This window comes from Algivirga pacifica (assembly GCF_039543525.1).
Classification (GTDB): domain Bacteria; phylum Bacteroidota; class Bacteroidia; order Cytophagales; family Flammeovirgaceae; genus Algivirga; species Algivirga pacifica.
Genome location: NZ_BAABJX010000011.1, coordinates 1 through 100,432, shown reverse-complemented (window position 1 = coordinate 100,432; position 100,432 = coordinate 1). Strand labels below are relative to the sequence as shown.

Genomic DNA, 100,432 nt, shown 5'->3' with positions numbered 1-100,432 from the left:
TCCGTACGCAGGGTGGTGTGAGAGGACAGGTAGGGAACTAATCCCTACCTTCCTACTCGATTACTGCTTTATAACTTCCCGTTATTCTTCATAATACTCATCGTTCTCCACATTCATTTGCTCGTTCAAATAGGCAATAGGATTAGAACGTTTTCTGTCATCAATCATATCCACCCAATTATTACCATATTTACGTATGGTTTCCTCTTCAGCGGCATCGGCTCCATACATCCATACAGGAATTAAGTAATTCATTTGAGTCAGGTTAGCGGTTAATACAAAAGGCTGAAGTAACTCATGAATTGTACTAAACTTATCGAACCCAGAGTAGTACTTTTCTTGGCCACCTACTGAAAGGATGATTTGCAAGTCTTTGCCTTTTAATTTGTCGCCTTTGCTTCCGTAAGCAAAATTGTAAGTCAGCACATCATCTAACCATTGTTTTAACAGTGGGGTCACAGAGTACCAGTACAAAGGAAATTGAATAACAATTCTGTCGTGTTCCAGTAAAAGCTCTTGTTCCCTGGCCACATCAATCTTAAAGTCAGGGTACTCCTGATACATATCCCTGGAGGTAGTGATTTTATTGCTTTCCTCTAATTGCTCTTTCCAAATTTTGTTAACTCTCGATGTTTGTAAATTGGGGTGAAATACTAAATGTAAAATTTTCATAGTTTGTTTGTGTTAAATGTTTTGTTGAAAGAATTTATTGGGAGTACAGTTTCTTGGAAAAGGTACCCCTCATGCTAGTTATTTTTGATCTGATTTATTTATTCCAAAGTGTTCAAGTGCTTTTTGGATTATGATGCAAAGGTAGGGCAGAAAGTAGTACAGGAGTTAGGACATATGTCTAAAAATCAATGTCTTTTCTAATGCGGCTAAGGTGTCTCTGGGTGATTCCTAAATAGGAAGCTAGGTAATGAAGAGGAATGTGGTGTAAATACTCAGGGTAGTTTTTCAATAAATCTTGATAACGTATTTCTGCAGACTCTCTTTGTAACATAAAGACACGCTTTTCCATATTAATGTATTCTTGTTCTGCTATATGTTTGAAAAATGCCACCCAATTTGGATAAGTAGCTTCTAATTGATTGATGTGTTCTTTTGAAACCACCAACAGTTCCATATCAGTAAGTGCTTGAATATTTTCACTCGTTGGTAATTGTGTAATCCATGAGGAGTATGCTGTAATGAGTCGGTCCTGAAATGTAAAACAATACGTGACCTCTTCTTCTTCTGAGGAATGGTAAAACGAACGAAAAATGCCAGATTGTATATAGGCTATTTGCTTACTGATATCACCCTCATTAATGAGAAATTCCCCTTTTTTTATACTTAAGGGAGTCACGAACTCCATAAAGGCATCCATATCTTCTTCGGTAAGAATTTGAAATGATTGAAGGTGTTTTCGTAACATGATTTTTAACTAAGGTGAATAGGTTATAAGAGAGACTGTATTATTTGACTTGCTTTAAAACATAGAGGGTGCATTAAGTTAAATGTTTTTACCAAGCAAAAAAAACACTTCAGAAAGCTGTCCCAAAAGCGTTTCGCTGCATCTTGTCAAAGTTTAATTTTTCACTGCTTTCAGTTTACATGGCTAGTGGATTGATTACTAATTATAACTGAGTGCTACTTTCAAACAGTTTAAGGATTATTATCCAGAAACTCCTATACCTTTATCCTTCTTCCTTCCTCCTTTATCCATTTGGAAGTAGTCCTTTTATTTCTATCAGAAAACTTAGTGTTTATACCACTAGTGTATGATAAGGTCTCCTGTGGAGGCTTTTTTTAATAAATCATATTGAGAAATGAGCTGTTTCTAAAAGAGTCTGACTGTTAAGTATATCTGTAATCCTATAACTCATGGAGTATTATTAATAATCCAAAAAAAAATAGTACTTTAAACTTCACACTACTACCAAACCTATATTCTTTATTTAAACTTCACACACATAAAATGAAAACCACAACAACCCTATTAAACTTAATACTAGGCTTCACCTTACTCTACATTACTACTTCCTGTGAAAAAGAAGAACCTTTACCTTCCGCTGATTATGAGCAGGTTGTCCCTGGTTTTGAAGGGTCTGCCCGAATAGCGGCAAGTCTCGACTACGGACTATACTGGTTCAATACCAACAACCAATCTGTCTCCGGTTTTGATGCTGCTGCCGGACAACCTCGATCCGTCTCTTCGACGTATTACGACCCTAGCAAACCTACGATCATCTACTTCCATGGCTGGCAGCCTGTTTTTGGCTTAGAGCGTGAAAACTTCAGGCTTACTAACGGCTTGCTTGGAGTAGATATCAATACGGTAGAAAGATGGAAGCAGCAAGGATGGAACGTTGGGATCTTTTACTGGGATCAATTTGCCAATGAGCTGGAAGTAAAGGATGCGGAAGCTAAAATTTGGAGTGCTACAGGTCCGAAAGGTATGCGCTACTGGAAAAGTGACGGTAGCTATGCCACTGACCCGAGCATCAATGTATCGGTCAGTGAGCTGGCCTATGAGCAGCTGTCTCGCACCATTGGGCAAAACAGTAGTGGCAACCTTCGTTTTGCGGGGCACTCCCTCGGTAACCAGCTTGCTACAAACGTAGCTCGCCTTTTCGGTTGGCATGCTGCCAACGGAGAGGTTAGCATTGTACCAAACCGTGTTGAACTACTGGACCCTTTCTGGAGCCAGGACGGCAAAGGTTATCTTGGTGACTACAATCAAGACGGCAAGAATGACTGGACCGGCGAACGGTGTCGCTGGTATGTGCAGGAGCTGCAACAGGAATACAATATTGCTTTCACCTGGTATCGTTCGTCCGGTATTGCGGATCTAGGTATCGGGGACAAAAACAGACCATTGGAAGAACTTGTCGCACTGATCAGCCTTCGATTCTGGTATTTGAACGGGCTGGATATCCCCAACAAGCATAATTACGTGCGACATCATTATTTCTGGTCCCTATCGTTTGAGGAACCTACCGAATGCACCATCCGATGGACCAGAAGGTACCCGACAGGCAATGTAGCGGCTTCTGCCGCTACGTCAGATGAACGCATCAGGCAGATGATGGGCAACCAATACCACTGGGATCAGGTAGAGGGACGTTACACCGTTTCGCCTGATGACGATTGGTTTGAACGAAAATCCTACTGATTACACGACTAATTAATACAAATGCGGTTCGGTAGTGATGTGAAAAAATGAGTCATCCCATATTAACATTTAAGGGATGACTCATCTTTCGATTTTACTGAAAGCTTGCCTGAATCACTATTCCAAACACGCTATAATTAATCATTTGATGATCTATAAAGAGATTCTAATGGTCTCTCGACCTCTATCTTTAACGAATAGATACAAGGGATAACAATCAAGTTCAGCAAGGTCGCAGACAGTAACCCTCCCAAAATCACGACTGCCATAGGACTTTGAATCTCATTGCCGGGTTCTCCTCCCTTGATGGCAAGAGGGACCAGGGCTAACCCTGTCGTGAATGCTGTCATTAGAATAGGGTTTAACCTGTCCATAGCACCAGTGATCAATAATTCCATTCCGGTAATGCCTTCCCTTCTTAGGTCTTCATAACGGGAAACTAGCAGGATACCATTCCGGGTCGCAATACCAAACAAGCTGATAAAGCCAATCGTTGCGGCTACACTAATGATCCCTGTTGTAAAATAGACAATCAGGATACCTCCAATCAGTGCCAATGGCAAGTTGATCAAGACGATAAAGGATAGCTTCAATTCCTTGAACTCAAAATAGAGTAGCAAGAAGATCACCAGAATAGCTAGAATAGCAGTCGTAAGTAACAGCTGAGATGCCTTTTCTTCACTTTCAAACTGCCCTCCATACTCAATACGATACCCCTCTGGTAGAGTCATTTTTTGATTAATAACTTCTCGAACTTCATTCACGACTCCTATTAAGTCTCTGCCTTGTACGTTAGCCGATACGACAATCTTACGTTGTACACCTTCTCTACTAATCCGGTTAGGACTACTGACAGAATGTATTTGGGCCAATCGATGCAGAGGAAGTTGCCCGCCATTGGGCAAACTGATCAATGCAGACTGAATGGCAGTCATCGTATTTCTTGCTTTTGATTCAAAGCGAACGATCAGGTCAAAATAGCGTTGTCCTTCGTAGATTTCTCCTGCTTTCTCTCCGGCAAAGGCAATATCGACTTGCTCCATCAAGTCACGAACGGTCATCCCGTAAGCGGCTAGCATCTGTCTGTTAGGCGTGATACGCAACTGAGGGACTTCTATTTGTTGTTCCACAGCCACATCGGTAATTCCTTCAATAGACTTTATGTTATTTTCAATTCCTTTTCCCAGTTCAAAAAGACGTTGCAGGTCTTCTCCAAATATCTTGATAGCGATATTGGCTCTTGTTCCCGACAGCATATGGTCTATTCGATGGGCGATAGGCTGTCCCAAAGTAATATTGATCCCAGGTACGACACTTAATTTGGTACGAACCTCTTCAAAAAACACTTCCTTGGATTTTCCATTGAGATGGAATGGCACATCAATTTCTGCAGCATTCACCCCTTGAGCATGCTCGTCCAACTCTGCACGCCCTGTTCGTCGGGTAACCACATCCACTTCGGGCAATTCCAGTAGTAGCTCCTCAATCAGCTTTCCATTCTTATTACTTTCCTCTAGTGACATGCCCGGTACTCCTACCGCACTAATGACCAAAGAGCCTTCATTAAACTCCGGTAAAAAGCTTCTGCCCAGTTGGGTAACCAACAATAAGCTCAATAGAAATCCTCCTACCGTTACTCCCAATACAGTTTTAGGGAACTGTAACATCTTTTGAAGGATGATGGTATACTGAGCCTGTAACCATCTTTCAACGCGGGTTCCTTCTGCCTGTTGGTGCAATACATCTTCTCCATCAAGAAGGTAAGAGCAAAGCACAGGGGTTACTGTTACTGCGACTAACAAGGAAGTCAGTACGGAAGTGATAAAGGCAATGCCCAAAGGTTGTAAAAGTCTACCCTCCATACCACTCAGGAAAAAGAGTGGAATAAAGGAAACGATAATAATCAAGGTAGCGATGATGATAGAGCTTCTGATCTCCATAGAAGCATCCCTAACGACTGTCAGGATCGGAAGTCTCTTTTCTTTAGGCAAGCGGATATTTTCCCTTAACCTTCGGAATACATTTTCCACATCAATGATGGCATCATCTACCAAAGCACCGATCGCAATCGCCATTCCTCCTAAGCTCATGGTATTAATGGTATAGCCCAATAGTTTTAGTACAATTATGGATACCAAAAGGGAAATTGGAATAGCCAGCAAGGAAATTACCGTAGTTCTCCAGTTCATCAGGAAAATGAAAAGAACAATGACCACGAAAAATGCTCCTTCCAGTAGAGTCTGTTGCAAGTTGTCTACGGAAGCTTCTATAAAGTTTGCCTGACGGAAAATATGATTTTCTATCATCACTCCTTCCGGTAGGGTTGCTTTCAAGTCTTCTACTGCCGCATCCAGTTGTTCCGTTAAGGCAAGGGTATTGACATCCGGCTGTTTGGAAATGGTGAGAATCACAGCAGGAGAAGCATTCATGGAGCCATCTCCGATTTTATCGGCAGCGCCTATCTTTACCTGAGCAACATCTTTAATCTTGATGCTTCCACCATTTACTTGCTTCAGTACAGCTTCTTCCAATTGGGTAACAGAATAAGCCCTACCATTGCCCTTAATGATATACTGATTACCATATTGTTTGATATACCCTCCAGAGGTATTCATATTGCTTTCCTGTACTTTCTCATACAGTTCTTCCAGGCTGACCCCATAGTATTTCAGCTTTTCTGGATTAGCCAATACCTGGTATTGCTTGTAATCTCCTCCAATCACAATCACATTGGCAATTCCCCCAATGGACTTGATTCTTGGGCGAATAGTCCAGTCGGCAAGGGTGCGTAACTCCATAGGAGAAAGGCTTTCCGAATGTACACCCAATAGCATCACTTCTCCCATAATAGACGAAATGGGTGCCATGGTAGGCATTCCTACCTCTGACGGCAGATTCTCCCGAACCACAGGAATGCGCTCACTGATAATTTGCCTGGCTCTATAAATGTCTGTTCCCCACTCAAACTCTACCCATACGATTGAGATACCAGCAGCAGAAGAAGAACGGATCCTCCGGATATCTGGAGCCCCGTTCATGGCGGTCTCCAACTGGTATGTCACGAGCTTCTCTACTTCCTCAGACTCCATGCCGTGGGCTTCTGTCAGAATCGTTACGGTGGGAGCGGTTAAATCCGGAAATACATCCACATTCATATTCCGGGCAATGTACAGTCCTGAAAGACTTAAGACCAAAGCGCCCAGCAATACCATTAAACGGTTCTGTAATGAAATCGATAATATCTTATTCAGCATAACATTCCCTTGGTTTAATGTGCGTGACCATGCGCCGGAGCCTGACCTGACATGGATGCCATCTTCACCTGATAAGCTCCTGTCGTCACGACTCTCTCGTTTGGTTCTAATCCCTTTACAATTTCTACTTCTTCTCCATTTTGCTTTCCAATTACGACATAGCGTCGCTCGAAGCTTTCTCCTCCCGTTTGTACCATCACGGAATATTGTCCATAATCCTCCAGCAATGCGGAAGCAGGTACTACAGTAGTTTTTTCAGGGGTCCCTACAGCTATTTGTACTTCCGTAAAACTGCCTTCCGGCATAGCGATTCCTTCCTCCACCTCAGCAAAAACAGATAGCAAAGGTTGCTGGCTGTCGACTTCCTTACTTACTGAAATGATTTTCCCGCCTTTTTCTTTCAGACTTGACCAGCTCCCAGGGTTTGGTTGATACCATAGGTCTTGGATTTGTTGTAGATCAATATTATATGATGGATTTACACGAATTTCCAGCAAACTGTTTTCATGACTGCTTACCGCTAATAAATCAGCACCTTGCGCTGTGAATCGTCCATTTTCAGTACTGACCGATTTAATAAAGCCATCAAAAGGAGCACGCACTTGTTTTCCTCCTGTGGTATAGCCGTTGCTGAGGGTTTCATAGTTCTCTTTGGCCACCTGATATTCCTGTGCTGCCTTTTCAAAGTCAGTAGCTGAAACCACTTTTGATTCTCTTAAAATTTTCTTTCGGTCATAAACTGACTTTGCCAATTCATATGCAGCTTTGGCCTTTCGGACTTCGGCGCCTAAGTTGTTCGTTGTAAGACTTTCACTGCTTACTGTCATGATTACCTCTCCCTTTCTGACGACGTTACCTTCTGTAAGCATTTTTTCGTTGAAATGGACTCTTCCTGAAGTTGGAGCCACTAATACCTGATAAGCAGCCGGGGCTTCTATCCAAAAACCTGAAGTAGGAATCGCCTTATAGATTTCCTTGTTTAGAACAGGAACCGTATGGAATGGCATTTTCCAGGCTTGCTCTTTTAAAAAGCTAATCGTATTGCTATTTTCTCCCTCAGCCGGTAATGCCTTTTGAGCTTCCTTTTCAGAAGCATAGACCACTATATTATTCAGTATAATACGCTCTGAATAAGTGGGTGTTTTTAGTGAAAATATCAATTGATAAGTACCCGCTTCCTGAGGGCGTAAAGAAGGGGTGAAGATCCCCGGAGAAGAGGGAGCGTCTACTGTTTGGCGTATTCCTTTTTTTCCTTTGATTAGGCTTACCGTTACATTTCCTTCCCGTACAGGCTGATGTCCCTCTAGCTGTGTAAAATGTGCCGCAAATCGACTCACATTTCCTACTACCAGTGCCGGGAATTCTACAAATAACTCTACTTGCTCTGTCCATAAGGTATGAGCTGTGGAGGGGGCACCACCGTGTTGGTGCCCATGTTCTCCTGCTTCATCGTGCTCATGCTGAGACGCTGGCTGGCAAGCCACCATCATGAATGCTATCAAAACAATTAAATATCGCATCTTGAATTTTTTTATTTAATTAATGATTGTGGCCGTGATCGTGGTCATGACCATGGTCGTGATCATTGCTTTCTTCTTTTTCATGCTGATCTGCAGTATCTTTTACCATTGTAGAATCTCCTTCTACAGTAAAGCTTTCTTGCTCGTGATGTCCTTCTGCATCATGGTCATGTCCCTCATGCTCTCCATTTGCACCATGCTCATGCCCATGCGCTTCAGTAGTATGCTCATGTCCGTGTCCTTCTTCTGATTTTTTGCCTGAACATGAAACGGCAAATAAGAATGTCAATCCGATAAGAATAGATGTGATTTTCATTTTAATTCTGTTTTAATGTTTGAATAATTAAACCGTGCGATAAAAATATATTTGATATTCATGTTGGTTTCTTTTGTCTGTTGAATCCATTACATGGCATCTTGAATTTCAATGTGCTGCATTGAGTTGAATCGAGTTGAATGGTTGATTGAATTGGAACTCAATAAACAGTTCAACTCGATTCAACGATTCAACAAGCGGCGTAAGCCGCCTCAACAATTCAACACTATAAGGTAAATCGTAACAGCTCATTTTGTACCTGATAAAGTTGATGTTCCATTTCAAGCATTTTGTCAACGGCTTTTCGATGGAACTGCAATTCCATATAATATTCCAGAAAAGAGATCTCTCCCAATTCATACGCCTGAAGCAATAAGGCCTCATTATCAAGTCCTGAAAGCGTTTCCTCATATTGCATCAACATCTTGTATAGAGACTGATAATTATGGTACTGCTTCTCAAAGTCAGTGTACATTTCCATTTTTCGAGCATCAGAAAAATGTTCCTGAAAGGTTAGGTTAGACTTCGCTGCTTTCACCTTATTGCGACTACTCCAAAGGGGAATACTAATTCCGGCATAGATGCCAGCGTAATGGGCTCCATCAATACCTTGACGGTTAAACCCGGCAGTAAGGTCTGGTAATGCCTGTCCTTTGGAAAGCTTTAGTTGCTGTTCTGCTATAAACTGCTGCTGTTCCAGCTGTTTTAAAGCGGGATCGTTTTCCTGCACCTTCTGCCATAAAGAATCCTTACGCTCCAACAATTTGGGAGAAACATACTCCTGTAAATCAAGCGTAACGGTTTTGCCTCCATTCATGGACTGTAACTGTCTCTGTAGATTCTGTTGGGTGTTCTCCAGCTTTTCCAACTGAAACTGCTCCTGAAGCCAGGTCACCTTTGCCTTGTTGTGGTCCAGAATTCCTATTTCTCCCTTAGTATAAAGGCTCTCAGCCTGTTGCAATACCCGTTGGGCTTGCTTCATGCGCTCTTGCTCTATACCAATTTGTTTATTGAGGTAAATGAGCTCCAGACAATGACGTTTAGCTTGCAGTAAAAGTGCCTGTCTCTTGCTTTGATACTCCAGTTCCAGCTGCATAGCCTGCTGATTGATCATTTTTTTTCTGGTCGAATAGACCGTTGGAAACTCAAGAGACTGACTAAGCTGAAATTCCGTGTAATTTCCGGTTTCATGCTCTCCCCAGGGAAGGTAAAAACCAATAAACTGTGGATCCGGGAGATTATTCGTGGACTGCAACTCCTTTTTCTTACTGTCCCTATGGGAGCGCATCGCCCGTAAGGTTTCGTTATTTCCTTCGATCTCCCGCAAAACCTCTGTAAGTACTGAGGATTGGGCATACCCCAACATAGGCAGCAGACATCCGTAGAGGATGAGTACTGTAATTCTTCTCATTAGAAAGGATTATTAAACTTGAATGAATAGGTGATATTTTATTGAAGGACATAAAAAAGCAGCAATCCTATTGATCGCATTTCTGCTAAAACAGGAATCATTTATGCTCCAATACAATAAAAAAGAGGCGTATACACTGAAAATAATCACTGTATACCTTAGATAAAGGCAGGAGGTCCCCGTAAGGGTGCTGTATCAGAAAAAGGAGGTTGATAAAAATATTGAGTGGCAATACTATCAACTCTTACAGCAGCTTTTTGAAAAAAATTGTTGTTCCACAGCTCCCTTAAGTCTAATGTGATTACATATTCTTCACTAGAAGACTCTTTTTCTTCTGCGAGAGAAGAGGTATAATGATGAGCATGGGATAGGTGCGAATAATTCTCTACCAAAAGGGCAAAAAAGTCCAGCAACTCCTTTTTGGATTGATGTTGCTTCTTGTGATGCCCAGTAGAATGATGATGATGATGGGCAGATGTGGTCGAAGAATGAGAATGCCCATGGGATACCACCTCCTCATGCTCATGATGCGTATGAGGCAGGGCATGCTGAAGTATCATCAAACTGAAGACACCCAACAATACATATATCCTTATTTCATTCAATCGGTTTCTCATAAATCAGCAAAAAAATCTTTTGATAATCCAAAAATAGAAAATTAAATAAGAATGACAAGAAGCTACATTGGATGGAAACGGACTTAGAGTCTGCTTGTCATTCGTTTAATTATTATGATCAAGGTGCTGAAGTGAATGAATCAGTAAAAGAAGCAATAGCCTGCTTCAACACTAAAATGTCGATAGGATATAAAACATCGTGTATAGGTAATACATGAATCATCCCATATTAACAAATAGCTTAGTTTTCTGAGAATTTATCACTTTATTCCAGGCGAGCTCTAAGCAAGAACCGAAGCATAATCCAATTTTATCTATTTATTATTACTTTTTTAAATAAAAATTTTTAATTTATGGCTTGGTGCAGTAGAATGTATGGGTCTTGTGTCATTTTTTCTATTCAATAAACTTTAAGAACTACCACTAAATACCTGATAGCTGGACATACATTATCGTTCGGTGTTTTGTGGATACTTTACTACTTTCATCTTTTACTTTTTACGTTTACTAAAAGTTTAGGATAGCACCCCCAAACAACTATTTTAACTTATAATTTCCCATGGGAAAAAGCTCATTCATGAATTGGATACCTTTGAAAAGGGTAACGATTGTTTTACTCTCTCAGTTGCTACTGCTTTTTAATGTTTTTGCACAACAGGATAAAGCAAAGTTCAGAAACCTTGGTTTGGACGATGGGTTATCCCAAACCAGTGTCTTTGCCATATTGCAAGATAGGCAGGGCTTTATGTGGTTTGGAACAGAAGATGGCCTAAATCGCTATGATGGTTATGAATTCAAGGTCTACAAGGCAGATCCACTAAACAAAAACAGCTTAGCCAACAGCTATATTTATTCTTTATTGGAAGATGGAGAAGGGAATATCTGGGTGGGTACACGTAAAGGAGTGACTAAGTTTAATCCTGAAAAAGAGCTCTTTACAAGATATGTTCATAATCCCGAAGATGATAATTCCATTATTGATGGTAGAGTGCATGCTATCGTCGAAGCAAAAGACGGTAAGTTTTGGCTGGCAATGAATAATGGGTTAAGCGTTTATGATCCTTCAGAAGATTCTTTTAGAAACTATTATGATAAAAAGGATTTACCCACTAGGTATGTAAAAAGTATTTTAGAAACCAAAGATGGTACGATTTGGATAGGAACGGATGAGGGAGGCTTGTGTAAATACCTTCCAGACTCAGATAAGTTTAAGATTTATGCTCCAGATCCCACCAATAGACATACCATCAGTGATGCGGATGCCTATGCGTTATATGAAGATCGTAAAGGCACTCTTTGGGTAGGTACTTATGGGGGAGGACTTAATAAATTTGATCCTGAAACTGAAAAATTTGAGCACTTCAGAGCCAATGAAAATGACCCTAATGCTTTACAGTCCGATATTGTATTTGCGATAAAAGAAGACTTGTCAGGAAACTTGTGGGTGGGTACAAGAGGAGGAGGACTCTCGTTGATGAAAAAAGGAGCAGAAGGATTTACAACGTTTTGGAATGACCCCGCAACACAAAATAGTTTAGCACATAATGAAATCTGGACGATTTATGTAGATGATGCAGGACTGACTTGGGTGGGTACCGGAGAAGGAATTTCTATTTACAACCCCAAGCAATATAAGTTTGAACATATAGCTCCAAATGAAGCGTCCTCTAATGGCTTACCTCATGGCTTTGTTTGGGATATTTTGGAAGACTCTGATGGTACACTATGGGTCGCTACGAATAATGGCTTTACAAAATACAATCGTCAAACGAATACGTTTAAAGTATACCAACATGATCCTGCAGATCCCACAAGTATTCCTTCAGATAGGGTAAAGGCAGTCGTGGAACAAAGTTCAAGATACTTGTGGCTAGCGACGAATGGTGGTGGAATCTGTAGAATGGATAAGCAGACAGAGACGTTTAAAACGTTTACTACTGCGAGTCCCCCTCCTTCTAATTTGGCAAGTAACAGTGTCTGGGAGCTCCTTAAGGGAAGGGGAGATATCCTATGGATTAGTTCTAATGTGGGATTGAATAAGTTCAATACAAAGACGTTTGAAAATACGATTCTCAACCCAGATGCCCAAAAGCCCGAACATCAGTTGAAATCTTATGGGGCTGAGACGACCTATATCGACAGTGATGGAGTGATGTGGGTAGGTGCTGAAAATGGTTTGGTGAGGTATGACCCGAAATCAAAAACCTATACCGTGTACCGACATGATGAAAATGATCCTAATAGTCTTAGTGAAGACTATATTAACTTCATCTATGAAGATCAAAAGAAAAGGTTGTGGGTAGGTACTGGATCTGGTTTAAACTTATTTGATCCTAAAACAGAAACATTCAAAACTTATACAGAGGAAGACGGCTTGCCTAATAATGTTATTTATAATGCGATTGAAGATAAGTCTGGGAACTTGTGGCTAACGACTAATTTTGGGCTTTCCAAGTTCAATCCAGATGCGATGAGCTTCAGGAACTATACCGCAAGTGATGGACTCCAAAGCAATGAGTTTAATGGGAATGCGTATGAAATCTTAAGCTCTGGAGAGTTTATGATAGGGGGAATCAATGGCTTTAATATCTTCCATCCTGACAGTATCAAAGATAGCGATTATGTCCCTCAAATAAAGATTACCGAATTTGATGTGGTATATCAAGCGATCGGTGCAGGAGATGAGATAAATGGGAATGTGATCCTTGATAAGAATATCAATTACACTAAAGAAATCGATTTAAGCTATGAGGAAAATGTAGTTTCTTTTGAAGTAGCATCTTTGCATTATGCCCAGCCTAGTAAAAATAGATACAAGTATATGCTGGAAGGGTTTAATGATGACTGGATTGAGGTCGCTGCAGACCAGAGAAAGGTCACCTATACCAACTTAGACCCTAAAGAATATACCTTTAAGGTTTTAGCAACAAATAATGATGGTGTTTGGGCACAAAAACCTTTATCAATAAAGATTAGCGTCCATCCACCTTTTTGGATGACCTGGTGGTTTAGAATATTGACAGTTCTTGTTCTTGGGGGGAGTGTCTATAGCTGGTATCGATATCGACTGAATAAAGCACTTAAGCAAAAAAAGAAACTAGAAATAAAGGTCGCAGAACGAACAGAAGAGGTGATGATGCAAACGGAGGAGTTGCAGCAGCAAGCAGAGGAGTTGGCCGTACAAAGAGACTATTTATCTGAGAAAAATGAGCTGATTACTCAGAGTATTCGATATGCAGAGACCATTCAACAAGCATTTTTACCGAGTGAAATGGCTATGGATGAGATGCTCGATGAGTATTTCCTGTTTTACAAAAGTAAAGATTTGGTCTCAGGAGATTTTTATTGGGCCTATGAGGTCAATAACTACAAGTTTATTGTGGTTGCTGACTGTACAGGACATGGAGTGCCTGGTGCTTTTATGTCAATGATTGGTACGAGTCTGCTCAATGAAATCGTGAAAGAAAAAGCGCTGTATGATCCTGCTCAAATTTTGGAAGAACTGCAAATACAACTAAGAAAGTCACTGCGACAAGAAGAAGGGGAGAACTCAGATGGAATGGATATTTCGGTTTGTAGACTAGAGAAAACAAGGGAGGGAAAGGTACAGGTGACTTTTGCAGGAGCAAAGTCAACGCTACTATATTGCTCGAATAACCGTATGCATCGCTTGAAAGGAGATAATATCCGTATTGGAGGAGTGTGGAGAAATAAGCACGGTAGAAGGTTCAAGAATAAGAGGTTCACACTACAGGACAATGATACCTTATTCATGCTTTCGGATGGTTTGGCGGATCAAAATAGCCCGGAGCGAAAAAAGCTAGGGTCAAGGAAAGTAGAAGAGCTGCTCACCCTATGTACGAAGCAGGTAAACTTTAATCGATGTGATAAACTCATAGAGTATACGTTAATGAACTTTCAGAAAAACATGCCTCAAAGGGACGATATCACGGTTTTTGGAATGAAGGTTAAAGTGTAAACTATTTATAGCTAAGTGCTACTTTTAAATGGATAAAGGATGAAGGATAAAACCTTAGTGTAAGGTGTATAATCCTTCATCCTTTATCTGTTTTGATAATCATTATCACCTAACAGTTATAAGACAGCTTCTTGTAGCTGTATGCTAAATCAGTAGATTATAGGCTGTGATTTATATCTTTCAAGTAATTGAAATTAAATTTCTATTCTAATCAATATTTTTTTAATACTCATGAACAAGCTTTTTATCCTCTTACTATGTTCTCTGCTGTTCACGGCTGCACATGCCCAGCAAGAACCTTTATTGAATACTTATACGGATTCTCTTCTATCGGATCACTTTCAGAAAACTACTTTTTATAGGCTACAGGACGTTGCTAATGCAAGGGTAGCGGCAGGAGTGGAAAAGGATTTTTTAGATAGCGCTTATTTAGAGCGTTACAGTAGCTATTATGATACCTTAAGGGTTACCGATAAGTATTATTGTGAATACAATGAAGATAATACAAGAAGAAGACTTAGATGGGTTTATTCAGGGATTTCTCCTGAGTATACCACAAGTAGTCAAACATTTACTTATGAAGAGACAGATTCCTCATCAGTAACGATACAGCTGGACTCTATGTACTCTACCGTCAAGCAAGCATTACTCCCTAAAACCAAGAAAATCACTACTACGTTTAAGGATGGTGCAATAGTGAAAACAGAGGAACTGGAATGGAGAACGGATATGGAGGAGTGGATCGTGGATCGTGTGCGAGAAGATCATTATGATGAGAAAGGGAATGTTATATTTTATCAGATCAATATTTGGAATAGTTACTTGCAAGAGGTAATTCCTTTTGTAAGAAATACGTATGAGTATGATCAGCAGGGGAGGTATACCTTATCTAGGAGGGAGGCCTATTATCCTGAATCGGATTTCTGGAATGTACTGCAAGAAGAGTGGCAGTATGATACTTCGGGAAATCTACTATATAAGGCAGTCTATGATAACTATGGTCAATCAGGTGATGGATTGACAGGAATAAGTAAGGAGGAGTGGGAGTATAGTGATGGACAAGCAGTGCTGCATACTATTTATGAATGGTCTGAGTCAAGTAAAGATTTTGTAAGAAAGGAAAGACAGAGAAACGTATTGAATTCCTATGGACAAGTAGAGGAGGAGTATCTAGAGTTGTGGTCTTGGAATGAATGGGTCAATCACCGTAAAAAAGTGCATGCCTATGACATGACGCAAACAAATTCAGGAAATCGACAGTATTCCTGGGATGAAGAATCCCAGGAATGGAAAATTCAGTTGGAGGAAGAGATTCGGTATGAAAATGACGTAAGGGTCACGCTGCGATATGCATGGGATACTTCTTTGCATACCAAGCAACTGTCTGAGAAGTTGGAGTATACGTATAAGGAGGAATATGATCTCTTTACGGAAGCAACGTATGATTGGGATAGCCAACAGGAAGAGTGGGTAGGGAAAGAGAAGGAAACGTATACTTTTTATTCAGGAAGCTTTTTAATACCTGTAAAAGCTAAACGTAGTTTATTGACATATGAGTGGGATAGTATTCAAAAAATATGGCTACCTAGATCACGATTAATAAACTATATACTTCAGAATAAAGAAGGGAAAATCGTAAGTAATTATACCTTTTCATGGAATCAGGAGCTTTTGGAATGGATCCTCATTCGTAGCGCCGAATATGAATATAATGAGAAAGGGTTACTCTATCTTAGAAATGTTAAAAGTTATTGGGAGCACACAGGAGAACTCTCTGGAATGGATAAAATAACAATATCATATTCGGCATCCTCGCAGTATTTATTGCTTCAGAATAGTACTTGGGATAAGAGTTCAGATACTTGGAATGTGGTTTATCAGGAGACGTTTTTTTATTCAAAAAGAATAGTGGCGGGGATAGATATGTTACAGGATAAGTCATTATTGGTATATCCGAACCCTTCCCATCATACATTTGCTATTCAATTGGAAGACCAGATTGAAAGAGTAGAAGTATTCAATATGCAAGGGAAAAAGGTACAGGAGTATCATGACAAACAAGAACAGTATGATATTTCCAATCAACCTTCAGGACAATACTTTATCAGGGTAAGGGGCAAGAGAGGAAGCTATTCTTCTCGCTTGCTTAAGTTGTAATTATCTGATATAAAAATAAAGACTTCATTGATGAGTTCGCGGAAAGTCCCAAGCTCAACAAAAAATCAGAGTGTATTCAGCTAGAGTAAAGTAGCTTCATTATTTTTATTCTTATATTGTACCCTAATGTGATTTTTTTAAAAAAAAGTAGAGAATAAATATATTTTTTAATTAGCGGGAGATAATCTCCAAAGTTTGAAAAATTCTTTTTTAAATACCGTTCTAATGAAAACGTTCTTTTTAGCCCTTTTTGTACTAGGAATAATATCACCTCTTTTTGCCCAAAAACAATTTTCACTTACAGAAACTTTAGAAGTCGATGAAATCTCACATGCAGCAGGATTTCAGAGGAATGAAAGTCTCATCCTGATGAATGATTATGCAGACCTTTTGATTGTTCAGAAAGAGGATGATCAATGGCAACGGGATACGCTAATGACGCTTCCTGATGGTATTCGCTATCAATTACTGAATGATAGTGTCTTTGTTTTCTTCAATGAGTACTATAGGTCGTTTGAGTCTTATGCATATGGAGAAAATGGCTGGACAAAGCAGCATGAGTCCCCTGTCAGTCTTGATTCCGGTTACCCCCGAGGGATACCTCATTACAATACCTCTCATGAGAAGAATACTTTTTACAGAACCTCTCATCATGCTACCCCTGCCAATGTAGAAAAATGGGAGTGGAATGCGGAAAACAACACCTGGGACTCTACAAGGTTTGCTATGCCAGAACACCTGAGCGCCAAGTATGTGGTCAATGGAGAATTTCTGATGGAAGATGCCAATAATAATCAATATGCCTTTTACACTTTGAATGAGGACAGGACATGGACACTGTCTTCTGTGCTCTACGATCGTAAGGATCAATTAATCTCATTTGACATTTCTAATGATACCTTGATTTTTGGTATTCAGCAGTCCGAAGAGTTGGTAAAGCTCTTGCAGACCTATACGTATGAGGACGGTATGGGTTGGCGCTTGCTTAATGAAATAAGCGAACCTATCGGTGTAGCTTATACCCGAAACTTGCATTCCGCTCAGTTGAGTGATGGAATACTTTCTTATAAACATCCGGAAATATTAGCGAATGGAAGATCAGTGACTACCTTGGTATTTTGCCGTTGGGAGGAGGAGCAGTGGAAGCCCTTTCAAAGAATGAACTCGGAAAACACTCCTTCCTATAATGATCAGCTGAATTATTATTCGTTGTGGGGTGATAACTGTGTAATTCCTTCCGGAGACGGATCATTGCTCATTATGGAACTGAGAGAAGAGGCGACTACCTCTTTTGCTCAGGACAGCCTTTCTGTCGGTATAGAACAGGAGCCTATCGCTTTGCAGGCGACAACTACCTCAGATGCCAATATCTTGTTTCGTATTTTGGAAGGACATGCTATTGGTGAGTTGGAAGGGAATCTTTTTACACCTAAACGTAAAGGAGAGGCTAAGATAGTCGCTTATACTCCGACGACAGATACTTATGTCTATACTTCGGATACTTTGCATCTTACCGTAACGCCCAAGGAGCATACCCTTTCGTTTGAGGTAGCACCTATGGAAACGTTGAGTTTTCAGTCGCTTACGGCGAGTAGTTCGGCAGGGGTTCCGGTACGCTTCCGTTTGGCAAATCATCAGCAAGATGCCTATATCCGAAATGATTCTTTGTTTGCCTACCGAAAGGGAGCTATAAAAGTGGTGGCTTATGCCGAGGATAGTATTTATGCCGACTTGGAAGTGGAGAGAACCGTAGTGGTTTCAGAGAATACTCCTCAGGATAACATCCTGTATCAGGAAGAGTTTTATGTAGACCAGACGGCTTCCGGTAATGAAGGGAATTATAGTATTCATGGAGGTTATATGGCTATTCCCAATCCTAAAGATACGGTCGTCAATATCTATGAAAGAGAGGATGAAGGTTGGAAATTGACACAGCAACTTCCAGCGGATCGTTATGCAACCGAATATGTGAAAATACATGGAGATTGGCTGGTATATCCAACAGATAACTTCGATCTGGTATTTTATCATTTGGAAGGTGGAAAGTGGGAGTACTTTCAGAGAATTGATAAGCCTTCAGGAGGTCATAGTAAACTTACTATGTCTGAAAATACCTTGGTACTGTTTAAACTAAAAAATGCCTTGGGAGACTCCTTATATATTTATGAGTTTGAATATGGAAAATGGACCCTCAAACAGGAAACAGCAGTTTCTTATTATGATTACCGATGGTGGGGAGCTAATTTACCAACGACTTTTTTTATGCACGACCAATACATAGTGATAGGAAGTCATGGGGAGTATGTTGCAGGACAAATTGAAATATATAAATGGGAAAATGATACGCTAACTGATTATCCTACTTTTACTATAGCAGATGGTTTGGTGATTACTAATGGAGAGATGTTTGGAGATCAGTTAATTTGTACTTCCCGTTATTCTAACCCACAGCAAAAAATCGAGATTTTCACCCTTCAGGAAACAGGAGAGTGGGCAAGTACGCAGACCATTGACAAAGTAGGAGATAATGCAGTAGCCCCTGTGGTGAAAATCTCTAATGGAGAGCTGCTCTTGACCGATAAGTCGTCTATTTATACCTATACGGTAGATGGTGAAGGAAGATGGTCTTTTAAAGAAAAAGAAGAAAATGTGTTTGGAAAGGGTTTTAAGAGGAATGAGGATCTTGTGGTGGCGGGAATACCGGGAGGCTATAGCATATGGAATAAAATATTGGACACGGCAGATGACCATCACCTAAAACTGTTTACCCGAAAATACACTGCCCCAATTACAGGCAGAGATAGCGCTCAAGTGAGTTTATCCGAGGTGGACACAGTGATGCTGGCATATACACACCCACAGCAAGGGAGCTTGTATTACCAAATTCAAGAAGGACATGATTTAGCAGAGTTGAATGGAGATACGTTACACTTGTCAGGGAGGGGAGTAGTGAAGCTTCATGTGGGAGTAACGGCTTCCGATCTCTACGGAGCAGCAGAGAAAGAAGTGGTGGTACATATTACGGGGGAGCAAAGAGCATTATCATTGCAGACTCCTACTCAAATGACGGCAGGAGAGTATTTTGTATTGCCAACGCAAACTGATGCAGGCGATAACATTTATTACCGTGTTGAAAACAGCAGTGGTAGTATACAGCAAGATACGCTGTACGCCCTATCAAGAGGGAGTATAAAACTGCAGGCTTACTTATTGGGCAATAATACCCAGGAACCCGTATCTCTTCAGAAATCAATTGAAGTGCAAGATCCGGATAATAGTGAACTGAAATGGTTTATACTTGGGGAGGGTATTGTTGATGAGACAGGAAAGGTATATCCATATGAGTTTAGAATAGATGGAGATCACTTTTTGGTAAGAAAGGGCGTGGATTATTCTGCTTATACACAGGTGGATTTTTATCATTGGGAAAAAGGCAACTGGAGTCTGTCGGATACACTTCACTATATAACCGACGAGAAAGGTAAACGTAGGATGCTGATGGATCTGTCAGGGAATCGTACCATATTGGTGACCCACACTTCGGAGGACGAGTTCTGGTGGACAGAGCAATTGTTGGAACTCGAATATATCAACGGAGAGTGGGCCGTGACTGATTCTACTTTACTTATGGAAGACGTTCGTGGGCATATGCTTGTGCAGGATGTCAGTATGGAAGGAGACCTTCTTTTGCTTAAACGAGGTACGGAATATCCAGATAATCCTGTTTTTGAACTGAAAAGGAAAGAAGAAAAAGGATGGGTAGATCTCGTAAGTATGAGTAGGGAAGAACTGTCGGAATTTATTCCCTTGGCTAGGGAGGAGTATAGTACCTTGCTGGATAAGGTGAACCTCAAAGGAAATCATTTTTTAGTGACCGTAAGTCATATTCATGACCAGTATAGAAAAGCGGTACAGTTGTTTGAGCTGCAAGAGGATAATTCACTTCAGCCCGTAGGGAAAACTATTGAGGGAAATATCGTAGGAGAGCATATTCAAAGTAAAGACACTGTTTTCTGTAGTAGTGGTGAGGGATTAATTCGTTATACCTATCAGCAGCTTGACAGTTCCTGGTTACCAATAGATACCTTGGGGGTACCGGCTTATGCCTATAAGGGACAGAACCCTGTGATTGGGACTGTTGCTTTTACTGGGGATAAGGTATGGACCAGCGTACATCCTAACTATCAGGCACCTTCTACATTGTACCGTTATGATATAGGACAAGAGTTCGTCTTGACCGATAGTATCTTCTTCGATTATGAGGTGAATACCTTACAGACTTGGGGCGATCGCTTGGTTACCTTTGATGGTAAGTCAGGTTATCAGCCGGGTGATAAGGTGACGTTTTTTGAAGAAAAAATCCCTACCTATATTACGGGTTTGAGGGATACGACCGTCACTTATGGAATAGAGGAAATCACTTGGGAGCCATCTACAAACTCTACTGCGGACTTTTCTGTGGCTTTGATCTCGGCAGATACTGCCATTCGCTTCCTTAATGCGCAGCAGACAAAAGTAATTGGCAGAGGAAAAGGAATTCTGAAAGCCGCTGTTCCCGCCAATGAGCTGTATGTTGGTACCGATACTACGGTGGAGGTTACCGTAAAAGGGTGGTATGATACCTTGAATATCCAAGCACCGGATACGCTGTTGCGTTGGGAAACGGGAGAAGTTTCAGCTACCTCCACACAATCATTCCCTATTTATTATCAAGTAAAAAAGGATGATAGCCCGGCGGTTATGATGAGTAAGAATACTTTTATGGGAATAGATGCTGGAGAAGTCAATGTCGTGGCGAAACATTATGGGAACCATATTTATTATCCGGCAGAGGTAGAGCAGAAAGTAATGATCAAGAATGTCTCGGAGTCATTGGACTATAGGAGAGTTCAGATACTGGACGTCCCTTATAGTAGTTATTACGCTACAATGGGTGTCTTTGATAATAAACTGTATGTGATGAATTATGACTCCATTCATATTTATCATTGGGATAGTCTTGGCTATGGATGGGGAGATAAAAGTTCTATTGGTTTAACACTTAGAAGAGATGGTGAAGTATTGTTAGGAGATCAACTTATCATTCCTCAGTACTACTATTCTTCGTACTCAGAGAATCCCCTGCAATTTTATCGACTGGAGAATGATGTTTGGAGTCCTAAAGATGTAGAAGTGAGTACTTCTAAGATTGCAGATGCAAATCCATCTCATAGTTTTGTTATCACGGGGAGTTATGTGATGGCAATGTCTACGAATTATCCTAACACTCAAATCTCTGTTTTGGGATATAAGAATGGACGTTATACTACAGCGCAAGAGTTCATAATTCCTGAGTATACTTCAACGGACCTGCCTTCAAAAATTGCCGGAGCTTATCATTTTATTATCCCCGAACGTAATAATTATGCCCTTACCCTAAAGGATGGTCAATGGGTAGAGACAAGCATAGAGGATGAATTGCCGGAAGCGGCTGATTATGCCCGTATATCAGGAGATCAGTTGATGTTCGTTAAGCTGAACTCTTCAATAAAGGTTTTGGAGATATTCACGTATGCGTATGATAAAGAGGCTAATGTATGGAAGAAATCAACAACGTTTACAGATGCTCAGATACCGTTAGAGATCCAGAATTTTTATGGGGTTCAGGTAGCGTTGCAACGCAACCGAATTTTGATAGGTAATACGGATTATAATATGATTAAAGGGTATGAAAGAAGGAGCAGTGAATGGAAGGAAATACTTCATTTGGAGAATACAGATATAAGGAGAAATTCCATATTCAATTGGTTTGGAAACCGCATTGTTTTTGAGAAAGACTATGGACAGGATCTGATGTTCTATGAGGAGCGAATAGTACCGGAGTTTTCTTTTCTCCAAGATACGATTGAGGTGACAGAAAATGTACTGGATTTGGATACCTTAATCCGACATAATCAAGAGTATCCTAGTATAGTGTATGAAGTATTGGATAATTCCACAAGCATTAGCATCGATGGAAATGTGGCAGCTTTTCAAGCTACAGGTGAAACCGTTGAGGTGGAAGCGTTTTTGGCTCCTAGCATGTCTACGTTCAGTGCAAAAGATACGGTGGCTTTCAATATGGAGTATGTATTGAGTACGGAAGATAGTTTTTCAGAACAAAACGTCCAAGGGTATCCAGTCCCTTTAAAAGATTACCTTTTCCTAAAAGGTGTTGAGGAAACAACCAAGTATCTTCTTTTCCGAATGAACGGAAAGGTGATAAAAGAAGATCAATATGATTCACGAAAGGGGATAGAGGTATCTGGTTTAGCGAAAGGAGTTTATATTCTAAAGCTTTATCATCACGGAAATGTATTAAGTATTAAACTAGTTAAGTAGCTTGTTTTAAATACAAGGATTGGGTTAGGATAACCTGGAAAGATTAAAATGGGAAAGATGAGTTACTCTATATTAACATTCCTGATTATAACGTTTTACTGAGCTAGGTTACATATAAAAACATTGACGATAATCACAAACATGAATCATCCCATATTAACATTTAAGGGATGAATCATGTTTTTTTGTTTAAAAAGTACCTTTATATATTTGAAAACGACAATTCTTTAAAGCCTTGATTTTTTTGCTTCGTTTTTCATCCGGGCCACGGTGGAAAGGAAAAAATGAAGAAGCTCATAAAGGGCTTGTGAGATAGCTGTAAAGTGATGAATTCTTAGAAAACTAAGTTATTTGTTAATATGGGATGATTCACGCTTTCCCTTTATAACGCGTGCTCTTCGTCACAATAATATTGTTATAAAGGTATTATGAATACTATAGCGTTTCTGCTACTTATAAAATGCGGATGTGGACTAGACGTTCATAAACAACTGCAATATAGATAAGAGTTAAAAACAGTGGATATCTACTTAGTATCAGCTTACTAGTCGCAGTCGGCTTTAGCAGGATTACAGTAGAGACTAGGCATTAGTTTTCCACCCCACTTTGCACGGAGGATGGCGTTATTATTATTGTTAGTGGGATCATTATCCCAAAAACTAAGGCCAAATTTTTCTCGGTGGAACCATGGTCCGGTATGGCCTCCCCAGAAGCCTTCCGCTCCTATAGTCTGGGAGATTCCCCGGCAGATTTTTATAGACCAGGGAATATTTGATTTTGCTGCAGAGAAAACACCTTCCGCTCCTCCCGGAGTACCACAGGCATCATATCCCTCTGGGAGATAGGCTGCTTGATCTTCTGCATCCGGAACAAAGCTTGCACCACAGTGCGCATTACCGGAGTCTTGACATGGTCCATAGGCTGACCCGTTATTCCCTGGATACTTTTCATCCCACATCGTGGTAAATTTTCTTTGGTCACCCCATAAGGCACGGGCAAATAGGCAATGGTCTTTTTGAACTTGTCGATCTTCGGTAGTGTAACCTACAAGTGCCCTTAGATGGTTGATGACGATTCTGTGCCACTCATCAACTTCTGCTTTTGTAGGATTCTTAGGGTCTGCGAAAGGTTGGTGTTCATAGTAAAGCTCATAAATTCCCTTAAGGATGTCGCCGGATTCCGGAAAGAGACACTTCAGGAATTCCTCTCGACTCATTTGAGTCGGATCGCAAATACTGCTGCCGTCCCATCTGGAGTTTTCCCATTTTTCTGCACTTATCCAAAATACCCCATCAGGGTCATGCGAAGTGTTTCCTGCATCTAATGGCTTATTGGTAAAGGTAGACCAGTCTGCTTGATTAGGAGTATATTGCTCGAAATCACGGAGGATAAGGTCATCGTCATCCAACTTGTTTTCCGAGCACTGAAAAAGTGCTATACTGCTGATTAAAAGGCTTATAATTCGTAGTTTTCTTTTTATTTTCATATTGCTTTAAGTCGTTGTGTTTAGAGTGTTCAGATAGAATTCATCTTTAAAGATAATGACTTAAATCTTATTTTGATTGTTCTATACTAAGAGCTTGTTTGGAATACGTCTTCAGATAGAAAATTCCTCTAATCACTATTCAAATCGACTCAAATTTTCGACAAATAGAACCACTATTCTTCTTAAATTTGAATCAATTTGAACAGGTTATAGAAATTTTCTCTATCTAAATCAGTATTCCAAACAAGCTCTAAATGGAGTTTAGAAAAGGTAGGATGAAAAAGCTCAAAAAGATACTATACATAGCCCTTTACCTCATCACCATTCTTATAGCGGTAGGTTCTTTGCTCTCCGTGTTTAGAAATACAGAGAGCCGATACCTTAAGCTACTCGATTTCCCTAGGATACAATTCTTTATTACTTCTGTGATTAGCTTTATCCTCTTTTTGATCTTTGCGAAGAAAAGACAATGGTACGATTACCTTGTAGCAATGAGCTTAATAGGAGGGATGGTCGTACAGGGGAGTTACATTATTAATTACACTCCATTGGTTTCCAAAACAGTTCCTTCTGTAGGAGAAGAGCCATTAGCGGCAGAAGATCAGATTAGTATCTTATTGATTAATGTGAAAATGACAAATCGCAATGCTCAACCAGCATTGGATCTGATTGCGCGAAAACAGCCAGATATTGTGATTGCGATGGAGGTTGACGATTGGTGGGAAACGAAGTTGGAGCCCATTGAAACACAATACCCTTATACTCAGGAAACGACCAATAGTGTGACCTATGGAATGACCATTTTCAGTAAATTGCCTTTAAAAGACGTAAAGGTGAATTATCTGAACAATCCCCAGGTACCATCTTTTGAAAGTATTGTAGAGCTAAAAAATGGAAAGAAAATACTGCTCTATTCCATGCACCCGGTACCTCCTACACATCACGAGGGGTTGCCTGACAATAAAGGACAAGAAGAGAAAGCGATGGTAAAACTGGGTGAAAAAATAGAGGATAGGAATTACCCCATTATTGTAGCGGGAGACTTTAACGATGTCAGTTGGGGGGCGACCAATAAGTTAACCAAGACAGAAGATTTATTGTATGATGTTAGAGTGGGGAGAGGGTTTTACAATAGTTATCATGCAGATAATTTTTTGATGCGCTGGCCTTTGGATCATGTGTTTGTCTCTAAAGAATTTAAGTTAGTAGAACTGCAGCGATTGGAAAATATTGACTCAGACCATTTCCCGATCTATGTTAAATTGGCACTAGTATTGTGATAACCCCGCTTTGTGTTGAATACCTGATGTTCGAATGAGTCTTATTACAAGCTCTTAGAACGAAAATAAATAGATGGTTTTCGATTACATAGAAGAGTTCATTAAATTATACTAAGAGCTTGCCTGAATCAATATTCCAAGCAAGCTCTAATGGGCTTCTTCTTCGTATGTCAGCAATAGAGAGGGGAGAAGGAGCCTATGTATCTTGATAAGCATAGGTCTATAACATATGATAAAGAAAATTCTGATTGGTATATTCGTTGGCGTACTCGTGGGGTTGTTTTTCGGGGAATATGTAGCCTTCTTAAGCATCATTGGCGATGCATTTATTGGATTGATGCAGATGACGGTACTGCCTTATATCATGATCTCGTTGATGGTCAATATTGGGCAGTTGGATATCTCTAAAAGTAAGAAATTGATTAAGGCGGCGGCTTTTATTATTGTTGTCAGTCTGTTCTTGGGGATGTTTTTGGTTATCTCCTTGCCTACGTTCTTTCCTGAAAGAGTCTCAGGGAGCTTCTTTAGCACCAACCTTACGGCCATACACGAGCCCTTTGATTTTGTAGAGTTGTATATTCCTGCCAATCCTTTCAAATCATTGAGTGATAATGTCGTCCCTGCGGTGGTCTTATTTAGTATTTTGATTGGGATGTCGCTAATGGCCGTTCAAGAAAAGGCAGGGTTGATCAGAGGGATGGAAGCTTTTGCAGATGCATTGAACAAAGCCAATAAGATCATTATTCAACTCACGCCTATTGGTATTTTTAGTATTGTCGCAAGCACGGTGGGAACGGTCTTGATCAGTGAGATTGCCTTGCTGCAGATCTATTTGATCGCCTATACAGGGGCTGCAGTGATTCTCTCAATGGTGACGATTCCCATGCTAATTAGTGCATTGACTCCCTTTAAGTATAAGGAGGTACTCAGGGTAACAGGAAGTACTTTGCTGACAATTTTTGCAACAGGTAAGATTATTATCCTTTTGCCTCAGTTGATTGAAGATGTCAATAAGCTTTATGACAAGCATCAGCTGATGGATGAAGATGTAGAGCATTCCTCCAAGTTTCTACTCCCATTGGTGTATCCCTTTCCAAATTTGGGGACATTAATGATACTGATCTTTGTGCCTTTTGCGGCCTGGTTCGTAGGTAAGCCAATGGATGTGGAAGAAACGGGTATCTTCCTGGGGGCAGGGATTATGAGTAGTTTTGTGACGCCTATCGTGGGTATTCCTTTTTTGCTGGACATCCTTCAGATTCCTATTGATATCTTTCAGATGTTTGTGATTTCTACGGTATATACGGATCGTATTCGAGTAGTGCTAGGGGCTGTATTCCTATTTGGTCTTTCGGTGTTATCGATTGGTTACCTAAAGGGTATTCTCAGGGTAAGTACCATAAAGCTATTGTTTTGTGTTGGATTGACTACAGGGTTGTTACTCTCCGTTTTTCTTCCTTTACGATTTTTTGGAGGAGAGACTATCAAGGGAGGAGAAGTAGGGTATAAGTCTTTTGTGTCGATGGACTTATTGGAACAGTATGATAGAGTTACGGAACGAAAGTATCGCAGGTCACCCATAGGGTTGGGTTCCTATCGATCGTTATCCCGGATTAAAAAGAGTGGAGTGATAAGGGTAGGGTATTACGCAGATGCCTTACCATTTGCATTTCGCAATACAAAGGGAGAGATCGTAGGGTTGGACATTGAGATGGCCTATGCATTGGCGAGGGAGTTAAAAGTAAGGTTAGAGTTGATTAAGGTGCCAAGAACAAATCAAGCGAGGACCTTGAATGAGGGAGTGGTCGATATCATCATGTCGGGTACCCCCATAGAGATGGAGTTGTTGCAGGAACTTAACTTTACCACGCCCTATATGAGTCAAACGCTGGCGTTGATGGTGAAAGACCACTTAAGGAATCAGTACAAGAGCTTGGATAAGATCAAGGCAAAAAAGCATATCAACCTGGGGATATTTCAGACCCATGTGTTAGGGGATAATATATTGAAAGGATTTCCCAATGTCACACCTTACCGATTATCATCGCTCAGAGACTTCTTTACGGATGAAGAAGATAAGTATGATGCCTTGCTGTATACGGCGGAGGCTGGATCAGCGTGGACGCTAGTGTATCCTCAATACTCTGTGGTAATCCCCTCAGAGAAGTTTTTAAAAATTCCCATGGCCTACCCTGTCGCCAAGGCGAATGATTCTCTCCTGGACTACATGAACAGCTGGGTACTCGTAAAAAAGGAAGAAAACTTTTTGAACAGTTACTATGGCTATTGGATCCTAGGAGAAGGGTCTGTGAATAAGGAGCCTCATTGGTCGGTGATACGGAACGTGTTGCATTGGGTAGATTGATGGATAGGTTTTCTTATGGTTTAGTGTATTTGTTCCAAGAACGAAACGCTCTTGGAACAAATACACTAAACCATAAGAAAACTCAGTAGTTAGGTTATTACTATTATAAGTACTTACTCCCCTTTGCTTCTATACAGGCGAAGCTTTAACCCAATGGAATAAGGTTTATAGTTTGGTTTCTTTTCCCGTGGATGCGAACCATTTGGCGTTCCATAAATAGTAATGAATCTTCGAAAAGTGGGTTCAATGCCTAATCCTACTTTTCCTACGGTAGTTCTAATGCCAATATTAGCAATGAAACTGTTGGCATAATCTTCAAAAGTAAACAGCCCTCCATTTCCATCGAAGTTCCAATCATTGGTAATCCCCGCTGCGATATAATAATCAAAGTCCCCTTTTCTTTTGAAGTTATATTGTAGCTGAATGGGCATGGAGAAATATGCAATCCACCATCTTTGAGGGCCACTACTACAACCTTCATCACAATAAAATTGAAGAGAATCCGGAACAGGAGCTTTTACCCATGTTAATCCTTTGTCTAGATAGGATGCTCCAAGTGATAGCTCAAATCGGTTAGAGAGTTGATAGTTCGTCTGAATGCCCAATCCAAAAGCTAATTTGCCTCGGTGTTCAAAATTGAGGCTCTTGTCTTTGTTCTGAATGGTAGAATAATCCCATGTGGTGAAATAGGAAACGTGAAATTTCCCCACTTGGCAAAAAGAGATGGAGCAGAAGGAGCAGAAGAGAAATGTTAGTAGTGTTTTCATGTTTTGTGAAGAGTGTTTGATTATAAAATGTGTATTTTAATGCGCTATAAACTTTATTATGTCTCTATTATTCATCCTTTCTTCATAATAACCATCCCATACCTATATCGCCCCTTAGGTAAACGATTTAAAAAACTTTTAAATTGATCATCTAAATTAAACTCATTGTTTATCATGGAAATCAACTTTCGTGCTTTTAAAATTTCATCGGGGATTTCAATATTATTTTGATGATAATAGTAATCTGATTCTAGCTCCCAATACGATGCAGCATTAACTTTTTTGACGTTTTCAGACTGAAAAGTGGTCGTTGTTCCATCAAGCCCAATAATACAATTATTGATTTCATCACAATCTGACAGGTATTCAAAATCAGCGTTACCTAACTCATGCATCAACTTTTTTACTGTATGGTGAGGGATTGCTATTTTTTGTATGAGGCTATCTTTCGTTATTTCTTTTCGATTAAGTCTCCAAACTAAATGAGTTAAAGTACCTTCAAACTTATTATTGTTGAACTCCACTAACTCTACGACTTGATACCCGTCAACTTGAATCCGATATATACGTTGGTGCTGAATGGAGTCAAATTCAGTTAAATTGAAAGGGGAGGAGATTTTTTGTTGACTAAACCCTAAGTTTGTACTTAGAAAACTAATAGTGAAAAATAAAAAAAATAGGGGTTTCATAAAGGGATTATTACCTGGTTATCAGTGCTTTTTTCTTGTAAGTATTTTACTTCAGCGAGTAATTTCAATCCTGTTATTTTCAGGGTCTAAAATAACACTTTCATAATATCCATCTCCTGTGGTTCTGGGCTCTCCGATAATGCGATAACCATCTCTTCTTAACTGTTCCGTTAAGGCATCCACTTTTTCTTTACTTCCCACAGAAACAGCAAAATGTATGATTCCGGTATACTCCAAGATGGAGCTGTTCAAATTTTGGGGAATATCAGGCTTGTTCATTAATTCCAATCTACAGCCCTCTGAAAACCTGATAAAATAGGAGCTGAAATTCTTTTGAGGATTATGGTACTTCTCTCCAGCTTCTCCATCAAAATAGTGCTCATAAAATGCTTTCATCCGCTCTAGGTCATTGACCCAGATGGCTAGGTGTTCGATTTTCATGTGGTTTGATGTATTTGTTATTATTTTAATTCAATATGACTTCAAAATATTTCATTTGATATTTGAAAGTACTGTCAATTTTCAAGGTTTTTTCACTGTATTCAATTGAATCATGGGGAAGCATTTTTAACACCTTAACTTCAAGTGTTAAGTGTTTTCTGTACTTATTGACGATTTCACCTTCAATCACATATTCATAGTCGTTCTCGGTGCAATGTCCGCAAATTGAATAAAATGTATTGACTCTTTTGCCAGGTGAATCGAAGCCAAAAGGTATTTTCACTATATCCCCAATTTTTAGGTTCTTAAATTGCATAAGGTTCTGTTTCCTTAATGCTTTTAAGTACTCTTCAATGCGGTCTAGTTCTGGTTTATATGGGTTGAAAGATCTCTCATAGCAAAGGGTATTACTTTTAAAGAGTCCTTCTTTTACAGCATTAGAATGAAGGTTAGGTAAATTATTAAACCTTTTTTTGCGAAGCCGATCAATCTTTCTAGAACTCATAAAGTCATAGGTCACATCGTACATTACTATGACTTCAACGTCAACGGTATGACATTCTTGATGTAACCTAATATCAGCCCACTCCATACCAGGGAAACGAAAAAACAGACTATCCGTTTCTTGTGGGATACTAATATTAAATCGACCATCTATATCGGTCATTCCAAGAACTACAAGGTCAGAATTTTCAATTATTACCCCTGTTAGTGACTCTAAATACTCAGAAATTACTCTTCCAGTTATACTTCGAGTTTGCCCATATAGTGTTGGGTTGAAAAAAAATAGGAGAAATATTAAAGTTATTGGATTTTTCATTTGTCAACAGTAAAAAAAAGTAGTGATACTCGTTTTGGTTTTTGCATAAATTAGGGTTTTGTAAGGAAGGGGTGTAGAAGTGAACTGAACTTCTTTTCACTCCTACACCACCATATTAACTTCAAATAAGCCTTTAGTTATTTTTCTCGGTATTCCCCACCTCAATCACAGAGTTTCCATAAATACGGATGGTGGATTTGATAAAATCTTCCTCATCGGCCTCAAAAATATTGTCGACATATTTTTGTGGGTTTCGATCGATATAAGGGAACCAGGTGCTTTGTACCTGAACGACAATACGGTGTCCTTTCTTAAATGTATGCAATAAGTCTTGTAGGACCACATTGACGTCCGTGACCTTGTTAGGCTCGAAAGGCTCCGGCTTCTCAAAGCTGTTTCGGAATCTACCACGCATCACCTCGGAGCGCACCAGTTGTTGGTAGCCTCCCATAATGATATTTTTGGGGTTGTGCTCATAGTTCGGGTGATCCTGAGGATACTCATCAATGATCTTGACAATAAAATCGGCATCCGTTCCCGTCATGGCCACCTTTAGTTTGGCGATAATCTCACCGGCCAATACGACCTCTTCCTCCAATACCTCGGAAGTGAATGTCAGTACGTCAGGCCTTCTGGAGGCATGGCGCTGATCATCGCTCATAAACCTTCTAGGCGTAAATGTTAGGCCCTCGGTCTGGGAAGTATAGGGTACTGGCTTGGCAGGGTCGCTGACATACTCAAATACCGCTTTTTCGTTCATTGGGGTGTTGATGCCCAACTGCCCATCTTCCCCAAAGTATAGTTTTACGGCAGGAGTGTTTACCGGAGGCCAAACATCAAATTGCTTCCATGTCTTTGCACCGGTATCAAACATATAGGCCTCGGGTAGCTTTTCGGTTTGAGTGCCTTTTAGGTGGTGTGCGAAAAAGTTACGCTCGATTTCTCTTTGGTAAAAAGAAGAAATGCTATCGCCAAAGTAAATATGGTTATGGGTAGTCTGCCCTTTTTCTCTGGCCCATCCTCCGTGGTCCCAAGGACCCATAACAATGCTGTTTTGAGCGGAAGGACTCGTTTTTTCGATGGTTTTATAAATATTCAAAGGACCATAAAGGTCTTCTGCATCAAACCACCCACCCACGGTCATGACGGCATGATTGACATTTTTGAGATGTGGCAAGATGCTTCGTTTCTGCCAGAACTCATCGTAGTTAGGGTGCTCGATGACTTCCTTCCAGAAGAAATTATCATGATGGTATTTTTTTGTAATATTCTTAAGTGGTCCCTGCTCCAAATGAAAGGCATACCCATCTTTTGGAGGGTTCTCATACAGGCGCATCAGCTCCTCCGTGTACCAAGGTTTCTTGGTCAGGGAATCTTTCTGATAGCCAAACACCGCATAGGCGCCTGTATAACTCTGCAAAAAGGCTCCTTGATGGTGAAAATCGTCAAAGAAGAAATCGGCGATAGGCGCCTGTGGAGAAGAAGCTTTTAAGGCAGGGTGGGCATCCGGAAGGGCTGCTGCCGTGTAAAAACCTGGATACGAAATGCCGAACATACCAACCTTTCCGTTATTGTTTTGGATATTTTTTACCAACCAATCAATGGTATCCCAGGTGTCTGAACTTTCGTCAATATCTTTTTTCTTCTTGGGGTTGTTGCCTGGAATGTTCGGGGTCATGGTAGTAAATTGCCCTTCCGACATATACCTTCCACGCACATCCTGATACACCAGAATGTATTTATCCCTGACTAAGTATCCTGATGGCTGCCCAATTGCCTTAAAATCGTCGTACTTGGAGGCGTTATAACACGTACGGTTCAGTAAGATCGGGTAGGCTTCCCCTTGCTCCTTAGGGGTATAGACGATCGTATACAATTTGATCCCATCACGCATCGGAATATGATAAGTGGCTTTGGAGTAATGCTCGCTAACATAGGCAGAGTCAACAGATTGCGTATACGCAAATGTTGCCAAAAAGCACAATGCCAGCAAAGAGAATAGATGCTTCATTGTAGAGAAAAATTTGTGGATGGACGTTGCTGGTCCATACGTTATAAAAAATTAGAATTGGTTTTTATATTATTTCTCAAGATAGTTCAACTGGGGAAGAATACAAATTCTGCATTAACACTGGAATCCATAATAGTGAGGTATCCGTAGGGCTACAGGATCTAACCACCGATATGTATCAGATGGAAGACCTTTTGGAGGTTTATCGTTTTAGATACTCAGAGCAGGAGAAAGCATTGTCATAAAGTTTATCGTTTTATACCGTTTATTGGTTATCGCTTATCGTTTAAAAAAATATTGAAAAAAGTTTATCGCTTATCGTTTAAAAAAAATATTGAAAAAATACCCGTAGGGTATTGTATGTTACTTAGGGGTAAAATAAGTTTCTTAACCGATAACCGATAACCGATAACCGATAACCGATAACCGATAACCGATAACCGATAACCGATAACCGATAACCGATAACCGATAACCGATAACCGATAACCGATAACCGATAACCGATAACCCATCAATCCTCCAACAAATCCGTCACATGCTTCAAATCCACACTATGTCCGGAAATCACCATGCGATGTGTGGTCTTTAGAATTGTACTTTCAAACCCGGAAGATTTCGCGGAAATCAACAAGCCCCCATCCTCCGTATACTCTTTGAGGCAGATGACATTAATGTGATACTTACTTCGGAGGTGAGATTCCAGAATATTCTTACCGACAAATTTATTGGGGCAAGGGACTTCCATAATTAATATTTGAGGGGCGATCTCATCGATAATTTGGATGTGGGGGTGCATCATCTGCAGGGCAAATCGCTTCCCTTCTTGCTTCTCAGGGAAGACCACTCTTCGAACATCCATACTACTGAAAATACGACTATGGGTATCCCTGGTGGCTCTGACATAGATTTGTTTTACCCCTATGGTCTTGAGCGCATCAATAGCGAGAATCTTGATCTCAAAACTTTTTCCGTGAGAAAGGATCACGATATCGTCTGTTTTGAGGTGTCGTCTAAGGGCTTCAGGGTTCGTTACGTCTGTTTCGTAAATTTGCTCAAATCCCATTTGCTGTAAGCCATTTAGGTTGAACTTACTGTCCTGAGCGTGAGAAAACTTTTCTTCTAAGTGAAGAATAATAAAGAAATTGGCTTTTTGTTTCTGAAAGGTACGGGCTATTTCCAAACCAAAGGCACCCATACCAATCAATACGTAACGTTTTTTGGGATCAAAAGTATACATCTTGTTTTTATTTTATTGCTAGTGAACTAAACGTCAAGTAAACTTATAGTTAAGTACTACTATCAAGGGGTTTAAGGATGAAGGATGAAGGATGAAGGATGAAGGATTGCTATACAAGGGTTTCTATTCCTTTATCCTTCTTCCTTCCTCCTTTATCCATCTAGAAGTAGCACTTTTATTTTTATCAGAAAACTTAGAATTAGGTCCACTAGTGACACGTTAAACTTCAGATCATCCTACCATAATAGAGGTCTCCGGATATTTGTATTCATAGGTCTTTTTCTCTTTTCCAAGTAGGGTAGCCGTCGTGAACATACCTATTTTTCCAGAGAACATTAATATGCAAATAAGTAGTTTGCTACCGGTAGAAAGTTCTCCCGTAATCCCCCGGGATAATCCTGCCGTACCCAAGGCAGAAAATACCTCAAAAAAGAGATCGACAAAGGCCTTTTCTCTTTCCAGAAAGGTAATCAATAGAATACTGCCAAAAACCAATAGTACGGAAATGATGAGGACAATATAAGACCTTCTGATCGTCGCAAAGTCAATGGTATACCACTTCATATGTAAGAGCTTACTCCCACGGGCCATCGACCAGAAAGAAGAAAGAATAATGACCATGGTGGTGATCTTGATTCCTCCGGCAGTAGAGTTAGGAGCTCCTCCAATGTACATCCACAAGCATGTGACCATCACTCCGGCGGCTGAAAGTTCTCCTATATTGATAATAGAAAATCCAGCAGTACGGGTAGTGATACTAGTGAAGAAGGCATTTTGAATTTGCTGGCTTAAGGGCAGTTCTTTCCAGCTTTCCCACTCTGTAGCCCAAAGTAATAATGCGCCACCAACAATCAGAACAAAGGAACTAATCAGGATGATTTTACTTTGCAACCCTAAGCCACGATGTTGTACCTGTGGAAGGTACCCTTTCTTATTGATAAGATCCAGGTAGGTATAGTATCCAAGCCCCCCTGCAATAATGATGATCATAAAGCTGATATTGGAAAAGAGGTTGCTCGAAAGGGCTGGATTTTCTAGCCCTGAATGAAAGTTAGAGAACCCTGCATTACAATAAGCGGATACCGAATGGAAGATAGCTTTGAAAATACGGTCTCCGGTGCTGATTCCCATATCTCCCCATGAGAAAAATAAGGCAACAGCTCCTATGGCCTCCGTGATAAAGGTAATATTGATGATGTGTCTTAAGATCTCAGAAATGGAACAGGCAAAATTGACTCCCAGCATATCCTGAATCACAAACTCTTCTTGAAAAACTACGCCTTTGCGTATCATTAGAGCAAAGAAGGTAGTGAGGGAAATAATCCCTATCCCTCCCGCTTGAAATAGGCAAAGTAAGACGAGCTGTCCCTTAAAGGTAAAGGTGCTTTCTATATCAAAAGGAGATAACCCTGTCACACAAACTGCAGAGGTGGCGGTGAAAAAAGCATCAATAAAATCAATAGCGTTATGGGTACAGGCTGGTAATAATAATAATCCAGTGCCTAGCACAATGAGTAGCAAGAAAGAAGAGATAAAGGTAAAGGTCGTGTTGGTAGAGAAAAATAGCCAGAAATGCCGGTTCCTGGCAAAAATTAGAATTACCAAAAGAGTGATCAAGGCTCCTATGGTAAGGTAGTAGTAATGAAAGAGCTCAAACTGCTCCGGATTCATTTGGGAGAGTTTGGGTACCTTGATGACACGTATTGTCTGTATCGTTAGGAATGCGGCAAATACAGTGGCTTCTAAAATATTTTCCCTTAAAAAAAGTCGTGTCTTAGGAGTAATCAGGTAGCGTATGGTCAGGATAATACACAGTCCTATAATCACGTATTTCTCAATGCCTACTAATAGGATTAGTTCTTCCCTGGAGTGGTAAAATCCATTGATATAAACCAAAAGTCCTACCGCTAAAAATCCTGCAAAGAGTTCGGCTCTACTGATCCACCGAAACAAGGATTCTTGTATCAGTTGCTGTACTTTGTGCTCCTGAAAATCAAATTCCCTACGGTAGATTTTTTTCAGTAATTGTAAACGCCTTGATAGTTTCATATGCTTGGAGAATGAAGTATGACAGACAGGGATACGATTGGGTTACTTGTTTTGGGATAGCTTATGTTCTTTCTCTAGTTGCTGTAGCCAATCGTGACCATGCTTAATAAGGTGCTGAATCAAGTCCATCCTTGATATAGGGAGTCGAGTGGCTTCCCTGGCAAGATATACCAGATGATCCAATTGCTCTTTTTCTTCTTGGGTTGCTTGTATAGTTATTTTGATATCCCTTTTGTAGGCAATTTGGCGCTGTATAGGCTGTAGTTTCTTACTGCCAGGAACAATAGGCCTTCTAGAAGACTGCATGACTTTCTCCACTGGTGGTGGAGCGATAACAGGTTTTACCTCGAATGCATGTTGAAGGGCAGTCCCATAATCATGGAAAAAAGCCTCCAGTTTCCAGACCGATCGCCCTCTTTGTTTTCGATGTTGACTACTAAGTTGGTAGAGTCCACTAGGAAGTTTTTTGAGACTATAATTGACGTACTCAATGGTAAACTCCAGGGAATCCCCCTGTAAGGCTTGCGCTTTTTTTAGGCATTCTTCATAGTATCGTTGATGGTCATTGTGCTTTGAGGTCATTGTATTTTATCGAGATCGTAGTTTCTGGGATTTACCAATATTTATAAAAACAAAAAAGTGATCCAAAATGAATCACTTTATTTATAATATAATTACCTTTTTCAGTAAATGCATACTGCTGTAGGAGATTTATCCTACAAAAACCTCTTCGGCTTTGCTTGCTGTATTGTGTACCAAATCTTGGAGACAGGCAATCCAAAGTGGGTGGTCGTTAAGACTCTCTACCAATTGCCAGTGTGTTCCTCCTTCTTCTTCAAACAATTCTTTATATTCTTGCCCAACCTCAACGGTAGTTTCCAGGCAGTCAGCAACAAAGGCAGGACTAAAGGCTAAAACACTTTTCTTACCTTCTGAAGCTAGTTTTTTGATGGTGTCTTCTGTATAAGGTTGAATCCAAGGATCTTTTCCCAATCGAGACTGGAAGCATACCGTGTATTGATCTTCTTGTAGTCCTAAAGCACTGGCCAGTAAACGAGAGGTTTCAAAACATGCCGAACGATAGCAGAACGTATTTTTTTCTGAATTCTTGCTGCAGGTACCATTTTTTAATTGGCAGCAAGTTTTGATTTGTGCCTTGATGATTTGTCGTTCTGGAAGTCCGTGGTAGCTGAAAATCACATGGTCATAGGATTGCTTTTCCAGATACTTTTTCCCGATCTCAGCAAATGCTTTAATAAATAATGGATGCCTATGGAAGTGTTGTACAAACTTGATGTCAGGAATTACCTGCCAGTCCCCCATTAGTTCCATTACTTTAGCGGTCACAGAACCTGTGGTTGCTGAGGCATATTGAGGGAAAAGAGGAATCACGATGATTTCCTTTACATTGGCGGCCTTAAGGTTGTCTAAGGCTTGCGCAATGCTTGGGCTTTGGTAACGCATTCCTAGCTCAACAAGATACTCTTCTTCTCCAAGTGCTTCTTGCAAAAGGTGCTTGGTCTTAACGCCATAGGTGAGGAGAGGAGATCCTTCGTCTTCCCATACCTTGATATATTCTTTTGCGGATTTTGGGGCACGGAAAGGAGCAATGATTAGGTTGACAAGCATCCAACGTTTCCAGCTGTCAATGTCGATAACCCTTCCGTCCATCAAAAATTCTCTCAAATATTTTCTTACATCACCAACTTCAGGACTGTCCGGTGTCCCCAGATTGACAATCAATACACCTTTTTTTACCATTTTATCTTGTTTTTCTTAATCTATCTATAGCGTTGATCAAACAACGAAATAAAGAAACATGTTTATTCTCCTGAACGTAAAGTTGCAATTTTTTTATAATTATATTTGAATAATCCTGTTTTAAGGTAAAAGTAGGGGGCTGTCATGAAGGTTGATTATTTATATTACCTCCAGCAGTCACTCAAATGCAGTTAGTAATACAAAAGACATTTATACCATATGAAAATTTATCACAATCCGAGATGCTCTAAGAGCCGACAGTCTCTTCAATTGCTGGAAGAAGCTAAACAAGATATTGAGGTAGTCAAGTACTTGGATACCCCTCCCACAAAGGAAGAGTTGGAAGATATACTGAAGAAGTTAGGAATGAAGCCCTCGGAAATTATCAGAAAAGGAGAAGCGATTTATAAGGAAAATTATAAGGGAAAAGATTTGACAGAGGAAGAATGGATAGACGTACTCTTGGAACACCCTAAGTTGATTGAACGTCCTATTATAGTTCATGGAGATAAAGCCGTAATTGGACGTCCGCCAGAAAAAGTAAAGGAACTGTTTTAGGAATTATTGCATTAGTTTTTGCATTTTTGTAATGTAATCCTTCTAAATTGGCCAATTAGTCTCCATTTATATCAGAAGGATGCAGTATCCTGAGAAGGGAGAGAGTAAGACAATAAACGATAATCAGCAGAGCACAAGAGTTTTATGACACCACAAGCAAATACAGGAACTAACCATAAACGTCCCCATGACCACGAGTTGGAGCAGGCCGTTATAGGCGCATTGCTATTGGAGAAGGAAGCCTTGACGGACGTGATTGAGATCCTGAAGGTCGATACTTTTGATAAAGAAGCTCATCAGCTGATTTATGAAGCGATTATCACGTTGTTTGGTGAAACGGAGCCTATTGACTTACTGACCGTTATTAATCGATTGAAAAAATCGGGTAGTTTAGAGAAGGCCGGAGGACCTGCCTATATCGCCTCCCTTACTCAAAAAGTAAACTCTGCAGCCAATATTATATTCCACTGCCGACTGTTGGTGGAGTATGCGATTAAGCGGCAGATGATCCAGATCTCTTCTGGTATACAGAAAGAAGCCTTTGATGATAAGACCGATGTTTTTGAGTTGATGGAACGTATGGAAACAGCTCTTTTTGATGTCTCTGAGCTGAATATTCGTAAGAACTACTCAGGGATGAAGGAGGTGTTGACGGAAGTGGTGCGTGAACTGGAAACATTGAAAGATCATCAGGATGGTTTGACGGGAGTACCTTCTGGTTTCTCGAATTTAGATCGAGTGACGTCAGGTTGGCAGAAAGATGACTTGGTCATTATCGCTGCCCGTCCTGCTATGGGTAAAACAGCCTTTAGTTTGAGCACTCTTAGAAATGCGGCCGTAGGATTTGACAAGGCAGTGGTGATCTTCTCTTTGGAGATGTCGGCTGCCCAGTTGGTTAAACGTTTGGTTTCTGCAGAAGCAGAACTGGAAAGTGATAAGCTTAGAAAAGGTAACCTCAACGAGATGGAGTGGCAACGTTTTATTGATAAGACGGGATCACTGGCGGAAGCCCCTTTGTTTATTGATGATACACCAGCACTTACGGTATTAGAGTTGAGAGCCAAGTGTAGACGACTGAAAGCTCAGCATGATATACAGTTGGTTGTGATTGATTATTTGCAGCTGATGAGTGCCGGAGATAATAAGTCTAAAGGAAACCGAGAGCAAGAAATTGCCTTTATCTCCCGATCCTTGAAGCAATTGGCCAAAGAGTTGAGTGTTCCCGTGATCGCACTTTCACAGCTATCCCGTGCAGTAGAGACCAGGGGAGGAGATAAGCGTCCTCAGTTATCCGATTTGAGGGAATCAGGTTCCATAGAGCAGGATGCCGATATGGTAATGTTCCTTTATCGTCCGGAGTACTATGATATTACCGAAGATGAGGAAGGAAATAGTACGGTAGGTATGGGTGAGGTGATTATCGCTAAGAACAGGGCGGGTAGTTTGGAGAATATCAAGCTTCGATTTATTGGTAAGTATACCAAGTTTACAGACTGGGATGAAGGGGGCTTTATGGATGTGGCTGATATTCAAGGAGACCCTGGTGCGCTAATGTCTACAGGTTCTATGTCAGGTGTACCGGGTGACGATGTGTCTTTTGATGATATGCTGGGGAATACCAAGGAAGAAGAAGGAGGTGATGGTACCATTACCCTTGGCTCTAAAATCAATGAGCGAAATAAAGGGAATCAACCAGCTCCACCGCCAGAAGATCCCCCATTTTAAGTAGATTATTCGTTACTAGTATTTTGCTGATTGAGTTTCAGTTTGGCTTTCAGGTCTGCCAAGGCCATAGATCCTTCAGGGTTAGTGCTTCCTGTACCCAAGGCTTTGTTGATCTCATCATCTACGCTGGTATTCATTTCATTGATTTCCCCGTAAGATTCCGCCAAAGCTTCTTTTTGCTCCACTTTTTCTTTCATGCGCTCCAGCATGTTCAACGTGCTAGAAGAGTCAATGTTCGCCAATTGCTTATTCAATTTGGCTGATGCTTCACTTACTTTGGCTCTAGCTTTAAGTGTTTTCGCTTCATTTTCCCATTTAGAAATCTGACTTTTCAGTTGCTGTATATTTTGTTCCATTTTAGCAACTTGAGACTCATTTTGCTGTAACATTTTCAAATGAGTGGCCGCAGCATTGGCTGCTTGCTCTTTCTTGTTAAGCGCTTCGGTAGCTAAACGGTCAGCTTCTGTAGGTTCCAAGGCGCCACTTTCTGCTTTTTGTAAAAGTAAGATGGCTTTTTGCTCATAGTTGCCAGTCAACTCTTTTTGCTGCTCATATTCTTTTCTGCTTCTTATCGTAATAGCCTTTACCTCAGCTAGTGACTGTAGACTATCGTTAAGGTCTTTTTTGAGCTCTCGTATACCTTGCTCCGTCATTTTAATAGGATCTTCCAGACGATCAAGGGCTTTATTTACTTCGGCAGAACCAATGCCGAAAAGTCTTTTGAAAAATGACATATTTTATTGTTATAAGTGTAGTATCAAAATTAGGGAATATTTATTACGCTGTTTACTTCGAAAAAGCTAATAATTCACTGTAATACTCTGTCAAAAGAAGAGCCAGGGAATTTAAGGAACCTTCTAGTTCATTTTGGTCTAGGTTCTCTAGTTGCAGGGTATCACGGAATAAAAGCTTATTACCCTCTTCATTCAAAACAAAAGCTCCATGAACAATTTCTCGGTTTTTGATTAGTAATTTTTTGTAAACATCTTGGTCTCCACTCGGTAGATCCATTAAAAATGCTTCAATAATTAGAATAGGAAACTCGCAGTCAATAATGACATTGAGAAGACCATTGTCCTCATTGTTAATAATAAATAGTTCTTCTTCAGGATCTTCCTTGGTGATATCATATCCCAAATCAATCAGGTAGTTTCTAACTTTTTCTAGGTATTCCATGTGTTTTTAATCGTAGTGAAGTCCTATGGGACAAATTAAAATTGAGTTAGGGTATTATCGTTTTATTTGTCTTTGAGCTTGTCTGAATCAGTGTTTCAAATAGGCTCTTAATAAGATGTGTGTTAACACATTGTTTGTGTACGTAAGTTTTTAAAAAAGGGTTTCAAAAGTGTATTTTCTATTGATTTATTACGTTTGGTTGACTTTGGTGTTAGGTGAAATATAGAGAGTTTTTTGTACTAAACTTGGTAAAAATCCTACTTTTTTCTTTAGTTGTGTATAAAAGAATAGTAATCCTTAAATTATTCAAATAAATATAATTAAGCCTAATGACGTCATACCTTTTCAAAGAAGATGATCCACTTTTGTCAATATCACAAAAAGACGTGAAAAAAAATGTAGTTATTGAAATCGCTTGGGAAGTCTGTAATCAGGTAGGGGGAATTCATACGGTAATTCGTTCTAAAGCGCCAACATCTGTAAGTCGTTGGGGGCATGAGAACTACTGTATGGTAGGACCTTACATTGCGGAAAATACTCTAGCAGGCTTTGAAGTGATAGCCGATACGGGTGATGACTTGATTAGTAAAGCAGTGCGGGAGATGAGAGCCAAAGGTTATGAGGTGCACTATGGGCATTGGCTTGTACCGGGCAGACCTAAGGTGGTACTTTTCAACCCCTGGAATGAAGGGTGGAAACTTTCTGAAATCAAGAAAAGCATCTGGGAAAGTCACAAAATCCCTACGGGAGATAAAAATCCTTTATTAGATCAGGTATTAATGTTATCGGAGCAAGTGACGGCCTTTTTGGGCTTTGTTGCAAAGGTCAATAACTACAACCGTAATGTTATTGCTCATTTTCATGAGTGGATGGTAGGGTTGTCAATTCCTGAACTCCGTAGAAGAGAGATTCCTATTATTACGGTATTTACGACTCATGCAACAATCTTGGGTAGGTATCTAGCGATGAATGATCCCAACTTTTATAACCGATTGATTCGGGGAGAATACCAGTGGGACTATTGGGCAGATCATTATAATATCAAACCGGAAGTAAGTATTGAGAGAGCAGCGGCTCATGGCTCACATGTATTTACAACGGTAAGTAAGGTCACTGCTAATGAATGTCAGTATTTATTGGGTAGAGAAGTTGATGAGATTTTACCCAATGGATTTAATGTAAATCGTTTTGAAGCCATGCATACGCTTCAAAATTTACATTTACAGTACAAGAGAAAGATCCATGAGTTTGTGATGGGACACTTCTTCCAGAGTTATAGTTTTGACTTGGAAAATACCTTATACTTTTTCACTTCTGGACGCTACGAATATAAAAATAAAGGCTTCGACCTTACATTGGAGGCACTTAGTCGTTTGAACTATAAGATGAAGCAACATGGGATCGATAAAACGGTCGTGATGTTCTTTATTACCAAACGTCCATATTATTCTATCAATCCACAGGTCATGCAGTCCCGAGCGGTTATGGGACAAGTAAGAAAGGCCGTAGATAAAATACAGCAAGAAATAGGCGATAAGTTATTTTATAACGTGACGATGGGAAGGGGGTATAATTTCCCTAATGTCAATGACATGATTGACGAGGATATGAAGCTTCGATTGAGAAGAACGGTGCAATCATGGAGGGTGAATAATTTGCCGCCCGTGGTGACGCACAATCTACAAGATGATCAGTCGGATGAAATTTTACATTTCCTTAGATCCAGTGATATGGTTAATAATGCCCATGATCGTGTGAAAATTGTATATCACCCTGATTTTGTCTCTTCTATTAATCCACTGTTTGGAATGGAGTATGATGAATTTGTGAGAGGGTGTCACCTAGGGGTATTCCCTAGTTATTACGAGCCTTGGGGGTATACACCATTGGAGTGTATAGCAAGTGGTGTTCCGGCGATTACCAGTGATTATGCTGGTTTTGGTGATTATGTAGCCAGTGCATTGAACAAGAGAGATTATGATGGTATTCATGTGATCAAGAGACGACATGGTAATTATAGCGCCTCTGCGGATGAGTTGGCAGATGCGATGTTCAAGGCTGTTACGATGAATAGTAGAGAGCGTATTGACCTGAGAAGTGCAACAGAACGTTCTTCAAAACATTTTGACTGGGAGGAATTGGAGAAATATTATGTGAAGGCATATATACGTGCCATGCATGTGGCCAAGGGAGATTTTAAAGTAGTCTAACCGCAACCGGTTGAAGTTTATCAGGGGTGGTTAATACATGTTAACGAAGAAAATACCTTGTTTATCGTTTAATAATATGTGTTAATCGAATACCCCTTTGACCCTCAAGGGAAAAGATTATATTTGAACTGTTGGCTATTAATAAATCGTACTGTTTTCGACATTTCAGACGGTTTATAAAGGATTATTTGGTTTAATTGTTATAAAAGGAGACCGCTCCCTGTTTCAGGGAGCGGTCTTTATATCTTAAGGTAAGAGGTAAAAGGTAAGAGGTATAAAGTAGTTAAATTTCTCCTTTCTCCTTTCTCCTTTCTCCTTTCTAACTACAGTAGCACGGTTTTGATTTTAATAGACAATAATGATTGAAATATATCGACCAATTCCATAAGGTCTTCATCCTCCTCATCGATTTCCCATATAATATGTAGCTTACCCGGTTTGTCTTCATAAGCTTCAGCGAGGTGAATGATAATCTCCTTTATGTAGTGCATTGTAGCAGTATTAAGGTAACTCAGCCCTATGGTGATTTTGGTTTCATTAGGAAGTTGCTGACAGTAGTCTTCTATCCATTCAAGAATAGGGTCATAGAATATCGCTGCAATGTCAGGTAGCGATTTACCGCTAATTTCTAGTTTTCCAGAAGTGTGGAATCTCACATACGGAGTTGTGTTGGTTTCTTTCAGGGTCAAATTTAACATGTTTAAACTGCTTTTGAGGTTGTAAGGTGTAAATCGTTTGTTTGGATTATTTTGCGTTTACGCAGTTACTTGAAAAGTATCTTATCGGATTACAAACACTGTTGTTCTATTTTTTTGTAGGTGTAAAAATAGAAATTGAAATATGAAATAAAAATATATTACAATTTCTATTCCATTTTAGAATGAATAACTGTTTTTATTATCGCTCATCAACGGGAATACCCTTATTATGAAAATAGTAGCAAACTATGAGGAGGTACTCAGTGTGACTAACTTTAAGATAGTTTTCCAGTTTCTGGTAGTTGCCTTTACTTTAAGGCGAGATTCAAAAAATTGGTTGGAGAGTTTACTTTGATGGTATTTCCCTTCGCAATAGATAAAGACTTCTTGATGCAAGAGAGAAAACAAATCACCTCCTTTTGGGTGTTGATGTAATGTGTCTATAGCTTCTGCTGTAGGTGTAGTTTTTAGAAAGGTAAGATGTAAGTGTTCAATCCCGTGTTCTTTATAGGGTAATTTTTTGACAATGTCTAAGAGTTCTTGCGGTTGACGGACAATTACAGGCACCTCAAAGCCGTACTGTTTGTGTATGGCAGTTTCTAGCATCTGTTCCAATGTTTCTTTGGATTGTGTCGTAGGAGCGTGGAAAATAATGTTGCCACTCTGTATGTAGGTTTGTACGTTTTGCAATCCTAACTCTTCCATTAGTAGTTTAAGATCCTTCATGAGAATTCTTTTTTTTCCGCCTACATTAATGCCTCTTAGAATTGCGATATGCTTGTTCATATTAGTCGTTTTGAATATTTGTAATACGTATGTGAAAAAGTGATTAGAGCAATTTTCTATCTGAAGATGCATTCCCAACAAGCTCTAAATAGTCTCGGATGAAATTCATGACCATGAAGGCCGTTTTATACAATAAGGTCTAAATAAAGGTAAAATTATAAACCTTTTAATACAAAGAAAGAGGGCCTTGACAGAAGTCTTTGTTTTAATAAGCTTCAACCTATTACTTTAGAGTGAAAGAAGTAGTGTACAGCAAAAAGAAGGTATTTATTGTGATAGCGAGCAGTAAATATTTTTTTAATCAAAGAAGTCGCGCTTGTAAAAAATAGCGAATAATAGATGAACAGACAGTCAGCACAACAATTTTTGCATACCAGGTATTTTAATTTTGGGGCTCGTATGGCCTTGGCGATAGCAGGACCATTGGTTTGGTGTTTTTATCAAGGAACTTTGGATATAGGAGTGAATATAGCCTTGGGAGTTATTGCAATAGGCCTTTCTGACACAGCAGGGTCATTTGCACAAAAACTAAGAGGACTTTCATTCGCCAACCTGTATTTGTTTTTGGTGAGTGTTGCTGTAGGTATATTGACTCCTTATGCCGTTCCGTTGCTGATTCTTTTATTCATATTGAGTTTTTTCTTTGGGATGTTTGCCCTTTTTGGTGGACGAGCAGCTAATATAGGTAATGCAGCTTTGATCGGTGCTACGTTTTCTTTGTCGCAGGTGAATGATGTGACAGGCGCCTTTATCTTTTCTTCCTACATGTTGTGCGGAGGGGTTTGGTATATGCTTATGGCTTTGTTTTTTTGGCGTATTAGTCCTTATCGTGTTGCACAGCAGACGTTAGGAGCCAGTGTTGAAGAGGTAGGGAAGTATTTGATTTTAAAATCAACCTTATTTGGAGAAAGTAAATTCAAGGAGCAGATCATTCGGGAGTTAATTGACCAGGAGGTAGAAGTAGCTCGTCAGCAACAAGGTAGTCGTGAACTTTTGCTGGGGAGGCGCTCAGCAATAGAAGGAACCTCCAGAGTAGGACGTGCATTGGTACATATCCTACGGAATACGGTAGATATATTTGAGGCTTCCATGGCCAAGCATTATTCTTACGATGAGCTTTATCGGTTTTTTAGGGAATATCATGTGTTGACTTATTATCAGGATTTACTAGAGCATTTAGGGAGTGAGGTGCAGGCTTTAGGACAGGCGGTGTCCGCTCAAAAACAATTTGTTTATCAGAAAGAGAAAACCAAATCTTTGATAGAAGCATTGGATGAGGCAGTAAAACGCTTGAAAGGACAAACGTTGACACAAGAGAATATATCTTATTTTGTGGCCCTTAATAATATTCTCAGGAACTGTAAGTATTTACACAGGTTGGTAGAGCAAACAAGTCGCTATACGGCCTTGGAGGATAGAGATCTGGAGCTAGAGACGGGAGTTATGGATTTATCTTACTTCTTGCCTAAAAGTAATATAGGGTGGACGAGATGGGCGATGAACTTCAACTTGAAGTCCGCCTATTTCAGGCATAGTATTCGTTTAGCAATTTCTGTGTGTCTGGGATACTTGCTGAGTATGCTGCTCCATTTGGAACAGGGATATTGGGTGGTATTGACTATTGTTGTTATTCTGAAGCCAGATTACAGTACTACAAAACAAAGAAGCTTACAGAGGGTGTTGGGAACTGTCATAGGAGGCGTGGTGGCTATTTTTATGATGCAATGGAACCCTCCAGAAGAGTTGATTATTTTCTTAGTGGTATTTACGACATGGGGTACTTTCTCCTTTTTAAGTTACAACTATACCTTGGGGGTTATATTTATTACTCCCTTTGTATTATGGCTTTTCTACTTAGGAAATACTTCTTCTGTATACTTGGCCTCAGTACGTATAGAGAATAGCCTTCTGGGAGGAGGAATAGCTTGGTTAGCCAATTATTTTATTCTTCCTAATTGGACACACCTCCGGTTAAAGGAGTTTATGCTTTTAGGGGTACAAGCCAATATCAATTATTTTGAAGCTGTAGTTAACTTCTATAGCGATAAGGAGAGTTCCTCAGAGGAATATAAGCTCAGACGAAAAGATGTACATATTCATATCACTAATCTGATGTCCGCTTTTCAGGGTTTATTGAAAGAGCCGTCAAGGAACAAGACCTTTACGTCCTTAACGTATGACTTTGTTGTCATTAATCAGTCCTTGGCTGCTCATATTGCTACCTTGGCGATTTATGGTCCTCGTTTAAGGGGGAGGTATCAGTTGAGTATTCTTGATAAGTTAAAGCAGGAGGTGACAGATTCCTTACAGCTTTCTCTTCAATATCTACGTGGGGATGCTCAAGGAAACGTATTGGCGGGGGAGAGAGGGAGCCAGTTACGAGAGTTTTCAGGAGAAGTGGAGCGATTGCTAGAGTTACGATGGGGAGAATTGAATACTGGAGAAATGCCTGAGGAAAGTGTTAAAAAGAAATCTCATGACCTGTCTCTAATCAGGGATCAGTTGAGGTATATCTTTGAAAATGTGGAGGACTTACTTTTCATTTCCCAAAAAATAGGGGCCCTTTATGAGAATAAAGAGCCCCGAAGAAATTGATCAGGTTTTTTGTTTCTTTTTCTTAGCTGCTGGAAACAGAATGTTATTTAGAATAAGACGATAGCCTGGGGAGTTGGGGTGGAGGTTAAGGTCTGTTGGTTCCTCTCCTACGAAGTGACGATAGTCCTCTGGGTCGTGTCCTCCGTAGAAGGTCCAGGTGCCTTTACCAAAGGTGCCGTGGATATATCTTGCTTCTTTTGCTTCCTTATTTTCTCCCATAACAATCACATCCTTTTTTATCAAATGATTTTTGAATGCAGTGGTTTGCCCCATAAATCCTTTAATCAGTTTTTGATGGTTTTGGGTGAGCATAGTTGGAATAGGGTCCCATTTGGCAGAGAAGGTAAATAACTTGAAGAAATCATTTCCTTCCCTTAGTCCTCTTTCATAAGACTGATTATCAATTTCAGAATATTCGTATTGATAAGGGTCAAGCTTTAGCTTGAAGTCCTCAAAGGCAAATGTATTGCTGTAATTTAATTTGCTTTGGGCGTTAGGGTCAGGAGCGTCTCCATCATACATATAATCACAGATATCCACTCCGTCTGCAGCAAGGGCAATGTCATAGGTGTCTGTGGCGGAACACATCGCAAATAAGAACCCTCCTCCTGCACAGAAGTTACGGATCTTTTTGACCACAGCCCCCTTTAGTTGAGAAACCTTTTGAAAGCCATGTTTACGGGCAGATTCTTCAAACTGCCTTTGAGCTTCTTTATACCAGTCTTCTCGCCCGTAGGTAGCATAAAACTTTCCATATTGCCCAGTGAAGTCTTCGTGGTGTAAGTGAAGCCAATCATAGCGTGGAAGTTGCTCTGTCATGACATCATCGTCAAAAATGATGTCATAAGGAATTTCTGCATAGGTAAGTACCAAGGTGACTGCATCGTCCCAAGGCTGTTTGTTGGGAGGAGAGTATACGGCTATCTTAGGTGCTTTTTCCAGCTTCATGACATCCATATTGGCTTCTGGATTTTCGATAGCCTTTTTAATATTAAGGGCCTCGGCATCGGAAATGACTTGATAACTGACACCTCTTATGATTAATTCGTTTTCAAATGCTTGAAGGTATTCAAACATAAAGCTTCCACCTTTATAGTTGAGTAACCATTCAGCAGACTCTTCTTGCTCAAGTACCCAGAAAGTGATTCCATAAGCTTTTAGATGATTTTCTTGCGTATCATCCATAGGGATCAATAAATAGTTGGCATGAAGTGGGAGGTGTGTAATAAGGGTGATAAGGATTAAGAATAGTTTCTTCATAGTGGTTTGGGATATGACCTGAGTGGCCTTTAGAGATAGTTGGTGTGTGTTTTAATCTCAATATGTAAAAGCCTGTAACCTAGAAAACTTCAATAATAGCTGAGATAAAATCTATGTTTTGTATACATAGAAAATGTATACTAACAGTTTAAGCAATTGAGAGACGATATTCAATATGTAAACTGTGGCACTTTATAGAGAACATTGCATGCTTTAAGCTTATTAGCAGAATACAAATTTTCAGATAACAGGTAAGGAAAGAAAGTGATTAAGCGAGTAAGGTATAATGCAAAAAAAAGGAAGCCGACAATGATATGTCGACTTCCTGTACACTTGAATATTGGCTAAGTGTAATTTCGTCTTATGAAGACTGTACCGTTACGTTGGTACTTTCAAAGATCTTGTCTGCAGAAGAAGCTACAAACCCGGAGAATAATTCACCGTCAGCTTTAGGGTAACGCTTTGCAAACTCGTAGTAGCAGGCAGGGATTTCATACGTGCCTTCTACAAATTCGATTGACAGCTTGTCAGCCAAAATGCTCGATTGCTCCAATAGTTGCTCAGGCGTACCTTTGATCTCCCCACCAGAAGCATTCATCTTGAATCCGTTGTCTTTTAATAGTGTGTTCACTTCCTCTACACTATCAAAATGCTGCAACGGGTTGATGTATACTGTAAAGTGGTTGGTACAGAAACCATATACGTACATCCATGCCGCATACTCTGACTCTTCCAATAGACGTTGGTAAACTCCGTAAGAAGGTTTTCCCCAAAGACGTCCTTTGAATGCTAGCTCTTTTGGATCGATGTCATCAACACCTGAAATCGCCATACAAGAGTCTACAATTTCTTGTAGGTACTCACTGCATTGTTCCAATCTCAGTTCACTGATGAAGATTCTAGGAGCATTTTTGTCGGTTTTGTGTTCGTAGTGCTTTGCGAAAAGTTTTTTCGCCTCAAAAACATACTCACCTTTTGCTTCGTACCCACATGCCAGGAATGCCTCAGACATTTTATCAACATTAACCCTAGGGTCGTTGAATGTTCTCAGGGCGATGTGGTCATTTTCGACTGTTTCACCTTTGTCCAAGAATAGTTGATGGACCTTTTTTGCTGAGGGCGCCAGTTCTACGTACTGTTCCCATAGCTTCTCGAGTAATTGATCTTTGTTCATGTTACTGCTAATTGTCAATATGCGTTGATTTCACCGTAAAGATAGTCAGTATCACTTTTTGTAACCTTAATAATTGAGGTGTTTTTTATTTTTTTTATAATTTTGTGTCAATATGTGTATGGTAAACTTTTGTTAAGCGTTAAAATGACACTTTTTTAATGGAAAATCAATCAATGGACTATCCAATAGACTACACAGACCGCCAAATCATCAAAGAACTTTTACGAAACGGAAGGAAGTCTTACTTACAAATTGCTCGTGATCTAAATATATCAAACTCCTTGGTGCATCAAAGAATCAATAAGATGATGGATGCCGGGATTATCTCTTCTCCTAGTTTAGGAATTGCTCCTCAAAAGCTAGGATGGGCATGTTGTGCTTTTGTGAATGTGATTGTCAAAGAAGGTAGAATGGTGAAGCAGGTGATCGAAGAGCTGAAAAGTATAGAGGAGGTGGTTGAGTGTCATTATGTTAGTGGAGGATATACCTTGATTCTTAAAGTATATACCAAAAGTAGTGAGCATCTTAGTGCGCTCTTAATGAATACGCTAACTAATATAGAAGGAGTGGCCTCTACAGAGACCAATATTGTTTTTTCTACTTCATTTGAGAGAAATGTGCCCATAGATTAATATTGAAACCATAAATATTGATATTTTAGGGAAATCATTGTTGCATTCTAATACTATATTAAAAAATGAAAAAAGCGATTCTGCAGAGAAATGATTACCTGACCAAAGAAACCTTGGGTGAACTAGTATTACTAGACGAGGGAGGATTGGAACTTTTTAGGTGTAAAACCTTAGAATTGCCATGGCTTGATAACCAAAATAGAATCTCTTGCATTCCTACTGGACAATACAAAGCCGTTTTTAGAACCTTCGGGAAATACGCTAACCGTTCGTTTCATATACAGCAGTTAGACGGAAGTGAGGTGCCAGGTAGGGCAGGTATATTGATTCATACGGGTAATTTTTATACCCATACCAAAGGATGTATTCTTGTGGGAGCATCTTATGGACACTTAAAAAGAAGACAGGATGGAAAGATGGTCGATGATAACATCTTGGATATCCTAAGTTCAGGACCAACGTTTGAAGCCCTGTGCGCCGTGGTACCAGAACAAGAGTTCTTGCTAGAGATTAAGGGAACACAACCTCCTTTGGCAATCCCTACCCCAGAAGCGGAAGAGGAGGAGTTATACCGTCCGTTTGAACCTAACGATAAGGCGGTGGTAAGTGTATCTTCTTATCTTAATCTAAGAGAGTCGCCCAATAAGGATGCGTCGATCTTGTCTCGCCTGAAAGATGGAACCTCTGTGGATGTACTGGAACTAGAAGGAGGATGGGCGAAAGTATTTACGGTTGCAGTCCAAGGTTGGGTGTCCGGAGACTATGTCGATAAAGATGGAGAAACAGGAGTAGTAGCCACTCAAGGAGGCAATCTAAATGTCCGAGAAAAAGCAGAGGCTTCTGCGGAACTGGTAGATCGCTTGTCCAAAGGGACAGAAGTGAAGATACTGGAGGAAAAAGAGGGGTGGTATAAGATAGCGGCAGGAGCGCTAGAAGGATATGTTTATGGTGAATACCTTTCCAAATAAAGTAAAAGGTAAAAGGTATAAAGTAAAAGGTGAAAAACCATAACCTCTTACTTTATACCTTTTACCTCTTACTTTATACCTCTTACTTCTTACCTTTTACCTTATATTATATGAATTGCGTTTATAAGTTCCTGTGGGGGATTTTACTCTATTTTTACTTATCTACAACCCTCTTGGGACAAGAGACAGCATCCGTATTGCTTGAGCATACGGACAGGGTTTATGCGGTTGGAGGAAATACTACTTACTTCATTACCTTGGATGAAGGTTTAGAGGTTTCGGAAGTGATGCGACTTCATCAGCAAGGGCAATTTATAGCTTCGGGGACTGAGTATCTTAATTTTGGAGATCAAAATGCGATCGTTTGGTGTGCAGTTACTTTGGATAAAAAAGTTGGAAACGATCAGCAATGGCTGTTGGAGGTAGGAGCTGAACATGCCGAATCTATACAGCTGTACTATACTGATGAGAAGAACGCTATTTACTTTGAGGAATTAGGTTTGTCCAAGCCTTTTAGTCATCGGGCAATGCCTTTGGCAAATATGCTTTTTAGACTACCTGGATTTCAAGGAGAGAAAACATTTTTTTTCAGGATAAAGTCAGACTTTCTTCAGTTTCCTGTTGAGGTAGGAACGGCCACCGCTTTTTTAGAGAAGCAACACCGTAAAGACCTGTTTTATGGAGCCTTTTATGGTATTTTACTATTTATGGCGATGTATAATATGTTCCTGTTTTTCTCAACAAAAGAAAAAATATATGCCATCTATGCGGTTTACTGCATTGTTGTAGGGTTATTTAATGCTTACCTCACAGGACATGGAGTGGAGTTTCTATGGCCTAATAATACTTGGTCGGCAACCAAAGGATCTATTTTATCTGCTTTGCATGGCATTTTTACACTGGTGATGGTCCTTTATTTTTTGGAGATCAAAAAGCACCTGCCGTCAGTGTATAAGTTATTTCTGATTTGTTTGGCTGTTTTCGGCCTTTCTATGGTAATAGGTCTTATGGGGGTGAAAGTTGTCGCTTCTACTATAAATCAGATCAATTCATTTTTCTTGATGGTCTTGGTGATCTATGTATCCATTTATGCTATTGTTAAGGGGTATAGACCAGCAATGTTATTTTTAATTGGATGGATTACCTATATGTGGTCGGGAATGTTTTTCGTCTTTGGCACACAAGGTATTATTACGTATACAGGATTCCACGATTATATATTGCAGGTGAGTTTTTTGGTGGAGTTAATATTCCTTTCGTTGGCCTTTGGGTATAAGCTTAATCTCTATAAGAGCAGTTCTGATAGAGCACAATTACAACTAATACAGTCTATTAAAGAGAAAAAAGCGCTCGTAGAACAGCATAATGTTCATTTACAAAAAGAAGTAGCTGTACAGACAGAAGAGTTGAGAAGTGCCAATGAAGAATTATCTATGATTCTGGATACCGTAGAGCAACAAAAGGCCTTGATTGAAAAGAAGAGTAAAAGCTTAACAGAAAGTATTAATTATGCCAAAAGAATACAGTCTGCAATCTTACCTTCTCAGGAGCGATTGAAAGAATACTTGCCGGAGCATTTTGTATTGTACTTACCAAAAGATACCGTAAGTGGAGACTTTTATTGGGTAAGAGAAGTAGAGGGAAAAGTCGTTGTAGCCGTAATGGATTGTACTGGACATGGAATACCAGGAGCTTTCATGTCCCTGATAGGAAATAGCCTTTTAAGGGAGATTGTCCTGCAAGGAAAGGAAACGAGAGCAGCCCAGATTATTTATCAACTGAATAGAGGAGTCAAAGAAATACTTAGCGTACAAGAGACTGGTGTACTGGATGGGATGGATGTTTCTATTTGTGTTATCGATCCTCAGGAAGGAGTATTGACTTTTTCAGGCGCCAAACAAGCCTTAATGTATGTTGAAGATGGAGTGCTTCATGTATTGAAAGGCAACCGCTTTGTGGTTGGAAGTAGCAATGAAGCGAATATACCTCCTTTGAAGTCTTATCGTATGTCCTTAGATAAGGAGCGTACTTATTATTTATGCAGTGATGGATATGCCGATCAATTCGGGGAAGTGACCAATAAAAAGTATTTCCAAAAACGATTGAGAGAATTTTTCCTTTTGATTCATCAGGACAAGATGGAACTGCAGCAAAAGAAACTTTACGATAATTTTCAAAACTGGAAAGGTAACTTAGCTCAGTTAGATGATTTGCTGGTGATGGGCTTCCGTTATACGAGGAAGAAGATACAGGAAAGAGAGTAATCCACAGAAGAAATCACCCCTCAAGAATGTTCATAATGTTTAGGTGAGCTTCGCTCGTTCATGATGTTTAGTTGTTGAATTTTAGTTCAAATATTTTACACTACTCACAAATCATGTGATAGTCACTAAAGGTGAAATTTAACTAAACATCATGAACGAGCGAAGCTCACCTAAACATTATGAACACAAACTTAGCCTGCTTTTTAGATTAAATTATTGATGATTAATTATAATAATAACCTTGTGAACTTAGAATTTGAAACAATCCCATTTGAAGCTTACGATGGATTCAAGTGTAATTTGAAACGTGTGATTACAGAGAAACCATCCACGTTAGGTCCACTACTTTTTGTACACGGGTCAGGTGTACGGTCTAATCTTTTTAATGCGCCGAATGAAACCAATATATTGAAAATGGCTTCAGCGGCAGGGTATGATGTGTGGGTAGAAAACTGGAGGGCGAGTATTGAGTTTGAGCCTAATGAGTGGGACTTGGATACTGCAGCTATCAATGATCACCCTGCGGCAGTAGAGAAAAACAAATAGATGCAGACTGCTAGTGAAATAATTAGTGAAGATTCCCGTGAGGAACAAATCGCACAAACAGGTATCCTGTTTTCCGAAACCATGAGTGGTATGTGTCAATGGAAGCCACAATACACAGTACAAGAAGAGCAGTCTTCTTTAGCTATAACAGTGGATGTCTGTATCTCAAACCTTGATCAATGGAATGATTCAGCTATAAGTTATAAAGGAACATTCGAAGGGACGGTTCGTATAGGGAGTTGGAAAGGTAAACTCACAGATGGAAGTGTCAGCTTATTTGACAAGGATCATTCAGGAAATGCTTCTAAGGTAATGTATTATGGACTCTCATTTGAAAAAGAAGGAGAGCAATATACGCTGGAAGGGAAGAAGTACTTAGGCAACAATATCCTAAAGATGTGGTGGGAAACAACCACTTTAAAGGTTATCATTAAAAACGAACAGCAAGTGGTCGTAGGAGAGGGGACTTTAAGACTATCTCCACAGGCTTTTATGAAGCAGTTGTCGACTATGCGAGCAGTAGTTCCTTCCAACAAGCCTGCGAAGCGACTGAAAGTATTTTCAGCTTTTATTGCCGGCTTTACCATAAAACTACTGACAGCATATAGGTAGGGGCAGTTTTTAATTTTCAATGATTAATTTTCAATTATCAATATATGATAGCAATTAGAGCGCTTCTGAATCAGTGTTCCAAATAGGCTCTTATATCCTGAGCGAAAGCTCAGCAAATAAATGAAAATTGAAAATTGATCATTGAAAATTAACAACCCCTGCAATAGCAATTTTTATAGTGAAGTATCCTTGCTCACTATAAACACCATCATCGTCTTTCGCTCAAAAGGATCGATTTTTTCATAGATCAATTCCAGGTCAGGAAAGACTTCCATTAAGGATTTAGCGTTTCGCTTTTCTGAAATTAAGTATCCTTCCGGATGTTGAGCGAAATAGTTGGATAATTCCTCCTTGGTTTCCAGCTTTGGAAGCGTCTTTTGGAGGTTAAAAGGAAGTGCCTGATTCATTCGTCCATAGTAAGCAAAGGTGCGAGTAGTATCCAGTTTGGCTAATCCATCGACGACAGGAGTTTGCTGATCCATGGCAGGAAGAACGACATAAGTCGCGACTTGGGAAAGTAATAGAAACCCAGCGACCATACTATAGATACTAAGTGTCTTATATCCTTTATAATAGTTGGATAAGGCTATGATGGCCGATATACTTAACACAGAGAAGTAAACACTAAGGTGCTTGATATCTTTTAGGACAGGGTCTTGTCCCAACCCTATGTATAAACCAATCGGAAGAATAACCATGATGCTGGTATAGCTCCATAAGATAATGCTGTCGGTTTTTGATTTTCCTTTCTGTAAAAAGTAAACGACATAATAGCCAATCAAAATACTGACAAAAGGATAGCAAGGTTCCGGATAAGTAGGAAGCTTGGTTTGGGACATGGAAAAGAAGACTACAAATACTCCCATCACCAATAGTGCAAACAATAGGAGAGGATTGGTGCTACGCTCTTTCCATGCTTTGATCGTTCCTTGGATCAGAAACAATGATAGGGGAAGCAATCCCGCCAATACGATGATTGGGATAATGATAAAGCTACCACCGTGCCCTTCCATGGTAGAGGTGAAGCGCCCAACATTGTGATTGAAGAAAAACTCTTGCAGCCATAGCCCATCCGTTTTTAAGCCAACCATGATATACCAAGGCAGGGCAATGATCAGAAATAATAGACTACCCAAGGGAACTTGTAAACGCAATAAAACAGGTATACTTAGTTGTTTAGTGAAAATAAGATAGAGTAGAAATACCAATCCCGGTAGCGCAATAGCCACAGGTCCTTTGGAAAGAACTGCGAATCCCAAGGCAATATAAATAAGGAAGATATGTCCCTTGTGATTCGTTTCCAAGCCACTGATAAAGGAAAAAAGTCCAAGAGTGACAAAGAAAATCAGAAATGGATCCGGTACGGCCAAATGAAACTGTAAAGCAATTTGTAGAGAAGAAAGAAGTGTTAATCCACTAAAAAAGGCCACTCGCTCATTGAGCAGTCTTTTGGTAAAAAAGAAAGTGGTCATCACAGTGAGAATCCCCATGATACCAGAAAAAAAACGGGCCCCAAAAGGGTTGACCCCAAATAATTGGTATCCTAACATCATAAACCAATAATGCAAAGGAGGCTTGTCAAAGCGCAAATCTCCATTGTATGTAGGAACAATCCATTCTCCGTTCGTTAGCATTTCTCGGGCACATTCGGCATTGCGAGCCTCATCGATAATGTAAATAGAGAAGCCCCAGGAGTTTGCAAAAAATATAACAATACTAATGAGTAGTAAAGAACCAGCAGTCCAGGTTAATTTCATTATTTAAAAGTTGTTAGAGCGTTTATTTTTGTCTTTATTGTACTATTCTCGGGTATAATATCTTTTTTCGAAGAGGAATAGTGCTGTAAAAAAGAGAAAAATTACCTAAACTCAAAGAAACAACTAGAACCTAAACTATAAAAATACAGGGAATATGCATTTATCTGTAGTGATTACATTACTCAATGAAGAGGATAATATTGCGCCATTGCTGGATAACATTCACCAATCTTTAAAAGGATATGATTACGAAGTCGTATTGGTTGATGATGGTTCTACAGACCGTACGGTAGAACGTATCAAAGAACTGGCTAATGAGCGGGTAAGGTTGGTTATCTTATCTAAGAATTTTGGACAAACCACGGCGATGGCTGCGGGAATTGACCAGGCAAGAGGGACTTATATTGTGACCATGGATGGGGATCTTCAAAATGATGCCTCAGATATTCCGTTGATGCTGGATCGACTGGAACAGGAGAACATGGACGTAGTGGCGGGAATTCGAGCTAAGCGTAAAGACGGTATGCTACTTAGAAAGCTCCCTAGCAAGATTGCTAACGGTTTGATTCGACGTCTCACAGGGGTTTACCTGCACGATTATGGCTGTACGCTAAAAGTATTTAAGAAAAATATAGCAAAGAACTTAGGACTTTACGGAGAACTACACCGTTTCATCCCGGTATTGGCGCAGATCCAAGGGGGACGCATGATGGAGATGCCGGTTAAGCACCATGCCCGTATTCATGGAGCGTCCAAGTATGGATTGGGGCGTACCACCAAGGTGATGACAGACCTTATCTTAATGGTTTTCTTGCAGCGTTACCTACAGAAGCCTATTCATTTGTTTGGAGGGCTGGGGTTGCTGTCTGGATTTGCAGGAGGGGTGATTAACCTATACCTTCTGATTGAGAAATTGATGGGAGCGGATATCTGGGGACGTCCACTGCTTATCTTGGGAGTGACCTTGATCTTGGCAGGGATACAATTCTTTTTCTTTGGATTAATTGCTGAAATTCTGGTAAGGATTTACTTCGAGTCTCAACAGAAAAAAACCTACTATGTTAGAGAAGTATTTAACCCCGCCGCAGAAGAAGCTCATTAAATTTGCGCTCAAGTTATTGTTGACCATAGGGGCCGTTTACCTGGTTACCCAAAAGATAGAAATGGATAAAGCCTGGGAGGTGCTCAAAGGAGCATCGCCTTGGGCTTTATTCGTTGCTTTTCTATTTTTTAATTTTTCCAAGATTAGCAGTGCCTTTCGATTACATCTCTTCTTGAAGGCGATCGATATAGGGGTAACTGCACTTCTGAACCTGAAGCTATATTACCTCGGAATGTTCTATAACTTATTTCTTCCCGGAGGAATAGGAGGAGATGGGTATAAGATTTTCTTGCTAGGAAAATGGTATACCATACCGCGTACCAAAATTTTTCAGGCCCTATTGCTGGATCGACTAAATGGCATGATGGCCTTAGGGATTTACGCTTTATTATTGATTACTTTCCTGGGATATGACATGGGCTATCCGTTATGGGCAGGCCTAAGTTTGTTCATAGCCATTATTGCTTACCCAATCTTTGTGGTAGGCAGTCGATTAATCTTCAAAGCCACCGCCAATCCCAACCATAAGGCCTTCCAATGGTCCTTGCTGGTACAGCTTTTTCAACTGCTTTGTGCCTATTTCATTCTGCAAGCCTTAGGAGTTGATGAATACATTCCAGAATACCTTACGCTCTTCCTGATCTCTTCGATTGTCGCCATTATCCCTTTTACAGTAGGGGGCGTAGGAGCCCGTGAGCTGGTCTTTATCTATGCTGCAGCCTATACAGGGATTTCAGAGGAAAAGGCCGTAGTCTTTTCGATGTTGTTCTTTATGATTACGGCGCTGAGTTCTTTTACGGGAGTGGGGATGAAAGTGGAGGAGGGAGCTTAAGGAGAGGGTTATATTTAGGTAGATATATCATTGCAAGCCTCTTGTACGGCCGCGCCATTGGCGCGGCCGTACAAGAGGCGGATTTGTATGGTCTATAGCCCTTGTAGGCTTGTATTAATAAAAGAAAGCGATGGTATCTTTCTCCTGTCCTTTTTAACTTAACGGAATGTAGCAACTCCAGAGCTTATAACCCACCTCAAATCAAAATGTTATACCCCATAATCAATTATAAATAATGAAGCATATTCTATTATTTTTATCACTAATATTCTTTAAACAAACAGTTACTTTTGCTCAAACTGATAGTAGTTTTTTATATTTCCCAGATACCATAAGTATTACAAGCTTTCCAGTTGAAAGAATTGAAATTCAAAATGTACCTCAATCTTTTGAAAAGGGATACTTGAAGTATAATTTATTATTAGACTCAAATTTAACTGTAAAAAAATATCATTTAATAGGTGTGCTAGTAATATTAAAGAGTAATGAGAAAATTCTTTTAAAGAATATAAATAATTACAAATCAGGTGATTCCTCTGTTGAGGGAAAACATTACATTCCTTGGGAATATGTACCAGCATTTATCAGTAAAAATAAAAAGTATTTTAATTGGATAATTGAAAATACAGAACTTAGATATTCTTTATCATTAAAATCGTATCCTGATGAAATGAGTTACACTTTACATATACCTTTTTATAAGAAAGAGTAACCCTGTTCATTTATAGCATATTTGAATAGACAATATCAATGGGTTTACTAACCTTCCATTTTTTTACAAACATATTTGTTGGTGCAACCATTACATGGCGTGATTATCTTGTACCCAAAATGACGAAAGTCCAAGGACATCTTTGAACTAACATACTTTTGCGTTCCATTCCTAGCAAAGATAACTGAATTGTATGCTACTCAAACCCTGAAAGGGTGATATCACATAGGGGCGGATTTCAATCCGTCACTATACGGAATATGACGGATAAATATTCAACCTTAATCAACCCTAGGCGGAGATGAGGATTATTATAACGTTGGTTATTTATTCAACCTCCATTTTTCACTCATACCACCCGAGCGTGGACGCTCGGCGAAAGCGCTTTTAGGTCTTATCATTACATGACGTGGCTGAGCCTAAGACCAGTGTCGGGGGAATATCACCCATTACACGGTGTCCCCGTCGGGTAATCCTACAATATTACCTATTCCTTTTTACCCAAGCCTGTCCGTAGGGGCATTCCTGCAGGAATACCCCTACGGACAGGATCTGGCAATCAAACATTCCCCCTCCTCAAAGCCACCACCCCCAACAACGGACCTATAGCAAGAAAAGCAAAACCATAAGTGATCATGCCCTCTTCTTTCAGGTAGTTAAGCCATTGAATACTTACAATGGTGATGGCAAACCCAATACAGTTGACAATCGTTAGGGCCGTTCCCTTTGTAGCTGTAGGGGCATTGTTGGCAACCAGGGTGGAGAATAGGGGAGAGTCTGCGACAACAGTCATTCCCCAGATGAATAGGTAAAGGATAAAGATCGACCCAGAAGGGACCTGCAGCATGAATGGAGAGAGCAAGCAACATACCCCGGAACTGATCAAGGCTATTAAGGCGGTGCGTTGTGTCCCTATGACACTAGCGATATATCCCCCGATGACACAGGCAATACCGCCAATACCGATGATGCTAAAAGAGAGTAAGGGAATATTCCATTGAGCGGTGACAGGATGATGCTCTTGGTAAGTACTTAATAAAAGAGGGACAAATGCCCAAAATGCGTAAAGCTCCCACATATGTCCAAAATACCCGAAGGCGGCAGAACGAAACGAAGGATTGGTGAACACCTTGAAAAAAGCTAAGAGATCGACGGCCTGACTGCGCTTACGGTAGGGGCCATCCGGAACCAATAAGTATAAACAGGTACCACCTAAGGTGGCTAGCGCCGTCGTAATCCATATCACATATTCCCATGAAAATCCAACGGTCAGTGTTTTAAGGAAATGCGGAAAGGCAGTGCCTAACACCAATGCTCCTACCAAGAAGCCTAGGGATTTCCCTAATCCTTTATCAAAATAGTCAGCGGCAATTTTCATCCCTACAGGGTAAATACCTGCCAGAAAAAATCCTGTCATAAACCGTAAGAACAGCAGACTCCAAAGGGTATGTTCTTCCCATAATATTGACACATTAAAACCTGCGCCTAGTAGTGCACAACCCATAAACACCAGCGATGGAGAAAATCGATCGGAAATAGTCAGTAAGGCAAACAATAAGGTACCCATAATAAAACCTAGTTGTACGGCAGCGGTAAGGTGACCTAAGCTTCCTTCTGGAAGTTGAAAAGTGATAATTAGTTCGTTGATTACCCCATTGCCCGCAAACCAAAGGGACGTACAGCAGAACTGTGCAAGGACAATGACCGTTAAAAGAATTCGTTTGTTTTTCATGGCGTATAAGTGAACGCTAAAATATCATTAAATATTACTATCTTTTTCTCGTTATAGTATAAGACCCGAACCGAAAGGTTTGTTTTTATTTTTATTCAACTTAACCTTTTCCTGATGACCACGGACAGGGAACTATGGAACCAATTAAGGAGTGGAGAAGAAACTGCACTCAAAGAAATTTTCTCACAATACATTCAACTGCTATATAAATATGGCTACAAGTGCTGTCAGGATAGTGCTTTGGTAGAAGATGCCATACAAGACCTTTTCTTGAGGCTCTGGGAGAAAAGAAGTACGCTGGGGGAAACAGATGCAATTAAGTTTTACCTGATGTCTTCCTTGAAGCGAGACCTGTATCGTAGGATGAGCAGAAATAAGAATGTTTCTCTGGAAGAAGAGCATCAATCGATAGACTTTGTACTTGATTTTACGGTAGAAGACCAGATAGTTGCTGCTGAGGGAGATCGCATCAACAAGCAAAAGCTGGAGAAAACACTCAACAGTTTATCCAAACGACAAAAAGAGGTGATCTATCTACGCTTTTATTTAGAAATGAGCCCTGAAGAGGTGAGTGAGCTGATGCAGATTAGTAATCAGTCGGTAAGGAATCTCCAAAGTGAGGCGTTAAAAAAGATGAAGTCGGAGATGGGAGGAAGTGCCTTACTCTATTTTTTACTCTTTTTTTCAGTACAAAAGTGGTCCTGAGGTATTTCCTGAATAGGAATTGCCAAGAGACGTATCGTTGAAGGAATAGAAACGATAAGCAATAAACAATAAGCGATAAACCTAAACATAGAGATGAATTTCTCCATAGATAAATATTTAGATAATCCTGATTTTTGTGCCTGGGCCTTGGGAGATGAAACCCATAAAGCCTATTGGGAGCAATATATACAGGAGCACCCTGAGGAAAGGGAGGCGGTCATGTACGCCAAAAAGGTATTATGCCAAGGCGTAAAGGTAGAGGAAAGGGAACTGTCAGCTGAAAAAGTAACACAACTCTGGGGACGTATCGAGCAAGGTAGGCAGGGTACTTCTAAAGCCATTCCCAAATCCAGAAGTATCACTCCTTGGTGGACTTCAGTGGCGGCAGCATTATTGGTGATGGCTTTGGGAATAGGGTATTGGCTCAATCAGCAATCGGCATTGGTGACTATGCAAGCGTTGGCCATGGAACAAAAACAGGTGAAACTTCCCGATGGTTCTGAAGTTATGCTGAATGCTTATTCTACTGTGGAATTTTCCGAAGACGATTGGGAGAATGACCGTCGGGTGACCCTTCAAGGGGAAGCATTCTTTAAAGTGAAAAAGGGAAGTACCTTTTCAGTGGAAACCCCTCATGGAGAAGTGTCTGTACTAGGAACATCTTTTAATATCTATACCCGTGATAATGACTTTAAGGTCGTTTGTTATACCGGAAAGGTACAGGTAGCCTCCAAAGGTCAGAAGGAAATTCTAACCAAAGGTGAAAAGGTGGACCTGACAACCAAAGGTAAATTGCAGAAGCAGTCTACCCCTCAAAACCATGAAGAACCTGCCTGGATTTCGGGAACCTTTGATTTTGAACAGCAGCCATTGATACAGGTATTTGAGGAAATAGAGCGACAGTTTGGCGTCGAGATCAATGCCGAGAACCTGGGTCTTTCTACACGTTATTATACGGGGACCTTTATGAATAATGATTTGGAACTGGCCCTTTTAGTTGTACTAAAACCAATGGGGTTGTCTTATCAAGTAGAAGGGAAGAAGGTTCAAGTGTTTGAGAAGAAGTAGCATGTTGGGGTTTATCGTTTATTGCTTATCGTTTATTATTAATTATAAAGGGTAAGCGATAACCAATAAGCGATAAACGAAACCAACTACAAGGAAAATATATGATTATCAAGACTATAAAGCTTACCATTGCGCTCTGTATATTATCTACTGTTTTTCTACAGGCACAAGAAGCTATTATCCCAGTTTCCAAATGGAGTGGGGATTATCGTAATATACCTTTAGAAACCGTTTTTAGGGAGCTAAAACAACAAGGATATTATGTGTCATACGACCCTGAAAAAGTTAAGGAGATTAGTGTAACGATTTCTTTTCAAGAACTGGAGATCAAAGAAGCAATACAGCAATTGTTATCTTCCACACCCCTTTCATTTGACCTGATTAATGGAAAACATGTGGTGATCTATCGAAAAGATGAAGCGCCTCGTGTGACCCTTAAACAATATGTTCTGGATGCGGAGACGAAGGCCCCCTTGCCTTTTGCAATGGTAGCTATGCAGCAGGAGCAAAAAGGAATACTGACAGGAGAAGATGGTAGCTTTACCTTATCGCCAAGGAAGACGGATACCCTGAGTATTCGGTATGTGGGGTTTCAGCCTGTGCAGATTGCTGTGCGTGATTTTATGGGTGATGCTCCCATTCTCTTGCGTAAATCAGTCTTGCAGATGGAGGCGCTGGAAGTTTTGGAAAAAGATTCTTTGGAAGGATTCTCTTCTGAAGGACAAGCTTCAGCAGTGAAGGTGGAGAAGTCCGTCGTTTCTGGGTTGGCAGCCGCTACAGAGGATAATGCCCTCTATGCCTTACAGATGTTGCCGGGAGTAGAACGGACGGGAGGAGGAGCGTCTTTACAAGTAAGGGGAGGAACTGCCGACCAAAACCTCACCTTGGCCGATGGGTTTACCGTATTTCAATGGGAGCATTACTTTGGGCTTTTCAATGTTTTTAATCCTGCAGTAGTTGATAGCCTGACATTATTAAAAGGAGGGTTTGATTCCCGATACGGCGCAAGGGTATCCAGTATTTTAGATATTCATTTAAAGGAGCCCTACTTTCAACGGGTAGAGGGGGAGGTGAGTTTGCAGTTACTTCAAGCCAGTGCTAACCTATCATTTCCTATTGTAAAAAATAAATTATCCTTGCTTTTGGCGGGCAGAACATCTCATCCATTATGGGGGAAACTGACTGCTGACCTTACGGAGGAGGAAGTTATGCTGCGTCCGGCAGATCGTTACGACCAAGGAACGGCTACCGGCGATTTTTATGTGCACCAGCTTCGTCCACAAACGACTTATAATGATTGGAATGTAAAGTTACTATGGAGGCCCCATACAGATCACCTATTGACCTTAAGTGTCTTGGGAGCAGAAGATCATTTCAGAAGTCAGTTAACTACAGCTCCCCAAAATATGAGTGCTGTCAGGCAGTATACTTCTTGGGATAGGCGACATTGGTCTAACACAGGGGCTAGTTTAAGCTGGTTGTCTTTTCACCCTTTAGGAGAGTGGCATGTTCGGGCTTCATACTCTGGTTTTAAGCAGCGGATGGAGCGGGAAGAACGATTTCGTCGCAGAATATTGCCTGAAAATACTCGGATGAACCGGGAGTACCAGCATCTTGAAGAGCTTTCTTTCAAACCAAAAATATTGGTGAATACCCCCGTTGGTCTTTTAGATGCAGGGGCTGTGCTTCAACATAACCAACTGGATTATACCCTGATCAAAAGGGATCAACTTCAAGAAAGTGAGCAACTATCAGCAGCGACGTCTACGGGTGTATTTGCCCAGTTAATGCCTCAAATAGGAGAGTTATCCTTAAAGGTAGGAGGAAGAGGGTGGTATTATCAGCCTACCGGAAAGTGGTATTGGGCCCCTCGTTTGTCAGGAGAGCTAGGCAACCAAGAACAATGGATAAGGGGAAAGTTTGCCTTGGGAAGGTATTATCAGTTCATGCATCAGATATCGGACCCTTTAAGTAATGATATGCTATGGTTGCTTTCGGACGATATCAATATTCCTGTCCTCCAGTCCGATCATTTAATCGGAGGAGTAAATATTGGAAAAGGAAAAGGCCGATTGGATGCTGAGGTATACCTAAAAAGAACCAATGGCGCCATTTCCGATATAGCTTTCCGTAGCCCAGAGTACCGTAACCTATTACAAGGAACAGGCCTTTCGAGAGGGGTGGATGTTTTTTACGAATGGAAAGGGAAATATATCGACTATTATGTTGCCTACGCGATCAACCACAGAAAAAGGCGTTACAATGCCGAAGTACATGAAGATGCCCTAACCAACTCATGGCAGTTGGCCAGTACCTATCACTATAAAGCCTTTTCTATAGGTGCAACCTGGAACTGGAGCCGCAATGATTACGAGATCAGGGGACTTCCCGAACGGGCCACTGAAGATCGACCATTGCTTCAATTAGCCTTGGAGCCATTTGATATCCCCGTGTATCATCGACTGGATCTTTCTTCCCAATATCATTTCTCAATAGCCAAAAAACTAGACGCCAAAGTAGCACTCACTGTATATGATGTGTATGACCGAAGGAATCTGGAAGAGCGACAGTTGCAATACGTTCCTTATTATGATAAGACCTTGATTGCCCGAAAGGAATTTATTTTGACAGACATTTATCAGACGGGAATGCTAACAAACTTATCATTTAGCGTACGTTTTTGATTGTTCATATTGTTTAGCTTCGCTCGTTCATGTTGTTTAGTTGTTTGTCTCTAAATACTGGTTGTAGTGTGGACGCTATGACCACATTCCTAATACTAGTCTTAGGGTCCTCCCTAAGACTCCCTGCCCTGATCTTAGGCTCATTAAGTTTGAATATTTATCCGTCATATTCCGTATAGTGACGGATTGAAATCCGCCCCTATGTGATGTCACCCTTTCAGGGTTTTATGATATAATCCCGAAGGGATGACATCACATAGAGGTGGGTTTATTAAGGTTGAATAATTAACCGACATAAATGTTTCCCTCAACTTCGCCTAGGGCTAAAGCCCCAGGCTCTTTAAGAAGTGCCACTTCGTGGCGAGCTATTCTAGCGTATACTGCAAAAAAGATTGAATTGATAACCGCAAAGCGGTATCTCTAAAAGAGCCTGGGGTTTTAACCCTAGGCGAGGGTGGAGATAACTACTGTGTCGGTTATTTATTCAATCTTAATCAACCCATCTCTTCACGTAAGAAGTGTGTCGGTTAATTATTCAACCTCCCCCGCCCTAGTCTTAGGCTCTAGCCTAAGACCTACAAGCGCTTTCACTGAGCGTCCACGCTCGGCTTTTCTTATTATGACAGACTACCGTTTTATAAATTATTGGATCATAGTCTTCTTGCCGTGAGGCAAGAAGCAATATGTTGCGATAGGATCGAAAACAGCCTATTTGCACCTAGTGCTTTATATTAAGTATTGATAACGAATGAGTTACCGTTTTAGAAAAATACTCCCCCCATAATTATTACATATCGCTCCTGATTAAATTAGCTTTTCCTAACTCCTAACTCCTAACTCCTAACTCCTAACTCCTAACTCCTAACTCCTAAACCTCACAAAAAACGTAGCCCCTTGCCCCAAAACAGACTCACACCAAATCTCTCCTTTCATGGCTTCCGTAAATTTCTTGGCAATGGAAAGTCCTAGTCCGGTAGACTGTTCTCCGGCAGTAGGTTGCGCTCCAAGACGCTGGAACTTGCCGAATAGACGCTTTTGATCCTCTTCTGAAATACCCGGTCCTTGATCCTGTATAGCACAAAGGATATTACCTTCTTCCTGGCGTACCGTTACGAGGATACGCTGCCCCATAGGAGAAAATTTAATGGCATTGCTCAGTAGGTTCTCAATTACTTGCGAATAATAATCCTTATCCACGATGGCTGTTGCCGGACTGATCTTAGGAATGATAAGAATATTCTTTTTCCCGGCTGTAGCTTTCAGTTGTTCTACCACATTGTTGGTTAGCTCATCAATGGAGTAGGTCGCTAGCGAGAGGTTAAAGTGTCCTGATTCTATGGCTTTAATATCCAGAATACGTTGGATCATATTATTCATACGTCCTAAAGCACCTTGTATTCCTTGCAGACAAAGGACCTCATCCTCTTCTTTATCCTCACAGTCGCTGATCAGCAGTTCCGATAACGACAGGGCACTCGCTAGGGGATTACGAAGATCGTGTGCCACAATACCAATCAGATGGTTTTTCTCCTCATTCAGTTCCGTAAGGGATTGATTTTTCTCCTGTATTTCCAGGCTTTGGCTTTCCAGCTGTAGGTTCTTGGTATTGATCTCCTGATTGATCAACCATAATCGCTGACTCAGTTTTTGCTGTTTCTTACGTTTGTGATATAGGTAAACGATCAATAATAATAGTCCCAAGGCCAATAGCATCACCGCAATATTGAGGTAGCGTTGTAAGCGAATGGTTTCTGCTTGAAGTGCTTTACTGTCTTTGAGCAGTTGGTTTTCCATCTCTTTTTTGCGCATAGCAATACGCCCCTCCATAATGGCAATTTCCTCTCCCTTGTTTTTTTGGTAGAGACTATCTTGATAGTCAGCAAAAATCTTATGGTAGAACAGTGCACTTTTATAGTCATTTTTACGCTCATAGACTTCTGCGATAATACTACTGGAACGGGTGATAGCATCCTTGATTCCTATTTCGACAGCTTGATGGTGTGCATACTGTGCATAGTGCATGGCGCTGTCGAGGTTATTTCTGCTTAGGTGAATGGCTGCTATATTTAGCTTGATCATGGACAAAGCCCATTGGTCGTGTTGTTTACTAAGGATGTCATGAGAAGCGTAGTATTTCTTTAGTGCACTTTCGGTATCGCCTGTTTTTTCATAAACCAGAGCCTGATCATTATAGGTATAGGCTAATAGCCTAGGTCTTCCCAGTTGTTGACGTATCGCCAGTTCTTTTTCATGGAAATATAGGGAAGAATCCAGTTGCTCTTTAAAGAAAAAGAGATTGGCCATATTACTGTAAGCGTAAGATAGGGCGGCTGGATGCCCAATTTCCTCCAATAATTTCAATCCTTTACGGTAGGCAGGTTCTGCTCGCTCATAGTTTTCTTGTGCTTCGAAGGCTTTACCGATATTCTGAATCGTTCCTGCGTAGGATAGGGTATCTTGTAATTGCTCGTAGATATGCAGGGCCTCATAATAGTTTTTCAGGGCGGTAGTATATTCGGACTTAAAGAAATATAGGTTTCCCTTTTGCTTGTACATACTCCCCAGCAGTGGTTGGTTTTGTAGCATACTGGAGAGTTCTAATCCTTCATTAATATAAAGAAGAGCAGAGTCCGGATTATTACTATAATAAGTGCGGGCAATTTTTCCGAGCGTTTGAATATAACTGCTATCTTTTTCAGTGTTCTGTAACGTCAGTAACAGGCTATCCCTTGCCTCCTTTATTTGTGCTTGTAAAGCAACAGAGGAGTAGAGTATAAAGATTATGGTTAGAAGCCCTGAAAAAGATAATCTTGTACGCATAAACTTATGATGTAATAGGTAAAAGAGGTACTTCCACTCCCAGGAGCAGAATGTATAATAGAAATTTGTTGAAAAATAAAGAAAGCTCCTTGTATTATTGTAACATTTCTGTGATTTTTTTGTAATACCTTTAAGGCAGTGAGCAGTGAGCAGTGAGCAGTGAGCAGTGAGCAGTGAGCAGTGAGCAGTGAGCAGTGAGCAGTGAGCAGTGAGCAGTGAGCAGTGAGCAGTGAGCAGTGAGCAGTGAAGAATGAAAACTCATAACTCATAACTCATAACTCATAACTCACAACTCATCACTCCAAATTCATAACTAAAAAGAAATATGCGATTACTAAAAATAGGAGGGGCTGAACTGAACCAGACCCCCATGGATTGGGAGAGAAACAAGCAGAATATTCTGGATAGTATAGCAGAAGCCAGAAAGCAGCAAATCTCGGTACTTTGCTTGCCGGAACTGTGTATTACAGGATATGGATGTGAGGATGCTTTTTATGCGCAAGGAATGCAGCATACCGCAGTGGAAGTGCTGCACGAAATATTACCTCACACTAAGGATATGGTCGTTTCAGTAGGGTTGCCGTTGGTGTATCAAAACAGGATTTTTAATACGGCAGCCTTATTGGTCAATGGTAAAATTGCGGGATTTGCCGCTAAGCGATTTTTGGCAGGGAATGGTATTCATTATGAACCCCGTTGGTTTACTCCCTGGACGGCCAATGTAACAGGCAAGGTGTCTTTTGAAGATTATGCGATTGAAGAGCAATATCGAACACAAGAATACCCTATAGGAGATATTCTATTTGATATAGATGGAGTAAGAATTGGGTTTGAGATTTGTGAAGATGCTTGGGTGGCAGATCGTCCAGGACAGAAATTGTATCACTATGGAGCGGATGTTATTTTAAATCCAAGTGCCAGCCATTTTGCCTTCGATAAACTGGAAACACGTAAGCGTTTTGTCTTGGAAGGGTCCAGAGCATTTTCAGTGACCTATGTGTATGCCAACCTTTTGGGAAATGAGGCCGGAAGAGCGATTTACGATGGAGGAGTTATGGTAGCTTCTGCCGGAAAGCTAGAGGCTTTGAGTGAACGATTTTCCTTCAAAAACTATAAGGTGACAGGAGCAGTAGTGGACCTTTCAGTCAATAAGCTGGAGAAGTTTCAGAGTAGTTCCTTTAGTCAGGTTTCTCAGGAGGGTGTTGAGGTGATCCGTGTAAAAGATATGGATTTACCGGAAGCGCAATTTGAGCAGAACCATGTCTCAGAAGCAGTTTGGGAGTCTAGTGACTACATCTTGGAAGAGGAGTTTTGTAGAGCAGAGACACTGGGGCTTTTTGATTATATGCGAAAGAGTTATTCCCGTGGCTTTGTGGTTTCTCTGAGTGGGGGAGCCGACTCTTCTTGTATTGTTTCTTTGATCTGGTTAATGGTAAAGAGAGGAGTCAATGAGCTAGGGCTAGAAGGCTTTAAAGAAAAACTGGGCTATTTCTCTCAGCTGAAAGACGTTAAATCAGAAGAGGAGATCATGAGACATATGTTGGTGACCGCTTATCAACCAACAGAAAACAGTGGAGAGGTAACGTATAATGCAGCCAAGCAATTGGCCAATGCGATAGGTGCCTTGTTCCACAATCTAAATGTCAACGAAATCTTTAAAGGCTATGTAGGTATTGTAGAGGGAGCCTTGGACAGAGAACTGACCTGGGAACAGGATGATCTAGCCCTTCAAAATATACAGGCAAGGGTACGCGCCCCATCGGTTTGGATGTTAGCCAATATACGAGGAGCGTTATTGTTATCGACCAGTAACCGTTCCGAGGCAGCCGTAGGATATGCTACGATGGATGGAGATACCAGTGGAGGGTTAAGCCCTATAGCTGGAATCGATAAGGCCTTCTTAAGACAGTGGTTGGTATGGCTAGAGAAAAATGGCGTACAACGTCAGTTTACCTTGCCTGCCTTGAAGTATGTCAATGAGCAGCAACCTACCGCAGAACTTCGTCCACAAGAATCCAAGCAAACCGATGAGGCCGATCTGATGCCTTATGACTTATTGGATGAAATTGAAGGGGCTGCGATCCGAGATAAGCAAATGCCATTGGAGTGTTATCGTCTGATGAAGTTCAAGTTCCCTCAATATAGCCCGGAACAATTGAAAGCATGGGTGATTCGCTTCTTCAGGCTATGGAGCCGAAATCAATGGAAAAGGGAACGCTATGCCCCATCCTTCCACTTGGATGATAAAAACCTTGATCCCAAGACATGGTGTCGATTCCCAATTTTGTCTGGAGGATTTGAGCGAGAAATTAAACGACTGGAAACGTATAAAGGTTGAATCGTTGAATCGTTGAATTTCAACAGCAAGCTGTCGAGTTGATTCGAGTTGATTCGAGTTGATATGAACTCATAGTGAAACTCAAACAACAATTCAACTCGAATCAACGAGCGAAGCTCAATTCAACTCAGTAGCTTGCTGCTGAAATTCAACGATTCAACAACAAAGTATGCTAGAAGTAATTAAACCCGGCTTATTGACCACCGTACAAGACAAAGGCAGATGGAATCACCTCCACGAAGGTGTGCCTATCTCCGGAGCAATGGATCAAGAGGCCCTATTTTGGGCTAATCGCCTACTTACGCAACCTACTGATACGGCAGTACTGGAGTGTACCATGATAGGGCCAACCTTGTGCTTTCATACCCCTACGGAAATTGCAATTACTGGGGGGGATATGGCTCCTACGCTGAATGGACAGGCAGTAGAACTAAATAGGAGTATAGCTGTTAAGGCAGGAGATACGCTCTCTTTGGGAGGGGCGAGATCGGGTTTGAGAACTTATATTGCTTTCAAGGGGGGCATCTTGGTGCCGGAAATACTGGGCAGTCGATCGACGAATATTATTGCTGGTTTTGGTGGATTCGAGGGGAGGGCGCTGCAAAAAGGAGACCTGATTCCAATACAAAGTTACTGCTCCAATACTCAAGGCGTAAGGAAAATAATGATGGATTCATTGGAATCATCTTCTGTTGATACCCCTATTTGTTTACCTATTATAAAGGGACCAGAGTACCGTTGGTTTGCGGAAGAGGCGATAGTAGATTTCCTTAAAACAACCTATCAAGTAACGGCAGATAGCAATCGAATGGGGTATCGTTTGAAAAGTCAGTTAGCGTTAGCTCCAACCCTAAAAAAAGAATTATTATCCTCTGGAGTCGTTCCGGGCACCATACAAGTGCCATCTTCGGGGCAGCCCATCGTGTTGATGCGGGATGCTCAGACAACAGGAGGATACCCCCGTATTGGTGTATTGACTGAAAAAGCGATCAATCAGTTGAGTCAGGTAAGGCCGGGGGAGTTTGTGAGGTTTTATTTGGGAACTTTTTGATAAAGATATAGTTCAAGTACTATGTTTATCAATAGTGTATATTTCGTTCAACAACCTCTTGCAAATCTCCATTTACAAACTTTCGTTTTATTACCCAGTTATGATTTTGATCGTAGACGTATTCATAAGTGGTATTACTTCCTGATGCATGGACTTCTTTTATCATATGCCCATTGTCGTTTAATATAATGCTGTGGCTGCTTCTATTAAATAAGGGGTTCCAATTATTTGAATTATGTATATCGTTTAGTGCTAAGGTGCTTTTTATAATAGAATTGAAAGTTGAATCGACAATTTCATAATTATTGTCTTGATACTTATTACTTAACTCATCTAGGAAATGTGAAAAAGTATTATCCATAAAAAGTTGCTTATAAAATAGCCTGTCCATTTTAAGACCTTCTAAACGCTCTTTTGTCAACTTCTTATGGGATCTTAAGCTTCTGTAAATAGAATAGTAATTGCCATAATCACGGATGGACAAAGTTGTGTTATCGTCACAGTTTAAAGTTACTTGACACCTCCCGCTATCGAGTACTTCCTCAATGGTATCTATTGGAGTTGCAGACCTCACTTCTATAGTAGTTGAGTCAATACAAAACTTATTCAAATACAAGGTGTCCGTTGTGAACCATCCTTCCCTTTTCTTAAGGTGAACATTCGATAACAAGTATTCTTTATTATTCTTAGTCAAAGATTCACTGTTTATAAATTGTCTAGTTCTATTTCTATCTGTATAGAACTTGGTCTCTGAATGAAAATTGGTAGTATCAAATAAGTAAGTTATAATATATCCTTTATCATGCATTAGATAGTCAAAAGTAGTGGACTGACTATATCGATGAGTGGTTGTGATAGAAGTGTCATTTATGAGGTAGCTATTGCTGATATATCGATCACCCTGTATTTCTTTTAAGTTATGATGTGAATCATAAAAATACTTAGTATTCACGGTACTATCCATAAAGCCTTGTCTCCTGAGGTCTATGACTTTTTCTTCAATCAATTTTATATTCCCTTTGAAATCATATTTGTGGGATATTATCTGAGAGGTTCCGGTTTCTGAAAAAAATAATAAAGGGATGATGAGTAAAAAGTTGTATCTAGGCAGCATATAAGTATTTTGTTTGTTAGGGTTGAGACTTTGTCAGTTACGTAAAGTTAATTTAAACATGCTTAATATGTAGTGAGATATTACTAGATTATATTGGGATATAATAATTACTATTTCACACAATGTATAGTATGATAATCGATACATTTTAATAAAATGCCCTGTTTCAGTTTTGAAACAGGGCATTATAAATGTAACTATAGCTTTATATATGATACTTCCCAATGGTTAGTTTGGGAAGTTTTATGAACTCACGTCCTAAGTGTCACCACAGTTACCCCTGCACCTCCACGGTCGGCATGCTCATCAGAGATATTCTTAATACCAGGGAAAGAACGCAGGTGGTTACGGATGACATCACGAAGTACACCGGCCCCTTTACCGTGTACAATACGGAGCTGAGGTTGTCCAAGCATGAGTGCTGTATCCATAAAATCATCTAAGGCAAACATTACTTCCTCCGCTCTTTTGCCTCTTAGGTCCAGGTTAGGGGAGAAGTCGATTTGCTTTTTATTGATATTGGAAGAGGCTGAGAACTCAGAGTGTTTGCTTCTGGTTTCTTTCCTAAACTCTTTGGTGCTAATTTTGACCAATCGATTGAGCTTAATGAATGATTCCAGCTCACCAATCAGGATCTTGGCTTCGTTGCCTTTCAAGTCCAGGATTTCTCCGAAGGTTTCAGACTCTTTCAGCTTCACCTTGTCTCCAATTTCGACTTTTCCTCCAACGATCTCGTAGTCCTTGGTTTTCTCTTGCTCCTCCTTCACCTTCATTTTACCTTTCATAGATTCGATGTCGGCACGAAGTTTCTTGGTACGCTCCTTTTCCGCCTGATTCTCACGAATCTCACGAATGGTACGCTCGATTCTCTTATTGGTGTCGGTGAGCATTCGATCGGCTTCTTTTCGGGCTTTATTGAGGATCTTATCTTTTTTACCCTCTAAACGCTCTTGTAGCTGATCATACTTCTCAATAAGTTGCTTGAGCTGGTTTTCCTTTTGCTTGAGCTGGGCATTTTTCTCCTTAAAGGTTTTCTTTTCACTTTCCAAGTCCAATAGGAGTTGCTCCATATTGATCTTTTTACGTCCGGCTTTATGACGGGCGATATTCACGACCTTTTTCGGAAGTCCAATTTTTCCAGCAATTTCCAGGGCAAAAGAGCTACCCGGCTGTCCTTGTTCCAGTTGGTATAGCGGCTGAAGGTGTTCTACGTCATAACGCATTGCGCCATTGAGAAGTCCTTCCGTTTTATCGGCATAAAACTTCAAGTTAGCGTAGTGCGTAGTGATGACGCCATAGATACCTTGTCGATTTAACTGTTCTAGAATCGCTTCTGCGATTGCGCCTCCTAGTTCGGGTTCTGTACCTCCTCCAAACTCATCAATCAAGACTAAGCTGGTGTTTTTAGAGTGTTTCAAGACTTGTCGCATATTGGTGAGGTGCGAACTATAGGTACTCAGGTCATTCTCCAGAGACTGTTCATCACCATAGTCCATAAAGATATCCGAGAACAAGCCCATTTTCGAACCCTCGACCATAGGGACCAATAAACCACATTGGAACATATACTGTAATAGTCCAACGGTTTTCAAAGCGACAGACTTACCACCAGCATTGGGACCAGACACTAATAGGATGCGTCCAATATCTTCCCTTAACTTGATGTTTTGAGGAACAACCGGTCTATTCTGTCCTTTATAGCTTAGAATCAATAGTGGGTGCTTGGCATGATACCATTCCACCATAGGTTCTTCTACGAACTCAGGTTTGATAGCTTCCAGTTCTTGTGCCAATTTTGCTTTGGCACGAATAAAGTCCATCATCCCCAAATAGCGGTTTCCTTTTTGAAGGGCAGGGACAGCAGGTCTGATCTTATTGGTCAGCTGTGTCAGGATACGAATGATCTCTTGTGTTTCTTTGAGTAAAAGGTCCTTGATCCCGTTGTTCAGGTTTAGGAGTTCTTCCGGCTCAATGAATAGCGTCTGTCCTGTAGATGAGGCGTCATGGATAAACCCTTTGACTTGTCTTTTATACTCAGCTGCTACTGGAACCACAATACGGCCCTCCCTCAAGGTAGGCTGCACGTCATCCTTCGTAAAGCCTCTTTGCTTGAAGTTGCGAAGAACACTCTCTACTTTATGACGAATACTCGCTTGTTCAGCCGATAGTTTGGAACGGATCTTCTGAAGTTCAGGAGAAGCATTATTCCTTACCTTTCCCTTTTCGTCGATGACATTTTCGATCTCTCTTAAGATCTGTCGGTCAAATTCAATACGACTACTAATAGCGATGAGTTCAGGGTATTCCTGCTTTTCTTTTCCCTCAAAAAAGAACAAACACTCACTCAGGGTCGTAAGGGCTCTTTTGAGGTCGTACATTTCCTCTTCCGCTAAGAAAGTACCTTCTAAGGTAGCTTTTCTAAGGAAGTGATCAATATCGATATAATTGCTAACCGGAAAGTATTCTCCTTCCGCCATGATGCGTAGAAACTCATCCACTTGACTTACCCTTTGTCGGATAAGGTCAGCCTTGTCAGTAAAACGTATTTTCTCTACATAAGAAGCCCCTACGGCACCATTACAATGTTCAATCAGATAATCTCTTATCTTATCAAAACCCAGTTTGGCTTCTATATTTTTAGGATAGAGCATATATATAGTTATTCTTGTTAAGTTCGCTTATTGCGTATCGCTTTGCTTGGAATACTGTTAATGAAAAAAATAAACGATAAACCATAAGCGATAACCGGTAAACGGCATAATACCCCTGCAAATATAAATAAAACTAGGAGGTTGTTAGAATAAATAAGGAAGAGTTACTCTTTCAAGTAAAAAATTGGATTCTTTTCCTTGAAGAATAGGGGGATTTTGAGTTACTTCTAATTGGAATCATTAAAAATTAAACTCTAAAACCTTATAACATGAAAGTTTTTGTTTCTAAGCTGCATTTCAGAACGAGTGAGTCGGATCTTAAAGCGGCTTTTCAAAGTTTTGGTGCGGTGAAAAATGTTAAGATAGAAATGGATCCCAATACAGGACGTTCCAAGGGATTTGCTTATGTGGAAATGGAAGATAAGTCTGCTGCCGAGCAAGCGATTGCTTCTTTGAATGGAACAGAGCTGGATGGAAGGGATATTGCCGTGAAAGAGGCAGTAACTGAAGAGAACATTGATGCGTATAAGGATAGCTTCAACGCATAATTTATTATTGAATCGAGTTGAATTGTTTTTTGCTACTGCTTTCAATCAACAATTCAACTCGGTTCAACGATTCAACAAGTAGCGTAAGCTACCTCAACGATTCAACCTTCTTTATAAAGCATTTCCATATGCGGAATATCATCCTCCAAGTAAATCTCAGAAACCTGCTCAAACCCTAAATCGATATAGAACTTCTGTAAATAAGCTTGGGCCGATATACGGATTTTTTCACTGTTCCATTCTTTTTTAACGAAATCTATCGCTTGTTGCATCAGCAATTTTCCTAGTTGCTTATTGCGGAATTTCTTGTGCACAACAACTCTTCCAATAGACTCCTCCGTATAGGAAATACCCGCAGGCACGATTCTACAATAAGCTGCCAGCGTATCTTCTTGATATAAGAATAGGTGCGTGCTACTCTTATCCTTCAAGCCATCCAAATCCAGGTAAGGGCACTCTTGTTCTACCACAAATACATCATTTCTGAGCTGAAGAATGTCGTAGAGCTCCTTCAGACTTAATTCATCAAATTGCTTAAAAATCCAGTTCATCTATTTAAAGGCCAAATGCTGGCGTTTCAGTGGTATATAAACGACTTCTGTTTATCACTTCAAGAATAAGCGATAAAGAGAATAGGTTTACTGTAAACTCAACGTATCCGCAAAAGTAAAAGCATTTGTCGTCCGATCAAATTCCTCTGCTGCTTCTAAGGTATTTACTCCATTATCAGCCTTGATTTCAGTGAATATTTTACTGTTGGAAAGAAAAATTCCCTCCACCTTGATGATGACATCCGTATTGCTCTTGGCACTCAGCTCCCTACTCCAGGGAAGGGTGGGTTTCTCAATGACTCTCACAGAGCCATCCCCATAGGTATAGGAAAGCTTGGATACTTGTATGTTTTCCGAAGGGGCACCACTGACCTTGTAAGTAATGATATAACTGTCAGTACTCTGAAAGCCACTGGTACTAATAGGGTTGACGTCTGTCAATACGCTTTCACATCCAAAGAGTAGTAGCAATAAACCTAGTTGAAGCACTTTTTTCATAGTTGGGATTATTAAGGTTTGTTAATAATTTCCCCAATAATTCTGGTATTAAAAATGACGGAGGTTAGGCTTGTGGTCGAAGTGTGGTGAAGCAATACTTATAATCTGGGTGGTGAATGAGTAGCCGCAGCGGAATAATTGATCATTGAAAATTAAAAACACAACCTGGTCAAGGAGTTCAGCTTTTGCGATAAGCAAAAAGCGCTCCTTGACCAAGCGGTTTTCTACTACCCTTTATTGAAAGTAGCTCAAATAGATACGCTGGCATAAAACCGCCGGTCCGAGAGCGCTTCCTGTGTTCATGCTTCACACATTTCGCTGAACTCTCGGACCAGGGTAGTTTTTTCAATTAGACTTTGAGTAGATGGGGGGCTTGAAGTGCTTGTGTTCGAGATATTTTGTTGAAATCTCGAAGTAAGGTTGGTTCATCTATAATCATTGGAATCAATTATTTTCATCGTTTTTTCAATTTCAGAATAGGTTTGACCAAAATTGTCAACAAGAATAATTTTTGAATCTTCATTCCACTTTGATGTATGTCCAGCCAGAAAAGAATGGTACATGTAAAGAGTATCATTATTCTCTATCAAACATATACTCCAACCATCTCTCCATTTAACTCGTGCTTGAATAAATGAATTTAGCTCTTCCTTATTCTTACCAAAATCAGGACTGATGATATTATATGTTTTGAATTCTCTGGTATATTCATAAACGTATAATGTATCCTTATTGTCAAGGATAGGTATAGAGCCTTTTAAGTTTAAGTTATTGCAACCGAATGCTAAACTAATTAGTATTATTATCTTAAAAACTTTCATGTATAATTAATCAAGATATCTAGTACCATCAGGGTGGACCTACAACAAAAAATGGAAAACCAGTTAAGTTAGGCCGCTAAATTGTTGTTGGAAATTAATTGCCCGTATTCATGAGGAGTAGAGGTATAGAGTCTGAAACTTTACACTTCTACACTCCTTGACCAAGCGGTTTTCTACTACTCTTTATTGAAAGTAGCTCAAATGGATACAGCTGTATAAAACCGCCGGTCCGAGAGCGCTTCATGTGTTCATGCTTCACACATTTCGCTGAACTCTCGGACCAGGGTAGTTTTTCAATTAGACTTTGAGTAGAGGGGGGCCTTGACATCGCTTTTGACATGGAAATTCAAGCTATGCCCTAAATTGAAGTAAAACAGCCTGATTTGAGTCAAAGCTATTTTACTTCACTATATATGTTCACAATGTTCAACAGAATAGTGAAATTCTTTAATTCTTGATTTCCTAGAAAGTCTATCCTTTACTACTCTTACTTCAGGGTACTTCTCTGAACAAAAAACTATAACTAAATCCGTAGTTCTCAATGAATTGATGATCAACCTATTGTGCTTTACCAAAAATTCCTCCTCATAATATGGAAAGTCCTCAATATTAAAACCTATGCTTGGTTCTAAATAAAAACAAAATTCTACGCATCCCTCTTTATTATAATCCATCCATTCGTGTCCTTTATAATCCTTTATCAAAAGATCATTTACTTTTATATCTTTTCGAACTTGCCCATAAGATTTTATATCTAAACTTGTTACCCGATTTTTTACATAATAATCCTTTTTACTTGTAGAATCAATATGAACTTCAAATGCAATCTTTTGTTCTATTGAATTTGCGCTATCAATCTCAGTGTAAAGTGTAAATGCTGTACTAATTTTATAACATTGTGATTTCACTCCTCGAACAATAAAAAGCGTAAAAAATAGTAATAAATACTTCATAAGTAGTTTAAATTAAAAAAAAATGACGGAGGTTAGGCTTGTGGTCGAAGTGTGGTGAAGCAATACTTATAATCTGGGTGGTGAATGAGTAGTCGCAGCGGAATAATTGAAAATTAATAACACACCCTGGTCAAGGAGTTCAGCTTTTTGCAATAAGTAAAAAGCGCTCCTTGACCAAGCGGTTTTCTACTACTCTTTATTGAAAGTAGCTCAAATAGATACGGTGGCATAAAACCGCCGGTCCGAGAGCGCTTCATGTGTTCATGCTTCACACATTTCGCTGAACTCTCGGACCAGGGGGGGAGAGGACAAAAGATTACTTGAATCTTTTAAATGTCCATATAGAGTACTGTCCTTTTTTGAGTACTTCTACTACTAACTTTTTCTTATTAAGTTCCCTTACTTTTAGTATAAGTCCTGAGATATTATTCATGAAAAATTCATTAACATAAAATTTATTACGGTTTGATAAGAAAATACTCTTATTGCTCTCATCGTACCACCATATCCCTTCTTCAACTTTGGGATATTTAATATCACCATGGCAATCATTGAGAACTACATATTTATCGTTTCTATTGAAAGTCAACACTTCAGGGCATTCATAAACAATCGAATTATTAACTTTTTCAAGTAACCATTCACCTTCCAAAATCTCAGAACTGGCTTGAGAGAAGGAAAATTGAAAAGGAATACATACACTAAAAAGTAGGAAGAATATTTTATCCATAGTCTTTAGAATCTTAGTTCGAGCTCAATGCTAGTCGTAGAATTAGCGAGGCACGAGCGGTATTTCATATAACTCAAAACTGTTTATTTTTACACTATCTTTCATTACGTTAATTGTATAATGCTGATTAACACTATCTTCATGTAAATCTCTAGAGCAAACACCTTTTCGAGAGGGGTAAGAATATAATTTGCCAATACCTTCTAGTTCTAAATACCACCCATTATAATAATCCTTTTGGCTAGACCCATCAGGAGATAAAACTAAAACTATCTGTAAATAACCAAACTCTCTAACATCAACATCATACATATCTGTTGATACGTCCCATTTTTTTTCAACAAAAACATCTTTAATTCTATAGTGTATATTATTGATGGTAAAGTCACAATAGTTGGGGGAAAGCTCCTGTACCAATAAACCTCTTCTTTCAGAGTTAACCTGACTATATGAAGTACCTTGATAAGGTGTATGGAGGTTACATGACTGCATCAATAATAAGAAAGCTATTAATAATTTAGTTTTCATTTGACGATCTCATTAAATTATCATATTCAGCATCACCTGACTTTAAAATGTTCTCAGCATCTAATTGACTATCAAAGTTCACTCCAGGAATTTTCCAATTTATAATAGGGGAAAAGTGATTGATCATAACGAACATGATCACCAAAAACAATTTGTCCACTTCTAATTACTTTTACTTCATTCAATTCAAAATTAACATATAGATCATCTCCTTTTTGTAATGGTTCTTTGCCGATCATACAATAAACAGCTTTATTATTTTTGATCACTACCATCGGCTTTTTTAGGGTATCTCTTTGATCATAAATATCATAATTTGATGAATCCACATCAATTAATAATATTGTACACGTTCCATATCCAGATTTTTTAATTTTTTTCACTTTACCTGAAAAGTATAAATCACTAGAATAAATATACTTTTCTTTATACTGAATAACTGAAGATTCCTCATTTTTTATGTGAAAAATCATAAAGACAAGTACCACCAAAATCATAAAAATAAAAATTATTATTTTTTTTAATATCACCATGGTCTAAACGGTTTTAATAAAGGATTAAACAATAGAGGCTGTTGTTGCTGCTGATTACGGTCGTAGCTATTCACTTTTTTGTTGTAAACTCACCTTAATCATAAGATATAGCACTAAATAAGAGGAGATTAAAAATACCATTCTCATTAATACTTTTGGCAAATCACTAGTATTAAAAAATTGGACAAAAATAAACGCATCCACACCCGTTAATACTACTAGTGGAATAAACAGTAAAAACTTCTTTTTTTTAATAATCAAATTAGTGAAATAACAGACTCCGATGCCAACCACAACAAAAGTTATCAATGTAAATGGAAGCACATGAAATATACTAGCAGATAAAAAACGGGAAAGGTCTATAGAATATAGATTTCCAAAGAGAATACTGAATACAAACAAAAATAGTGTATTCATAAAAAAGCTTATGATTAAATATAAAATTAAATATTTTTTCATTGCTGCTGTTGCTTTTAATATCCACCTCGCCTAAAACTAATTCCTTGTCTTCTATATAGAGCAGGTTCAGGTTGGACCTACAACAAAAAAGTAGAAAACCAGTTAAGTTAAGCCGCTAAATTGTTGTTGGAAATTAATTACCCGTATTCATGAGGGGTAGAGGTATAGAGTCTGAAACTTTACACTTCTACACCTATTTAATAATCATTCCGGTGACATTATTCCCGAGCCATCAACTCTTCCTTAGACTCCGGAAAGTTCTTCTTCATTCTTGAGATAAGAGATCCTTCCCCATAACCACTCCATTTATCGATGACTTTCCCTTTAGGAGATAATAGGAAAAATGCAGGGACGCCCTGTACTCCGTAAGTGCGTTGTATTAAGTCATCAGCTCCTTCTCCACTCCATAAAACTGGCCATGTGCCCTCATGACGCCCTAGCAATTTTAGTAAATCAGATTCGCTTTTGTCGATCTGGAAACTTACCACCGTCAAAGAGTCAGCGTATGTTTGCGTAATTGATTCCAAATCAGGTAAAGCCAAAATGCAAGGGAGACAGCTATTCGATGTGAATTCCAATAATACATACTTCCCTAGATAAGAGGAGAATTGTACGCTATCTTTTTCCTGATTCAAGGCAGTAAAGTCGTAGTAGTCGTCTCCAATTTCAGGGATCTTGTGATTTACATAAAACTTTAGTTTCTCTCCTGTAGAGGATTGTTGTACCTCAGGAGAAAACTGCTCATAAAGCGCTTGAAGCTTTTCTTTTCCGAACTGGCTACGTCTAAAATAAAGCTGTTGCATCGCGTACTCAAAGTCTGGATGGTCCAATATATATTGATACTCAATACTATCCATGGCGGCATCAATTCCTCTTGTTTGTTTTCTTCCTAGGATAACGGCTTCCATAGGGTTTTCGCTATTAGGGTTATAGGCATACTTGGTCAGGGTGTCTAGCCTTTGTTGATGAAGGTCCTTCATCTGATCATCCAGTAGTTTTTTCTGCCAAGCAAACCCTGTTTTTTTTGTCTCGATAAGCAGATGGTAAGGGAAGTCCTTTTTATCGCCTTTTAGTACGACCTCTTCATTCCCCATGTATAATGCTGTAAAGGAATAGCCTTTGCCACTTTTCAAGGATAGACTTTGTGGAACTTTTTGCAACTTCCCGGAGAAGTGTAAATGACCATCCACCAGGTGAGTACTGTCAATAATTACATCATCAGTAAAGGACTTCAAATAGAACTTGGTGCTGTCTTCAAATCCGGTAAGATGAGCGTTAATGGTGTAAGAAGGGTCTTTTTTTACACCACAAGAAAGCATTAACCCTGCGATTAAAAATAGAATTATGTTTTTCATTAAAAAATAGTATTAAGGTTATTAAATGAGAATTGAAAATAGTTGTACTGGGTGGAGTAATGCAACTATTTAGTATTTTTTATGAGGGAAGAAGGAAGAAGGAAGAAGGAAGAAGGAAGAAGGAAGGGCGACTCTTGTGGTCGCCCCGTCGCTCTGTCGCCCCGACAATGGGACAAAGGAAGAAGTAGCAATCACCTCACTAGGCCTTAGAAATACCCCACCGCTTAATAATATTGGTGATGACCTGTTGCAGAGGTCCTAAAGTATCTGGTTTACTTTCTACTACCCCTATAATTGGCAAGAAATCTTCATTATAGTTCAATCGCCAGATAGGGTATTGCATATTATCCGGACACAATAGCCATAGGAAATCGGGCTTCATATGGTGCTTGGTACCGAATACTCTTAAGCAGGTGTAATATTTTAGGGTAGCATCTTTGATATCTTGCTCAACCACTACCTTGGAACGTTTGTACTTGGCGTCCATGATGGCGTATCGAATATCGTGCTTCTGGGCATACTCCAGGACGTAATCGGGAGTGTAATAATTGTTCTTTTTATCAATCTTACCGTGAAGGACTAAGTGGGTATCTCCGGGACTTCTACTGATCTTAGGGTTGTAAAGAAGATTGACCACCCAGTCTTCTCCATTTCTTCTTCCAAAAAAGGATACTTTTTTATATAGGTGTCCATCCTGTTGAGAATACTCAACATCATGGGGAATATTATTGAAGTATACCTTGAGCCCGTCAATCAATCGATAGTAGTTGAATACCTCATAAATCTGATCCAGGAAATTCAGGTTAATCAGGCTATCCTTATTCAGTCTAAGTGACAGTTGGTATAAATGATGTATTCCGGTAAAGGCTTGGGTATAATGCCTTTTTTGAGAGAACACCTGTGTTACTTTCGGTATTTCGGTACGGGCGTACACTCCAGCAAAGAGCTGTTGATAATGTTCTTCTACCGACGAAAGTTTTTGCTTAATGGTTTTTAGTTCATCAAAGGCCTTACGGAATAAAATGATCTGTATGGATTGATAGTTAGCATTGATTGACTCCATCATGGAACGGTCACTTCCCAGGTAGGAGGTGATGTGCTCGCTGATTTCGTTGACAATAGCTCTGCACTTATGAATGGCTCCCAGAATGATTTCATTTTCATAGGTATTGAAGTCTGGAGTATTGGTCTCATAGGCGATTTTTTCCAGAATACCATAGTAACCATCGACCTCAATGGCTTCCGGGTGCTGTTCGTAAGCGTCGTCAAAAATGACCTCATCCAGATTACTCATAAGCCACTCTATGCTTTTACTATCCACGGCTTGTGCATGGTAGGGTTCCATCACCAGCTTGGGACGCATAATGGCATAGGGAAGCTTTTCAAAGTCATAGTATAGATCCTGCATCAGGTCCAGAAAATGACTTAGGGGAGAAAGGTTATTAATAGAGATTTCTTGTAAGGGAAGGGGAGAAGGTACGCCACTTTCCCGGCCTTTACGTTTGCCTTCTCCAGAGATATACTCCAATAGAAGCTTCTTATTCTTGTCGTATAGGTAAGAAAGAATCTGCTCTGCTTCATTTCCCGATAGCTTGGAGGCATCTACTCTTACCGTAATTTCATGTCCACAAAAGTGAATCGGAACATAGCCCAAGCGATTGGAGAAGTACTGCATCGTACTTCCTTTAATGTACCGCTCTTCGTTGTGCTGACTAAGGTAAATAGGATTGATCGGTTCCCCGTCAATGGTTAGTTCTTGACGGGTAATGCTTTCATCCTCTTCATAATGAAGTTCGATTTCATAAAATCGGTGCTCTACCACTACCATATCTCCGGACTCTTCGGGTATGAGTTCTTCCCGACTGATCTCGAAGGGAGGATCAGAGCTTTTATAGATGGCAAATATCTTGATAGTCCACATGTATGTTAATTTAGAGCTTGTTTGCAATACTGATTTAGATGAAGAAAATTTCTATAACCTGTTCAAATCAAGTCAGATTTGAAGAGAATAGTGGTTCTATTTGATGAAAATATGAGTTGATTTGAATAGTGATTAGAGAGATTTTCTTTCTGAATCAGTATTCCAAACAAGCTCTTAGTCAATCAAAAAGTAATTGAAGTAGTTTTGGGAGTATCCCTCTCTTTCACCTTTCTCCAGAATTTTCCCCAATACACTGGCCGCTCTGGAGTCTTTTAATCCAAAATCATTGATCTGTGATAATAGATTTTTTAGGCCCTCATGCGCCTCTTTCCCTTGCAGGTCGATTTTGGTTAATACCCTCTGTGCAATACAGTAATCCAACGGTCTGAGCTGTTCGCTCATGACATTATGCGCCACATTACAATACTCAATGATGGACTTTTTAACTCTTGGACTTATATATACCCCTAAGTAACGTAGGGTGTTTTCAATAGTATCATAACGTTCTTCTACTTCCGGATCGATAAACTCCAGGAATTGAGAAGGGATGTCCATTTTGAAATCCCTAAGCTGGAATAACTCTCTCAATGTTTTGAAGTCCAGGTTGAGATTAGACACTGAAGGAGCCTCAATTGTCGGGAACTGAATTTGCTTAGGCATCTCCAAACGTATGATAGGCGTGCGATCCAGTAATCTTGGAGAGATGTTTTCCGTGGTACGGTCAATATTAATTGTGCCGATAAAGCGAAGGTTATTTGGGTAATGAATACTTTCTCCATTGCCCAATTGTAAAGTAAGAGGGTGCTCATCGGAGGCATAGGTATCTGTGGTACTATAGAAAGTACCCCAATAGTGCTCCAAGGGACTAAGGTTGGCTTCATCCAATACCACGTAGGCAAAAGGAGATTCATGGTGCCATCCTTGGTCAGATTCCACACTCAATTGCTGAAGCAAGTCATACATCCCTGTGGCAGAGCGGTGAAACTGCTTGGTAATAGGGTTGGCGAAGCCGATTAAGTCTTTTTGTGAGGTCCATCCCCTTGCGACAGAAATCTCTACGATACGTTCCTTGGGAACCAAAGCTTGCGTGATGCCTTTGGCTAAAGAAGATTTACCGGTGCCGGGCATTCCGGCGATAAGCGTAAGGGTATTCTGATGAATATTGATCAATAAGTTGGCAATAAAATGCTCTGGGTAGCTTCTACCGATCTTGGTCAGTTTCTTGTGGATTTTTTGCGTTAATTCTTTGAGGGTGTCTGTGGTGTCAGGAGTGGTGATGCGTTGATTTTGAATAGTAGGAGTAGAGGATGTACTTGAGCTACGTACCCCACCGTATTGTTTGCCCGTAAGTAAGTCAAAGTGTGTTTTGGTCTTTAGAAACTCTGCCAGTACATCTTTGGATCGTCCTTGAGCCTCAATAAATTCTTTTTTCAAAATCTCTATGCTCGCTTTAAGTTCTTCACGAAAGCGCTCTTGATTTTCAATTTCCAGTTTAAGATCTTCCAGCGTTTTATGCTTTTTGATCAGCGCAATCTCATCTTCCTTCTCTTTAATTTCAAGGTCAATCTTTTCCAAGGAAGATAGCTTCTGCTTCATTTCCTTATTAATCTCTTCTTCTCTCTGTTTTTTTAGTTCTTCCCGAAGGTGTTCTTCATTGTCCTTGATTAACTTGATACGTTGCTCTGCAGAGGATTCTTCTTCTTTCAACTCTTCCAAATAGTCTAGCTCTTGCTGTTTTTGAAGGCGAAGTTGATTCAACTCATTCTCCAGCATTAGTTTCTGATTTTGAAGCTCGTTGAGTTGGGTAAGGAAGAATTCATTTCCAGCCAGATTGGTGAGGAATTCTCGGAGCTCTCCTAAATTCTCATTGGACTTTTCAAACATCATTTTTAGGCGAAGGTAACGGGAAGACATCTGTTGAATATGACTGTTCTTACTAATAACATCCCATACTTCGCTAGCAGAGTCGAACTTGGTTTTAAGAGAAAGTTGCTGTTCTACCCAATCAAATAGCTCTTTTCGACTCAGGAAATCAATACGATCCGTAACATACAGCTCAATATCCTGATAAGACTTAACGATCTTTCGGGATAGCTTTCCGTACTTTCCTAAATTGAGTTCGAGGTAGGTGTTTTCAGGTAGTTCGAAGATCTCCACTTCTTTTTTTAGTCCAGTAGAAAGCTTCACTGATTTGGTGTCAGAACTACTTTGCACGCCATTGAATACCCCGTAGATCTTACCATCTTCTGTATTCTCTACCAGAAATTTCTTGTTTTGGGTGACGTATAGTTCGTCTATTAGGTCGTAATAGCGTTTATCTGGGTAGAAGAGTTGTCGATCCAGATCGAGCTTTCCAGAAAAAATATCCAGAATATATTCATCGTAAAGGTGATCGAGCTTATCGGAGTGAGTAATATATTTGGTAAGGGAATTTTCTAGGTTAAACTGCTCGTTTTCGGTTCTTTTAGTATTAATTTTAAGGCCTTTAACTTTAATGAATTCGTCCATCAGAAACTCTGTCTCCAAGGGCTTGCTGGCCATAAAGACTTTGTCACCAATATCCTCTAAGTTAAGCCTTTCCCAATGCTCTCCATCAAAGTAAAAAAGAGGAATAATGAACTTCTTACTAGAACGAATATTTCTACTATCTTGAACGGCAACTATATAACTATCTTCATCTAAGGCATAATAACTATTGAAATTATCGAAAATATCATTTAACTGGTTAACTTTCATATCTTTATGTTTTTGAACTATTTTTAGGTTGTCTATTTTCAACTAGAAAATTACATAGGTTGTTTTGTTTATAAAAACTCCCTGTCAGTAAAAAGTTACTAGCGGTAAGTAGTGTTATGGGGGGGGTGTTTATAAGAAAGTTAACAAAAAGAACAGGAATAGTGCTAGGAATGGGGAATTATATTTGAGGAGTCTCGGAAAGCAGGTGTCTAAAAGTTGATTTTTCACGTAAATATTACATATGATTCCTTGAAATTGAGGAAAAAAATAGGAATCATCTAATATTAGTGGTGTTGGTTTCTGTGTAAAAATGAGTCATCCCATATTAACATTTAAGGGGTGACTCATATTTTTTGTTTAAAAAGTGTCTTTATATATCTAAAAATGGCCTTGAAGAATTGCCGTTAAAATTTTTAATTGTCAAAGCGTTAAGAAAATTCCATTGTTTGAGCGTAGCGAGTTTGGAATTTTTAGCTTTTGCGATTAAAAATTAGGCAAATTCTTCAAAGCCTTGATTTTTTTGCTTCGTTTTTTCATCAAGGAAAAAATGAAGAAGCTCATAAAGGGCTTGTGAGATAGCTATAAAGTGATGAATTCTCAGAAAGCTAAGCCATTTGTTAATATGGGATGACTCATCTTTACACTAAAAATTGCCTTAACGTTTTTTTCTTCTGGAAGGCCCTCCGCTTTTACGCTTGCTTGAGGAGCTTTTACTTTTTTTGCTACCTCCGATAAAGACACTGCTTTTTCCGGCAGCCCTTGCTTTTTTGATCTGATTTTCTCGCTTATGCTGTTGCTTCAGCTTTTTATCTTTCTTCTCATGGAAGGCTCCCTTGAAGTTCGGGTCTTCTTTCTTGCGTTGACGGTCAACCTCTTTGGCTATATCTTGCCTTTCCTCAAAGTCTGCCTTTTCAATTTCTACTGTGGCAGGGATGTCTTTGATAGGTAGTGTGATACGGATAAGTTCCTCAATTTTTTTCATATGGTACTTCTCCGCTGGATTGATGAAGGTGATGGCATGCCCTGTGTTATTAGCCCTTCCTGTTCTACCTACACGGTGAACATATTCTTCATACAATACCGGTACATCAAAATTGATCACGTGGCTGACCATACTGACGTCAATACCTCTAGCGGCAACGTCAGTGGCTACCAGGAAGCGAATCTCTCCCGACTTGAAGTCATTGATGGCATTGGTACGGGAATTTTGTCCCTTATTGGCGTGGATAGTTCGCACACTTCCATTATGCATCCTTTCCAGGTACTTGCCGATATTATTGGCATCCTGCTTTTTGCGGACGAAGATAATCACCCTGCTAAAGGTTTCCTGATCTTCCATCAGGTGCATCAGTAGGTTGATTTTGGTTTTGAAGTTAGGAACATAGTAAGCTTCCTGTTCTACCATTTCAGCCGTGGTAGCTTGGGGAGTTACTTCTATACGTTGTGGAAACTCTAGAAATTCTTCCGACAAGCGAACGACAATATCAGGCATGGTCGCTGAGAACAAAAGGTTTTGTCTTTTTACTGGAATAATCTCCAGCATCTGACGGATCTGTGGCATGAATCCCATATCCATCATACGATCGGCCTCGTCCAGTACCATAAACTTGATATCCTTAAGTACCAGTGCTTGTTTGGCATAAAGCTCCATGATTCTACCTGGAGTTCCTACCAGGATATCAATTCCTTCCTTTACGGTTTCAATTTGTGTTTTTGGTCCCAAACCTCCATAGACAGCAGTATGGCGTATGTCCATATAGGGAGTCAGCATTTTAATATGCTCATTTACCTGCATCGCCAGCTCACGGGTAGGGGTAAGAATTAATGCACGGGGATTGTGGCCTTGTGCATACTTCACTTTCATAAGAATAGGAAGTAGATAAGCGGCTGTTTTACCTGTACCTGTTTGGGCGATACCCATAATGTCATGCCCTGCCATGGTCAGGGGAATCGTTTTTTCCTGAATAGGTGTAGGAGTCGTGAACCCCTGTTCCGTAATAGCATTCAGGAGCTGCTTATTCAGTTTAAAATCCTCAAATGAGGGGGTTGATGTATGATCAGACATAAGAATTTTTCTATATTTTGCTGGCCTATCTTTACGATGATGTTGCTTACAGTAGACAACACACAAAAAGACATGGCGGTTTTTCAAATCCGAAGAATAGGGCACAAAGGTAGGAATATCCGGCACAAAATGATAAAATAAAAATGTAGTACTGCGGTAGAAGTGACCTTACGGAATCTATTCTTTTCCTTTTCTCCTTTTACTTTTCCCTTTCTACTACTATGAGATCCTTATCATTCGCTGTATATTTGATTTCTAGAAGAGAGGTAACAAACAATTTTTTATGATTAAAATAAGGCATTTTTGGGCAATAGGCTCATTATTAGTGATAGCAAGTTGTACGGAGGTAAAAGAGCAAGGAAGCAAGCAAGCCAATCAACAGGTGGCGAGTGATTTTCTTGAGGGGATCAATGATGTGGTAGAGATCCATGGAGAGAAGGCCTTGAGGGATAAACGGAGTCTAATGGATGCTCGTAAATCAGGGCGAGGGGAGCTAGCCCTACAACGTTGGGCCAAGTCTTCAGCAGACTTGGATCATGTATTTGCGTCTGATTCCTTGAAAAAACGAGCGATGACACTAATGAAAGCATCAACTGACCTGAATGCTGCGGAGAAAAGAGAGTTATCAAGGTTACTCTATCGTATGGGGATGGGAGGAAAGCGCTCTATTTTGGAAGATCTCTATCAAAAACAGGCAACGATGGCTTTATTTGCGGAGAACTCCGATTACTTTTTATATGGTCGTCGTTATGCTGAAAAACAGGTAGACTCTCTTTTAGTGCATAACAAGGGAAATAAGTTTCGTTTTGATACCTGGAAAGCATATCATCGGGGGAATACTTCTCTGGATGATCAGTTTACGCAATATGTACTTAATTATAATCAGGTAGTACAAGAGAATGCCTATGACGATGCTTTTGACTATGAAGCGAAGGGCATAGGGATGGAGCCTCTGGAGGTAAAAGAGTTATCGGAGGAAATTATTCAAGAATTGGACCCTTTATTCAGGTTGCTACATGGTTATATACTTGAAAAACTATCGGCGCAATATCCATATATTACCGTTGGAGAAGAAATACCTGCACATTGGTTGCCTACGACTGTTTATGGAGGATGGGCCGAGTTATTGGAACAGGAATATTATTTGGATAAAAAACCAGCTTCTGTAGCAATAGTGCAAGTAGGAAAAGAACTGCTCGCTTCATGGAAGATAGCGACCTACCTTAATGCTAATAGTGTTCCAAGAATGCTACAGTCGTCCAAGTACCCATCGGTACTATTGAGTGGTTTTGGAGAGCGATATGGTACGGATTATCAGTTGCAGCGAAAGGACATTGGCTATTATAGGGAGACCCTTAACAAGGTAGGGCAGTACGTAGCTTCCAGAATACAGGAGAATGACGATATGCCTGTATTGCTGAAAGGAGAGGAGTCAGAGTTATGGGCTAAGGCAATGGGGAAGTTTTTAGCCATTAAAGGGGAAGAGCCAATGATTACTCAGCAGTTTATGGAAGAAACGATGCCGGATTCCATTCAAGTGCAATTGTCTCAGGCATTGGAATACCTTACTTTTATCCCTTATGGGTTAGGGGTGACGACCAACCTGGAAGTGTTTGCTTATCGGGAAGGCTTAAGTGGAAAGCGACTGGAGGAGCAATACCGTGACTTATTGTCCCAATATATGGGGGTGCAAGTAGCGGGATTGACTACAGAAATGATGTATCCGTCTAATAGATGGCTGTACGAAGAACCACTTGCTGCATTTAAAGAAGGAATCAGTACCTTAATTGCTTTTCAGGTGTATCAGCATATGAGAGGGAAAGAAGAGCCTGTCGTAGGGGTAGAGTTGTTGAGAATGATGTATTCAGCAGGGACACTGCATTGGAAAGACCACTTACGTTTACATTTGGAAGAAGAAATTAGTGCCAAAGCAATGGTGGACTATTTTGCTCCTCTGAAACAGTACTTGGAGGCAAGGAAGATAACACAACAGATAGAGGGGGAGCAGGAGGTACAAGAGAACGAAGAAATATAGTTCAATAACTATTGTTTATTGATGAAAACTTAGAGCTTGTTTAGGGTTCCAACTTTGGTAGTTTATACTTCAAAGGTTTGGGACTTGAACAAGCTCTTACTCATTAAGAGCTGAATGTTTTCCCGGTCTAAAAATCAGGGAAATATATTCGTTAGTCCTAACTTAATTAGGTATTCAGTGCAATGTTTTCACAAAAAAAATATATTTGCATTATCCCCAAAGTAATAGGATCTATAGTTATCAGGATAAGAGCTTAGTTGAGAACCACGTCTTTTGGAATAGAAGCGTTATTCTCAAAATCAGTATTCCAAACAAGCTCTAAAGATCCCTATGAGCACTAATAACTAAAACAAACGACAGAATAAAATGATGAGAATACGACTAAGCGTGCTTCTGAGTACACTTTTATGGAGTATTGCTGCCTTTTCTATTCATGCGCAGACAATAAAGGAGAAGTCCACTTCATCAAAGGATACTCATATTTACAAGAGTAAGACGGTGATCAATACCGCAACCCAACAGATCAGTCAATTATCATCCCAAGGGGATATCACCCCGATGAAGGTAGCAAACGCTCCGGAACTGCTGATGACAGATGGGACAACTACGACCTGTGATGCGATCTTTAAGGATCCTAGTGGAGATAGCCTTTATGCCAATGAGGAGTCAAGGATTTTTACGATATATCCTTCTACGACTGGCAGTGATGTCTACGTGAAGTTTAACTTTTTAGACTTAGAGGAAGAGTTTGACTATTTGTATGTCTATGATGCCACGACTGAAGATGAAGGGGCATTAATTGGTGCTTATACGGGGTATTTCGAAACTGATGTATTGAGAATGCGTGCTACCAATGTAGATGGAGCATTGACCTTTAAGTTTGTGTCGGATGCATCTGTACCTCAAGAAGGTTGGGAAGCAATCGTTAGTTGTGTAAGTAAGGATTATAATTTTTCTCCGGACGTACTGGAGCCGATAACAGATATTACTTTGTTCAAAGGGTTTCATAAGGCTAAGTATACTTTTGGACAATATTTTAATGATATCGATAAGGATGTATTGACCTATAGCATTGCAACTGATGCTGGTGGAGCAGCCGAATTGATAGTGGATAACGATACGTTGAAAATCACAGAAGTGGGTCCAGGCACATTGACTGCATACCTTACCGCAATTGATGGTAATGGAGGGCAAGTAATGGATACGTTGACGATATCTGTGATTGATGTCAATGGAGACGTCTCTCACCCTATGCGACAAATGGGAAGGGGCTTTGCAGAAGGAACGAATGTTTATAGTCAAACAGGCTTGGCTGTAAGTATGTCGGGTAATGGTAAAAGAGTGGCTGTGGGTACCCAACATCAATCCAATGCAGGGGTGGATTACGCAGGTATGGTGAGCATCTATGAATGGGATGCTGGTGTTTGGACAAAGTTGGGAAATGATTTGTATGGTGAAACAGCTTCGGAGTGGTTTGGATCAGCAGTAGCGTTGTCGGCAGATGGACAGCGTCTTGCGGTAGCGGCACATGGGTATGACTCAGGAGCTGGAGAGAATGCCGGAAAGGTAACCGTATATGCATGGAATGGAAGTAACTGGCAAAGCTTAGGGACCTCTATCGAAGGAACTTTGGCTTATGGTGAAATAGGTTCTTCTTTGGCTTTGTCAGCCAATGGTAGTCGTATGGTAGTAGGATCTACAAGGTATAGTGCAGGTGAAACGGGGGAGGTTAATGTATACGATTGGACGGGTAGTAGTTGGGTACAGGTAGGAACTCCATTTACCGGATCGCATGCGGAGGATCAATTGGGAAATCAGGTGAGTATTGCTGCTGATGGAAATACGATCGCCATGAGTGCTGTTTGGGAAACCAATACATTAGATAGCCAAGGAAGAGTCAGTGTCTATACATGGAATGGAACCTCTTGGGTGAAAAAGGGTAGTGATTTTTATGGAGAGGCCGCTTATTATAATTTAGGAAGAGGATTAGCGCTTTCTGCCAATGGACAGCGTATAGCCATGTCAGAACCATGGTATGAAAATGCAGCTGGAGAAGTGGGAAGAGTCATGTCTTACGATTGGAACGGAAGTACATGGGGAAAGGTAGGAGCTGATCTAGTTGGTGAAACAAACTTGTCTTTATTCGGATTTAAATTGGCCCTTTCGGGAGACGGTAGCACATTGGTTGTCGGAGAACCCCACTATAGTAACCTTGAAGAACAAGTAGGAAGAGTACAGGTATATCAATACAATGGTACTGCATGGGAACAGGAAGGAGTTGCGATTCCCGGATCAACCCGAAAGGAACAGTTTGGTAGAGCAGTTGGTGTGTCGGGTAACGGCAGTCATATGATTGCAGGGGCCCCTTACTATCATGCGAATGCTTACGAAAGTGGAATAGCGAGAGTATTCCAGCTTAAAGCACCTCTGGATAATAAAGCGCCTGCAGTTTTAGCTCCTGTTCGCAAAAAGGTTATAGTTTCTGGTTATGGACCAACTTCATTATCCTTATCTGATATTTTTGTAGACCCAGAAAGTGATGCGCTTGCTTATACAGCTTTGTCTCAAGATACTGAAGTCGTTTCTGTAACCGTATCAGAAGAGCAGTTGTTATTGACAGAAGTGGAGATCGGCAAGACGGCGGTGGATGTATTTGTTGATGATGGGCAGGGCAATACAACTGCAATGACCTTTGAGGTAGTGGTAGCAGAGAAACAAGATTTATTATGGGAGCAGCTAGGAGCGGACATTGATGGTGAGAAAATTGGCGATCAATTTGGGTATGCCGTAAGTGTTTCTTCTGACGGAGAACGAATTGCTGTAGGCGGTAGATTAAATGATGGCAATGGAGATGCTGCAGGACATGTGCGAGTATATCAATGGAACGGTAATTCTTGGACCAGAATAGGAGGAGATATTGATGGAGAGGCTTCACAAGACCAGTTTGGGGCAGCTCTTAGTTTATCTGCGAATGGCAACCGACTGATCGTAGGAGCTTTTGGTAATGACGGTAATGGAGATGCTACAGGGCATGCAAGGGTATTTGAGTGGAATGGTAGTAATTGGATGCAGTTAGGGCTTGATATAGATGGAGCTGCTAGTGGAGATGAGTTTGGTTTAGCTGTAGATATTTCTTCGGATGGCCGAAGGGTAGCCATAGGAGCAGCCCAAAATGATTTCAATGGTATTGATAATGCCGGCCATGTTCGAATTTACGAATGGAACGAAGCAGATTGGGTTCAATTGGGAGGAGACTTAGGAGGTACATTGTCTGAAGAAAATTTTGGTACTGCCGTAGCGCTCTCAGCGAAAGGTAATCGCCTTGTCGTAGGAGCTATAGGAAATAACAATAATGGTTCTAATGCAGGAGCAGCTTATTTCTATGAGTGGGATGGTACCAGTTGGACTCAATTTGGAAATACATTATATGGAGCATCTTCAGGGGATTACTTTGGTAGTTCCGTTAGTTTTTCTGTTGATGGGATGATTACAGCTATTGGTGCTTTATACAAATATACAAGTGGCTTTAGTGCGGGGCAGGTAAATGTTTATGAGTGGAGTGGAGCGAACTGGACACAAAGAGGAAGTGCGTTGCAAGGAACCACGGGAGATAATTTTGGATGTTCAGTAAGCCTTTCAGGCAATGGGGATAGAATTGCTGTTGGAGCAAGAGGAAACGGAGGTAATACGCAAGATGAAGGCTATGCAAGTGTTTATGAATGGGATGGCATAGATTGGGTGCAGCTAGATAATGATATTTTAGGAGAAGCATCTGGAGATAATTTCGGTAAATCCTTGAGTTTGTCTATGGACGGTAGTCGTCTTGTAGTTGGTGCAATTGTCAATAGTAACTATAAGGGGCACGTACGAGCTTATGATCTGAATGAAATAGTAAATAATACGACTCCAGTTGTCATCAACCCTCTAACAGACCTCTATCAGTTGAAAGGGTTTGCCGCTCACTTGATTGATCTGTCAGCGGTATTTGAGGATGGAGATGGAGACGCCTTATCCTATACGGTGGAGGTGTTGGATGCGTCTGTCATATCGACCACTCTTTCAGGAACAGAATTGACCTTAATGGAAGTAGGAGAAGGGAGCACACAGGTGACGGTGACAGCAACTGATGGCAATGGAGGGGTTGCAAGTAGTAGTTTTACGATAAAGGTAGAAGGAGTGATTGATGCCCCATGGCAAACGATAGGTGGCGCTCCGGCATCTGTAAGTAACTCCAGATACCCTTCCCTACACTTTGCTGTCGATGGAACGCCTTATGCTGTACATCAGGGACCATTTGATACAGAGGTATTTACCTATCAGAATAATGCCTGGAGTCTATTGGGTAACACCAGCTTTAATAGTTGTTGCTCAGGAGGTGCTATAGGGGTTGATGCTGCCAATAATGTTTATATGGCGTATCAGGATGGCGACAATGCTGATTTTGGAACGGTCAAGAAGTTTAATGGAAGTACTTGGGAGATGGTGGGAACGGCTGCTTTTACTCCTTTTGCGGTTAGAGAAATCAAGCTAGCCTTGAGTTCTACAGGAGTCCCTTATGTATTCTATACAGATACAAGTGGGGGGCAACCTAATGTCGCTTACTTTAATGGAGCCTCATGGGTGAACTTGGGAACATTGCCAGCGATATCAGGGCAGTTGCTTTCGATCAATATCACATTTGATGCAAACGATGTACCATACCTTTACTTTAGACAGTCGTCCCGAATGACAGTCTATCGCTATATGAATAATGTTTGGTCTCCAGTAGGTACAGAACGGTTTAGTACCCATGATGCGCAGTTTGCTCATCTGAACTTTGATGCAGCAAATACACCATACCTGTCTTATGCGGATGTTCCGGTGTCTTCCTTTAATCAAGGAAGCTTTAAGCTAACCGTTTTGAAGTTTGATGGGGCAAGTTGGGTAGATCTTGTCAATGAGGCTTTTGTACATACAGACTTGTACTACACTTCTTTGGTGTTTGATGCAGAGGGAAGTATGTATGTAGGCTTTAGAAGCCTTTATAAAGGGAAAAGTGAACTTATCATTAGAAGGTTCAAAGACAACGTATGGGATCAGGTTTATAGACCAGCACCTGATGTAGATTATCCTAAGTTGGCAACGGATACCGCTGGAAATGTATATGTAGCCTTTGCGGACAGAACCAATGGTAGTCGATTGACTGCTCTTCAAAAGCCTTTCTCTTCGGTGCCTCCAACGGTGGTCAATGAAATTGAAGATGTGACTTTTGAGGTTGGTCAAGGTGCCTATACCATTGATATTAGTAATGTATTTGAAGATGCAGATGGGGATATACTTTCTTATTCAGTTGTTGTGGCGGATGAGTCTATAGTGACAGCCGCACTTTCTGGGACGAATCTGTTATTAACAGAAGTAGGGGAAGGAACAACAACTGTAACACTTACAGCAGATGATGGTAAGGGTGGTGCCGTAAGTGATGCGTTTATCGTAACGGTTAATGCGCCAGCGAACAACGCTCCAACCGTGATATTACCTTATGAGGACCGTACGTATATGGCTGGATTTACCTCAGCAGGTATATACCTGGATAGTGCTTTCTCGGATATGGATGGAGATGAGTTGACCTTTATTGCATCAAGTACAAATACTTCTGTAGTGACAACTACTGTGTCTGAAGATTGGTTAACACTAACTGAGGTAGGGGTAGGAACTGCAACCATTACAGTTACGGCTAATGATGGCAAAGGAGGTGTAGCGAGTGATGACTTCTTAGTGACGATTACAGGAGTAACCAATACGGCTCCGACGGTGGTCAATCCTATTGCCGATAAGAGTTTACAAGAAGGCTTTACAACCGATTTGACAGAACTTTCCAATGTATTCTCGGATACGGACGGGGATGCGCTGACATATTCTGCTAGTGTGTCGAATACCGCAGTAGTAACCTGGAGTATTTCTGGAAGTCAGTTATACCTTAATGAAGTTGGTGTGGGTACAGCGACCGTGACGGTCACAGCGAATGATAATAAAGGAGGTATTATAAGTGACCAGTTTATTATTACAGTGGCTGCTTCAAGCAATAACCTTCCATACGTACAGAATACCTTGGGAAATCAGGTACGTGTAACAGGGTTTGGAGCGGAAACCTATGACCTCTCCAATATCTTTGCAGATGAGGATGGTGATGTACTTACTTTTGGAGCAAATAGCAGCAACACCTCTGTAGCGACTACTGAGGTTACAGGAAATACGATGACCTTGACAGAGGTAGGGATTGGAGCAACAACGATTACCCTTACAGCAGATGATGGTAAGGGAGAACAAGTATCCTATGATTTCTTGCTAACGGTAACGCAATCCATGGCCACTGAATGGTATGGTTCACAGACAGGGGGCCAAATGGGTCGCAGTGTTTCTATATCAGCAGATGCTCGTATTGTGGCAGTATCTTCTCCTTCTTTTGCCCCGACTGGAAAAGTAGAGATCTTTGAATTTAATGGGGAGTCTTGGGATCCGAAGGGGGCTGCTATTTTTGGAAGTACCTCACAAGCTCAGTTTGGAATCAGCTTGGTTTTGTCCAAGGATGGGAATAGAGTATTGATCGGTAGTCATGATGAGGTGTTAACACAGAATATTTATCAAGTCTATGAGTATCAAGCTAGTGGTTGGGTACAAATAGGAACTGATATTGTTGGTACTTTTGATGAGGCATTTAAGCAGAATCTTTCAATTTCAGGGAATGGTGGAAGAATTGCAATTGGCGATAGACTTGATGATACTGCTTCTTTTCACGCTGGAAAAGTAAGGGTTTTCGACTATAATGATACTGTAGATGATTGGGTGTTGGTTGGTCAGCCTATTTATGGCCCATCGCAAAACTTTGAGATGGGAATGACAGTAGGGCTGTCTGATGATGGTACACGCTTGGCTGTTGGAGGAGTAGACGGAAGTAATAATTGGTCAGGTAGCGCACAGGTTTATGATTTTAATGGTTCCAATTGGTATCAGATAGGCGGATCAATTAATGGACTTGCTTTCAATGATTGGGCCGGTAAGATGGTGATTTCAGGAGATGGGCAGCGTATAGCAGTAGGTGCTGATGGTTTCGATATAAACGATACAAGCGATGATAATGCCGGGCAGGTTCGCGTGTTTGAGTATGATGCAGGAAACTGGAATATTGTGGGTGACCCGATCTCTGGTGAAACAGCGATGGAGTTTTCAGGTTCCTTATTGACACTGGATTATCATGGGGAGAATTTAGCAGTTTCAGGGCCAGGCTATAATGATTTTACGGGGGTCGTTAGGGCTTACCGTTACGATGGACTTGATTGGAAAAAAGCCGCTACGGACTTTAAGGGAATAGAAACGAATGATAGTTATGGTGCTTCTCTACAGTTGAATGGAAATGGAAGATTCTTGGTAATCGGTGCTCCAAATGTCGATGATGTAGGAAAGTGGCAAGTGATTGATTTGAAGGGAATGTTTGAAGGAGGTAACAGTGGAGAAGGATTGGGAGATATCGTTAATGTGTCCTACACGGATTCTCGTAATAATTCAGAAAATGAAATAGCCTCAGGATATTTTGTTTTAGAGCTACAGCGTCCAGACCTAGTGAAATCCGTTAAGTTGGGTATCATGAGGATGGGAGAGATTCTATCAGAAAACTATACTTCTTATACGATGGTTTTTGATGGTGGAGCTGAATATTCCACTCAGTACGAAATCAGTGATCCTTTCGGAGTATTCTATGATTTTGAGATAGAGCTGAATGATGGAACGATCTTGTATTACCCTGAAGGAAATTACAATTTCCGTTACCGTCAGTATGATGCCGGGTATTTTAATTTTGCGGAATATATAGGTTTGGGGACAGCGGAAAGTGATTACCGTATATTCTCTGTTCCTTTGAGATCAGAAGGGGGAATGCAGGTACAGGACTTATTGGCTGAACTTGGACCTAATGATAATACGAAATGGAGAATGTGGAACTGGTCAAATGGAAACTATCGTGAAATGAATACTTTGAGTAGTTTGAAGCCAGGAGAGTCTTATTGGATACTGAGTGCTGAAGGCCCATGGTTGGAGTCTCCAGTGATGACTACCGAGGTAAGGCCAGAGATTGGCATTAACCAACAAGGAAACTGGGAGCCATTTGAACTGCTGTTACAGCCAGGTTGGAATATGGTGAGTACACCTTTCAATATGCCATTGAACTGGAGTAATATTTTAACTCGAAACCTGGAAGAGGCAAGTGAAGAGGAGTACGAGACCCGTATGTTGGAACTGATGGATATTGGAGGAGAAATCACTACTTGGGATGGAAGTAGGGGGACAGATCAATACTTACAGCCTTTTGGAGGTGGGTTTATTGAAAACTCAGGACCGACTGCTGTTTCTGTAAACATTTATCCTATTCAGGGGTATTATGAATCGGTGAACCTAAGAACGGCATCAGAAGCAACCTGGAAAGTGACCATGGAAGCGAGGGGAAAACAGCAATGGCATACCACCGCATATTTGGGAATGCATGAGCGTGCTACAGACGGCTTTGAGGGATTGGATATGCACAATGTTCCTTTGCTGATGAAAGGATTGCCAACGGCTAACTTTAGCCGTTCTTCTTTCGAGAGTTCAAATGTCATGGGAGATATGATTTCTAATGCTGAAGAGGGAAAATGGTCTTTCAAGGTGAATGCAGGAAGTGAAGAGTCGTTACAGTTGCGTTGGGCTAAGCCACAACTTCCGGCAGGAAAACAGTTGTTCTTATTCGATCATATTTCCCAACAGCTGATTGATATGCAACAAGTACAAGCCTATCAAGGGACTTCCTCTACAGTACAGTTTACGGCCTTTTATGGCAGCAGCGAGCGTATTGCGAGCTTAATGGCAGCAGAAGGAATTACAATGGTTGCTGCTTATCCTAATCCATTCCGTGAGCAAACGACTTTAGAGTTGATGGTTCCGGAGTATGGGGCAGAAATGCAAGTAACTATTATGGACGTTACTGGTAAGTTGGTAAAGCAGCTTTATCAGGGACAAGCTGCCGAGGGACTGTTACGTCTGAACTGGGATGGTAGTACCTCTGCTGGTCGTAGGGCACAACGTGGTATGTATTTGTATCAGGTAAAGATGACAGACCAAAAAGGGACATATTGGAATAGTGGTAAGCTGGTTATTCAGTAAAGTGGTAAGAAACCGACAGTTGAGGCGGCTTGCGCCGCTGGTTGAGCGCTTCGCTGTTGAGTGGAGCTTCGCTCCGTTGAG

The 100,432-nt window shown here is 40.3% G+C and carries 65 protein-coding genes; 26 read left to right on the top strand and 39 right to left on the bottom strand.

The window, feature by feature from the left end:
- Positions 1-81 precede the first annotated feature (81 nt).
- Together ABD985_RS03160 and ABD985_RS03155 are read right to left on the bottom strand one after the other, a co-directional pair.
- Positions 82-672, bottom strand: a complete 591-nt coding sequence (locus ABD985_RS03160) for an NAD(P)H-dependent oxidoreductase (protein ID WP_345369128.1) — start codon at positions 670-672, stop codon at positions 82-84.
- Between the two features lie 178 nt (positions 673-850).
- Entirely contained in the window at positions 851-1,417 is a 567-nt protein-coding gene (locus tag ABD985_RS03155; RefSeq protein ID WP_345369126.1) for a Crp/Fnr family transcriptional regulator, read from the bottom strand.
- A gap of 543 nt (positions 1,418-1,960) precedes the next feature.
- On the opposite strand from ABD985_RS03155, the gene ABD985_RS03150 reads away from it, so the two are divergent.
- A complete protein-coding gene (locus ABD985_RS03150) occupies positions 1,961-3,157 on the top strand; it encodes a hypothetical protein (RefSeq protein ID WP_345369125.1) in 1,197 nt (398 codons plus the stop codon).
- A 137-nt stretch (positions 3,158-3,294) separates the two neighbouring features.
- Here the strand turns inward: ABD985_RS03150 and ABD985_RS03145 are convergent, their stop codons facing one another.
- From ABD985_RS03145 to ABD985_RS03125, 5 genes are all read right to left on the bottom strand, one after another.
- The gene (locus ABD985_RS03145) at positions 3,295-6,411 is read right to left on the bottom strand and encodes an efflux RND transporter permease subunit (RefSeq protein ID WP_345369123.1); all 3,117 of its coding nucleotides are present in this window, start codon (positions 6,409-6,411) and stop codon (positions 3,295-3,297) included.
- Between the two features lie 14 nt (positions 6,412-6,425).
- A complete protein-coding gene (locus tag ABD985_RS03140) occupies positions 6,426-7,931 on the bottom strand; it encodes an efflux RND transporter periplasmic adaptor subunit (RefSeq protein WP_345369121.1) in 1,506 nt (501 codons plus the stop codon).
- A 19-nt stretch (positions 7,932-7,950) separates the two neighbouring features.
- On the bottom strand, positions 7,951-8,247 hold the full coding sequence (locus tag ABD985_RS03135; RefSeq protein ID WP_345369120.1) for a hypothetical protein: 297 nt from the start codon (positions 8,245-8,247) through the stop codon (positions 7,951-7,953).
- A gap of 226 nt (positions 8,248-8,473) precedes the next feature.
- Positions 8,474-9,658: a TolC family protein gene (locus ABD985_RS03130; RefSeq protein ID WP_345369119.1), complete on the bottom strand. Its 1,185-nt coding sequence runs from the start codon at positions 9,656-9,658 to the stop codon at positions 8,474-8,476.
- 158 nt (positions 9,659-9,816) lie between these two features.
- Positions 9,817-10,275 carry a hypothetical protein gene (locus tag ABD985_RS03125; protein ID WP_345369117.1) on the bottom strand — a complete coding sequence of 153 codons (459 nt, stop codon included), beginning with the start codon at positions 10,273-10,275 and terminating at the stop codon, positions 9,817-9,819.
- A 577-nt stretch (positions 10,276-10,852) separates the two neighbouring features.
- On the opposite strand from ABD985_RS03125, the gene ABD985_RS03120 reads away from it, so the two are divergent.
- The 3 genes from ABD985_RS03120 to ABD985_RS03110 all read left to right on the top strand — a co-directional run bounded on the left by ABD985_RS03120 (position 10,853) and on the right by ABD985_RS03110 (position 22,771).
- On the top strand, positions 10,853-14,254 hold the full coding sequence (locus ABD985_RS03120; protein ID WP_345369116.1) for a two-component regulator propeller domain-containing protein: 3,402 nt from the start codon (positions 10,853-10,855) through the stop codon (positions 14,252-14,254).
- Positions 14,255-14,485: 231 nt separating this feature from the next.
- A complete protein-coding gene (locus ABD985_RS03115; protein WP_345369115.1) occupies positions 14,486-16,411 on the top strand; it encodes a T9SS type A sorting domain-containing protein in 1,926 nt (641 codons plus the stop codon).
- Positions 16,412-16,636: 225 nt separating this feature from the next.
- Positions 16,637-22,771, top strand: a complete 6,135-nt coding sequence (locus ABD985_RS03110) for a T9SS type A sorting domain-containing protein (protein WP_345369114.1) — start codon at positions 16,637-16,639, stop codon at positions 22,769-22,771.
- A gap of 544 nt (positions 22,772-23,315) precedes the next feature.
- Here ABD985_RS03110 and ABD985_RS03105 read toward each other — a convergent pair.
- Positions 23,316-24,257 (bottom strand): hypothetical protein, encoded by a 942-nt coding sequence (locus ABD985_RS03105; protein WP_345369113.1) that lies wholly within the window; start codon positions 24,255-24,257, stop codon positions 23,316-23,318.
- 254 nt (positions 24,258-24,511) lie between these two features.
- On the opposite strand from ABD985_RS03105, the gene ABD985_RS03100 reads away from it, so the two are divergent.
- Both ABD985_RS03100 and ABD985_RS03095 read left to right on the top strand, forming a co-directional pair.
- On the top strand, positions 24,512-25,537 hold the full coding sequence (locus ABD985_RS03100; RefSeq protein ID WP_345369112.1) for an endonuclease/exonuclease/phosphatase family protein: 1,026 nt from the start codon (positions 24,512-24,514) through the stop codon (positions 25,535-25,537).
- A gap of 229 nt (positions 25,538-25,766) precedes the next feature.
- The gene (locus ABD985_RS03095) at positions 25,767-27,902 is read left to right on the top strand and encodes a cation:dicarboxylate symporter family transporter (RefSeq protein ID WP_345369111.1); all 2,136 of its coding nucleotides are present in this window, start codon (positions 25,767-25,769) and stop codon (positions 27,900-27,902) included.
- A gap of 113 nt (positions 27,903-28,015) precedes the next feature.
- Here ABD985_RS03095 and ABD985_RS03090 read toward each other — a convergent pair whose 3' ends face one another.
- The 9 genes from ABD985_RS03090 to hemH all read right to left on the bottom strand — a co-directional run bounded on the left by ABD985_RS03090 (position 28,016) and on the right by hemH (position 37,680).
- Complete coding sequence (locus ABD985_RS03090) at positions 28,016-28,669, bottom strand: outer membrane beta-barrel protein (protein ID WP_345369110.1); 654 nt, start codon at positions 28,667-28,669, stop codon at positions 28,016-28,018.
- Positions 28,670-28,740: 71 nt separating this feature from the next.
- Positions 28,741-29,358, bottom strand: coding sequence for a hypothetical protein (locus tag ABD985_RS03085; RefSeq protein WP_345369109.1), 618 nt, complete (start codon positions 29,356-29,358; stop codon positions 28,741-28,743).
- Positions 29,359-29,409: 51 nt separating this feature from the next.
- Positions 29,410-29,799, bottom strand: coding sequence for a VOC family protein (locus ABD985_RS03080; protein WP_345369108.1), 390 nt, complete (start codon positions 29,797-29,799; stop codon positions 29,410-29,412).
- Positions 29,800-29,824: 25 nt separating this feature from the next.
- Positions 29,825-30,619, bottom strand: coding sequence for a hypothetical protein (locus ABD985_RS03075; protein WP_345369107.1), 795 nt, complete (start codon positions 30,617-30,619; stop codon positions 29,825-29,827).
- Between the two features lie 133 nt (positions 30,620-30,752).
- Positions 30,753-32,630 (bottom strand): CocE/NonD family hydrolase, encoded by a 1,878-nt coding sequence (locus ABD985_RS03070; RefSeq protein ID WP_345369106.1) that lies wholly within the window; start codon positions 32,628-32,630, stop codon positions 30,753-30,755.
- 514 nt (positions 32,631-33,144) lie between these two features.
- Entirely contained in the window at positions 33,145-33,870 is a 726-nt protein-coding gene (locus ABD985_RS03065) for a potassium channel family protein (protein WP_345369104.1), read from the bottom strand.
- A 231-nt stretch (positions 33,871-34,101) separates the two neighbouring features.
- The gene (locus tag ABD985_RS03060; RefSeq protein ID WP_345369102.1) at positions 34,102-35,919 is read right to left on the bottom strand and encodes a TrkH family potassium uptake protein; all 1,818 of its coding nucleotides are present in this window, start codon (positions 35,917-35,919) and stop codon (positions 34,102-34,104) included.
- Between the two features lie 42 nt (positions 35,920-35,961).
- On the bottom strand, positions 35,962-36,501 hold the full coding sequence (locus tag ABD985_RS03055; protein WP_345369101.1) for a hypothetical protein: 540 nt from the start codon (positions 36,499-36,501) through the stop codon (positions 35,962-35,964).
- A gap of 129 nt (positions 36,502-36,630) precedes the next feature.
- On the bottom strand, positions 36,631-37,680 hold the full coding sequence (gene hemH, locus ABD985_RS03050) for a ferrochelatase (protein WP_345369099.1): 1,050 nt from the start codon (positions 37,678-37,680) through the stop codon (positions 36,631-36,633).
- Between the two features lie 219 nt (positions 37,681-37,899).
- On the opposite strand from hemH, the gene arsC reads away from it, so the two are divergent.
- Positions 37,900-38,238, top strand: a complete 339-nt coding sequence (gene arsC / locus ABD985_RS03045) for an arsenate reductase (glutaredoxin) (protein WP_345369098.1) — start codon at positions 37,900-37,902, stop codon at positions 38,236-38,238.
- 144 nt (positions 38,239-38,382) lie between these two features.
- Entirely contained in the window at positions 38,383-39,963 is a 1,581-nt protein-coding gene (gene dnaB, locus ABD985_RS03040) for a replicative DNA helicase (protein ID WP_345369096.1), read from the top strand.
- Positions 39,964-39,968: 5 nt separating this feature from the next.
- Here dnaB and ABD985_RS03035 read toward each other — a convergent pair whose 3' ends face one another.
- Both ABD985_RS03035 and ABD985_RS03030 read right to left on the bottom strand, forming a co-directional pair.
- A complete protein-coding gene (locus tag ABD985_RS03035) occupies positions 39,969-40,697 on the bottom strand; it encodes a PspA/IM30 family protein (RefSeq protein WP_345369095.1) in 729 nt (242 codons plus the stop codon).
- A gap of 52 nt (positions 40,698-40,749) precedes the next feature.
- Complete coding sequence (locus ABD985_RS03030) at positions 40,750-41,139, bottom strand: YbjN domain-containing protein (RefSeq protein WP_345369094.1); 390 nt, start codon at positions 41,137-41,139, stop codon at positions 40,750-40,752.
- Positions 41,140-41,525: 386 nt separating this feature from the next.
- On the opposite strand from ABD985_RS03030, the gene ABD985_RS03025 reads away from it, so the two are divergent.
- Positions 41,526-43,349 (top strand): glycosyltransferase, encoded by a 1,824-nt coding sequence (locus ABD985_RS03025; RefSeq protein ID WP_345369092.1) that lies wholly within the window; start codon positions 41,526-41,528, stop codon positions 43,347-43,349.
- Positions 43,350-43,672: 323 nt separating this feature from the next.
- Here the strand turns inward: ABD985_RS03025 and ABD985_RS03020 are convergent, their stop codons facing one another.
- Positions 43,673-44,047, bottom strand: coding sequence for a DUF1987 domain-containing protein (locus ABD985_RS03020; protein ID WP_345369090.1), 375 nt, complete (start codon positions 44,045-44,047; stop codon positions 43,673-43,675).
- Positions 44,048-44,293: 246 nt separating this feature from the next.
- A complete protein-coding gene (locus ABD985_RS03015; protein WP_345369089.1) occupies positions 44,294-44,833 on the bottom strand; it encodes a DUF1697 domain-containing protein in 540 nt (179 codons plus the stop codon).
- Between the two features lie 339 nt (positions 44,834-45,172).
- Between ABD985_RS03015 and ABD985_RS03010 the strand changes: the two genes are divergently transcribed.
- Positions 45,173-47,428: an FUSC family membrane protein gene (locus tag ABD985_RS03010; RefSeq protein WP_345369088.1), complete on the top strand. Its 2,256-nt coding sequence runs from the start codon at positions 45,173-45,175 to the stop codon at positions 47,426-47,428.
- Here ABD985_RS03010 and ABD985_RS03005 read toward each other — a convergent pair whose 3' ends face one another.
- The gene (locus ABD985_RS03005) at positions 47,429-48,688 is read right to left on the bottom strand and encodes an asparagine synthetase B (protein ID WP_345369087.1); all 1,260 of its coding nucleotides are present in this window, start codon (positions 48,686-48,688) and stop codon (positions 47,429-47,431) included.
- A gap of 361 nt (positions 48,689-49,049) precedes the next feature.
- The gene (locus tag ABD985_RS03000; RefSeq protein WP_345369085.1) at positions 49,050-49,862 is read right to left on the bottom strand and encodes a DUF1338 domain-containing protein; all 813 of its coding nucleotides are present in this window, start codon (positions 49,860-49,862) and stop codon (positions 49,050-49,052) included.
- A 158-nt stretch (positions 49,863-50,020) separates the two neighbouring features.
- Here ABD985_RS03000 and ABD985_RS02995 point away from each other — a divergent pair, with 158 nt between their 5' ends.
- The 5 genes from ABD985_RS02995 (at position 50,021) to ABD985_RS02975 (ending at position 54,884) form a co-directional block, all read left to right on the top strand.
- Positions 50,021-50,494 carry an Lrp/AsnC family transcriptional regulator gene (locus ABD985_RS02995; RefSeq protein WP_345369083.1) on the top strand — a complete coding sequence of 158 codons (474 nt, stop codon included), beginning with the start codon at positions 50,021-50,023 and terminating at the stop codon, positions 50,492-50,494.
- Positions 50,495-50,559: 65 nt separating this feature from the next.
- Positions 50,560-51,462 carry a DUF5675 family protein gene (locus ABD985_RS02990; protein ID WP_345369081.1) on the top strand — a complete coding sequence of 301 codons (903 nt, stop codon included), beginning with the start codon at positions 50,560-50,562 and terminating at the stop codon, positions 51,460-51,462.
- 110 nt (positions 51,463-51,572) lie between these two features.
- On the top strand, positions 51,573-53,726 hold the full coding sequence (locus ABD985_RS02985) for a 7TM diverse intracellular signaling domain-containing protein (RefSeq protein WP_345369079.1): 2,154 nt from the start codon (positions 51,573-51,575) through the stop codon (positions 53,724-53,726).
- Positions 53,727-53,969: 243 nt separating this feature from the next.
- On the top strand, positions 53,970-54,272 hold the full coding sequence (locus ABD985_RS02980; RefSeq protein WP_345369078.1) for a hypothetical protein: 303 nt from the start codon (positions 53,970-53,972) through the stop codon (positions 54,270-54,272).
- On the top strand, positions 54,273-54,884 hold the full coding sequence (locus ABD985_RS02975; RefSeq protein WP_345369076.1) for a hypothetical protein: 612 nt from the start codon (positions 54,273-54,275) through the stop codon (positions 54,882-54,884).
- A gap of 173 nt (positions 54,885-55,057) precedes the next feature.
- On the opposite strand, the gene ABD985_RS02970 is transcribed toward ABD985_RS02975, so the two are convergent.
- Positions 55,058-56,641 (bottom strand): ArnT family glycosyltransferase, encoded by a 1,584-nt coding sequence (locus tag ABD985_RS02970; protein WP_345369074.1) that lies wholly within the window; start codon positions 56,639-56,641, stop codon positions 55,058-55,060.
- A gap of 154 nt (positions 56,642-56,795) precedes the next feature.
- Here ABD985_RS02970 and ABD985_RS02965 point away from each other — a divergent pair, with 154 nt between their 5' ends.
- From ABD985_RS02965 to ABD985_RS02955, 3 genes are all read left to right on the top strand, one after another.
- Positions 56,796-57,743, top strand: coding sequence for a glycosyltransferase family 2 protein (locus tag ABD985_RS02965; RefSeq protein WP_345369072.1), 948 nt, complete (start codon positions 56,796-56,798; stop codon positions 57,741-57,743).
- On the top strand, positions 57,700-58,575 hold the full coding sequence (locus tag ABD985_RS02960) for a lysylphosphatidylglycerol synthase transmembrane domain-containing protein (RefSeq protein ID WP_345369071.1): 876 nt from the start codon (positions 57,700-57,702) through the stop codon (positions 58,573-58,575). Before ABD985_RS02965 ends, ABD985_RS02960 begins: the two co-directional genes overlap by 44 nt.
- Before the next feature lie 235 nt (positions 58,576-58,810).
- Positions 58,811-59,287: a hypothetical protein gene (locus ABD985_RS02955; RefSeq protein WP_345369069.1), complete on the top strand. Its 477-nt coding sequence runs from the start codon at positions 58,811-58,813 to the stop codon at positions 59,285-59,287.
- A 559-nt stretch (positions 59,288-59,846) separates the two neighbouring features.
- On the opposite strand, the gene ABD985_RS02950 is transcribed toward ABD985_RS02955, so the two are convergent.
- A complete protein-coding gene (locus ABD985_RS02950; RefSeq protein WP_345369067.1) occupies positions 59,847-61,019 on the bottom strand; it encodes an MFS transporter in 1,173 nt (390 codons plus the stop codon).
- Between the two features lie 114 nt (positions 61,020-61,133).
- Between ABD985_RS02950 and ABD985_RS02945 the strand changes: the two genes are divergently transcribed.
- From ABD985_RS02945 to ABD985_RS02935, 3 genes are all read left to right on the top strand, one after another.
- Positions 61,134-61,724 carry an RNA polymerase sigma factor gene (locus tag ABD985_RS02945; RefSeq protein WP_345369065.1) on the top strand — a complete coding sequence of 197 codons (591 nt, stop codon included), beginning with the start codon at positions 61,134-61,136 and terminating at the stop codon, positions 61,722-61,724.
- Positions 61,725-61,817: 93 nt separating this feature from the next.
- On the top strand, positions 61,818-62,792 hold the full coding sequence (locus ABD985_RS02940; protein ID WP_345369063.1) for a FecR family protein: 975 nt from the start codon (positions 61,818-61,820) through the stop codon (positions 62,790-62,792).
- 101 nt (positions 62,793-62,893) lie between these two features.
- A complete protein-coding gene (locus tag ABD985_RS02935; protein WP_345369061.1) occupies positions 62,894-65,476 on the top strand; it encodes a carboxypeptidase-like regulatory domain-containing protein in 2,583 nt (860 codons plus the stop codon).
- An 861-nt stretch (positions 65,477-66,337) separates the two neighbouring features.
- Here ABD985_RS02935 and ABD985_RS02930 read toward each other — a convergent pair.
- Positions 66,338-68,296, bottom strand: coding sequence for a tetratricopeptide repeat-containing sensor histidine kinase (locus ABD985_RS02930; protein ID WP_345369060.1), 1,959 nt, complete (start codon positions 68,294-68,296; stop codon positions 66,338-66,340).
- Between the two features lie 325 nt (positions 68,297-68,621).
- Between ABD985_RS02930 and nadE the strand changes: the two genes are divergently transcribed.
- Together nadE and ABD985_RS02920 are read left to right on the top strand one after the other, a co-directional pair.
- Entirely contained in the window at positions 68,622-70,634 is a 2,013-nt protein-coding gene (gene nadE / locus ABD985_RS02925; RefSeq protein WP_345369058.1) for an NAD(+) synthase, read from the top strand.
- Between the two features lie 169 nt (positions 70,635-70,803).
- Entirely contained in the window at positions 70,804-71,685 is an 882-nt protein-coding gene (locus tag ABD985_RS02920; protein WP_345369057.1) for a 5-oxoprolinase subunit C family protein, read from the top strand.
- A 28-nt stretch (positions 71,686-71,713) separates the two neighbouring features.
- On the opposite strand, the gene ABD985_RS02915 is transcribed toward ABD985_RS02920, so the two are convergent.
- The gene (locus ABD985_RS02915) at positions 71,714-72,799 is read right to left on the bottom strand and encodes a hypothetical protein (protein ID WP_345369056.1); all 1,086 of its coding nucleotides are present in this window, start codon (positions 72,797-72,799) and stop codon (positions 71,714-71,716) included.
- Between the two features lie 251 nt (positions 72,800-73,050).
- Positions 73,051-75,450, bottom strand: coding sequence for an endonuclease MutS2 (locus ABD985_RS02910; protein WP_345369054.1), 2,400 nt, complete (start codon positions 75,448-75,450; stop codon positions 73,051-73,053).
- 269 nt (positions 75,451-75,719) lie between these two features.
- On the opposite strand from ABD985_RS02910, the gene ABD985_RS02905 reads away from it, so the two are divergent.
- The gene (locus ABD985_RS02905; protein WP_345369052.1) at positions 75,720-75,998 is read left to right on the top strand and encodes an RNA recognition motif domain-containing protein; all 279 of its coding nucleotides are present in this window, start codon (positions 75,720-75,722) and stop codon (positions 75,996-75,998) included.
- A 101-nt stretch (positions 75,999-76,099) separates the two neighbouring features.
- Here the strand turns inward: ABD985_RS02905 and ABD985_RS02900 are convergent, their stop codons facing one another.
- From ABD985_RS02900 to ABD985_RS02850, 11 genes are all read right to left on the bottom strand, one after another.
- Positions 76,100-76,549 (bottom strand): GNAT family N-acetyltransferase, encoded by a 450-nt coding sequence (locus tag ABD985_RS02900; RefSeq protein WP_345369050.1) that lies wholly within the window; start codon positions 76,547-76,549, stop codon positions 76,100-76,102.
- An 87-nt stretch (positions 76,550-76,636) separates the two neighbouring features.
- Positions 76,637-77,047: a hypothetical protein gene (locus tag ABD985_RS02895; RefSeq protein WP_345369048.1), complete on the bottom strand. Its 411-nt coding sequence runs from the start codon at positions 77,045-77,047 to the stop codon at positions 76,637-76,639.
- A gap of 425 nt (positions 77,048-77,472) precedes the next feature.
- Positions 77,473-77,868: a hypothetical protein gene (locus tag ABD985_RS02890; RefSeq protein WP_345369046.1), complete on the bottom strand. Its 396-nt coding sequence runs from the start codon at positions 77,866-77,868 to the stop codon at positions 77,473-77,475.
- 407 nt (positions 77,869-78,275) lie between these two features.
- Entirely contained in the window at positions 78,276-78,821 is a 546-nt protein-coding gene (locus ABD985_RS02885) for a hypothetical protein (RefSeq protein ID WP_345369045.1), read from the bottom strand.
- Positions 78,822-79,137: 316 nt separating this feature from the next.
- On the bottom strand, positions 79,138-79,551 hold the full coding sequence (locus ABD985_RS02880; RefSeq protein ID WP_345369044.1) for a hypothetical protein: 414 nt from the start codon (positions 79,549-79,551) through the stop codon (positions 79,138-79,140).
- Positions 79,552-79,593: 42 nt separating this feature from the next.
- The gene (locus ABD985_RS02875; RefSeq protein ID WP_345369043.1) at positions 79,594-80,079 is read right to left on the bottom strand and encodes a hypothetical protein; all 486 of its coding nucleotides are present in this window, start codon (positions 80,077-80,079) and stop codon (positions 79,594-79,596) included.
- Positions 80,080-80,150: 71 nt separating this feature from the next.
- Positions 80,151-80,612: a hypothetical protein gene (locus ABD985_RS02870; RefSeq protein ID WP_345369042.1), complete on the bottom strand. Its 462-nt coding sequence runs from the start codon at positions 80,610-80,612 to the stop codon at positions 80,151-80,153.
- A gap of 677 nt (positions 80,613-81,289) precedes the next feature.
- Positions 81,290-82,426: a thioredoxin-like domain-containing protein gene (locus tag ABD985_RS02865; RefSeq protein ID WP_345369040.1), complete on the bottom strand. Its 1,137-nt coding sequence runs from the start codon at positions 82,424-82,426 to the stop codon at positions 81,290-81,292.
- Between the two features lie 199 nt (positions 82,427-82,625).
- Entirely contained in the window at positions 82,626-84,347 is a 1,722-nt protein-coding gene (locus tag ABD985_RS02860) for a hypothetical protein (protein ID WP_345369038.1), read from the bottom strand.
- Between the two features lie 174 nt (positions 84,348-84,521).
- Positions 84,522-87,083 carry a hypothetical protein gene (locus tag ABD985_RS02855; protein WP_345369037.1) on the bottom strand — a complete coding sequence of 854 codons (2,562 nt, stop codon included), beginning with the start codon at positions 87,081-87,083 and terminating at the stop codon, positions 84,522-84,524.
- Positions 87,084-87,738: 655 nt separating this feature from the next.
- Positions 87,739-89,148, bottom strand: coding sequence for a DEAD/DEAH box helicase (locus tag ABD985_RS02850; RefSeq protein ID WP_345369035.1), 1,410 nt, complete (start codon positions 89,146-89,148; stop codon positions 87,739-87,741).
- Positions 89,149-89,431: 283 nt separating this feature from the next.
- On the opposite strand from ABD985_RS02850, the gene ABD985_RS02845 reads away from it, so the two are divergent.
- Positions 89,432-91,183: a M2 family metallopeptidase gene (locus tag ABD985_RS02845; RefSeq protein WP_345369033.1), complete on the top strand. Its 1,752-nt coding sequence runs from the start codon at positions 89,432-89,434 to the stop codon at positions 91,181-91,183.
- A 366-nt stretch (positions 91,184-91,549) separates the two neighbouring features.
- Entirely contained in the window at positions 91,550-100,351 is an 8,802-nt protein-coding gene (locus ABD985_RS02840) for a FlgD immunoglobulin-like domain containing protein (RefSeq protein WP_345369032.1), read from the top strand.
- Positions 100,352-100,432 lie beyond the last annotated feature (81 nt).

Excerpts from the sequence above, each read along its gene's own strand:
- ABD985_RS02990 (WP_345369081.1), top strand. The coding sequence starts at position 50,560 with ATGAAAAAAGCGATTCTGCAGAGAAATGATTACCTGACCAAAGAAACC.
- nadE (WP_345369058.1), top strand. The coding sequence starts at position 68,622 with ATGCGATTACTAAAAATAGGAGGGGCTGAACTGAACCAGACCCCCATG.
- ABD985_RS03015 (WP_345369089.1), bottom strand. The coding sequence starts at position 44,833 with ATGAACAAGCATATCGCAATTCTAAGAGGCATTAATGTAGGCGGAAAA.
- arsC (WP_345369098.1), top strand. The coding sequence starts at position 37,900 with ATGAAAATTTATCACAATCCGAGATGCTCTAAGAGCCGACAGTCTCTT.
- ABD985_RS02965 (WP_345369072.1), top strand. The coding sequence starts at position 56,796 with ATGCATTTATCTGTAGTGATTACATTACTCAATGAAGAGGATAATATT.
- ABD985_RS03035 (WP_345369095.1), bottom strand. The coding sequence starts at position 40,697 with ATGTCATTTTTCAAAAGACTTTTCGGCATTGGTTCTGCCGAAGTAAAT.
- ABD985_RS02875 (WP_345369043.1), bottom strand. The coding sequence starts at position 80,079 with ATGAAAACTAAATTATTAATAGCTTTCTTATTATTGATGCAGTCATGT.
- ABD985_RS03075 (WP_345369107.1), bottom strand. The coding sequence starts at position 30,619 with ATGAAAAATCCAATAACTTTAATATTTCTCCTATTTTTTTTCAACCCA.
- ABD985_RS03155 (WP_345369126.1), bottom strand. The coding sequence starts at position 1,417 with ATGTTACGAAAACACCTTCAATCATTTCAAATTCTTACCGAAGAAGAT.
- ABD985_RS03030 (WP_345369094.1), bottom strand. The coding sequence starts at position 41,139 with ATGGAATACCTAGAAAAAGTTAGAAACTACCTGATTGATTTGGGATAT.
- ABD985_RS03090 (WP_345369110.1), bottom strand. The coding sequence starts at position 28,669 with ATGAAAACACTACTAACATTTCTCTTCTGCTCCTTCTGCTCCATCTCT.
- ABD985_RS03020 (WP_345369090.1), bottom strand. The coding sequence starts at position 44,047 with ATGTTAAATTTGACCCTGAAAGAAACCAACACAACTCCGTATGTGAGA.
- ABD985_RS03105 (WP_345369113.1), bottom strand. The coding sequence starts at position 24,257 with ATGAAAATAAAAAGAAAACTACGAATTATAAGCCTTTTAATCAGCAGT.
- ABD985_RS02850 (WP_345369035.1), bottom strand. The coding sequence starts at position 89,148 with ATGTCTGATCATACATCAACCCCCTCATTTGAGGATTTTAAACTGAAT.
- ABD985_RS02955 (WP_345369069.1), top strand. The coding sequence starts at position 58,811 with ATGAAGCATATTCTATTATTTTTATCACTAATATTCTTTAAACAAACA.
- ABD985_RS03145 (WP_345369123.1), bottom strand. The coding sequence starts at position 6,411 with ATGCTGAATAAGATATTATCGATTTCATTACAGAACCGTTTAATGGTA.
- ABD985_RS02860 (WP_345369038.1), bottom strand. The coding sequence starts at position 84,347 with ATGTGGACTATCAAGATATTTGCCATCTATAAAAGCTCTGATCCTCCC.
- ABD985_RS02945 (WP_345369065.1), top strand. The coding sequence starts at position 61,134 with ATGACCACGGACAGGGAACTATGGAACCAATTAAGGAGTGGAGAAGAA.
- ABD985_RS02995 (WP_345369083.1), top strand. The coding sequence starts at position 50,021 with ATGGAAAATCAATCAATGGACTATCCAATAGACTACACAGACCGCCAA.
- ABD985_RS02880 (WP_345369044.1), bottom strand. The coding sequence starts at position 79,551 with ATGGATAAAATATTCTTCCTACTTTTTAGTGTATGTATTCCTTTTCAA.
- ABD985_RS03110 (WP_345369114.1), top strand. The coding sequence starts at position 16,637 with ATGAAAACGTTCTTTTTAGCCCTTTTTGTACTAGGAATAATATCACCT.
- ABD985_RS02900 (WP_345369050.1), bottom strand. The coding sequence starts at position 76,549 with ATGAACTGGATTTTTAAGCAATTTGATGAATTAAGTCTGAAGGAGCTC.
- ABD985_RS03080 (WP_345369108.1), bottom strand. The coding sequence starts at position 29,799 with ATGAAAATCGAACACCTAGCCATCTGGGTCAATGACCTAGAGCGGATG.
- ABD985_RS02890 (WP_345369046.1), bottom strand. The coding sequence starts at position 77,868 with ATGAAAGTTTTTAAGATAATAATACTAATTAGTTTAGCATTCGGTTGC.
- ABD985_RS03065 (WP_345369104.1), bottom strand. The coding sequence starts at position 33,870 with ATGTATACTTTTGATCCCAAAAAACGTTACGTATTGATTGGTATGGGT.
- ABD985_RS02930 (WP_345369060.1), bottom strand. The coding sequence starts at position 68,296 with ATGCGTACAAGATTATCTTTTTCAGGGCTTCTAACCATAATCTTTATA.
- ABD985_RS03100 (WP_345369112.1), top strand. The coding sequence starts at position 24,512 with ATGGAGTTTAGAAAAGGTAGGATGAAAAAGCTCAAAAAGATACTATAC.
- ABD985_RS02960 (WP_345369071.1), top strand. The coding sequence starts at position 57,700 with ATGTTAGAGAAGTATTTAACCCCGCCGCAGAAGAAGCTCATTAAATTT.
- ABD985_RS03150 (WP_345369125.1), top strand. The coding sequence starts at position 1,961 with ATGAAAACCACAACAACCCTATTAAACTTAATACTAGGCTTCACCTTA.
- ABD985_RS03120 (WP_345369116.1), top strand. The coding sequence starts at position 10,853 with ATGAATTGGATACCTTTGAAAAGGGTAACGATTGTTTTACTCTCTCAG.
- ABD985_RS03060 (WP_345369102.1), bottom strand. The coding sequence starts at position 35,919 with ATGAAACTATCAAGGCGTTTACAATTACTGAAAAAAATCTACCGTAGG.
- ABD985_RS02975 (WP_345369076.1), top strand. The coding sequence starts at position 54,273 with ATGCAGACTGCTAGTGAAATAATTAGTGAAGATTCCCGTGAGGAACAA.
- ABD985_RS02915 (WP_345369056.1), bottom strand. The coding sequence starts at position 72,799 with ATGCTGCCTAGATACAACTTTTTACTCATCATCCCTTTATTATTTTTT.
- ABD985_RS03115 (WP_345369115.1), top strand. The coding sequence starts at position 14,486 with ATGAACAAGCTTTTTATCCTCTTACTATGTTCTCTGCTGTTCACGGCT.
- ABD985_RS03095 (WP_345369111.1), top strand. The coding sequence starts at position 25,767 with ATGATAAAGAAAATTCTGATTGGTATATTCGTTGGCGTACTCGTGGGG.
- ABD985_RS03135 (WP_345369120.1), bottom strand. The coding sequence starts at position 8,247 with ATGAAAATCACATCTATTCTTATCGGATTGACATTCTTATTTGCCGTT.
- ABD985_RS02865 (WP_345369040.1), bottom strand. The coding sequence starts at position 82,426 with ATGAAAAACATAATTCTATTTTTAATCGCAGGGTTAATGCTTTCTTGT.
- ABD985_RS03005 (WP_345369087.1), bottom strand. The coding sequence starts at position 48,688 with ATGAAGAAACTATTCTTAATCCTTATCACCCTTATTACACACCTCCCA.
- ABD985_RS02970 (WP_345369074.1), bottom strand. The coding sequence starts at position 56,641 with ATGAAATTAACCTGGACTGCTGGTTCTTTACTACTCATTAGTATTGTT.
- ABD985_RS03055 (WP_345369101.1), bottom strand. The coding sequence starts at position 36,501 with ATGACCTCAAAGCACAATGACCATCAACGATACTATGAAGAATGCCTA.
- ABD985_RS03125 (WP_345369117.1), bottom strand. The coding sequence starts at position 10,275 with ATGAGAAACCGATTGAATGAAATAAGGATATATGTATTGTTGGGTGTC.
- ABD985_RS02910 (WP_345369054.1), bottom strand. The coding sequence starts at position 75,450 with ATGCTCTATCCTAAAAATATAGAAGCCAAACTGGGTTTTGATAAGATA.
- ABD985_RS02885 (WP_345369045.1), bottom strand. The coding sequence starts at position 78,821 with ATGAAGTATTTATTACTATTTTTTACGCTTTTTATTGTTCGAGGAGTG.
- dnaB (WP_345369096.1), top strand. The coding sequence starts at position 38,383 with ATGACACCACAAGCAAATACAGGAACTAACCATAAACGTCCCCATGAC.
- ABD985_RS03140 (WP_345369121.1), bottom strand. The coding sequence starts at position 7,931 with ATGCGATATTTAATTGTTTTGATAGCATTCATGATGGTGGCTTGCCAG.
- ABD985_RS03000 (WP_345369085.1), bottom strand. The coding sequence starts at position 49,862 with ATGAACAAAGATCAATTACTCGAGAAGCTATGGGAACAGTACGTAGAA.
- ABD985_RS02940 (WP_345369063.1), top strand. The coding sequence starts at position 61,818 with ATGAATTTCTCCATAGATAAATATTTAGATAATCCTGATTTTTGTGCC.
- hemH (WP_345369099.1), bottom strand. The coding sequence starts at position 37,680 with ATGGTAAAAAAAGGTGTATTGATTGTCAATCTGGGGACACCGGACAGT.
- ABD985_RS02895 (WP_345369048.1), bottom strand. The coding sequence starts at position 77,047 with ATGAAAAAAGTGCTTCAACTAGGTTTATTGCTACTACTCTTTGGATGT.
- ABD985_RS03010 (WP_345369088.1), top strand. The coding sequence starts at position 45,173 with ATGAACAGACAGTCAGCACAACAATTTTTGCATACCAGGTATTTTAAT.
- ABD985_RS03160 (WP_345369128.1), bottom strand. The coding sequence starts at position 672 with ATGAAAATTTTACATTTAGTATTTCACCCCAATTTACAAACATCGAGA.
- ABD985_RS02855 (WP_345369037.1), bottom strand. The coding sequence starts at position 87,083 with ATGAAAGTTAACCAGTTAAATGATATTTTCGATAATTTCAATAGTTAT.
- ABD985_RS03070 (WP_345369106.1), bottom strand. The coding sequence starts at position 32,630 with ATGAAGCATCTATTCTCTTTGCTGGCATTGTGCTTTTTGGCAACATTT.
- ABD985_RS02840 (WP_345369032.1), top strand. The coding sequence starts at position 91,550 with ATGATGAGAATACGACTAAGCGTGCTTCTGAGTACACTTTTATGGAGT.
- ABD985_RS02920 (WP_345369057.1), top strand. The coding sequence starts at position 70,804 with ATGCTAGAAGTAATTAAACCCGGCTTATTGACCACCGTACAAGACAAA.
- ABD985_RS02950 (WP_345369067.1), bottom strand. The coding sequence starts at position 61,019 with ATGAAAAACAAACGAATTCTTTTAACGGTCATTGTCCTTGCACAGTTC.
- ABD985_RS02870 (WP_345369042.1), bottom strand. The coding sequence starts at position 80,612 with ATGGTGATATTAAAAAAAATAATAATTTTTATTTTTATGATTTTGGTG.
- ABD985_RS02905 (WP_345369052.1), top strand. The coding sequence starts at position 75,720 with ATGAAAGTTTTTGTTTCTAAGCTGCATTTCAGAACGAGTGAGTCGGAT.
- ABD985_RS02935 (WP_345369061.1), top strand. The coding sequence starts at position 62,894 with ATGATTATCAAGACTATAAAGCTTACCATTGCGCTCTGTATATTATCT.
- ABD985_RS02845 (WP_345369033.1), top strand. The coding sequence starts at position 89,432 with ATGATTAAAATAAGGCATTTTTGGGCAATAGGCTCATTATTAGTGATA.
- ABD985_RS03130 (WP_345369119.1), bottom strand. The coding sequence starts at position 9,658 with ATGAGAAGAATTACAGTACTCATCCTCTACGGATGTCTGCTGCCTATG.
- ABD985_RS03085 (WP_345369109.1), bottom strand. The coding sequence starts at position 29,358 with ATGAAACCCCTATTTTTTTTATTTTTCACTATTAGTTTTCTAAGTACA.
- ABD985_RS02985 (WP_345369079.1), top strand. The coding sequence starts at position 51,573 with ATGAATTGCGTTTATAAGTTCCTGTGGGGGATTTTACTCTATTTTTAC.